The 115,343-nt window shown below is 66.7% G+C and carries 99 protein-coding genes and 2 tRNA genes (2 of these 101 only partly in view); 34 read left to right on the forward strand and 67 right to left on the reverse strand.

Going from position 1 to position 115,343, the window contains the following annotated elements; genetic code table 11:
- The 9 genes from AC3EC3_RS07395 to AC3EC3_RS07435 all read right to left on the reverse strand — a co-directional run.
- A protein-coding gene (locus AC3EC3_RS07395) for a DUF481 domain-containing protein (protein ID WP_488488945.1) crosses the window boundary here: on the reverse strand, positions 1–270 show its beginning. It extends 762 nt beyond the left edge of the window; 270 of the gene's 1,032 nt are visible here — the first part of the coding sequence; the start codon lies at positions 268–270; its stop codon lies beyond the left edge, outside the window.
- A 269-nt stretch (positions 271–539) separates the two neighbouring features.
- Entirely contained in the window at positions 540–2,129 is a 1,590-nt protein-coding gene (locus tag AC3EC3_RS07400) for an OpgD/OpgG family glucan biosynthesis protein (protein WP_488488946.1), read from the reverse strand.
- Between the two features lie 316 nt (positions 2,130–2,445).
- Entirely contained in the window at positions 2,446–3,999 is a 1,554-nt protein-coding gene (locus AC3EC3_RS07405; RefSeq protein ID WP_488488947.1) for an efflux transporter outer membrane subunit, read from the reverse strand.
- Positions 4,000–4,002: 3 nt separating this feature from the next.
- Positions 4,003–4,983, reverse strand: coding sequence for an efflux RND transporter periplasmic adaptor subunit (locus AC3EC3_RS07410; protein ID WP_488488948.1), 981 nt, complete (start codon positions 4,981–4,983; stop codon positions 4,003–4,005).
- Complete coding sequence (locus AC3EC3_RS07415) at positions 4,980–5,195, reverse strand: DUF1656 domain-containing protein (RefSeq protein WP_260924092.1); 216 nt, start codon at positions 5,193–5,195, stop codon at positions 4,980–4,982. The genes AC3EC3_RS07410 and AC3EC3_RS07415 overlap by 4 nt, the downstream gene beginning before the upstream one ends.
- A complete protein-coding gene (locus tag AC3EC3_RS07420; protein ID WP_488488949.1) occupies positions 5,192–7,312 on the reverse strand; it encodes an FUSC family protein in 2,121 nt (706 codons plus the stop codon). Before AC3EC3_RS07420 ends, AC3EC3_RS07415 begins: the two co-directional genes overlap by 4 nt.
- A gap of 13 nt (positions 7,313–7,325) precedes the next feature.
- A complete protein-coding gene (locus AC3EC3_RS07425; RefSeq protein WP_488488950.1) occupies positions 7,326–7,778 on the reverse strand; it encodes a MarR family winged helix-turn-helix transcriptional regulator in 453 nt (150 codons plus the stop codon).
- 218 nt (positions 7,779–7,996) lie between these two features.
- Positions 7,997–8,419 carry a hypothetical protein gene (locus AC3EC3_RS07430; RefSeq protein WP_488488951.1) on the reverse strand — a complete coding sequence of 141 codons (423 nt, stop codon included), beginning with the start codon at positions 8,417–8,419 and terminating at the stop codon, positions 7,997–7,999.
- Between the two features lie 14 nt (positions 8,420–8,433).
- Positions 8,434–9,381, reverse strand: a complete 948-nt coding sequence (locus AC3EC3_RS07435; RefSeq protein ID WP_488488952.1) for a helix-turn-helix domain-containing protein — start codon at positions 9,379–9,381, stop codon at positions 8,434–8,436.
- A 353-nt stretch (positions 9,382–9,734) separates the two neighbouring features.
- On the opposite strand from AC3EC3_RS07435, the gene AC3EC3_RS07440 reads away from it, so the two are divergent.
- The 4 genes from AC3EC3_RS07440 (at position 9,735) to fahA (ending at position 15,591) form a co-directional block, all read left to right on the forward strand.
- On the forward strand, positions 9,735–11,042 hold the full coding sequence (locus AC3EC3_RS07440) for an MFS transporter (RefSeq protein WP_488488953.1): 1,308 nt from the start codon (positions 9,735–9,737) through the stop codon (positions 11,040–11,042).
- 132 nt (positions 11,043–11,174) lie between these two features.
- Positions 11,175–12,701, forward strand: a complete 1,527-nt coding sequence (locus AC3EC3_RS07445; protein ID WP_488488954.1) for an alginate export family protein — start codon at positions 11,175–11,177, stop codon at positions 12,699–12,701.
- Between the two features lie 218 nt (positions 12,702–12,919).
- Positions 12,920–14,266, forward strand: coding sequence for a homogentisate 1,2-dioxygenase (hmgA, locus tag AC3EC3_RS07450; RefSeq protein WP_488489229.1), 1,347 nt, complete (start codon positions 12,920–12,922; stop codon positions 14,264–14,266).
- Positions 14,263–15,591 (forward strand): fumarylacetoacetase, encoded by a 1,329-nt coding sequence (fahA, locus tag AC3EC3_RS07455; RefSeq protein ID WP_488488955.1) that lies wholly within the window; start codon positions 14,263–14,265, stop codon positions 15,589–15,591. Before hmgA ends, fahA begins: the two co-directional genes overlap by 4 nt.
- A 120-nt stretch (positions 15,592–15,711) precedes the next feature.
- Here fahA and AC3EC3_RS07460 read toward each other — a convergent pair whose 3' ends face one another.
- Entirely contained in the window at positions 15,712–17,643 is a 1,932-nt protein-coding gene (locus tag AC3EC3_RS07460; RefSeq protein WP_488488956.1) for a CocE/NonD family hydrolase, read from the reverse strand.
- 490 nt (positions 17,644–18,133) lie between these two features.
- On the opposite strand from AC3EC3_RS07460, the gene AC3EC3_RS07465 reads away from it, so the two are divergent.
- From AC3EC3_RS07465 to AC3EC3_RS07495, 7 genes are all read left to right on the forward strand, one after another.
- Positions 18,134–19,690, forward strand: coding sequence for an alginate export family protein (locus AC3EC3_RS07465; RefSeq protein WP_488488957.1), 1,557 nt, complete (start codon positions 18,134–18,136; stop codon positions 19,688–19,690).
- Between the two features lie 139 nt (positions 19,691–19,829).
- Positions 19,830–22,865: a xanthine dehydrogenase family protein molybdopterin-binding subunit gene (locus tag AC3EC3_RS07470; RefSeq protein ID WP_488488958.1), complete on the forward strand. Its 3,036-nt coding sequence runs from the start codon at positions 19,830–19,832 to the stop codon at positions 22,863–22,865.
- Positions 22,862–23,689: an FAD binding domain-containing protein gene (locus AC3EC3_RS07475; protein WP_488488959.1), complete on the forward strand. Its 828-nt coding sequence runs from the start codon at positions 22,862–22,864 to the stop codon at positions 23,687–23,689. Before AC3EC3_RS07470 ends, AC3EC3_RS07475 begins: the two co-directional genes overlap by 4 nt.
- Positions 23,677–24,240, forward strand: a complete 564-nt coding sequence (locus AC3EC3_RS07480; protein WP_488488960.1) for a (2Fe-2S)-binding protein — start codon at positions 23,677–23,679, stop codon at positions 24,238–24,240. The genes AC3EC3_RS07475 and AC3EC3_RS07480 overlap by 13 nt, the downstream gene beginning before the upstream one ends.
- The gene (locus tag AC3EC3_RS07485; protein ID WP_488488961.1) at positions 24,233–25,801 is read left to right on the forward strand and encodes an AMP-binding protein; all 1,569 of its coding nucleotides are present in this window, start codon (positions 24,233–24,235) and stop codon (positions 25,799–25,801) included. Before AC3EC3_RS07480 ends, AC3EC3_RS07485 begins: the two co-directional genes overlap by 8 nt.
- A complete protein-coding gene (locus AC3EC3_RS07490) occupies positions 25,798–26,583 on the forward strand; it encodes an enoyl-CoA hydratase/isomerase family protein (protein ID WP_488488962.1) in 786 nt (261 codons plus the stop codon). Before AC3EC3_RS07485 ends, AC3EC3_RS07490 begins: the two co-directional genes overlap by 4 nt.
- A gap of 25 nt (positions 26,584–26,608) precedes the next feature.
- Complete coding sequence (locus tag AC3EC3_RS07495; protein WP_488488963.1) at positions 26,609–27,085, forward strand: MaoC/PaaZ C-terminal domain-containing protein; 477 nt, start codon at positions 26,609–26,611, stop codon at positions 27,083–27,085.
- Between the two features lie 48 nt (positions 27,086–27,133).
- Here the strand turns inward: AC3EC3_RS07495 and AC3EC3_RS07500 are convergent, their stop codons facing one another.
- Both AC3EC3_RS07500 and AC3EC3_RS07505 read right to left on the reverse strand, forming a co-directional pair.
- The gene (locus AC3EC3_RS07500) at positions 27,134–27,703 is read right to left on the reverse strand and encodes a UbiX family flavin prenyltransferase (RefSeq protein ID WP_260924137.1); all 570 of its coding nucleotides are present in this window, start codon (positions 27,701–27,703) and stop codon (positions 27,134–27,136) included.
- Between the two features lie 119 nt (positions 27,704–27,822).
- Positions 27,823–28,770 carry a LysR family transcriptional regulator gene (locus AC3EC3_RS07505; RefSeq protein WP_488488964.1) on the reverse strand — a complete coding sequence of 316 codons (948 nt, stop codon included), beginning with the start codon at positions 28,768–28,770 and terminating at the stop codon, positions 27,823–27,825.
- Between the two features lie 137 nt (positions 28,771–28,907).
- Between AC3EC3_RS07505 and AC3EC3_RS07510 the strand changes: the two genes are divergently transcribed.
- Genes AC3EC3_RS07510 through AC3EC3_RS07520 form a run of 3 tightly spaced genes read left to right on the forward strand, consistent with a single transcriptional unit; the run spans position 28,908 to position 32,578 of the window.
- A complete protein-coding gene (locus AC3EC3_RS07510; protein WP_488488965.1) occupies positions 28,908–30,287 on the forward strand; it encodes a UbiD family decarboxylase in 1,380 nt (459 codons plus the stop codon).
- 39 nt (positions 30,288–30,326) lie between these two features.
- Positions 30,327–31,109 (forward strand): SDR family NAD(P)-dependent oxidoreductase, encoded by a 783-nt coding sequence (locus AC3EC3_RS07515; protein WP_488488966.1) that lies wholly within the window; start codon positions 30,327–30,329, stop codon positions 31,107–31,109.
- Between the two features lie 11 nt (positions 31,110–31,120).
- Positions 31,121–32,578 carry an aldehyde dehydrogenase family protein gene (locus AC3EC3_RS07520; RefSeq protein ID WP_488488967.1) on the forward strand — a complete coding sequence of 486 codons (1,458 nt, stop codon included), beginning with the start codon at positions 31,121–31,123 and terminating at the stop codon, positions 32,576–32,578.
- Positions 32,579–32,666: 88 nt separating this feature from the next.
- On the opposite strand, the gene AC3EC3_RS07525 is transcribed toward AC3EC3_RS07520, so the two are convergent.
- Entirely contained in the window at positions 32,667–33,335 is a 669-nt protein-coding gene (locus AC3EC3_RS07525; RefSeq protein WP_488488968.1) for a COQ9 family protein, read from the reverse strand.
- Between the two features lie 15 nt (positions 33,336–33,350).
- Positions 33,351–33,983, reverse strand: coding sequence for an ankyrin repeat domain-containing protein (locus tag AC3EC3_RS07530; protein ID WP_488488969.1), 633 nt, complete (start codon positions 33,981–33,983; stop codon positions 33,351–33,353).
- A gap of 201 nt (positions 33,984–34,184) precedes the next feature.
- Here AC3EC3_RS07530 and AC3EC3_RS07535 point away from each other — a divergent pair, with 201 nt between their 5' ends.
- The 6 genes from AC3EC3_RS07535 (at position 34,185) to AC3EC3_RS07560 (ending at position 38,350) form a co-directional block, all read left to right on the forward strand.
- Entirely contained in the window at positions 34,185–34,784 is a 600-nt protein-coding gene (locus AC3EC3_RS07535; RefSeq protein ID WP_488488970.1) for an SCO family protein, read from the forward strand.
- 24 nt (positions 34,785–34,808) lie between these two features.
- On the forward strand, positions 34,809–35,348 hold the full coding sequence (locus AC3EC3_RS07540) for a YcgN family cysteine cluster protein (RefSeq protein WP_488488971.1): 540 nt from the start codon (positions 34,809–34,811) through the stop codon (positions 35,346–35,348).
- A gap of 5 nt (positions 35,349–35,353) precedes the next feature.
- On the forward strand, positions 35,354–36,094 hold the full coding sequence (locus AC3EC3_RS07545; RefSeq protein WP_488488972.1) for a M48 family metallopeptidase: 741 nt from the start codon (positions 35,354–35,356) through the stop codon (positions 36,092–36,094).
- Between the two features lie 71 nt (positions 36,095–36,165).
- Positions 36,166–36,741 carry a hypothetical protein gene (locus tag AC3EC3_RS07550; protein ID WP_488488973.1) on the forward strand — a complete coding sequence of 192 codons (576 nt, stop codon included), beginning with the start codon at positions 36,166–36,168 and terminating at the stop codon, positions 36,739–36,741.
- The gene (ribD, locus tag AC3EC3_RS07555; RefSeq protein ID WP_488488974.1) at positions 36,738–37,724 is read left to right on the forward strand and encodes a bifunctional diaminohydroxyphosphoribosylaminopyrimidine deaminase/5-amino-6-(5-phosphoribosylamino)uracil reductase RibD; all 987 of its coding nucleotides are present in this window, start codon (positions 36,738–36,740) and stop codon (positions 37,722–37,724) included. The genes AC3EC3_RS07550 and ribD overlap by 4 nt, the downstream gene beginning before the upstream one ends.
- Before the next feature lie 8 nt (positions 37,725–37,732).
- On the forward strand, positions 37,733–38,350 hold the full coding sequence (locus tag AC3EC3_RS07560) for a riboflavin synthase (protein WP_488488975.1): 618 nt from the start codon (positions 37,733–37,735) through the stop codon (positions 38,348–38,350).
- Between the two features lie 4 nt (positions 38,351–38,354).
- Here the strand turns inward: AC3EC3_RS07560 and AC3EC3_RS07565 are convergent, their stop codons facing one another.
- From AC3EC3_RS07565 to AC3EC3_RS07580, 4 genes are all read right to left on the reverse strand, one after another.
- Positions 38,355–39,386 carry a hypothetical protein gene (locus AC3EC3_RS07565; RefSeq protein ID WP_488488976.1) on the reverse strand — a complete coding sequence of 344 codons (1,032 nt, stop codon included), beginning with the start codon at positions 39,384–39,386 and terminating at the stop codon, positions 38,355–38,357.
- 116 nt (positions 39,387–39,502) lie between these two features.
- Positions 39,503–40,045, reverse strand: coding sequence for a GNAT family N-acetyltransferase (locus tag AC3EC3_RS07570; protein ID WP_488488977.1), 543 nt, complete (start codon positions 40,043–40,045; stop codon positions 39,503–39,505).
- A 10-nt stretch (positions 40,046–40,055) separates the two neighbouring features.
- Positions 40,056–41,249 (reverse strand): amino acid aminotransferase, encoded by a 1,194-nt coding sequence (locus AC3EC3_RS07575; RefSeq protein ID WP_488488978.1) that lies wholly within the window; start codon positions 41,247–41,249, stop codon positions 40,056–40,058.
- Positions 41,250–41,433: 184 nt separating this feature from the next.
- The gene (locus AC3EC3_RS07580; RefSeq protein WP_488489230.1) at positions 41,434–42,234 is read right to left on the reverse strand and encodes a DUF1134 domain-containing protein; all 801 of its coding nucleotides are present in this window, start codon (positions 42,232–42,234) and stop codon (positions 41,434–41,436) included.
- Positions 42,235–42,650: 416 nt separating this feature from the next.
- Between AC3EC3_RS07580 and AC3EC3_RS07585 the strand changes: the two genes are divergently transcribed.
- Positions 42,651–42,742 (forward strand) — tRNA-Ser (locus AC3EC3_RS07585).
- Between the two features lie 104 nt (positions 42,743–42,846).
- Here AC3EC3_RS07585 and AC3EC3_RS07590 read toward each other — a convergent pair.
- From AC3EC3_RS07590 to ccmA, 31 genes are all read right to left on the reverse strand, one after another.
- Positions 42,847–43,614, reverse strand: a complete 768-nt coding sequence (locus tag AC3EC3_RS07590) for a hypothetical protein (RefSeq protein ID WP_488488979.1) — start codon at positions 43,612–43,614, stop codon at positions 42,847–42,849.
- Between the two features lie 162 nt (positions 43,615–43,776).
- Entirely contained in the window at positions 43,777–44,079 is a 303-nt protein-coding gene (locus AC3EC3_RS07595; protein WP_488488980.1) for a hypothetical protein, read from the reverse strand.
- A 133-nt stretch (positions 44,080–44,212) separates the two neighbouring features.
- Positions 44,213–45,268, reverse strand: coding sequence for a GTPase ObgE (obgE, locus tag AC3EC3_RS07600; protein WP_488488981.1), 1,056 nt, complete (start codon positions 45,266–45,268; stop codon positions 44,213–44,215).
- 125 nt (positions 45,269–45,393) lie between these two features.
- Positions 45,394–45,469 (reverse strand) — tRNA-Ala (locus tag AC3EC3_RS07605).
- A gap of 116 nt (positions 45,470–45,585) precedes the next feature.
- Positions 45,586–46,473, reverse strand: coding sequence for a hypothetical protein (locus tag AC3EC3_RS07610; protein ID WP_488488982.1), 888 nt, complete (start codon positions 46,471–46,473; stop codon positions 45,586–45,588).
- A gap of 158 nt (positions 46,474–46,631) precedes the next feature.
- On the reverse strand, positions 46,632–47,375 hold the full coding sequence (locus AC3EC3_RS07615; protein WP_488488983.1) for a Bax inhibitor-1/YccA family protein: 744 nt from the start codon (positions 47,373–47,375) through the stop codon (positions 46,632–46,634).
- A gap of 303 nt (positions 47,376–47,678) precedes the next feature.
- Positions 47,679–48,482 carry a pyrroline-5-carboxylate reductase family protein gene (locus AC3EC3_RS07620; protein WP_488488984.1) on the reverse strand — a complete coding sequence of 268 codons (804 nt, stop codon included), beginning with the start codon at positions 48,480–48,482 and terminating at the stop codon, positions 47,679–47,681.
- Between the two features lie 96 nt (positions 48,483–48,578).
- Positions 48,579–49,085, reverse strand: a complete 507-nt coding sequence (locus AC3EC3_RS07625) for a type III secretion system chaperone family protein (RefSeq protein ID WP_260924210.1) — start codon at positions 49,083–49,085, stop codon at positions 48,579–48,581.
- A 198-nt stretch (positions 49,086–49,283) separates the two neighbouring features.
- The gene (locus AC3EC3_RS07630; protein ID WP_488488985.1) at positions 49,284–51,734 is read right to left on the reverse strand and encodes an SPOR domain-containing protein; all 2,451 of its coding nucleotides are present in this window, start codon (positions 51,732–51,734) and stop codon (positions 49,284–49,286) included.
- A gap of 347 nt (positions 51,735–52,081) precedes the next feature.
- Positions 52,082–53,659 carry a cell division protein FtsZ gene (gene ftsZ / locus AC3EC3_RS07635; protein ID WP_488488986.1) on the reverse strand — a complete coding sequence of 526 codons (1,578 nt, stop codon included), beginning with the start codon at positions 53,657–53,659 and terminating at the stop codon, positions 52,082–52,084.
- Positions 53,660–53,870: 211 nt separating this feature from the next.
- Positions 53,871–55,151: a cell division protein FtsA gene (gene ftsA / locus AC3EC3_RS07640; protein WP_260924216.1), complete on the reverse strand. Its 1,281-nt coding sequence runs from the start codon at positions 55,149–55,151 to the stop codon at positions 53,871–53,873.
- Complete coding sequence (locus AC3EC3_RS07645; protein WP_488488987.1) at positions 55,151–56,125, reverse strand: cell division protein FtsQ/DivIB; 975 nt, start codon at positions 56,123–56,125, stop codon at positions 55,151–55,153. The genes ftsA and AC3EC3_RS07645 overlap by 1 nt, the downstream gene beginning before the upstream one ends.
- On the reverse strand, positions 56,122–57,090 hold the full coding sequence (locus tag AC3EC3_RS07650) for a D-alanine--D-alanine ligase (RefSeq protein ID WP_488488988.1): 969 nt from the start codon (positions 57,088–57,090) through the stop codon (positions 56,122–56,124). Before AC3EC3_RS07650 ends, AC3EC3_RS07645 begins: the two co-directional genes overlap by 4 nt.
- Positions 57,087–57,614, reverse strand: coding sequence for a DUF4262 domain-containing protein (locus AC3EC3_RS07655; RefSeq protein ID WP_488488989.1), 528 nt, complete (start codon positions 57,612–57,614; stop codon positions 57,087–57,089). Before AC3EC3_RS07655 ends, AC3EC3_RS07650 begins: the two co-directional genes overlap by 4 nt.
- Positions 57,611–58,531, reverse strand: a complete 921-nt coding sequence (gene murB, locus AC3EC3_RS07660) for a UDP-N-acetylmuramate dehydrogenase (RefSeq protein ID WP_488488990.1) — start codon at positions 58,529–58,531, stop codon at positions 57,611–57,613. Before murB ends, AC3EC3_RS07655 begins: the two co-directional genes overlap by 4 nt.
- A complete protein-coding gene (gene murC, locus AC3EC3_RS07665) occupies positions 58,528–59,949 on the reverse strand; it encodes a UDP-N-acetylmuramate--L-alanine ligase (RefSeq protein WP_488488991.1) in 1,422 nt (473 codons plus the stop codon). Before murC ends, murB begins: the two co-directional genes overlap by 4 nt.
- Entirely contained in the window at positions 59,946–61,130 is a 1,185-nt protein-coding gene (gene murG, locus AC3EC3_RS07670) for an undecaprenyldiphospho-muramoylpentapeptide beta-N-acetylglucosaminyltransferase (protein ID WP_488488992.1), read from the reverse strand. Before murG ends, murC begins: the two co-directional genes overlap by 4 nt.
- Positions 61,127–62,323 (reverse strand): FtsW/RodA/SpoVE family cell cycle protein, encoded by a 1,197-nt coding sequence (locus tag AC3EC3_RS07675; RefSeq protein ID WP_488488993.1) that lies wholly within the window; start codon positions 62,321–62,323, stop codon positions 61,127–61,129. Before AC3EC3_RS07675 ends, murG begins: the two co-directional genes overlap by 4 nt.
- Entirely contained in the window at positions 62,323–63,723 is a 1,401-nt protein-coding gene (gene murD / locus AC3EC3_RS07680) for a UDP-N-acetylmuramoyl-L-alanine--D-glutamate ligase (RefSeq protein ID WP_488488994.1), read from the reverse strand. The genes AC3EC3_RS07675 and murD overlap by 1 nt, the downstream gene beginning before the upstream one ends.
- 14 nt (positions 63,724–63,737) lie before the next feature.
- On the reverse strand, positions 63,738–64,808 hold the full coding sequence (gene mraY / locus AC3EC3_RS07685; protein ID WP_488488995.1) for a phospho-N-acetylmuramoyl-pentapeptide-transferase: 1,071 nt from the start codon (positions 64,806–64,808) through the stop codon (positions 63,738–63,740).
- Positions 64,809–64,827: 19 nt separating this feature from the next.
- Positions 64,828–66,342 carry a UDP-N-acetylmuramoyl-tripeptide--D-alanyl-D-alanine ligase gene (locus tag AC3EC3_RS07690; protein ID WP_488488996.1) on the reverse strand — a complete coding sequence of 505 codons (1,515 nt, stop codon included), beginning with the start codon at positions 66,340–66,342 and terminating at the stop codon, positions 64,828–64,830.
- A 4-nt stretch (positions 66,343–66,346) separates the two neighbouring features.
- Complete coding sequence (locus AC3EC3_RS07695; RefSeq protein ID WP_488488997.1) at positions 66,347–67,825, reverse strand: UDP-N-acetylmuramoyl-L-alanyl-D-glutamate--2,6-diaminopimelate ligase; 1,479 nt, start codon at positions 67,823–67,825, stop codon at positions 66,347–66,349.
- A complete protein-coding gene (locus AC3EC3_RS07700) occupies positions 67,822–69,594 on the reverse strand; it encodes a peptidoglycan D,D-transpeptidase FtsI family protein (protein ID WP_488488998.1) in 1,773 nt (590 codons plus the stop codon). Before AC3EC3_RS07700 ends, AC3EC3_RS07695 begins: the two co-directional genes overlap by 4 nt.
- The gene (locus tag AC3EC3_RS07705) at positions 69,591–70,169 is read right to left on the reverse strand and encodes a hypothetical protein (protein ID WP_488488999.1); all 579 of its coding nucleotides are present in this window, start codon (positions 70,167–70,169) and stop codon (positions 69,591–69,593) included. The genes AC3EC3_RS07700 and AC3EC3_RS07705 overlap by 4 nt, the downstream gene beginning before the upstream one ends.
- Positions 70,166–71,203: a 16S rRNA (cytosine(1402)-N(4))-methyltransferase RsmH gene (gene rsmH / locus AC3EC3_RS07710; RefSeq protein WP_488489000.1), complete on the reverse strand. Its 1,038-nt coding sequence runs from the start codon at positions 71,201–71,203 to the stop codon at positions 70,166–70,168. Before rsmH ends, AC3EC3_RS07705 begins: the two co-directional genes overlap by 4 nt.
- Positions 71,200–71,697 (reverse strand): division/cell wall cluster transcriptional repressor MraZ, encoded by a 498-nt coding sequence (locus AC3EC3_RS07715; protein ID WP_488489001.1) that lies wholly within the window; start codon positions 71,695–71,697, stop codon positions 71,200–71,202. Before AC3EC3_RS07715 ends, rsmH begins: the two co-directional genes overlap by 4 nt.
- Positions 71,698–72,250: 553 nt before the next feature.
- A complete protein-coding gene (locus tag AC3EC3_RS07720) occupies positions 72,251–72,754 on the reverse strand; it encodes a hypothetical protein (RefSeq protein ID WP_488489002.1) in 504 nt (167 codons plus the stop codon).
- Positions 72,755–72,769: 15 nt separating this feature from the next.
- Positions 72,770–73,807 carry a cysteine synthase A gene (locus AC3EC3_RS07725; RefSeq protein ID WP_488489003.1) on the reverse strand — a complete coding sequence of 346 codons (1,038 nt, stop codon included), beginning with the start codon at positions 73,805–73,807 and terminating at the stop codon, positions 72,770–72,772.
- 128 nt (positions 73,808–73,935) lie between these two features.
- Complete coding sequence (locus AC3EC3_RS07730; RefSeq protein WP_260924253.1) at positions 73,936–74,367, reverse strand: hypothetical protein; 432 nt, start codon at positions 74,365–74,367, stop codon at positions 73,936–73,938.
- Between the two features lie 413 nt (positions 74,368–74,780).
- Positions 74,781–75,425 carry a heme exporter protein CcmB gene (locus AC3EC3_RS07735; protein WP_488489004.1) on the reverse strand — a complete coding sequence of 215 codons (645 nt, stop codon included), beginning with the start codon at positions 75,423–75,425 and terminating at the stop codon, positions 74,781–74,783.
- A complete protein-coding gene (gene ccmA, locus AC3EC3_RS07740) occupies positions 75,422–76,075 on the reverse strand; it encodes a heme ABC exporter ATP-binding protein CcmA (protein WP_488489005.1) in 654 nt (217 codons plus the stop codon). Before ccmA ends, AC3EC3_RS07735 begins: the two co-directional genes overlap by 4 nt.
- A gap of 51 nt (positions 76,076–76,126) precedes the next feature.
- Here ccmA and AC3EC3_RS07745 point away from each other — a divergent pair, with 51 nt between their 5' ends.
- Both AC3EC3_RS07745 and AC3EC3_RS07750 read left to right on the forward strand, forming a co-directional pair.
- Complete coding sequence (locus AC3EC3_RS07745) at positions 76,127–76,501, forward strand: 4a-hydroxytetrahydrobiopterin dehydratase (protein ID WP_488489006.1); 375 nt, start codon at positions 76,127–76,129, stop codon at positions 76,499–76,501.
- A gap of 14 nt (positions 76,502–76,515) precedes the next feature.
- The gene (locus tag AC3EC3_RS07750; protein ID WP_488489007.1) at positions 76,516–77,622 is read left to right on the forward strand and encodes an acyltransferase family protein; all 1,107 of its coding nucleotides are present in this window, start codon (positions 76,516–76,518) and stop codon (positions 77,620–77,622) included.
- On the opposite strand, the gene AC3EC3_RS07755 is transcribed toward AC3EC3_RS07750, so the two are convergent.
- The gene (locus AC3EC3_RS07755; RefSeq protein ID WP_260924264.1) at positions 77,619–78,236 is read right to left on the reverse strand and encodes a DNA-3-methyladenine glycosylase family protein; all 618 of its coding nucleotides are present in this window, start codon (positions 78,234–78,236) and stop codon (positions 77,619–77,621) included. The two genes, AC3EC3_RS07750 and AC3EC3_RS07755, sit on opposite strands and share 4 nt — an antisense overlap.
- 197 nt (positions 78,237–78,433) lie before the next feature.
- Between AC3EC3_RS07755 and AC3EC3_RS07760 the strand changes: the two genes are divergently transcribed.
- Positions 78,434–78,751, forward strand: a complete 318-nt coding sequence (locus AC3EC3_RS07760) for a 2Fe-2S iron-sulfur cluster-binding protein (protein WP_488489008.1) — start codon at positions 78,434–78,436, stop codon at positions 78,749–78,751.
- Between the two features lie 43 nt (positions 78,752–78,794).
- Here AC3EC3_RS07760 and AC3EC3_RS07765 read toward each other — a convergent pair whose 3' ends face one another.
- Genes AC3EC3_RS07765 through AC3EC3_RS07775 form a run of 3 tightly spaced genes read right to left on the reverse strand, consistent with a single transcriptional unit; the run spans position 78,795 to position 85,731 of the window.
- Positions 78,795–79,676 (reverse strand): transglutaminase family protein, encoded by an 882-nt coding sequence (locus tag AC3EC3_RS07765; RefSeq protein ID WP_488489009.1) that lies wholly within the window; start codon positions 79,674–79,676, stop codon positions 78,795–78,797.
- Positions 79,676–82,273, reverse strand: a complete 2,598-nt coding sequence (locus AC3EC3_RS07770; protein ID WP_488489010.1) for a circularly permuted type 2 ATP-grasp protein — start codon at positions 82,271–82,273, stop codon at positions 79,676–79,678. The genes AC3EC3_RS07765 and AC3EC3_RS07770 overlap by 1 nt, the downstream gene beginning before the upstream one ends.
- A gap of 35 nt (positions 82,274–82,308) precedes the next feature.
- Positions 82,309–85,731 (reverse strand): transglutaminase family protein, encoded by a 3,423-nt coding sequence (locus AC3EC3_RS07775; RefSeq protein WP_488489011.1) that lies wholly within the window; start codon positions 85,729–85,731, stop codon positions 82,309–82,311.
- Positions 85,732–85,873: 142 nt separating this feature from the next.
- On the opposite strand from AC3EC3_RS07775, the gene AC3EC3_RS07780 reads away from it, so the two are divergent.
- Both AC3EC3_RS07780 and AC3EC3_RS07785 read left to right on the forward strand, forming a co-directional pair.
- Complete coding sequence (locus AC3EC3_RS07780) at positions 85,874–88,087, forward strand: RNA degradosome polyphosphate kinase (protein ID WP_488489012.1); 2,214 nt, start codon at positions 85,874–85,876, stop codon at positions 88,085–88,087.
- A gap of 284 nt (positions 88,088–88,371) precedes the next feature.
- A complete protein-coding gene (locus tag AC3EC3_RS07785) occupies positions 88,372–89,850 on the forward strand; it encodes a Ppx/GppA phosphatase family protein (protein WP_488489013.1) in 1,479 nt (492 codons plus the stop codon).
- 24 nt (positions 89,851–89,874) lie between these two features.
- Here the strand turns inward: AC3EC3_RS07785 and AC3EC3_RS07790 are convergent, their stop codons facing one another.
- From AC3EC3_RS07790 to AC3EC3_RS07830, 9 genes are all read right to left on the reverse strand, one after another.
- Complete coding sequence (locus AC3EC3_RS07790; RefSeq protein WP_488489014.1) at positions 89,875–90,558, reverse strand: MgtC/SapB family protein; 684 nt, start codon at positions 90,556–90,558, stop codon at positions 89,875–89,877.
- Positions 90,559–90,612: 54 nt separating this feature from the next.
- Positions 90,613–91,617: a P-type DNA transfer ATPase VirB11 gene (gene virB11, locus AC3EC3_RS07795; protein WP_488489015.1), complete on the reverse strand. Its 1,005-nt coding sequence runs from the start codon at positions 91,615–91,617 to the stop codon at positions 90,613–90,615.
- Between the two features lie 47 nt (positions 91,618–91,664).
- Positions 91,665–92,768 carry a TrbI/VirB10 family protein gene (locus AC3EC3_RS07800; protein ID WP_488489016.1) on the reverse strand — a complete coding sequence of 368 codons (1,104 nt, stop codon included), beginning with the start codon at positions 92,766–92,768 and terminating at the stop codon, positions 91,665–91,667.
- Positions 92,769–92,773: 5 nt separating this feature from the next.
- Entirely contained in the window at positions 92,774–93,571 is a 798-nt protein-coding gene (locus AC3EC3_RS07805) for a TrbG/VirB9 family P-type conjugative transfer protein (RefSeq protein WP_488489017.1), read from the reverse strand.
- Positions 93,568–94,833, reverse strand: a complete 1,266-nt coding sequence (locus tag AC3EC3_RS07810; RefSeq protein WP_488489018.1) for a TrbL/VirB6 family protein — start codon at positions 94,831–94,833, stop codon at positions 93,568–93,570. Before AC3EC3_RS07810 ends, AC3EC3_RS07805 begins: the two co-directional genes overlap by 4 nt.
- Before the next feature lie 5 nt (positions 94,834–94,838).
- Complete coding sequence (locus AC3EC3_RS07815) at positions 94,839–97,289, reverse strand: VirB4 family type IV secretion/conjugal transfer ATPase (protein ID WP_488489019.1); 2,451 nt, start codon at positions 97,287–97,289, stop codon at positions 94,839–94,841.
- Positions 97,290–97,323: 34 nt separating this feature from the next.
- Complete coding sequence (locus AC3EC3_RS07820) at positions 97,324–97,620, reverse strand: VirB3 family type IV secretion system protein (protein ID WP_488489020.1); 297 nt, start codon at positions 97,618–97,620, stop codon at positions 97,324–97,326.
- A gap of 3 nt (positions 97,621–97,623) precedes the next feature.
- Positions 97,624–97,920 carry a TrbC/VirB2 family protein gene (locus tag AC3EC3_RS07825; RefSeq protein WP_488489021.1) on the reverse strand — a complete coding sequence of 99 codons (297 nt, stop codon included), beginning with the start codon at positions 97,918–97,920 and terminating at the stop codon, positions 97,624–97,626.
- A 211-nt stretch (positions 97,921–98,131) separates the two neighbouring features.
- Positions 98,132–98,500, reverse strand: coding sequence for a tetratricopeptide repeat protein (locus AC3EC3_RS07830; protein WP_488489022.1), 369 nt, complete (start codon positions 98,498–98,500; stop codon positions 98,132–98,134).
- Positions 98,501–98,846: 346 nt separating this feature from the next.
- Here AC3EC3_RS07830 and AC3EC3_RS07835 point away from each other — a divergent pair, with 346 nt between their 5' ends.
- The 3 genes from AC3EC3_RS07835 (at position 98,847) to AC3EC3_RS07845 (ending at position 104,159) form a co-directional block, all read left to right on the forward strand.
- A complete protein-coding gene (locus AC3EC3_RS07835) occupies positions 98,847–100,487 on the forward strand; it encodes a three-fingered domain-containing protein (protein WP_488489023.1) in 1,641 nt (546 codons plus the stop codon).
- Positions 100,488–100,572: 85 nt separating this feature from the next.
- The gene (locus AC3EC3_RS07840; RefSeq protein WP_488489024.1) at positions 100,573–103,284 is read left to right on the forward strand and encodes a TonB-dependent receptor domain-containing protein; all 2,712 of its coding nucleotides are present in this window, start codon (positions 100,573–100,575) and stop codon (positions 103,282–103,284) included.
- Between the two features lie 293 nt (positions 103,285–103,577).
- Positions 103,578–104,159: a TMEM165/GDT1 family protein gene (locus tag AC3EC3_RS07845; RefSeq protein ID WP_488489025.1), complete on the forward strand. Its 582-nt coding sequence runs from the start codon at positions 103,578–103,580 to the stop codon at positions 104,157–104,159.
- A gap of 46 nt (positions 104,160–104,205) precedes the next feature.
- On the opposite strand, the gene AC3EC3_RS07850 is transcribed toward AC3EC3_RS07845, so the two are convergent.
- A complete protein-coding gene (locus AC3EC3_RS07850) occupies positions 104,206–104,880 on the reverse strand; it encodes a winged helix-turn-helix domain-containing protein (RefSeq protein ID WP_488489026.1) in 675 nt (224 codons plus the stop codon).
- Between the two features lie 252 nt (positions 104,881–105,132).
- Between AC3EC3_RS07850 and AC3EC3_RS07855 the strand changes: the two genes are divergently transcribed.
- From AC3EC3_RS07855 to AC3EC3_RS07865, 3 genes are all read left to right on the forward strand, one after another.
- Positions 105,133–106,095 carry a UDP-2,3-diacylglucosamine diphosphatase gene (locus AC3EC3_RS07855; RefSeq protein ID WP_488489027.1) on the forward strand — a complete coding sequence of 321 codons (963 nt, stop codon included), beginning with the start codon at positions 105,133–105,135 and terminating at the stop codon, positions 106,093–106,095.
- Positions 106,092–107,174 (forward strand): glycosyltransferase family 4 protein, encoded by a 1,083-nt coding sequence (locus tag AC3EC3_RS07860; protein WP_488489028.1) that lies wholly within the window; start codon positions 106,092–106,094, stop codon positions 107,172–107,174. Before AC3EC3_RS07855 ends, AC3EC3_RS07860 begins: the two co-directional genes overlap by 4 nt.
- Positions 107,175–107,289: 115 nt before the next feature.
- Positions 107,290–108,150, forward strand: a complete 861-nt coding sequence (locus AC3EC3_RS07865) for a hypothetical protein (protein WP_488489029.1) — start codon at positions 107,290–107,292, stop codon at positions 108,148–108,150.
- A gap of 5 nt (positions 108,151–108,155) precedes the next feature.
- On the opposite strand, the gene phoB is transcribed toward AC3EC3_RS07865, so the two are convergent.
- From phoB to AC3EC3_RS07885, 4 genes are all read right to left on the reverse strand, one after another.
- Positions 108,156–108,842 carry a phosphate regulon transcriptional regulator PhoB gene (gene phoB, locus AC3EC3_RS07870; RefSeq protein ID WP_488489030.1) on the reverse strand — a complete coding sequence of 229 codons (687 nt, stop codon included), beginning with the start codon at positions 108,840–108,842 and terminating at the stop codon, positions 108,156–108,158.
- A complete protein-coding gene (gene phoU / locus AC3EC3_RS07875) occupies positions 108,839–109,537 on the reverse strand; it encodes a phosphate signaling complex protein PhoU (protein WP_260924323.1) in 699 nt (232 codons plus the stop codon). The genes phoB and phoU overlap by 4 nt, the downstream gene beginning before the upstream one ends.
- A 190-nt stretch (positions 109,538–109,727) precedes the next feature.
- Entirely contained in the window at positions 109,728–111,176 is a 1,449-nt protein-coding gene (locus tag AC3EC3_RS07880; protein ID WP_488489031.1) for an OprO/OprP family phosphate-selective porin, read from the reverse strand.
- A 162-nt stretch (positions 111,177–111,338) separates the two neighbouring features.
- Positions 111,339–112,325, reverse strand: a complete 987-nt coding sequence (locus tag AC3EC3_RS07885) for a sensor histidine kinase (RefSeq protein WP_488489032.1) — start codon at positions 112,323–112,325, stop codon at positions 111,339–111,341.
- Between the two features lie 404 nt (positions 112,326–112,729).
- Between AC3EC3_RS07885 and zwf the strand changes: the two genes are divergently transcribed.
- Both zwf and edd read left to right on the forward strand, forming a co-directional pair.
- Positions 112,730–114,172 carry a glucose-6-phosphate dehydrogenase gene (gene zwf, locus AC3EC3_RS07890; protein WP_488489033.1) on the forward strand — a complete coding sequence of 481 codons (1,443 nt, stop codon included), beginning with the start codon at positions 112,730–112,732 and terminating at the stop codon, positions 114,170–114,172.
- A 173-nt stretch (positions 114,173–114,345) separates the two neighbouring features.
- Positions 114,346–115,343: the 5' portion of a phosphogluconate dehydratase gene (edd, locus tag AC3EC3_RS07895; RefSeq protein ID WP_488489034.1), read on the forward strand. 832 nt of this gene lie beyond the right edge of the window; 998 of the gene's 1,830 nt are visible here — the first part of the coding sequence; the start codon lies at positions 114,346–114,348; the stop codon falls past the right edge of the window.

Consider the following 115,343-nt stretch of genomic DNA (forward strand, 5'->3'; position numbering starts at 1 on the left):
CTTCTTGGCGAACTTGACCATGGCATCCACGGTATTCGCGTCATTGGCATCGACTGCAGCCGCCAGCATCGCGCGGATGTTCGCCGGAAGCTCGGGCGCGGGCGGTGTCAGGATGACCAGCTGCGGCACCGGATCGGGCAGCAACATGCGGATCGGAGGCGGCGGCGGGGGAGGCGGAAGCGGCACCAGCGCGTCGGGAGCCCCGACCGGCGATTGCACAGGCTCGGGCACCGGCTGCACCACCGGCTGGCTCACGAGCGAAGGCGCCACCGCAGACTTCGTCGCCGCGTGTGCCGCCTGCGGCAACGCGATGGCCGGGAACAGCGCGACAACGCACGCGAGAACGGGTCCGCTCGGGGGCAGCGGGCGCGGGACGCTACGGATCGCAACTTCTCCTGGACTTGATGCGGGGGCTGATTCCGAACCCTTCGTATAACGAGCGGTGCGTATGACGCAATCCGCGCCGCGTCACTCATCGCTGCACTGCGGCGAGCCGAGTGTGCGGCGCGGCGCGATTCCAGCGCCGCCCCGGAAGAAGATCAGACTTTCAGCGCCTTGATCACCGTTTCGGTGAGCGCGCCCTGCCCGCGCTTCAGGAACAGGCGCAGGTCCGTCGGACCGGCGGCATCGAGCTTGATGTCCAGCGCCGCGCGCCACAGGCCGTTGCCGCGATAGACCGGATAGACGTTGCTCGACAGCAGTTGCCCCTTGTCGAGATTCGTCACCACCTCGACGCCCGAGGAGCCCGTCAGCCCGGTCAGCGAAGGCCCCGCGAAGTCGAACACGAACTTCTGGGCGCCGGGAATCGCCGGGCTGTCTGCGACACCGGCCTTGCCCACCCGGATATCGACGCAACGCGCGGCATCGTCCGCACTGGGGTCTTTCGAGGTCCAGGTCAGGCGATAGGCGACAGCGATATGATCGCCCTTGCGCACCGGTTTGTCGGGCGTCCAGAACGCGGCCATATTGTCCTGGTTCTCGTTGTTCGTCGGCATCTCGTAGAGCCGCACCGTGCCCGCGCCCCAGTCTCCCTTCGGCTCCACCCACAGGTTCGGACGGCGGTCGAAGAAGCCGCCATCATCCTGATAGTGATCGAAGTTCTGGTCACGCTGGAGCAGGCCGAACGCCTTGGGGCTGTTCGCCTGAAACGTGAAGATGCGCGCCGAAGGCGGGTTTTCCAGCGGGCGCCAGATATGCTCGCCATCGCCCGGCCAGATGGCGATCCCGTCCGAATCGTGGACTTCCGGGCGCCAGTCGGTGCGGTTGAGGGTCGACTGGTCGTACCAGAACATGCTGGAGGCAGGCGCAAGGCCCAACTGCTTCACGTCCTGCCGGAAGAACAGCTGCGCCTGCACGTCCTGCACCGCGCCGTTCGGATCGACGTTGCGCGTGTCGAAGGCAAAGGCACCGCAGACATACGGACTGTCGAGCAGCGCATGGATCATGAAGCGATCGGGGGTGATCTCCTCGATCCAGAACTTGGTGAAGTTGGGAAAGTCCTCGCCCGTCGGCAGGCCGGTGTCGATGGCGAGACCGCGCGCGGAAATCCCGAACTGGTCGCGCGAGCCGGAAGTGCGGAAGTACGAGGCGCCCATGAACGAGAGCCAGTCGGCATGACCGTCCGAGGCCATGACGCGGAAACCGGCGACATCGGCCTTGGTCCCGCCCACGAACAGGTCCGAGGTATCCACTACCGGGCGCGCCTGCCCGTTCTGCACGACGTTCAGCTCCACCGCATAGGGCGCGACCGCGGTGCTGGTGGGGAACAGGCGGATCACGCGGGCGATCGATCCGGCGGTGCCGTAGGTCAGCCGTGCCAGCGTATCGAAGTCCTTGGCCGCCGTGGGCGAGACCGGCGGCTGCACATAAGGCTTTGCCGCCATGGACCGGGCCATCTTGACGAGGCCCTCCCAGCTGAACGCCACCGGTTTGCCGAGGTAGGCAGGCACGGCAGGCGCCGCCGCAGAGGACGTGGTGGCGGCGCGCGCGGTCGCGGGCAGCAGCCCCGCACCGATCAGCGCGCCGATCAGGCCGGTCATGTCGCGACGCGACAGGCTAACATCGTCGCGACGCGACAGGCTAATATCAGCCACAGCATCAGGCGAAGCGCCGCTTGCAGCGTCGGTCATCGTAACATTCGGCTCGGCATTGGGCATTCGACGGATGGGCACAGGCAGGCGTCCTCGCTGGCTTGTTGTCAGTCCTTACGAGCCCTACCGACATCCTTTCCGCAAAACTTTCGCATAGGAACGGCCTCGCGCCCAAGCCGTTCCCTGTCGCTTTGTAGCCCTTTGTCGCAAGGCCCGGATCGGCCCCTGCGCTAGGCTATCGTTGGCGCCCTCTTCGGGATCGCACGGCGACTTGGCCATGGCGCAAGGGCAGCAACGGGACGGACAGGGCCTTATCCGCGATGGACCGCCCGTATGATGGACAGGGCTTTAAGCACTATGGCTGGGAAGGCGCATCGGCCTCGTCCGCAGCACCGCTCTTCTTGCCCGCAGCCTTCCCGGCGGCCTTGTCCGCAGCCGCTTTCGCGGCGGCAGCGCGTTTGGCGATGTCCTCGTCGGTGCTCGGCACGTTCTGCCAGCCGCCACCCAGTTCCATGAACACCGCGATCTGGCGGTCGACCAGCTTGGCCTGCGCTGCCGCATAGCTCAGCTGCACGTTGACGTGGTTGCCCTGCGCGGACAGGACCGAGAGGAAGTCAGACCGGCCAAAGCGCATCAGCTTGGCCGACTGCTGCGAAGACAACGCCGCGCTGGCCGCCGCACGCCGCAAGGCATCGGCGGTCTTTTCCGCCTGCACATAGCTGTCGAGCGAATCCTCGACCCCGCGAAGAGCCGAAAGCACGGTGGAATCGAACTTGGCGATATCGGCATCGACCTGCGCATTCGCCGCGTCGATCTTGGCCTTCACGATCGGACGGTTCGGGAAGTTCCAGCTGAGCAGCGGCCCCAGCCCGAAGGCATAATTGGTGCTGGAAAACATCTCGGGATACTGGCCACCCGCCAGCAGCCCGCCACCGATGGAAACGGTGGGATAGAGGTCCGCCATGGCCACGCCGATCCGCGCGGTGTCACCGGCGATCATGCGCTCGGCCTGCCGGATATCGGCGCGGCGACGGATCATCGCCGCGCCGTCGCCAACGGGCAACGGCTGCGAGAGCGTAGGCAGCGTATCGCAGGTCTCGACGTCCTTGGGGTACTCCGCAGGCGGCTTGCCCAGCAGCGTTGCCAGCAGGAACAGCGCGCCCTGTCGCTGCGAGACGAAGCCCGGCAGGTTGGCCTCGGTGGTCTCGACAGCCGTGCGCGCACGGGTAACGTCGAACGCGGTGGCCCGTCCGCCCTTCTGCAGGCGGATCGTCGCATTCAGCGTCGACTGCTGGTTGGCGATGACGCGCTGCATCACCTTGTACTGGTAATTGGCGGAGCAGGCATCGGCATAGGCCTTGGTCGTCGCCGCCGCGACGGCGATCCGCACGGCATCGCGCGCGGCCTCCACCGCATCGCGATCGGCAAGACTGCCCTCGATCGCGCGCTTGATCTTGCCGTTGAGATCGAGCGGATAGGAGAACTGCATACCCAGCGTATACGTGGTAATGCCCTGCTCTTCCGCGCCCAGCGAGAGCAGCGAGTAGTTGCGTTCGCGCGAAGTCGCCGCGACCGCATCGGTCTTGATGTCGCGCGTGCCCATCGTGCCGCGCACCATCGCATCGGCCTTGCGCAGATTCGCATCGGCCGCACGCAGATCGGCATTGGCGGCAAGCGCCTGCTGCACCAGCTCGTCGATGCGGGGATTGTTGTACAGCTCCCACCAGTGGTCGGGCAGCGACTCCTCGCTGAAGCCCGGCCCCTCGGCAGACAGGAACGGCGCCTTGGCGGCATCCATGTTGGCCACCGAGTGTTCGGGCGGGTGATAGTCCGGCCCGGCGACGCAGCCTGCAAGGGCTACCGCCAGACCCGATGCGGCCAGCAGGCCGCGAGTGCGCGCACGGGACATGGCTTACTGCGCCCCCGTGGCGGCAGGTGCCGGGGCCGGAGCGGGCGCCGGTGCGGGCGTCTGCATCGGTGCGGGCTGCGGGGATGCGGGCTTCGCCGCCACCGGCCTGGCCTGCACCGGGTGCTGGACGATCGTCACGGTCGCGGTACGCCCTGCGATCAGCGCCACGCCCTGCGGTACTTTGGTCAGGTGGATACGCACCGGGATGCGCTGGGCCAGACGGACCCAGGTGAAAGTCGCCTCGACACTGGGCAACAGGTTGCCCGAATCCGAACGCGTGGTGTCGTTGATGCCTGCCGCGATGCTGTCCACCCGACCTTCCAGCTCGCGCTGCTCGCCCATCAGGTGGATGCGCACCGGCGCGCCGACATGGATCAGCGGCAGCTTGGTTTCCTCGAAGTAGCCTTCGATTCGCACTGAATCCTCGTCGGTCAGCGCCATCGCCTGCTTGCCCGGCGCCAGATAGTCACCCGGATGCAGGTCGAGGTTGGTGACGATGCCGTTGACCGAGGCGACGACATGCGTGCGCGACAGGTTCAGCTTCGCCTCGTCCACCGCGCTCTGCGCCTTTGCCACTGCCGCCTCGGCGGTCTGCACGGCAGCCACGTTCTCCTCGTGCGTTTCCGCCGCGACCAGATCGCCCAGCGCAATGTCGCGCTGCGAGGTGCGGCGGGCCAGCGCCAGCGTGGCGCGGGCACTGGCAAGGCCCGCCTGGGCCTCGTCCAGCGCCAGCGTGTAGCGGGGCTTGTCGATCACGAACAGCAGGTCGCCCTTGTGGACCTGCTGGTTGTCGCGCACCTCGACCTCGGTGACGAGACCGCCGACGTCGGGCGTCACCCGCACCACGTCCACGCGCACCCGGCCGTCGCGCGTCCAGGGATCCTGCTCGTAATGGCGCCACAGCCAGATGGCGACGATGACCGCGATAACGACGATGACAATGGTGGCGGCACTGCGGCCGATGGCGGCAAGCACGGGTTTCATACAAAGGTGCCCATAATGGAGGAAAGCCAGGCGAACAGGCCAAGGAGCAGGATGAACAGGCAAAGGTCCACCAGCGCGCGATAGGCGAAGAACCGGTAGAGCCCGAGCATGTTGACGAGCGGCGTCAGCAACAGCGTCACGGCTGCCGCCAGCACGCCCAGCAGCAGCAGCGTCGGGATGAAGACGCCAAACAGGGAAATCTCGCCGATCATGCGGGGCTCCGGTTGCCCTCGCCGGTCAGCGACGGGGGGATCGGGGTGAACGGGGTTACGGGACCGCCAGACGGCGGTAGCGCGGGACCGCGCAGGGGCGCAGCCTCGGGAAACAGGTTGCGGCGCAGGCTGAGCAGGCCCAGCACCCCGGCGCGGCGCACCATCGGGCGGGGATGTGCCAGCACGGCATCGGTGGCGGCGTCGATATCGTGCAGCAGCTCGTCGCGCGGCGGCGTGGGATCGGCGGGATCGAGACGGCGATAGTACGTGCCGACATCGCCCAGCACCCGCGTCAGCGGCGCCGCTTCCTCGGACCCGATGGCAAGGCGCAGCTGGCGCAGCTCACCGATCGCCACACCGGTCCGCAGATCGCGCAAGGCATCGTAGAGCGCATTGCCGCCAAGGCCGCTGGCGACCAGCCGCGGCGAAAGCAGCGCAATGCGATCGAGCATCGTGTTGATCCAGCCGCGCACGTTGGGCGGCCCCATCAGGTTCGCGCGATCGCCGATCTCGCGCCAGCCGATGCGGATGGTCTTGCGCACGGCATCCTCCGCCCCTGCGGACTGGAGCAGGCGCACCATGACGATGGCAAAGGCAATGCCCACCAGTTCGGACAGGTTGCCGTTCACGAAGGCCGGGAAATTGCTGACGTACTTCTGCGAGATCAGCAGCGGGCTGGCCACGCCCAGCATCGTCGGCAGTGCGATACCCATCCAGCGCGGCGAATGCATCAGCGAGCCCAGCACCAGCATCGGCGGCGCGAACACGGCGATGAACTCGGGCCAGTTGGTGACGCGCGGCAGGATCGCATAGCCCATGATGCCCCCCACGACCGTCGCGATCAGTGTGCCGAAGAAGAACGCCTTGAGCGGCGCGATCGGATTGGGCGCTGCGGCGAACAGCGCCAGGAACACCGCCGCCAGCATCACGCCGGTCGATCCGTCCTGCCAGCCGCTGCCGATCCACAGCGCCATGCCGACCGCCATCGTCAGAAACGCGCCGATGGCGCCGCGCAGCGCGCCGGAATAGTCACGATGCACCTCGCGCCCGCGCCGTCCTTCGAGCAGTTCGGCGACGCGCAGCGAGACCGGGCGGCGGCCGGGCGTCGCCATCTGCTCGGCCAGCGCCCGCGCATCGCGGTGCGCGGCGATCAGATCGGCAAGGCGCGAGGTCAGCGACAGCAGCATCATCGCCCGCCAGTCGCTATCCGCCGTCAGCGCAGGCTCCAGCGCATGACAGCGCTCGATCAGCTGGAGCGCCTCGGCCTCGCGCTCCTCCCGCGGCATCGCAATGCGCGAGATCCAGTCGCGCGTATCGGCCAGCAGGGCGCACACGTCGTCCGGCAGACCGCCTGCCTCGCGCAGGCCCGCGATCCGATCCGCGACGGCGGCGCCCAGCGGCATCAGCAGCGAGAGCTGGTCCTGCAAGGCCCGCACCGTCCGGACGCGCGGCGCGATGCGGTTGGTCTCGAACGGCAGATGGACCGACAGCTGATGCAGTTCGGTCACGTCCTGCGCAAGGCGACGGCGCTCGGCGATATAGGAGGGATCCGGCTCCATCTGCAGCAGGTCGAGCGACCAGCGCTCGGCATCGGCAAGGATGCCGTCCACCCGCCCGAGCAAAAACCCGGCGACCGAGCGCGGCATCACCAGCGCATGGACGAAACTGCCGCACACGATGCCAAGGGTAATCTCCTGCACGCGCAGCACGGCATAGGTAAAGATGTCCTGCGGCGCGTCGAGCACCGGGAAGGCGACGATCGCAGTGGTATAGCCCGCCAGCACGAACATGTACGAGCGCGGCGTGCGGTCCATCATCGAGACGAACACGCAAAGGGCCAGCCAGCCTGCCATCGCCAGCGTCAGCAGGACCGGAGTGTTGACGAGGTTGGGGACCAGCAGCACCGCCATGCAACCGCCGGTAAACGTGCCGATACAGCGGAACAGCGCCTTGGAAACCACCGTTCCCGCCAGCGGCTGGGCGACGATATAGGCGGTCAGGAACGACCAGAACGGCCGGTCGAGCCCGATCGTCAGGGCGATATAGACGGCCAGCATCGCCGCCGCGAAAGACTTCAGCGAAAAGATCGCGGCATCGATGCCGTACCTGCTGGTCACGCCCGCCGCCCCCTCAGACCTGCTCGCGACGTTCGGAAATGCGCGCGCTGAACTGGTCGAACACCGCGATCATGCCCTTGAGCGCCTCGCTCGGCAATCCCTCCAGCAGCTCCGCGCGCAACCGGGCAAGACGGGCATCGAGACGCTGCGCGAGTTCGAGCCCTTGAGCCGTCAGGCTGAGCTGGCGCGCGCGGCCATCGTGCTCGTCGGCCACGCGCTCGACCAGCCCTGCGGCTTCCAGATGCTTGACGGTGCGGGCGATCGAAGCCTCGGTGACGCCGGTGATCCGCGCCAGATCGCCCTGCCGCATCCCCGGCTCCCCGCTTTCGAGATAGACAAGCGCGCGCCCTTCCGATTCGGACACGCCCAGCGATTCCAGCTCGACATTGGCCAGGAGCTGCCAGGCCCGCCCGATGGGGGCAATGCGCATCGTCAGGGCGCGTTCGAGTCTGCGGCGGTCGGTCACGGGGCGGTTACTTAGAACGCTAACTAATTATACTCAAGTCCCGTGCTCGACAAATTTTCACGCGGGCGAAATGTCGGGTTGAAGGGCGCAAAGCGGCGATGTCACGGGCACCGCCGCACGGGCAAATGCGAAATCAGCAGATCCGCAGCCGGACAGCAGGCCCAATTGGCCTTGAAACATGTTCAGTTTGTCGTCTGCTATGGGGGGAGAGCGGACGTTCACTTCGTGTAGAATGCATCAATGATGTGTTGCTCGGTCAGCCCCTGTTCCCTCGCCCAGAGCATAAGGTACTCGGCTAGATGCCCATCTATGGTTTCATCGGGCCTTGCGAGGCAAATGGAAAGTCGTAGGCCGCTTTGCTGATTGACGGGCAGAGCATCTATCATAGCCCAAATTTCGCGCTGAAGCTCCGCTCCTTGGAGGCTTTGCTCGCCCCGGTCGAAAGTGCTCAAGGTTCGCTGCTGGACCTCCGTGTCCAATCTCATGTGGAGGTGAAGGGCGCGGATTACCTGATGAGTTGTCGGCCGCAGCACGCCTCCGTCAATCTCCTCAATGATCGTTTCTGCGTTCGCTATGGCATCAGTCATGATCCAAGGATAAGCCCAAAGCGGAACAGCCACAAAGGGGGCGAAACCCGCCATCCCAAGAAGCCCCCTCATGGCACCGCGTCGATTTCCGCCTTGGCGCCGGGGGCATCGCTGCCGAACTGCTGGCGGCGGCGGAAGGCGCTGGGGGTCTGGCCGGTGCCGCGCACGAAGAAGCGCGAGAAATAGGGCAGGTCGGTGAAGCCCAGCCACTCGGCGATCTCGCTTACGCTCATGCCGGTATAGGCCAGGCAGCGCCGGGCCTCGGCCAGAATGCGGTCGTGGACGTGCGAGATCGGCGAGGCGCCGGTCACTTCCTTGCAGGCAAGGCGCAGCTGCGAAGCGCTCACTCCCAGCATCGCGGCGACGTCCACCAGCGAGGGTTGCTCGCGATAGCGCGCTTCCACCACTTCGCGGAACCGATCGACCAGCGCGTGGCGCGATCCCAGCGCGGGCGCGGTATCCTCGCCCCCCTGCGCCTCGCCGCGGTCGCGCATGAGCATCAGCAGCACCGATTGCAGATGCAGTTCGGCGGCGATCTGCGAGCCCTCGCGGCGCTGGTCGAGCTCGCCACCCAGCCGCGCCAGTTCCGCCTCGATCCGCGCCGCGCTGCCCTCGCCCAGCCCGAACACGGCCGGAGTTCCGGCAATCCGCCGCAAGGTGGGCGCGCGCACCAGCAGGCTTTCGAGATAGCTGTTCTCGATGGTCATCACCCACCCGCGCGAACCCTCGAAATAGCGGTAGCCGTGGATGCGATAGGGCGGGATGACGATGGCCGACGGTGCCTCGAACGGGATCATCTCGCCTTCCAGCGTGAACTCGCCGCCGCCTTCGACGCACAGCGCGATCTGGGTGAAGCGCGGATGCGTGTGCGGCGCGATCACCCAGCCACGCTCGCGCCCGCGCCGCTCCAGCCGCTCGACGTTGAGGAACCAGTCGCCACGCGCACCGGCCTCGCCATACAGCACATAGCGCGGCACTGTGGCCGCACTGACACTGCCAACCGGAGAACCTGTCAAATTTGGCGAAAAGTCCAAACTATTTTGAGAATCCGACATGGACGTTCTGTACCCCCTGCCCCATGCACCGGGCAACAGGCAGGATAAGGCTTCAAGCCTCACGACACTGCCGAATGCGCAAGGCAAAAAGCCTTAGCCGGTGAGGAGGGTGATTATGATCATCACATATCGTTATGATATCCTCGTTTTGCGCAACGATCGGTGGCTATTGCCACTGTAATCGTTTTTGATTGCAAGACGTGGTGAAGCGGGGGGCCGCGACACCATCGAACAAACAACAACATGTGTCGCCGCAAGGCCCGCGCTCCCAATATCCCGAGAAGGGCGCGAGAAAGTATTTACAGGAGAAGGGCATGGAAGATCCCCGCGCCATAGTTGCGCGCGAACCGATGCACTATAAGCAGGTTCTCGCCGTAACCATTGCAACTGCACTCAATGCACTCGATGGTTTCGACGTACTTTCAATCAGTTTCGCCTCGCCCGGCATCGCCAAGGACTGGGGCATCGACCGCGCCGCACTGGGCCTCGTGCTGTCGATGGAACTGTTCGGCATGGGCATCGGCGCCTTCATCCTGGGCAACCTGGCCGACCGCGTGGGCCGTCGCCCGACGATCCTGGGCTGCCTTGTCATCATGTCGCTGGGCATGCTGGCCGCCTCGACCGCCACGAACGTCGAGATTCTCTCGGCCTATCGCCTGTTCACCGGCCTTGGCATCGGCGGCATGCTGGCCGCGACCAACGCCGTCGCCGCCGAATGCTCGAACGCCAAGCGCCGCAACCTGACGGTCGCTATCATGGCCGGCGGCTTCCCGATGGGCGCCATCGTCGGCGGCTCGCTCGCCTCGTTCGTGCTGGGCGCGACCGGGCACTGGCAGTCGGTGTTCGAGTTCGGCTCGGCGCTCACCGCGCTGTTCATCCCGCTGACGCTGTGGCTGGTGCCAGAGACGATGGCCTTCCTCGTCACCAAGCGCCCCAAGGGTGCGCTGGAGAAGATCAACCGCACGATGGTTGCGCAAGGCCGCGCGCCGCTGGGCGAGCTGCCGCCGGTCGATGAAAGCAAGAAGCGCGCCTCGTTCGGGGACTTCTTCGCCCCCGGCATGCGCAGCGTGACGCTGCTGCTGACGCTCACCTACTTCGCGCACATGCTGAGCTTCTACTTCCTGATGAAGTGGATTCCCAAGATCGTCGTCGATCTGGGCTTCGCGCCCCCGATGGCGGGCGGCGTGCTGGTGTGGGCCAACGTCGGCGGCGCGATCGGCTCGATCACGGCTTCGATCCTCTCGCAGAAGATGGGCATCCGCCCGGTCGTCATCGCCTCGATGTTCCTGGGCTTCGTTGCCGTCGCCGCGTTCGGCCAGGGCTTCACGACGCTGGGCGGCCTCTCGCTGATCGCCTGCATCGGCGGCTTCTTCACCAACGGTGCGACCGCAGGCCTGTACGCGGTGATCGCGCAGAGCTTCCCGGCGCAGCTGCGCGCGGGCGGCACCGGCGTCGTCATCGGCGTGGGCCGTGCGGGCGCGGCCCTCGGCCCGATCCTGGGCGGCCTGCTGTTCGCCAATGGCGTCTCGCTGTCGCTGGTGGCGGTGATCCTCGCCTGCGGCACGCTGGTCGGCGGCATCGCGCTGTCGCTGCTGCGCTACCGCGAAGAGGCGATTGCCTAAGAACAGGCGCCCGATCGTCTGACATACCTTCCGGGGCAGGACCGCCAAGGGCCGCCCTGCCCCGGCAATAACCTAAAAATCCAATTGCTTACAATTGAGCCTTTTGGCCAAGTTTTTCGGAGAGACCACCCCATGCGTCGTCACGCATCTCGCACCCTGCTGCTCGCCACCGGTGCCCTCACCCTGACCACTCTCGCCGCCGGTACGGCGCACGCACAGTCGACCCCGCCCGACAGCAAGGACTATTCGCTCTCGGGCGGTCCGCTGGGCGGACAGTCGGTTCCCGGCGTGCGCCCCGCCAAGTCGCAGACGAAGCCTGCACAGGTCATGCCCGGCGGCCAGACCGGCCCCGAAGGCCTGCCGCAGGCCCATCGCTGGACCGAGAACTGGTCCGCGGTTCCCGCCGCAGACGCCCCGATCATGGACAAGATCAAGCACATCTCCATCGTGCCCGATCATGACGACATCTACCTGACGCTGGGCGGCGAAGTGCGCGAATACTACACCGCGTGGTCGCACTCGGCACTGGGCCGCACCGCAGGGGATGACAACACCCTGCTCCAGCAGCGCCTGCGCCTGCTGGCAGACCTCCACCTCGGCCAGAACGTGCGCGCCTATATCGAACTGGGCGACAACCGCGAGTTCGGCGAGGAGTTCGCCACCAAGCCCAACCGCGACCGCGTGGACATCTATCAGGCCTTCGTCGACGTCTCGATCCCGCTGGGCGATGCGGGCAAGATCACCCTGCGCCCCGGCCGCTTCGAGATGCCGCTGGGCAACGGCAAGCTTGCCGGTGTGCGCGAAGGGCTCGACATGCGCTTTACCTATCAGGGTATCGAGGGCACCTGGATCCTGCCGGGCAAGGTCTCGGTGCAGGCCTTCGCGGTAAAGCCGGTCAACATCAAGCCCGGCACTTTCGACGACGGCCCGAACCACACGCAGGACTTCCACGGCGTCTACGTGAGCGCGCCCAATCGTCTGGCGGGCTTCGGCACCGACGTCTACTGGTACGAGATGGACCGCGACACCGCGACCCTGCGCACCGGCACCGGCCGCGACGATCGCAACAACTGGGGCGCGCGCCTGTGGAAGCGGAACGCCACTGTCGATATCGACCTTGAGGGCACCTATCAGAGCGGTACGTTCGCCGGGCAGGACATCGAGGCCTACGGTATCCTGTTCGAAGGCGGCTACACCTTCAACGACAGCGCGCTGAAGCCCCGCCTTGGCCTTCGCGCCAACCTGTTCTCGGGCGACAAGCACGCGAACGATGGCAAGTCGAACACCTTCGTCGCCGCCTCGCCGCGCCTGCCGCTGTTCAGCGAAGCCGCGTTCTTCAACTTCTCGAACATCATGGACCTCTACCCCTCGGTCACGGTGAAGCCGACGCCTGCCATCACCGTGATGGCAGGACCTGACTTCCTGTGGCGCAACACCAAGGCGGACGGCATCTACGTCGGCCCCACCGGCGCCAGCTTCGCACCGTATGCATCGAGCCGCGCGATCGGCACCGATCTCAACCTCGAAGCCTCGTGGCAGGCCACCCGCCGCCTCTCGTTCCGTCTGTTCGAGACCTACTTCGCTGCCAGCAACTCGTTCCAGGACAACGGCGGCAAGAACGGCAACTACTTCGGCCTTCAGGGCAACTACCGCTTCTAAGGACGATCTTTCGAAACCCGACAAAGGCGTCGGCACCCGTAAGGTGCCGGCGCCTTTTCATGTCGGGCACGATCGCAAAACGCCCCTCGACCTTCCCTGCAAGCACGCTATCTTCTCCCTTATAAAACAAGGAGAGGACCATGATCCGCGAAACCCGGCCCGAAAAGGCCGAGCCCGTGGGCGACCCTGCAGGCGCCGGCACGCGCCCGGCGGCCGTCATGCTCACCGGATTTGCCAACCACCACGCCAGCGAGGCCGTGCCCGGTGCGCTGCCGATCGGACGCAATTCCCCGCAAGTGCCGCCGTTCGGGCTTTATGCCGAACAGCTTTCGGGCACCGCTTTCACGGCCCCGCGCCATGCCAATCGCCGTTCATGGCTCTATCGCCTGCGCCCCAGCGCGCAGCACGCGGCGTGGAAGCTGCTGTGCGGGGCGCCGGATCTCAGCCGTGACCAGTTCGGCGATGCTGCGTTCGACACCATCCCCGCCAGCCCCAACCGGCTGCGCTGGGAAGCCCTGCCGCTGCCACCTGCGGGCGAGACCGATTTCGTCGATGGCCTCGTCAGTTGGGCCCGCGCGGGCGATCCCCACGAAGGCACCGGCTGCAGCATCCATCTTTATGCGGCGGGCCGCTCGATGGAGAACCGCGCCTTCTTCAGCGCCGATGGCGAATGGCTGATCGTGCCGCAACACGGCGCGCTCCACATCGTGACCGAGATGGGCACGATGACCCTCGCCCCCTTGCAGATCGCCGTGATCCCGCGCGGCATGCGCTTCCGCGTCGAACTGCCCGATGGTCCCGCGCGCGGCTATGTCTGCGAGAACCACGGCGCGCCGCTGCACCTGCCCGAACTGGGGCCGATCGGCGCCAATGGCCTTGCCAATTCGCGCGATTTCGAAACGCCTGCCGCCGCCTTCGAGGACGACGACACCCCTTGCGAACTGGTGCAGGCGTTTCAGGGACGACTTTGGACCACAACGCTCGGCCACAGTCCGTTCGATGTCGTCGCCTGGCACGGCAACCTTGCACCCTATCGCTACGACCTCACCCGCTTCAACGCGATGAACACGGTGACGTTCGACCATCCCGACCCCTCGATCTTCACCGTGCTGACCTCGCCCAGCGACACACCGGGCGTGGCGGGCGTGGATTTCGTAATCTTCCCGCCGCGCTGGTCGGTGGCCGAGGACACTTTCCGTCCGCCCTATTTCCACCGCAACGTGATGAGCGAGTTCATGGGGCTGATCGAAGGCGCCTACGATGCCAAGGCGGCCAAGGCAGAAGGTGGCGGCTTCGTGCCCGGCGGGGCCAGTCTGCACAACCGCATGTCCGCGCACGGGCCGGATGCCGCCACGCATGCCGCAGTAATCCAGGGCGGGGGCAAGGCCGGGCTCGAACCGGTGCGCTACAGGGATACGATGGCCTTCATGTTCGAAAGCCGCTTCGTGTTCCGCCCCAGCCGCCGGGCGATGACCGGGCCGACCTTGCAGCACGACTATGACGGCTGCTGGCAGGACTTTTCCAAAGCGCAGGTGCCGCCTGCTGCCGAAGGCGGCAAGGCATGACGCTGCCCCTGCGCGATGCCACGCATGACCCGAAGCGCACGAGTTGGGTCGAGAGCGCGAACGGCCATGCGCAGTTCCCGGTGCAGAACCTGCCGCTGGGCGTTTACGCCCCGCCCGCAGGGCCACCGCGCATCGGCGTTGCCATCGGCGAGGCGGTGCTTGACCTGGCCGCCTGCGCCGTGGCCGATCTCCTGCCCGCTGCGGCACAGGATGCTGCCTGCCAGGGCACGCTGAATGCGATCTTTGCCCTGCCCGCCCGCGAACGACAGGCCCTGCGCCACAGCATCAGCGCCCTGCTCAGCGATCTGTCCTACCGCGAAATGGTGGGACCGCTGCTGACCCCGGCTGCGGATTGCACGATGCATCTGCCTGCGCGAATCGGCGACTACACCGATTTCTACGTCGGCATCCACCATGCCGAAGCGGTCGGTCGTCTGTTCCGCCCGCACGCGCCCCTGCTGCCCAACTACAAGCATCTGCCCATCGGCTATCACGGGCGGGCCTCCTCGGTCCGCGTCTCGGGCGAGCCGGTGCGCCGCCCACGCGGACTGGTGCTTCCCGCAGGCGCCGAAGTGCCTACTTACGCACCAACGGCAAGGCTCGACCACGAGGTGGAACTGGCCTTGTGGATCGGCCCCGGCAATGCGCCCGGCCAGCCGATCCCGATCGCCGGGGCGGGAGAACATATCGTCGGCCTGGGCCTGCTCAATGACTGGTCGGCGCGCGATGTGCAGGCCTTCGAGTACCAGCCGCTCGGCCCGTTTCTGGGCAAGAGCTTTCACACCTCGGTTTCGCCCTGGGTGGTGACGCTGGAGGCTCTCGCCCCGTTCCTCATCGCGCAGGCGCCCCGCTCCGAAGGCGATCCAGCCCCGCCGCCGCATCTCCACGACGAAGAGGACGCCCGGCGCGGCGCCCTTGCCCTCACGCTGGAAGCCCACCTCACCAGCGAGCGGATGCGGCGCCACGGCGATGTGCCGCTGCGGCTCAGCCGCGCGAGTGCCGGTGCGATGTACTGGACGATGGCACAGATGGTCGCGCATCACACCTCGAACGGGTGCGACCTGCGGCCCGGCGACCTGCTCGGCACCGGCACGATCTCGGGGCCCGATGAAGGCGGGTGCGGGAGCCTGCTGGAGATGACGCGCGGCGGGGCCGAGCCGCTCGCCCTGCCCTCCGGCGAGACGCGCGCGTTTCTCGAAGACGGTGACGAGGTGGTGCTGAGCGCGCGTGCGACGGCACCCGGTGCGGTGCCGATCGGCCTGGGCGAATGTCGCGCGCGCGTGCTGCCCGCAGCCGGTGCCGAGGGCAGCGCTGGAACCCGCTAGAGGGGCTCTAGACCCGTCCAGACCCTCTCTGGACGCGTTTAGACCGGTTTCTACCCGACACGCAAAAGGACCGGAAAGCGGTATGCTCTTCCGGCCCTTTTCATACGTCTTTTTAGCGACTTAGTTTGTCGCGGTAGAGGCCGGGACCACCGGCAGCAGCACTGCGCTCTGCCCCTGTGGCCCATGCTCGATCGTCACTGTCGCCGCCTTGTAATCGGCCGGCTTGGCGAACAGGATGTTGGGCACGTAAGTCTGTGGATTGCGGTCATAAACCGGGAACAGGCTCGACTGGATCTGCACCATGATCTTGTGCCCCGGCTTGAACTCGTAGTTCACCGTCGGCAACCGGAACTTGTACTCCTGCACTTCATTTGCCGGGATCGCCGACGGGTTCGCAAAGCTCTTGCGATACCGCCCGCGGAAGATGTCGAGCGAGACAGGTAGTTGATATCCGCCCATTTCCGGGTTGCTGGCATCAGTGCCCGGATAGACGTCGATCACCTTGACCACGAAATCGCCGTCCGTCCCGGTGGTGCGCGCGAAGATGTCCGCGATCGGCGCGCCTTCCAGCGTCACCGACTTGTCGAGCACCGGCGTCGTGTAGGACACCACGTCCGGCCGCGCGGTGGCGAAGCGCTGGTCGGTGACAAGCCAGGTGCGCCAGCGATCGTTCTTAGCCGGGATCGGCAGCGGCAGGAACGGCACCGGCTTGGCCGGATCGGAGACATAGCTGTCCCCACCACCGGTCGGCGCAGTGAAACCAAGGCCGTTATTTGCCTGCAGATACAGCGGAGTAAGCGCCTGCTGGTTGGCGGGCTTCCAGTCGGCAAAGCTGTCCCAGTGCTTGTTCACCGGGTCATAGATCATCGCCTGCGGCAGCGGCTTGGGCTCCGGCGTGCCGCGCAGGTAGTGGTTGAACCACGGGATCATCACATTGCGGCGGAAGTCCTGCGTGGTGTTGCCCGGCCACTTGAGCGGCCCCAGTTCATTGCCATCGCGGTTGATCTGGCTGTGATACCACGGCCCCATGACAAGGTGGTTATTGGCTCCGTAACCGGCTTCCTTCAGCGCTTCAAAAGCATGGACGGCGCCGTAGATATCTTCCTGATCCCACAAGCCCTGAAGCCACATCGTCGGGACAGTCGAAGGGTGCGCGGCGACCTGCTTGTCCAGCGCCTGAAGCTGCCAGAAAGCATCGTAGGCCGGGTGCGCAGCAAAGCGGTTCCACCAGGGCAACTGCTTGAACCCGTTCTTTTCGGCATAGTCACCGGCCGAACCGCCTTCGAGGAAGTTCTGGTAATCATCATAGTTCGCGCGCGGGATGCCCTGCCCTTCACCCGCCTTGGTCATCTGGCCAGTGAAGTAATCGAGGTTCACCTGACGGAAGGCGCCATAGTGATACCAGTCATCGCCCATCCAGCCATCGATCATCGGGCTTTCGGGCGCAGCGGCCTTCAGCGCAGGGTGCGGGTGCAGCAGCGCCATGGCCACCGTCCAGCCATCGTACGACGAGCCGATCATGCCGACGTTGCCGTTGGTTTCCTTGAGGTTCTTCACCAGCCAGTCGATAGTATCATAGGCATCGGTGGTATCGTCGGTCTTGCTGGGATTGAGCACACCTATGGTGGGGCGCGTCATCACGTACTTGCCTTCCGAACCGTACTTGCCGCGAATGTCCTGCCAGACAAGGATATAGCTGCCGTCCGCCCAGTCCTTGTTGCCCGACCACACCGCGTCGGCCATGTGCGGGCTGTCCGTGTTCGAAAAACCGCTGGCATTATAGGGGGTACGCTCCAGCAGGATGGGCAGGTCGTGCGCGCCCTTGGGGATCATCACCACGGTATGCAGCTTCACGCCGTCCCGCATCGGGATCATGATCTCGCGGCGGACGTAATCGAAGTTGTCCTGCGGCTGCTTCCACGTCCCGGTGATGTCCGATCCGGTCTGGATCATGTCGGGCGTCACGCCTTCGGCGTTCTTCGGCGCGGGGGCTGCGGCCGACAGGACGAACGCGAGCGAGACGAGTGCCCCGCCCATTGCGACTGATTTCATGAGGATGCGATCCTTGGCAGGTGGCGGGCCGCCCTCACGACCCTGAATGGAACCGGTCGCAACTATTGCGGGGTTGTTTCGACGATTGCAACACCCTGCCTTGCGCAAGGCCCGGACCAACGCCCCAAAGCCTCGGGAAAGCGCCGAAAAGCGATCAATTCGGCTGATCGGCGGGATAATCCATCATTATTGGAAGTTTGCGCAAGGCGGCGACAGACTTGGCAACATAACCGGTCACAAAGACCGATACAACGGGAGAGGTCTATGGCCGCGCTTAGCGCCGCAGCAGACCCGACACATTCGACAGCCCCTTCGCAGGGACTGCCGCCGTCGGACACCATGCCAAGACGAGCTTTCGCGGGGCTATCCCCGCCGATCTGACGCGCCGCTCGCACACATCACCTGACCTCATTGTCTACCCACCGTCTGACCGGGCGCCGCTGCGAAGCGCGCGCGGGGGGCGGCGCATGTCCGAAAGACGTGATAAACCATGATTCTTACCGCCCTTGGCCTTGCTGCCACAACCGCTCCTCTGGCGTTAAGCGCAGCCAGCCCGGACGCCATTCTGGTCAATTCCGATGCCGTCACTGCCATCGCCCCGGCAACAGTGCAGGCTTCCGCAAAGACGCCTCCCTCTGCGCAAGAACCGACCCCCAAGCCCAGCGCCAAGACCGATCTCCCCTTCGCAGCGCAAGGGCTCGGCGATGCGGTCGGCCCGGTCTATCACCTCGCGCGCTGGACCGAGGACTGGTCATATCTGCGCGACAAGTCGAAACGCAAGGATCCGTTCGATCCGCTCAAGTTCGTGCCGCTGGACCCCGAAGGCAACACCTACATCACCTTCAGCAACGAGATGCGGCCGCGCATCAACGTGATGTCGAACCCCGGCCTTGTCCCCGGCTCGCCCCGGCAGGACCAGTTGCTGATGCGCATCTTCGCAGGCGCTGACCTGCATGTCGGCGACCATTTCCGCGCCTATGGCGAACTGGCCAGCAGCCTTGTCGGCGGCAACAACGTGCAGAAGTCGAAGACCAGCGGCTATGTGAAGAACGACCTGTTCGTCCAGCAACTCTTCGTCGATGCCCATACGCAGATCGGCAGTGCCGACGTTGGCGTTCGCGTCGGGCGGCAGGACTTCCTCGACGGCCCACCGGTGATCATCTCCAATCAGGAGAATGCCGATATTCACGTCACTTTCGACGGCGTGCGCGGCTGGATCACCGGCAAACGGGTGCGCGCCAGTCTGTTCGATTTCGATTACGTGACGGTCGGCACCGGTGCCTTCGACGATCCCACCGACCATTCCCGCCACCTGCGCGGCGTGACCGCCAGCGTCATGCTCACGCCGCCGGGCGGCAAGGGCGATCCGCAGATCTTCTTCGACCCTTTCCTGTGGCAATATACTGATCGCGCAGCGAGTTACGGCGGTGTGATCGGTCATGAGCGGCGCGAGACATATGGCACGCGGCTGTGGGGCAACGGTGGCCCGATCAGCTTCGACTGGACGGCCCTGAAGCAAAGCGGCCGCTTCGACGGGCGCGACATCGACGCGACGATGGTCTTCACCAAGCAGCTCGTCCAGTTGAGCAGCAAAGGCTGGAAACCGCAGATCGGCTTCCATGCGGACCTGGCATCGGGTGGCGGCGCGTTCGGTGACGGCACGCTGGGAACCGCGAACTTCCTGGTCGGCTCGGTGCCGCTCTGGAGCTGGTCCGTCTCGTTCGGCATGTCGAACTTCAAGGCTCTGGCCCCGATGGTGAACCTGCAACCCTCCAAGAAGCTCAAAGTGCAGATGGAGTACGAGATGCTCTGGCGCGACGACGTGCACGACGCGATCTATCAATCCTCCGGCCTGCCCTATGCGCGCACCCAGAACTCGACCGATGCGCATACCGCCAACCTGCTGCGCGCCAACATTTCCTATGCGATCAATCCACACCTCACCTGGACTACACGCCTCGAGTACGTCGATGCGAAAGGCGGACTGACGCAGGCAGGCTACGGGGACAGCATGTTTGCGGGAACCTGGCTGCAATTCCGGTTCTGATCACCGCATAACGATCACGAGTAATGATCCAGATCATCACCCGTAATTATTTGCAGTGATGATAATCCAATCGCATTGTCATCACCAACGATGAGAGCCCGCCATCGGCCTGCATGGCCGATGCGACGGGCGGCAGAGGATGACAGTGTCGGCACCCGCTTCCCGTACCGTACCCACGACCGAAGGCCGTTCCCCGGATTCTCCCGCCCCGGATGCAAAGGCCTGGGTCGGGCAGGATCTTCCCCGTGTGGAGGATGCCGCCCTGCTCACCGGACGCGGGCGCTATGTCGATGACCTGGGTGTGCGGCCGGGCACGGCCCACGCCGCGATCCTGCGCTCTGCCAGTGGTCACGCCCGCATTCGCGGCATCGACACGACAGCGGCGCAAGCGCTCCCCGGCGTCTACGCCGTCGTCACGGCCGAGCACATTCAGGCTCTGACCAACAGCTTGGTCGTCGGCCTGAAAATCCCCATCGAGTGCTGGCCGCTGGCCGTCGACAAGGTGCGCTATTTCGGCGAGCCGGTGGCCGTCGTCGTCGCCCGCGACCGCTATGTCGCCGAAGACGCGCTCGATCTCATCAAGGTCGATTACGAGACTCTGCCCTCGGTGATCGATCCGGAGGCCGCGCTCGCACCGGATGCGCCGGTGCTGCACGATGGCCTCGGCAGCAATCTCGCCAACACGCGCGAGTTCACCTACGGCGATCCCGAAGCTGCCTTCACCGCTGCACCGCACCGTATCGCGACGACCGTGCGCTATCCCCGCAGTGCCTGCACGCCGATCGAGACTTATGGTGTCGTCGCCGAATACGATGCCGGGACCGACAGCTATGACGTCACCGCCAATTTCCAAGGCCCCTTCTCGATCCACGCGGTGATGGCGCGCGCACTCAACGTGCCGGGTAACCGCCTGCGCCTGCGCACGCCGGGCGACAGCGGCGGCAGCTTCGGGATCAAGCAGGCGATCTTTCCCTATGTCGTGCTGATCTCGGTCGCCGCACGCGTTGCGGGCCGTCCGGTCAAATGGATCGAGGACCGGCTCGAACACCTGATGGCCTCATGCGTCGCCACCAACCGCGTCACCACGCTGAGCGCAGCAGTGGAGGATGACGGCCGGATCACCGCGCTCGAATGGGACCAGCTGGAAGACACCGGCGCCCATCTGCGCGCGCCGGAGCCCGCCACGCTCTATCGCATGCATGGCAACATGACCGGCGCCTACGCGATCCAGAACGTCAAGATCCGCAACCGGCTGGTCATGACCAACAAGATGCCGACCGGGCTCAATCGGGGCTTCGGCGGCCCACAGATGTACTACGCCCTGGAGCGGCTGGTGCAGCGCATCGCGGTGGAACTGAACCTCGATCCGGTGGAGGTGATCCGCCGCAACTACATTCCCGCCGATGCCTTCCCCTATCGCACCGCCACCGGCGCGCTCTACGACAGCGGCGACTACCAGACCGCCACCGCCCGCGCGCTGGATGAAGGCGGCCTTGCGGACCTGCGCGAACGCCAGAAGCAGGCGCGTGCCGAAGGGCGGCTCTATGGCATCGGCTTTGCCGCCGCGATCGAGCCCAGCGTCTCCAACATGGGCTATATCACCGCCGTCCTGACACCCGAGCAGCGCGCCAAGGCAGGCCCCAAGAACGGCGCGCAGGCGACCGCAACCATCTCCATCGACGCGGTGGGATCGGTCAGCGTCCACGTCTCGTCGGTGCCGCAGGGTCAAGGACACCGCACCGTGCTGGCACAGGTCGTCGCCGACGGTCTGGGGCTGGCGCCCAAAGATATCAGCGTCGTCACCGACCTCGATACCGGCAAGGATGCCTGGTCGATCGCCTCGGGCAACTATTCCAGCCGTTTCGCCGCCGCCGTTGCGGGAGCCGCGCGTATCGCCTGCGACCGTATCCGCGCCAAGCTGGCAACGGTTGCCGCCGCGCAGCTGAAGGTCGAGGTCGAAGACATCGTTTTCGCCAACGGACGCGTACATGGCGGCAATCCGGAAAAGTCGCTGCCCTTCGCGCGCGTCGCGTCATCCAGCCACTGGTCCCCCGGCGAACTGCCCCAGGGGATCGACCATACCATTCGCGAAACCGCGTTCTGGTCCCCCCCGCAACTGACCGCGCCGGACGAGCAGGACCGCGTCAACTCCTCGCTGTGCCACGGCTTCATCTTCGACATCTGCGCAATCGAGATCGACCGCGAGACCTGCGAGATCCGCTTCGATCGCTACGTCACCATGCACGACTGCGGGCGCATCCTGCACCCCGGCATGGTCGAAGGGCAGGTCACGGGCGGCTTCGCCCATGCTCTTGGTGCCGCGATGTACGAGGAAAGCGCCTATGCGCCCGACGGCAGTCTGCTGACCGGCACGCTGGCCGACTACCTGATCCCGACGATCACCGAGACGCCGCCGCTCACCATCCTGCACCACGAGACGCCCTCCCCTTTCACCCCGCTGGGCGCCAAGGGCGTGGGCGAAGGCAACTGCATGTCGACCCCGGTGTGCATCGCCAACGCCGTGGCCGACGCTTTGGGCATCGCAGAGATCACCCTGCCGATCACCCCCGCCAAGCTCGCCGAGTTCATCCATGGCGAAGAACCGCAGCCTTCCAAGCCGGTCATGCAAAAGCCCAAGCCGACAAAGACCGGCCCCGGCGAGCGCGCGCTGACCGGCGCCGGTCAGGCCACCGTCGAAGCCCCGCGCCAGCAGATCTGGAACATGCTGCTCGATCCCGACCAGCTGATGACGATCATCCCCGGCGCGCATGGCGTGGAAAAGGTGTCCGACACCGAATTCACCGCCGACGTCACCCTCGGCATCGGCCCGGTCAAGGGACGCTACACCGCCCGCATCGCGCTTTCCGACCTCGACGAACCCAATGCCGTCACGCTGGCGGGGGGCACCGAGGGTGCGCTTGGCTCCGGGCAAGGCACGGGACGCATCACGCTCACTGAAGAGAATGGCCGCACCACCATCGCCTACAACTACGAAGCCGCTGTCGGCGGCAAGGTGGCAGCCATCGGCGGACGCCTGCTGGACGGCGCCGCACGCGTCGTCATCGGCCAGTTCTTCGAGGCTCTGGCGCGCAAGGCCGGTGGCTCCAGCGGTGCGAAACTGCGCGTGCCGCTATGGCTCAAGCGGATCTTCGCGATGGCGGGAGTCGGCAAATGAAGCCTGCCCCCTTCGACTATCTGCGCGCCGACCACATCGATGAAGCGCTCGACCTGCTGCGCCGCGAGGGCGGCGATGCCCGCGTGATCGCGGGTGGTCAGTCGCTGCTGCCGATGCTCAACATGCGCCTCGCACGGCCCAAGGTCCTACTCGACGTGATGCACGTCCCCGAACTGGCCGAAGTACGCGAAGAGCGCGGCAGCCTGCGCATCGGCGCGGGCGTGCGACAGGCACAAGTGCTCGGCATCGAAAACCTTGCCCGACGCCAGCCCCTGCTCGCCGCCGGGCTTTCGTGGGTGGGTCATGCGCAGACCCGAGCGCGCGGCACCGTCTGCGGCTCGATCGCGCATGCCGACCCTTCCGCCGAACTGCCGCTGACCCTGCTGACGCTGGGCGGCGAAGTCCACCTGCGCACCGCCAGGAAGCGCCGCACGCTGGCCGCCGCCGATTTCATGACCGGCATGATGGCCACCGCCAAGGCCGACGACGAGATGATCGAGGCGGTCTCCATCCCGCTCGCCAGACCCGGCACCGGCTATGCCTTCAACGAGATCGGGCGTCGCCACGGCGACTTCGCGATCGTCGCCTGCGCGGCGGTGGTGGACGAGACCCGAACCGTGCTCGGCATCGGCGGCGTGGCGGACATGCCCGCCCGGCGCGAACTGCCGCTGCCCGATGCACCCGACTTTGCCGACGCGCTCAACCAGTTCGCCTGGGAACTGGATGCGCGCGACGATCTTCACGCCAGCGCCCGCTATCGCCGCGACCTCGTTCGCCAGATGGGTGCCCGCACCATCGAGGAGGCCGCAAGATGCCGCGCTTGAACGCCGATACGCGCCACCCCGTCACCTTCACGCTCAACGGTCGCGAAGTGTCCGGCCTGGCCGAACCGCGCCTGCTGTTGAGCGACTTCCTGCGCCACGAGATCGGCGCCACCGGCACGCATGTCGGCTGCGAACACGGCGTCTGCGGCGCCTGCACCGTGCAGATCGACGGCCGCCTCGCCCGCTCGTGCCTCGCGCTGGCCGTGCAGACCCATGGCGCCGACGTGCGCACGGTCGAAGGCCTGTCCGAAGACGGCGGGCGCACCCTCTCGGTGCTGCAGGAGGCGTTCCGTGAACATCACGGACTGCAGTGTGGCTTCTGCACGCCGGGGTTCCTGATGAGCCTCGATGCGCTGCTGCGCACTCGCCCCGATGCGAGCGAGGACGATATTCGCGAGGTGCTCTCGGGCCACCTGTGCCGCTGCACCGGCTACGCACCGATCCTGACGGCGGCCCTTGCTGCGCGTGATCGCCTGCTGGCCGAGAGAGACGCCTCGGGAGAGAACAATGCCCCCGATGCGGGCGACAAGGAGACCATCACCCATGCTTGACCTGGGAACGACGTTCATCGCCGCGCTGGAGCGCGATCCCGACCGGATCGCGATCATCGACGGCGACGTGCGGCTGACATACGCACAATGGTACGCCAGGATTTCCGCGCTGGTCGCCTCGCTGGAGAAGATCGGCCTCAAGCCCGGCGATCACCTCGTCAGCGTGCTCAAGAACCGCTGGCAGGCCGCGACCCTGCATTGGGCGTGCCAGTTCTCGGGCGTGATCCTCACCCCGATCAACTGGCGCTCCAAGGCCGACGAGGTCAGCTATGCCGTGCACGATGCCGAAGCCCGCGCCATCGTCTACGAGGACCTGCCGGAAAAGACCGTCGCCTCTGCAGGGCTGGACGGTTCGGTAATCCACATCACGCTCGACACGCCCCGCGTGGGCGAACTCGCTTTCGACGATCTGATCGCCGATACCGCCGCGCCGCCTGCAAGGCCGCGCGCCAGGGCTGACGACTGGTCGCTGATGCTTTACACCTCGGGCACCACTTCGCGTCCCAAGGGCGTACCGCGCCGCCAGCGGGCCGAGCGCGCCGCCGCCATCGCCCATGTCGCGCAGAACCTTTACGGCTATGGCGAAAAGACGCTGGGTGTCATGCCGCTCTATCACACGATGGGGGTACGCTCGCTGCTGGCCACCGCGATCATCAACGGCACCTTCGTATGTATGCCCAAGTTCGATCCCGCCGAGGCGGTGACACTGATCGAGAAGGAGGGCATCCAGAACCTCTATCTCGTGCCCACGCTGTACCATGACATCGTGCGCCATCCCGATTTCGCGCCCGAGCGGGTCGCCTCGGTGCGCAAGATCGGCTTTGCCGGCGCACCGATGACCGATGGGCTGCTCAAGCAGGTCGATGCCGCGTTCGGCCCCGAACTGTTCGTCAACCACTACGGCTCGTCGGAAATCTATACCTGCACGATCGACCAGAACGCGCAGGCCAAACCCGGCAGCGCGGGCAAGTCGGGCATCAACCAGCTGATCCGCGTGGTCGCCTTCGATCATGACGATCCCGAAGCCGTGGTCCCCCACGGCACCGAAGGCCAGATCATCGCGCTGCTGGACGGCGACGAGGCCTTCGAAGGTTACTGGCGTCGCCCCGAAGCCAACGAGAAATCGCTGAAGAACGGCTGGTTCTTCTCGTCCGACACCGGCTATTTCGACGAGGACGGCGACCTGTTCATCACCGGTCGCCTCGACGACATGATTATCTCGGGCGGCGAGAACGTTTCTCCTGTCGAAGTCGAAAGCCAGCTCTCGCTGCACCCGGCAGTGGGCGAAGTCGCTGTCGTCGGCCTGCCGCACGAGCGCTGGGGCAAGGTCGTCACCGCTTTCGTCGCGCCGTCGAAACCTGTCACCGCCGAGGAGCTGGACGCGTTCTGCGCCGCGTCCACGCTTGCCAACTTCAAGCGCCCGCGTGCTTTCGTGTTCGTGCGCGAAATTCCCAAGTCGCCGGTCGGCAAGCTGCTGCGCCGCAAGCTGGTTTCCGGCGAATACGAAGAACTCACCCCTTCCGATCTTCCCACTTCCGACATCAAGGATACCGCCGCATGACCGACCCTTATGCCAACCTCGAAGGCTTCACCGTCGAGATCGACGCCGAGCAGCAGCGCGGCGATATCATCCTCGACAACGGTGAGTTCAACACCATCTCGATGGCCCAGCGCGACCAGCTGAAAGCCGCGTTCGAGGCGCTCGACGCCGATGACCGCGTGCGCGTGATCGTGGTGCGCGCGATCGGCCAGCACTTCTCCTCGGGCGGCTACATCATGGGCTTCCTCGAAGCCTCGCCCGAACATGTCTCGAAGCTCGCCTGGAACATCGCCGCACCGGTGCGCTGCGAAAAGCCGGTGATCGCCGCCAACCGCGGCTTCGCCTTCGGCGTCGGCTTCGAGCTGTCGCTCGCCTGCGATTTCCGCATCGTCACCGAGACGACACGCTATGCCCTGCCCGAACAGAAGCTGGGCCAGATTCCCGGCTCGGGCGGTTCGGCACGCCTACAGAAGATCGTCGGCGTCGCGCGCACCAAGAACATCGTGATGCGCTCGCGCCGCGTGACCGGGCAGGAAGCCTACGACTGGGGCCTTGCCAGCGAGATCGTGCCCGACGCCGAACTGGAAGCCGCAACCGACGCTCTCGTCAAGGAACTGATCGGCTTCTCGCCCATCGCCCAGCGCACCGCCAAGAAGCTGCTCAACGACAGCGACGACGCGTTCCTTTCAACCGCGATCGAACTGGAAGGGCACTGCTATTCGCGCCTGCGCACCTCGGATGACTTCGCCGAGGGCGTCAAGGCCTTCCACGAAAAGCGCAAGCCTGTATTCAAGGGAAGCTAACCCTTCCACAAGGATGCCCCACGCGATGACCGAGCCGACCAAAACCGCCCGCCCCCCGATGCGCTGGCTGGATGACGTCGAGGTCGGCTTCGCATGGGAAGGTCGCCCGATCGCGATGGACGAGGCGGCGATCATCGCCTTCGCGAAACTCTACGACCCCCAGCCCATGCACACTGACCCCAAGGCCGCCGCGAAGGGCCGCTTCGGCACCGTGATTGCCAGCGGCTGGCAGGTCGCCGCACTGGTGATGCGCGATTATGTCGAGACCAGCCCGTTCGGCGATCTCGAACTGCTCGGCCTCGGCCTTGACGATCTCGCCTGGAGCGAAGCCGTCCGCCCCGGCGACACGCTTGTCGCCCGCCGCGAAATCGTCGAGGCCCGCCCCTCACGCAGCAAGCCGGATCGCGGCGTGGTGCGCATCGCCGTCACCGTCACCAACCAGCACAGCCGCACCGTGATGCGCTACGTCAACGCGATCCAGATGTTCCGCAAGCCGGGCTGAGGCTCAGCGGAGCGAAGTCATATTGCTGCAAATTGGCTTCGCGAATTCTCACGCCTTCCAGCGGCGCACCAGTTGGGTGTCGATATCGAACAGGTCGAGCACGCGGCCAAGGGTATGGTCGACCATGTCCTCGATGCTCTGCGGCCTGGCGTAGAAGGCGGGGACCGGCGGAGCGACGATCGCGCCCATTTCCGAAACCTGCGTCATCGTGCGCAAGTGCCCGGTGTGGAGCGGCGTCTCGCGCACCATCATCACCAGACGGCGGCGATCCTTCAGCACCACGTCTGCGGCGCGGGTCAGCAGTCCGGTCGTGGTGCCCCAGGCGATCTCCGACATCGACTTGATCGAGCACGGCGCCACGATCATGCCACGCGTGCGGAACGAGCCCGAAGCAATCGACGCGCCGATATCGGCCTGCGCGTGGACCTGTGTCGCCAGTTCGCGCACGGCGGCAAGCTTCCAGTCGGTTTCGTGCGCGACGGTGATCTCTGCCCCGCGCGACATGACGAGATGCGTCTCAATACCAAGATCGCGCAGGATCTGGAGCAGGCGTATCCCGTAGATCGCGCCCGATGCACCGGACATCCCCACGATCAGCGGGCGGCTGTCTGCGGTCATCTCTATCCTCTCCTCAAGGCAGAAGCGCCGGACTTCAGGCCCGGTCGCCTCGGTATCGTGGCCGCTCAGTCTAAGCCGGACACATCATCACGTCGAATAAGCAGAATTGAGAGACATCATCACGCTTCCTGATCGTCACCACTCTCGTCGTCCTGCACCGCCACGGCATGCCTGTCACCGCCAAGCGCCTTTACCGCCGCCTCGCGCATCATCGTGATAAAGGCATCGGCGGCGGGGGAGAGCGGGTGGCGCGGGTGATGGATGATCGCCAGCTTGCGCGTGAGCGGCGGTGACAGGGGGCGGGTACTGAGTCGTCCCGCCAGCGCCTCCCGGCGGATGGCAAGGCTTGGCAGCACCGTCGCCCAGTCGGACCGCGCCACCGTCTCGCAAATACCGTCGATCGAATCCATCTCCAGCCGCATGCTCAGATCGAGATCGCGCGCCTGAAAATAGCGGTCCAGCTCCAGCCGCAGGCCATGGCGGCGCGAGGGCAGTACCAGCTTGGCCTGCGCAAGGTCGGCAGCTCCGATCGGCTTGCCGTCCGCCGCCTGCCCTGCCGCCGTGACGAACATCATCTGTTCGTCGATCAGCGTTTCGGACACGAGACCGAGGCGACGCGGCGGCTTGTTGATGATCGCAAAATCCAGCACGCCCTGCTGCACCTGCTCGATGAAAGTGGAGGAGAACCCATCCACCACATCCACTTCCACTTCGGGATAGGTCGCCGCAAAGTCGATCAGCATGGCGGGCACGAAACTGGCGGTCAGGCTGGCAAGGATACCCACGGTAATACGGCCCGAGATCACGCCCGAAAGCTTGGCCATATGCTCGCGCGCCACGGAAAGATCGCGCAGCACCGGCACGACCAGGCGATAGAGCGTGCGCCCCGCGCTGGTCGGCACCATCGCCTTGGAGCGGCGTTCGAACAGTTGCAGCCCGAACTCCTTCTCCAGCTTGGCGAGCTGCATCGAGACCGCCGGCTGCACCACGTAAAGCCGTGCCGCCGCACGGGTCACGCTGCCCTCTTCGTAGAGCGCCACGAAATAGCTGATCTGCCGCAGGTCCAATCGCTCTCACCTTTTTATCATCACCGATGATCCTGTGGATCACCAATCCTTACTTTGGTTTATAGCATACGGCCTTAGACTGGCGGCGCAAACAGCAAAGACGGCCACGCATCCGATGGCCGTGGGGAAAGGATACGATGAAAGCCGACCGCACACGCACCGCGCTCTCGCTGCGCGACTGGATGGAGCGCCTCCAGGCCACCGGACGCCTCGCCATCGCCAATCCTGATCGCGATCTCGTCCACGAAGTCGCCGCCATCGCCAATCGGCTGGACGGCAGCAAGGCCAGCGTCTTTCCCAAGGTGGGCGCGATGGACGGCACGGTGATCTGCGGCCTGCTGTCTGATCGCAACTGGATGGCCGAAGCGCTCGACGTCTCCCCGTCCGAGCTGATCGCGCTTTACAAGCGGGCCTGCGACGAACCGGTTGCCAGCATCGAGGTGGCGGACGCGCCGGTGCAGGAGGTCGTCCACACCGATGTCGATATCCTTGCCCAGTTGCCGGTACCCACGCATAACGAACATGATTCCGGCCCTTACATTACAGCCGGGCTGCTGATCAGCCGCGATCCCGAAACCGGCGTGCAGAACGTCACCATCCACCGCTGCCAGATCAGCAGCCGCAACCGCATCGGCGTGCTGCTGCTGCCGCGCCACACCGACAACTTCTTCCGTAAGGCCAAGGCGATGGGCAAGGCGCTGGAAATCGCCATCGTCATCGGTTGCGAACCCTCGCTGATGATGGCCAGCCAGGCCATCGTACCGCTGGGGCATGACGAACTGGAGATCGCCGGAACCCTGCGCGGCGCCGCGCTGCCGGTGGTAAAGTGCAAGACCAACGACGTGCGCGTGCCCGCAGAGGCCGAGATCGTCGTCGAAGGGCGCATTCTGCCCGATGCGATGGAACCCGAAGGCCCCTTCGGCGAATTCCCGCAGTATTATGGCGAGCGGGACAATCGCCATGTCATCGAAGTCGACGCGATCACCCATCGCCGCGATCCGCTGTTCCACACGATCGTCGGCGGCGGGCTGGAGCACCTGCTGCTGGGCGCGATCCCGCGCGAGGCCTCGATCCTCGCCACCATGCGCCGCAGCTTTCCGGGCGTGGTCGACGTGGCGCTCGGGCTGGGCGGCGTCGGGCGCTATCACCTCTACATCCAGCTCGACAAGACGCAGGACGGCGAGGGCAAGAACGTGCTGATGGCCGCCTTCGCCGCGCACTACGACATCAAGCACGCGGTCGTCGTCGATCTGGACGTAAACATCCACGATGCCCGCGAGGTCGAATGGGCCGTCGCCACGCGCTTCCAGGCCGATCGCGACCTGCTGCTGGTGACGGAAAGCCAGGGCTCCAAGCTCGACCCCTCCACCCGCGATGGCGTGGGTGCCAAGCTCGGCTTCGATGCGACGATCCCGGTCGATGCGCCCGAGATGAAGTTCAAGCGCATCCGCGTGCCGGGACAGGCTGAGGTCGATCTTGATGCCGCGCTGGATCAAAATGCGACTTTCGAATTTTAAAACAAAGATTTGGGCGGGGAAGCCTTGAAGGAGAACAATATGGCCGGATTGGCCCAGAACCGAACGACGCGACTGCAAGGTCGCGCCATCATCGTGACCGGCGCGGCGCAGGGTATTGGCGCCGCCTATGCAAAGGCGCTCGCCGCACATGGCGCCCGTCTCGCGCTATGCGACATTGCCTCGCCCGAGGGCACCGCCGCCGCGATCCGCGCTGAGGGTGCCGAGGCTTTGGCCATGGCCGCCGACATCACGGATGCCGCCGCGCTTGCGGCCTTCGTCGCCAAGACGGTCGAGACTTACGGCGCGGTCGACGTGCTGGTGAACAACGCCGCCCTGTTCGCGACGCTGGCGCTCAAGCCGCTGGAAGAGATTTCCTCCGATGAATGGGACAAGGTGATGACCGTCAACGTGCGCGGCACGTTCGAATGCATCAAGGCCGTCACCCCGCAGATGAAAAAGCAGGGCCACGGCAAGATCATCAACGTCGCATCGGGCACCGTGTTCAAGGGCGCCCCGATGATGCTGCACTATGTCTCGTCCAAGGGTGCGATCGTGGGCATGACCCGCTCGGTCGCGCGTGAACTCGGCGATGCCGGGATCACCTGCAACTGCCTTGCGCCGGGCCTCACCATGAGCACCAACGTCCAGCATAATGCCGACTGGGCAGGCCGGATCGTGGAAGCCAACGTCGCCAGCCGCTGCATCAAGCGCGAGGCGGTGCCCGAGGACCTGACCGGCGCCCTCGCCTTCCTCGCCAGCGCCGACAGCGACTTCATGACCGGCCAGACCGTCGTCGTCGACGGCGGCTCGGTCACGCATTGAGGAGACAGGACATGGAAACGCCCGCTATGCAGGCTATCGCCTCCCACTGGATCGGCGGCAAGCCCGTTGAGACCCCCTCCGCGCAGAGCATCGACCCGGCGACAGGCGAAGTCGTCGGCCACTTTGCCGATGGCGGCGAGCCCGAGGCACGCGCCGCCATCGCCGCTGCCCGCCACGCCTTCGAGACGAGCGACTGGCCCATGGCCCCGCGTCTGCGCCAGCGCGTGATGCTCGACTGGGCCGCCGCGCTGCACACGCAGGTCGATACGCTCGCCGAACTGCTCACGCGCGAGAACGGCAAGTCGCTGGCCGCCTCGAAAGGCGAAGTGCTCGGCGCGATCTCCGAAGTGGAATATTACGCCGGGATCACCCGCTACATTCCAGGGCATGTGCTGGAGCCCGCCCCCGGCGTGCTCTCCACCGTGCTGCGCGAGCCGGCGGGCGTCGCCGCCGTGATCGTGCCGTGGAACGCGCCAGCAGTGTTGCTGGCGCGCGGACTTGGCCCCGCGCTGGCGGCGGGCTGCACCACCGTGGTCAAGCCGGCACCGCAAACGGTCCTGTTCAACGCGGCCTTCCTCGCCCCGCTGGTCCGCCACCCGCAAATCCCGGCGGGCGTCGTCAACATCTTCGCCGAGACCGGCGCGGCAGGATCGAAGCTGCTCGCCTCCTCCCACGATGTCGATGTGATGTGCTTCACCGGCTCGACCGACGTCGGCAAGGACATCATGCGCGCCTCGGCGGATTCGATGAAGAAGCTCTCGCTGGAACTGGGGGGCAAGTCCTGCGCGATTGTGCTCGCTGATGCAGACCTTGCCGCCATCGCCCCACAGATCGCGGCAGCCGCGACGATCATTTCGGGCCAGCAGTGCACGGCTGCGCGCCGCGTGCTCGTCGACGCCTCGCGCTTCGAGGAGATGAAGCGCGTGCTGGCCGAAGCCCTCGCCGCCATTCCCATCGGCAACGGGCTGGATACCGGGATCGCGATGGGCCCCCTGATCGACGTGCCCTCGCGCGACAAGGTGAAGGCCCGCATCGACGAGGCCTGCGCACTGGCAGACGAAGTCGTGCTCGCAGGCACCGTACCCGAAGGCAACGGCGCGTTCCTCACGCCCACGCTGGTCCATCATCAGGACACCAAGGCGTTCTTCATGCAGGAAGAAATCTTCGGCCCGTTCCTGACCATCGAGAGCTTCGAGACCGAGGCCGAGGCCGTCCAGCGCGCCAACGATACAACGTACGGTCTGTCGGCCAGCGTCTGGACCCATGATGGCAGCGCGGCGCTACGCCTTGCCCGCGCCCTGCGCAACGGCACGGTCTGGATCAATGCCCATAACCCCCTGCTTCCCGAAGTAGAGACCGGCGGATATCGCCAAAGCGGTATCGGTCGCCTCCACGGCTACGATGCCTTGGCCGATTTCACCGAGCTAAAGCACATCTACCAGGCCCCGGGGGTCGCCGGCCGGACCTGACGGCCTAACCCACACAGTCCGGCTCGTACCGAAAGCGCCGGTGGATCACTCCACCGGCGCTTTTCTTTTAGCGGTCTTTTAAACGCAATCAGCGAGCAGGGTAGCGCAGCCTTCCCAGCAGGCGCGTCATGCTGAAGCGCTCTTCCTTGGGGCGCAGGAGCTGGCTCTTCACCTTCTCGAAGCGCATCACCCCAGCGATGCGGCGGTCGAGGAAGGCGCGGGCCTCGGCCTTGTCGGCGCTTTCATCGCCCGCGAAGACCTGCAGCGTCGAGCCGTAGAGCGCGGCCAGCGTCGCGCGCTTGGTGTAGTGGTTGTAATCCACCGCCGTATCGCCTGCGAGGCGCCACATCGCATCGGCGCTGCGCCAGCCCAGCTTCGCGGCACGGCGCAGGTTCTGCGGCATCGACAGGATCGCCAGCGCGCGCGAGAGTGCCTCTTCCTTGCCGCGCGCGGCTTCCAGTCGGGTCCAGACCAGCGTGCGGATACGCTCGCGGATCGGCAGCAGCGCCATATCGCTGCGCGGGCACGCGGCGGCCATGGCAAGATCGGTCGAGCCGATCCATGCCTCGATCATGGTCATGGCCCCGTCGCGGAAGGCGAAGGCGGCGAGCGCGGGATCGACGCCCTGCTCCACCGCCGCCGCCTCTACCGCCTTGGCCGTCCAGCCATCGAAGCTCGCCGCCGAGGCGACCGCAGGCGCCAGCGCCACGCGCAGATCGTCGAGCGTGAGGGCTTCGGAAAGGGCGGTGTCAGTCATCGGATCGTCCTCGGATCAGGGAATGGAAGGGCCGTACATGCCCTTGTTCGACGTTGCCTTCGCATTCTTGGCATAGCTGCCCAGCACGTCGAGCACGCCGCGATCGCCATCGAGCTTGGCATAGTCGAGCGAGGAGCGCCCCGAATTGTCGGTGCGCGCAGGGTTGGCCCCTGCTTCGAGCAGCAGGCGCATGATCTGCAGGTTCTTGCGGTGCGTCGCACTCATCAGCGGGGTCTCGCCCGCATCGTTCACCGGGTCGATATTGGCACGCTGCGCGATCAGGAACGAGACGCCATCGGCCCAGCCTTGATCGACCGCGACCTGCAGCGGGGTGATGTTGCTGTCATTCTGAACGTTCACGTCCGCGCCCTTGCCGACCAGATAGCTCAGCCAGGTCAGATCGCGGCGGGCGACGACGATATGCAGCGCAGTGTCGCCGCTTGACGTGTCCTTGGTGTTCACGATCCGGTTGTTGGTGTCCATCAGCGCCTTTTCGACCGCGTCACCGTCCTTCTTCTTCACCGAATCGAGGAACTTGTATGGATCGGTATAGGCCTGCGCGGGGCTGGCCGCCATCAGCGCGGCGCCTGCCGCCAGAGGTGCGAGCGCCAGCGCGCTTGGCAGCACTTTGGCGAAAACCCCAGCCATCACGGCGAACTTCCGCTTCCCGATTGTCGACACGCTTGCCTTACCTTCTCTGTTCGTCCCGGCCCGCAGCTTCGACGAAGTCTCCTTCCGCGCGAAACCGGCACCGGCAGCATCGCACCTGCCTTGCATCGCGGCGTCTAGCAGAGCATTATCGACGGCGCCATGATCAAGCGCCTATCCCGCCACCGTTTCCCCCTGTCTATGCGTGCATCGGTGCTTGCACCCGCCGCGCTTCTGCTGGCAGGCGCGCTGCCGCTCGCCGCCTGCAACCAGACGCCTTCCACCGAGGCACCGCCGCTGGCAGGCGCCGATGTGGGTGGGCCGTTCACGCTGATGGACAAGACCGGCAAGACCGTGAAGTGGTCCGATTTCCGGGGCCGCTACACCACCGTCTACTTCGGCTACACCTTCTGCCCCGATGCCTGCCCGCTGGACATGCAGGCGCTGATGAAGGGCTTCAACACGTTCGCCAGGGCACACCCGGCGCTCGCCGCCAAGGTCCAGCCGATCTTCATCACCATCGACCCTGCGCGCGACACCCCGCAGGTGGTGGGCGAATGGACCGCCGCGTTCAGCCCGAAGCTGCTCGGCCTCACCGGCACACCTGCGGAGGTAAAGCAGGCCGCCGACGCCTTTGCCGCCTATTACAAGCGCGGGGAATCGACGCCGGGCGGCGGCTATCTGATGGACCACACCCGCGCCGCCTATCTGATGGGTCCCGACGGCAAGCCGATCGCGCTACTGCCGATCGACCAGAGCCCCGAGGCAGTCGCCCAGACGCTTTCGCAGTGGGTGAAGTAGGCGAGATGCAGTAAGGCGCCTGGGATGACCGCGAACCACCCTTCGACCGACCGTTTCTGGGAGCGTCCGCTCTCCACCCTTTCCACCGCCGAGTGGGAAGCGCTGTGCGACGGCTGCGGCCAGTGCTGCCTGCACAAGGTGGAGGATGCCGATACCGGCGAGATCTATCACACCAACGTCGCCTGCAAGCTGCTGAACCTCAAGACCGCGCAGTGTTCGGACTATGCCCATCGCCGCCGCTTCGTGCCCGACTGCATGAGCCTGACGCCGAAGAACGCGGGCAACCTTGCCTGGCTGCCCGAAAGCTGCGCCTATCGCCTGCGCGCCGATGGCGAGCCGCTGCCCGAATGGCACTACCTGATCTGCGGCGATCGCGAGGCGGTGCATCGTGCGGGCATCTCGATCGCGGGCAAGGTGATTTCCGAGGTCGATGCCGGGCCGCTCGAACAGCATATCGTCTGGCCGCACGGCGAGGACTGGGAAATCGTCGAGGACGATGACGACGATGAAGATGGGAACGGCGCCCCGTTCGTGACCGGCTTCGTTCCCGACAGGCAGGGCTGATCCCGGTGCTCGACTGGCTGCGGCGCGATCCGCGTTCGCCGCAGGAACGGCAGAAGGACACCATCGAGATCGACGGGCGCGTGCTCGCCATCGAGGTGCGCCAGCTGGCGCAGGCCCGCCGCATGACCATGCGCCTTGCCCCCGATGGCAGCGCCGTGCGCATCTCGGTGCCGCGCTGGGTGCCCGCGCGTGAGGCTCATGCCTTCGCCCGCTCCCGGCGAGACTGGCTGGCAGGGCAGCTGGCCAAGATCCCGCTGCCGACCATGCTGGTGGACGGCGCCACCCTGCATGTCCGGGGCGAGGCGCTGGTGCTGCGCCACGATCCTGCCGCCACGCGCCGGGTGCAGATCGCAGATGGCATCCTGCATGTCGGCGGGCCGTCCGAGCAGCTCGAAAGCCGGTTGAAGCGCTGGCTCCAGGCCGAAGCGCGCGCGCTGGTGGAACCGGACCTTGCCCACTACTGCGCGCTGGCCGGGCAGCCGGTGCCCGCGCTCTCGCTCTCGGGCGCGCAGCGGCGCTGGGGCTCGTGCTCGTCGGGCGGGACGATCCGCATCAACTGGCGGTTGATCATGGCGCCCGACCTCGTGCGCCGCTCGGTGGTGGCGCATGAAGTAGCGCATCTGGTCCATTTCGACCACTCGCCCGCCTTCCACAAATGCCTTGCCGACCTGTTCGAGGGCAATGTCCATCACGCCAACCGCTGGCTGAGCGAACACGGCCGCTCGCTCTACGGCCCCTTCGGCTAGGGCCATCGGATAGGCCCATTGGTCCTACCCGCCGCTGGCGTTTCGCGCCTGCCTGCCCTACATAGGCGCAGATGACACCCTTCAAGCGCTCCGGTATCTGGAAAGACGTCGTGAACCCGTCCGGCATGGTCGCCGAATTCCGCATGGTGTGGAAGGAGGCGGGGCAGCACCGCTGGCGGATCGCCGCGCTGTCCGCCGCGACCACCTTCGGGGTGTTCTACCTGATGGCCGGGCAACAGGGCGAGGCGCCCTACCCCTCGCCCAAGATCACCTGGATCTCCACGTTCAAACCCGGCCGCACGGATGCCGAGATCGAGGCCTCGAACGTCGAGAACCAGAAGCGCAAGGAATTCGTCGAGGCCGCGCAGGCGAAGAACGACGCCGAAGTGCGCGACCTCTATAAGACCGTCGGGCGCTATTCGGGCATGGACGTCGACAAGATTGTCGCTCAGGCCGATGCCGATAATGCCGGCAAGGCCAAGGCCGACCAGAAGGCCTTCGAGGCCCGTCAGGCCGAGCGCGCGAAGTACGCCGCCAGACAGCCCGATGCGCAGGCCGACACTCAGGAATTTGCCGAGGACGAGAAGCTGGCGAAGGACGCGAAGGCCGAAGAGAACGGAGCCTCCGCCTCCAAGACCAACCCGTGAACGCCGCCCCTGTCGAGGATGCGCGCTGGCTTGCCGCCACCGCCGCCCTTGCCGCGCGTGCCCGACCGCTGAGCCGCCCCAACCCCGGCGTCGCCGCGCTGGTGGTGAAGCAGGGCAAGGTCATCGCCCGTGGCTGGACGCAAGTCGGCGGGCGCCCCCATGCCGAAGCCATCGCGCTGGAGGCTGCGGGGGAAGCCGCGCGCGGCGCCACGCTCTATGTCACGCTAGAACCCTGCGCGCATGTCTCGCCGCGCGGGCCTGCCTGCGCCGATCTCGTCAGCGCCAGTCCCCTTGCTCGCGTGGTGATCGGCTTCATGGACCCGGACCCTCGCACGGCGGGCGCAGGCCTTGCCCGCATCCGCGCCGCCGGGATCGCGGTGGAGCATGTCCCCTCCCTGGCATGCGAGGCCAGCCTTGCGGGCTATCTCGTGCGCACCCGGTTGGGGCGTCCGCGCGTCACCCTCAAGCTTGCGCTCTCGCTCGATGGCTGCAGCGCCACGGCGGGCGGGGAAAGCCAGTGGATCACCGGGGCCGAAGCGCGCGCCCATACCCATGCCATGCGGGCGCGCAGCGATGCGATCCTCGTCGGCGGCGCCACCGTGCGCGCGGACAACCCCCGCCTCGACGTGCGCCTGCCGGGGCTGGAGGACCGCTCGCCCGAGCGCTGGGTGCTGACCTGGGGCGCGGTGCCCGAAGGCTGGCACCCCTTGCGCAAGCCTGCCGACATCGCCACCGCCATGCCCCATGTGCAGGACCTCTTCGTCGAGGGCGGCGCGCGCACCGCCGCCGCGTTCCTGCGCGATGCCCTCGTCGACCGCCTGCTGATCTACCGCGCGCCGATCCTGATCGGCGGTCGCCCCGGCCTTGCCGACTACGGCCTTGCCGCGCTGCCCATGGCCCATGGCCGCTGGCACCGCACCGACCGCCGCGAGTTCGGCGCCGATACGCTCGAAATCTACGAAACGCGCGAAAGCCAAGGATAAGCTGCCCCATGTTCACCGGAATCGTCACCGCCACAGGCACCATCCGCGAGGCCCATCAGGCCGGAGACCTGCGCGCGGTGATCGCCTGTCCCTACGACCCCGCCGCGATCGCCATCGGCGCCTCGATCGCCTGTTCGGGCGTATGCCTCACGGTGGTGGAGAAAGGAGGCCAGAAGGGCGATGCCTGGTTCGCGGTGCAGATCTCCGCCGAAACCGTCGCGCGCACGGTGCCGGGGCGCTGGGTGGAAGGCGGCGCGCTCAATCTGGAGCAGGCGCTGAAGCTGGGCGACGAACTGGGCGGCCACATCGTGACCGGCCATGTCGATGGCGTGGGCGCCGTGTCCTCGGTCACGCCCGAGGGCGATTCGCACCGCGTGGTGATCGCCGCGCCTTCCGACCTTGCACCCTATATCGCCGCCAAGGGCTCGGTGACGCTGGAAGGCGTCTCGCTGACGGTCAATTCGGTGACGGACGAGGCCGACGGCACCTGCCTGTTCGGGCTGAACATCATCCCCCACACCGCCGACGTTACCACGCTGGGCGCGCTGAAGGTAGGCGATGGCGTGAACATCGAGATCGACGTGCTCGCCCGCTATCTCCAGCGCATGCAGTCGCTGCGGAGCTGAACGCCTACTTCCCGGCAGGCGGCGTGGCAGCCCCAGCTTTCGCGGCTGCCATTTCCACATCCAGCTGCTTCAACCGCTCGGCCTGCTGCGCCTGATCGGGAACGTGCGCGGCCTGTCGCATGGCGTCGGAAAACAGCGTGCGGTTGTACGGCTCCTGCGTGAAGTCGCCGTGGTCCAGGCTACTGTACTGGGTGCCGAAAACCTGCGGCTGGCCGATCTTCTTCAGATAGCGGTCCAGCGTCGCGGCCGATATCCACACCGCCGCACTGTTACCACGCGCCGAGGCAATCATCGCCAGCGCATGGGCCTTGAGGTAATCGTCCGCCTCGTCCCCGTGCTGAAACACGAATGCGGCGTGGTAGTAATCGTCGGCGCTTTGCAGCTTGCCCTGATCGAGTAGTTCCTGCGTGCGCTGACGGCGCGCGGTATCCTGCGGGCCGACCACCTTCCAGTCGATCTGCCCCATCTTGGGCTGGCGCGCCGCCTGATCGGCATCGAAGATCGCGGTCATTTCAGAGTTGTTCGGCCAGACAGTGCCGGGATGATAGACTTGCTTCGCGTCCCATGGCCCGATCGGGACCGGCCCTTTCGCCCGGATCAGCGCGTAAGGGCCGTAGTTCATCTGCTCGATGGCCATTTCGGCCCAATCGTCCATGACAGGCCGCAGGCGTATGGTGTAAGCGTCCTCGCCGTCGCCAAGGCTGAAGGTGATCGCATTGCCGTCTACGACGGTCGGGGCAACTGTCGATGTTTTTGCTGGCCCGGTAACATCGACCATAGCGTCACGCAGGATTGCAAAGTGCCTGGGCTGGACAACGCTCGCCGTCCATCTGCCCGCGTCTTGCGACAGAGTGACCTCCCACAAGGTGACGCCATCGGCATCGAGACGCCACGTCCCGACCAGCCGCTGCGCGAGATCCGGCGAAGCTGGCGCCGAAGAGGCAGGTATCGCCACGACAGGTTGGCCGGTCGCCGTCTGGCTCACCATCAGCCCCGACAGCGACAATCCCAGCAGAAACAATCCCGATCGGCGCATTTCAGGCTCCCGTCCTTGTTCGACGGAAAGCTGTCATGCGTGGCGATCACGCGCAACCGCTTGAAAGGATTTAACCCGTCTGGCCCATCGACGCAGGCCTATCGACGGGGCAACGCTCAGGCCAGCGGCCCTGCGGCAAAGCTTTCGCGGGTGATGGCATAGATCACATGCGGGCTGGGAACGCCGCAGCGCTCGACCGTGAAATCACGGCCCGACAGAACCTCGCCGCCGATCTTCGCCATGGCCTTGCGCGAAACGACATTGTCGGCGCCGACCAGAAACACGCAAGTCGGGTAATGCGCCAGCGCGTGGGCAAGCATCAGGCGCTTGAACTCGGCATTGTAGCCGGTGCCCCAGAACGCGCGGGAGAGGAACGACCAGCCGATCTCGATCTCGCCGGAACCTGTATGCTCGGGCGCACCAAAGCGGCTGGAGCCGATCACCGCGCCGCTGGCCTTGTCGACGATGGCAAGCGCCCCGCCGCCCGCCATGGCATCGGCGAAGAAATCGCGGAACACCGGCTCCTGCCAGCGGTCGTGTGAGGGGTGGACCGCCCAGATCTGACGGTCCGACGCGACGGCGAACAGCGCCGCGTAATCATCCTGCGTCAGCGGACGGAGGACCAGCCGGTCCCCTTCGAGAACCGGCTGGCGATCCATCAACCGATCCTCAGGCGTCGACAGCCGCGCCGGTGACGTCGGCCACGGCAGCGATGAACTGGTCGATATTGGCCATGGTCAGACCGGCCACGTTGATGCGGCCCGATGCGGCCATGTAGATGCCGTGCTTGGTACGCAGTTCGAGCACCTGCTCCTTGCTGACCGGAACCATCGAGAACAGGCCGTTCTGCCCGCCCATCGGGGTGAGGTCGGCCTTGCCCGCCGTACCGGCAGCGGCCAGCCTGTCGCGCACCTGACGCATGCGGTCGCGCATCTGGTCCAGCTCGTCTAGCCACTGCGCGGTCAGCGCCTCGTCCTCAAGGATCAGGCGCACGGCGGCAGCGCCATGGTCTGGCGGCTGCGACCAGTTGGCGCGGGCCAGCGAATGGCCGTTCGACATGACGGCGCCCAGCGTGGCGACATCGGCGACCATCGCATAGAGCGCGCCGACGCGGTCGCGATAGAGGCCGAAGTTCTTGTCGCACGAATAGCACACCAGCGCCTCGGGCACGGCGGCGAGCACGGTGCGCAGGCCGTAGGCGTCCGCCTCCATGCCCTTGCCGAGGCCCTGATAGGCCAGATCGAGGATCGGCAGGATCTTCGTCTCGGCGAGCAGCGCGGCGATCTCGTCCCATTGCGCGTCGGTGTAGTCGATGCCGGTCGGGTTGTGGCAGCAGCCGTGCAGCAGGATCGCGTCGGTGGGCTGAGCCTCTGCCAGCGCCTTGCGCAGCGCGTCGATATCGGTGACGCCCTCTGCGGTGGCGTGGTTGAACTCCACAACCTCAAGGCCGATGTCCTTGCAGATCTGCGCGTGGTTGGGCCAGCTGGGGGTGCCGACGATCAGGCGTTTGACGCCCGCCTTGTGCGCCATCGCCAGGGCAAGGCGCAGCGAGCCGGTGCCGCCGGGGGTCTGCATGCCCTCGATGCGGCCGTCCATGTCGGGGTTCTCGGCGCCGAACACGTACGGCATCAGCGCGCGCACGAAGCCCATGTCGCCCTCGGGGCCGAGGTAGGCTTTCGAATCCTGCTCGGCGACGAGTTTCGCCTCCGCCGCCTTGATCGCGCCGAACACGGGCGTATCGCCCTGTCCCGTACGGTAGACGCCCACGCCGAGATCGATCTTGTCGGCGCGCGGGTCGTCATTGTGGAGCTTGATCAGCGCAAGAAGCGCGTCGGCGGGCTGTTGCTGAAGGTTCGTAAGCATGGCGGCGGGGGCTTACTCCCGCAAAACCCGCCATGCAACCGGCGATTTCAGGAAATATTGTTGCGCAATGCGCGCAGGCTTTCCCGGCTGGGGCAAATGCACGACGGCACCGCCTCCGACACCCCGAAAGGGCGGAGACGGTGCCGTTCGAAAGCCCTCGAAAGAGCCAGCTAGAGCGCTCAGATCAGAACGGCAACCAGTTCTGCTTGTGCGAGAATTTCATGTAACCCATGTTCGCGCCAAGACGCAGGCCCGCACCGGCACGCACCGGGATCAGCACCACATTGCCGCGCCGCAGATAGCTGACGGTGAAGCCGCCGATCAGATAGGCCTGCCCCTCGCCCGCCGCGAACCGGTGATAGAGGTCGTCCGTATCGTAGAGGTTGTAGACCAGCACGAAGGCCGAGCTGGCATTGGCGCCCGCGTCGAATCCGATCGACGGGCCGGTCCAGTAGACCGGCTGCGTACCCTCGATCTTGTGGTGCAGCGTGCCCGAGCCATAGCGCAGACCCACCGCCAGCGCGGCACCCGCCTCGCGCCCAACGATATAGGCATCGGGTTCGCCTTGTTTCTTGAGCAGATCCTTGATCAGATCGGCGAGGCCCGAGGCGCCCTTGCCGAAGACGCCTTCGGCGGCGCCGATCAGGTCATCCTCATGATAGGTCTGGTCCGAACCGGGCTGGCCGGGCGTCGGCGCGACCGGGCCTCCCTGCTGGGGATAGGCAGGATTCTGGCTCGGCACTTGATTCGGCGACTGCACTGGCGGCTGGGCCGGGCTGTTCGGGTTCCAGCCGTTGTCGGTGCTCTGATCCAGCGGCTGCGAGGGATAGGTCGAACCGCTGGCCTGCGGCGAAGGCATCTGCGTGCCGTTCGACGCGGGCAGCTCGCTCGAAGAGGTAGTGGACTGGCCGGAAGACGCGGTTGCCGGATGGCCGATATCGGCATCGATCGCCTGATCGGGATCGACGGTGCGGACCTGCGCCATCGCGCCGCTCACCGGTGCTGCGACGCAGGCGAGCGCGAGAAGCGCGCCGCCGCCGATCTTCGCCCAGCGGCGCAAGCTTGCGTTGCGTTGCGCGGCTACCGGAGTGTGCTGATTGAAACGCATTGAAATCCACCCTTATGTCCCGGACCACCGCAGGTCCGCCCTGCTGCTTGCCCCCGCAGGCCCCGGACAGGAAATCCGGGAGCGGCGGCGCAGGAAAGTCCACATTCCATCACAAAGCAACGCGGCTGACCGGGCAATGAACGGTCGGCAGTCCGAGTCGGTTTTGCGGCGGAACGAATCCGCACACCACCCTGCGCACCGGGCCATCCCCAACAAAAAGCACAATTCTCGCAACAACGCCCCTTGCCGCCCCGCAAACCCCTCGTTATAGGCCGCCTCCTAGCCACTAGTGCGGAGACGTGGGTGAGTGGCTGAAACCAGCGGTTTGCTAAACCGTCGTGCTCTTAAGGGGGCACCGAGGGTTCGAATCCCTCCGTCTCCGCCATCTTCCCGCCTGTCATCGGCGCTTCCCAGAAGGAAGCGACCAGACAGGCGGGAGTGACTTCCTCCTCCCCCTCTACCCTCTTGTTTTGAGAACCGCTCCGCGCCTTATACGCGCACGCCGGCCTCCAGCCGCGCCAGTCCTTCCAGCCGGATTTCCAGCGAGCGGCGACGCACCAGCCCATGATCGCGCAGCCGCGCCAGCGCCAGCCGCGCCGCCTCCACGCCATGGCGCGAGAGCAGCGCGAGATTGTCCAGCGTCAGCCCGGCACCGCGATCCGCGCGTCCATCAGCATCCCCGCCCGCACAGCGCCCGAAGCTGGCGATCCGCAGCAGCACCATCGAACCGCGCACCCACCCGTGCGTATCGTCGAAAAAGTCGAGATCCTCGGGCAGCGCCTCCCAGACCGCCAGCACCCGCCGCGAAAGCGCAGCATCGAAGTGCGCCGCACCAAAGCGCTGCCACTCGATCGCATGCGAATCGCGCGCGACGATCCGCGTGCGCCGCAGGCAGGCAAGGCCATCCTGCACCTCTTCGGCAGAGAGCCCGGCGCGGTGTGACACCAGTTCGAGATCGGCAGCCATGGGACCGGTTGAATCAGCTGCCCCCGCCCCGATCTTCGCCCCCACCTTTCCACCGACCTGAACGCCAACCAGCGCTTCCAGCACCTGAATCCCGGTGCAGGCGGTTTCGTGCGAGAACGGTGCCTGCCGCGCCGCCTTCTCCAGCGCGGAGCGGCGCGGCCGCCTTGCCCCCGCAGCGAACTGCCGCGCGGCATCAAGGAACGCACGCTCCCGCGAGAGAAACGTCAGCGGCTCGGTATCCAGCCCGGTGCGCCGCGTTCCTGTTCCCTCACCGCTCGTCTCGTTGCGCATGGCATCCTCTCGTCCCTGCCTTCTTCCGTATGCTATATTTCCATGAATACAGTAACAGCAACAAAAAAGGCCGTCATGCAAAGGCATACCCTCTGCACAACAGCCTGCATTTCGAAGGTCAGCTGGTCAGACCCGGCCCGACCCTGCGACGATCAACGGGCCTTATTCCTCGTGAACAAAGGCCAGCCCGTCACCCGCGCCCAGCTTTTCCTCGCCCCGGAAGATACCGTCAAGGCGGGCGCAGACATCGCGGCGGAAATCGGCCTGCAGCATCGAGCGCGGCGCGGTCAACGCGATCTCGTCGGCGATGGCGCCCTTGATGCGCGAAACGGCGGCATCGTCGAGCACACCGACACGCTGCAACTCCTTGCACAGCTGCACCAGCCCGGATGCGGTCGCCTGCGCACGCAGCCCCACGTTCTTGAGATCGTAGTGGTGACGCTTGTTGTCGGCAGAGCTAGCCATGACAGTCCTCACTCCTCTTTTCGCGAGTTACGCGAGGAGGATATGCCTGTCAGGACGCCGCCGCAATCGCTTGTTCGACGATTGTGGCCGGACCGGTCCCATCGCGGGACCGGTCCGGCCAGATCTGAAAACCTCAGATCGGCGACCAGGGCTTCTCGTCGAGTTCCTCGCGCTCGCCTTCGGGGCGCTCGGTCACGGTCGCGGCGGGCAGATAGTCGATCACTGCGTCGAGCAGCTTCGAGATGCCCTTGCCGCTGAGGCCCGAGATCGGGAACACCTCGTCGGCCCCGGCCTTGAGCAGCTCGCGCGCATAGTCCGCCGCCAGCGCATCGTCGATCAGGTCGACCTTGTTCAGCGCGACCAGACGCGGCTTGTCCTCCAGCCCGTTGCCGTAGGCCTCCAGCTCTTCCTCGACCACGCGCATCGCCTCGACCGGATCGGCATCCGATACGTCGATCAGGTGGACGAGCACGCGGCAGCGCTCGATATGGCCCAAGAACCGGTCACCGATGCCCGCACCGTCCGCCGCGCCCGCGATCAGGCCCGGAATGTCGGCCAGCACGAACTCGCGATACTTGTGGCTGACCACGCCCAGCTGCGGGCGCAGCGTGGTGAAGGCGTAATTGCCGACCTTTGCCTTGGTGTTCGACAGCTGGTTGATGAAGGTGGACTTGCCCGCATTGGGCATGCCGACAAGGCCGACATCGGCCAGCAGCTTCAGCCGCAGCCACACCCACAGCTCCTCTGCCGGAATGCCCGGCTGGTGCTGGCGCGGCGCGCGGTTGGTGCTGGTCTTGTAGCTGGCATTGCCGCGACCGCCCATGCCGCCTTCGAGCAGCGTCACGCGCTCGCCGGCTTCGGTAAGGTCGGCCAGGATCGTCTCGCCGTCCTCGTCCGAGATCAGCTGGGTGCCCACCGGCACCTTGACGACCAGATCGTCGGCTGCGGCGCCATTGCGGTTCTTGCCCATGCCGTGGCCGCCGCGCTTCGCCTTGAAGTGCTGGGTATAGCGGAAGTCGATCAGGGTATTGAGGCCGGGCACCGCCTCGAACACGATATCGCCGCCCTTACCGCCGTTGCCGCCGTCAGGGCCGCCGTATTCGACGTACTTCTCACGCCGAAAGCTGACCGCACCGGGGCCACCGCCGCCCGAACGGATGTAAATCTTGGCCTGGTCGAGAAAATGCATGACAATAGTTCCGGTTCATCTGACGGGCTGGCGGCCGGCCCGTGCAGAGATAATCCCGCGAACAACCGCCCAAACGCGAAAAAGCCGCGACGGGCGCGGCCATTCCATACTTCGATTTCAATCACTGGTGGAGCCGAGGGGGATCGAACCCCTGACCTCGTCATTGCGAACGACGCGCTCTCCCATCTGAGCTACGGCCCCGTTCCAGCAATCAGCAGACCCTCATCCGGCGCCCGAAGGCCCCTTCCGCCGGTCTGCGGAGGCGCTCCCTTAGCGAATGCTGCAGAAGCGCGAAAGCAAAAAATGCGCGATCCCGCTCAATTCCCTGCCGCAGGCGCGGGTTGCGGCGTCGTGGTCGAAGACGTTCCGGCCGGGCCTGCGGAAGGCCCCATGCCACCCGAAGGTAACGTCATCTGGCTGGGCGGGGTCATTGCCTTCATCATCGCCTGTTGCTCGGCAGACGGCTTCACAATGACCAGAGCATTGCCATAACGCGCCTGCCAGGCGGCCAGGTCAGCCATGTACTGCGCATAGGCATCGAAGAACGCCTTGAACGGCGCCTCCATCTTGGCGAGGCCTGTGCGGGCATAGCCCTGGAAGTGATCGGCATCGATCGTCGACAGGTCGTTGATCACATCCGCCGCAGCGGCGCAGAAGTTCTTGTTCACCGGCGGCAGCGCGAAGAAGTTGTAGACCGAGGTCTGGTAGGTCTCCCGCGCGACCGTCGCTGCGCGGCCCGAGGCCTTGAGCGAGAAGCTGCGCGCGACCGTGGCGTTCGCCGCGTCGAGCTGCTTGTCATAGGTCACGAGGAAGCGCTTGTAGCCCGCTAGGATCTGCGGTGCGTTCACCGGGTCCATGCAGTTGAGCGCGGCCACGTTCAATGCCGAGCGCAGGTTCCATTCGGCCTGCGTGCTCGAAATATCGTAGTTCACGGTATGGCGCGTGCCATCGTCGCTGACCGGCGGGATATTGAGGCTCTCGGGCGCCTGATTGGGCGGCGTCGGCTTGGGCGGCACCACCACGACCGGCGGCGGAGGCGGCGGCGGAGGCGGCGGAGGCGGCGGCGAGGCACAACCTGCCAGAAGCGCGAAGGCACCGGATACCGCGCCCCCTGCCAGCAACGGCCACTTGCGCTGTACGGCCGCACGCGCGACGGCACAGATGCGGCTCAACTTCCCCTGAGCCGACTTGGACACCTCGTTCACCCTGACATAACTCCCTTGGCAGGCGCAGTTCTCTAACGCGCCCTCCCCGCAAAGCAAATGCCCGGTGCGACGAAACGCACCGGGCATGATGCCTGTATGACGATTTTTGGTGGATGACCGGCGCCGGGGCTGCCCGAGGCCGCTCGATCCGAACCGGATCAGTTACGCTGCTGGCCCATGAAGCTGAGCAGGAACTGGAACATGTTGATGAAGTCCAGGTACAGGCTCAGCGCCCCCATCACCACCATCTTGGCCGCCCACGGCGTACCCTGAAGCTGGTAGTACTGGTTCTTGAGCATCTGCGTATCGTAGGCGGTAAGGCCTGCGAAGATCAGAACGCCCAGCACCGAGATCGCCATCTGCAGGGCGCTGGAGCCCACGAAGATGTTGATCAGCATCGCGATCATGATGCCGAACAGGCCCATGATCAGGAACGTGCCGAAGCCCGACAGGTCCTTCTTCGTGGTGTAGCCGAACAGGCTCAGCCCCGCGAAAGCTGCCGCGGTCGCAAAGAAGGTCGTCGCGATCGAGGTCGAGGTAAACACGATAAACAGCGTCGACATCGACAGACCCATCACCGCGCAAAAGCCCCAGTAGAGCATCTGCAGCGTCGAGGTCTTCATGCGCTGGAAGCCGAAGTTCATCGCGAAGACGAAGCCCAGCGGCGCCAGCATCACCAGCCACTTGAGCGGCGAGAACATCATCTGCTGGGCAAGACCCGAGCTGGCGAACAGCAGCGCTACGACGCCCGAGAGCAGCACGCCCGAGGCCATGTAGTTGTAGATCGACAGCATGTGTCGACGCAGGCCCTGATCGTAGCTTACGCGGCCACCGGTCCGTCCGTCGAGGCTCGGAGACGCACCGAAACCCTCACGGGGCCGGGGGTCGTTCCAGTTCGCCATTTCAAACTCCACAATTGCCGGTGTGCAGCGCCCAATGCGCCTGACCGGGATGAACACGAATATCGGCCCCTCTTTTCCCCTTTTCAAGGAAAACCGGGTCGCATTCCGTATGACAAAGTGTGTCTGAAGCGCGGTTGAATGCACTTCATGTGTTCGAAAAATATGCAGGAGCACATTTTTCGGCGCCGCACCGGCCCTCTCCCCCACCCTGCCACCCGCAGGATACTACCGTTGGGTGGCAGGGTGGGGGAGAGGGCCGGTGCCGCAAAACCGGGTGCCCCGAATTTTCAGACCATAACGGCCTTAGCGCGCCGCTGCCGCCATTTCCGCATTGCGATCGCGCGACGCGGTCATCGTCGCCTCGATCAGGCGGGCGAGCGCGGCATCGGCATCGAGCACGTTCATGCCCGCCCGCGTCGAGCCGCCGGGGCTCGCCACCTTGTCGGCCAGCGCGCCGGGGCTGTCGGGGGAAATCGCCGCCAACTGCGCCGCGCCCTCGACCATCGCGATCGCGAGGCGCTGCGCCTGTCCGGCCTCGATCCCCAGCGCCACCGCGCCTGCGGCCAGCGAATCGATGAAGCGATAGACGAAGGCCGGGCCGCAGCCAGCCAGCGCCGTCACCGAATCGAACAGGCTCTCGTCCGCCAGCCATTCGGGGGTGCCAAGCGGCGCCATCAGCGCGGTGACATCGGCGCGGCCCGCCTCGTCGATGCCTCGGGCATCCAGAGCGACGGGCGCCTTGCCGATGGCGACGGCGAGGTTGGGCATGATGCGCAGGATGCCGCCCGCCTCGGGGAAGCGCGCAGCGAGGCTGTCGAACTCGACACCCGCCAGGATCGAGAACAGCACCGTGCCGCTGCCGACCAGCGGACGGATCGCGGGTGCCGCCTGATCGAGGCCCTGCGGCTTAATGCCGAGCATCACCGCGTCAAACGTCCCTTCGGCGGGCAGTTCGCGCAACAGGGTGACGCCTTCGGGCACGCTGGTGCGGTGCGGATCGACCACGGTGAAGACCGCAGGCGCGATGCCGCCTGCCAGCCAGCCTGCCAGCATGGCCCCCGCCATGTTGCCGCAGCCCACGAGCAGGATGGAATTGAAACGGGTCATCGCGGCGGTCTCCTCGGATGGGTTCGGCAGGAGGTCCGCCCTGCCCTTCCCCCGCCGACTAGAGAGAGTACGCCGCGATTTGAAGGAAAAATTCCCTCAGGCTTCCCCGGCGGCGTCCACCAGTGCGGCGGCGAGCGCCTCGGCGGGGGTCTTGTCACCCCACAGGATGAACTGGAACACCGGATAGAAGCGGTCGCACTCTTCGAGCGCGCCCTCGATCGCCAGCTGCGCCTGCCCCGGCCCCAGCAGGCCATCGTCGCCCAGCACCAGCCCGTGGCGATAGAGCACCACGCCGCCGTTCGACCAGATGTCGAAATGGCCGACCCAGAGCTGTTCGTTGATCAGCGCCAGCGCCTCGAAGATCGGGCCGCGCTTGCCTTCGGGCACGCGCACGTCGGGCAGGCAGATGATCTGCAGCACGCGATCCTCGCCGCGCCAGATCGCCTGGAGCTGATAGGTCGCCCAGCTGCCCTTGATCTCGACCGAGATCTCGTCTTCGCCAACGAATTCGAACGGCCAGCCGCGTGCCTCGAACAGCGAGGCCAGCATCTCGACCGGCGCGGCATCGTCGTTGCGATCGATGTCGTCCTGCACTGTTCTCATGATCCCCGTCACTGACCCTCCGCAAGTCGCATCCAAGTCGTCCTGTGTGTGCATGGATGACGTGCTGCGGGCCTGCCGCCCAGCCCAGCCCTGCGAACGCCTGTGCATGACTGCACAAGCCTGTTCACAGGGTGTGGATAAGGTGTGCGAAAGGTTAAGCCGCGCAACCTGCGAAGAGGCGCGCCGCGCGGCATCGGATCAATCGACCGGCAGCGCGTCGACGGCTTCGCCCTCGTCGCTGCTCCATGGCACGAAATCGGTGATGCCGCCCTTCTTCAGCGCATCCATCGCGCGCTGCGCCGCCTTGTCGCTGGCGAACGGGCCAATGACCATGCGGTTGGTGCGACCCATCTTCGCCACGGAGGGCGACTGCCCCTTGAGCGCACCCGGCGACTTCTTCGTCAGGCGATTCCAGGTGAAGGCCAGCGCGTCCTTGTCGCGACCCACGCCGATCTGCACCCACTGGCGCGCGGGCGCAGGCGGGGTCTTGGCCTCGGCCTTCTTCGCACCCTTGCGGCCGGACGCCTTGCCCGAATCCTTCTCGTCATCGGCCTTGTCGGACGCTTTGGCGCCCTTCTTCTTCGCGCTCGAAGACTTTTCGGTGGGCGGCGAAATGGCATCGACCGAAGGCGCGCCGGGTACGGCGTCGACCGCCTCGCCCGCGTCACTCGACCATGGCACGGTATCGCGGATGCCCCCGTCGCGCAGGTCCGACATGAAGGCGGCGGCGTCCTTGTCGCTGTCGAACGGGCCGACGACGATGCGGCTGGTGCCGCCCATGTCCGCCGTGAACACCGACTGCCCCCGGAAGGCGTCGGGCGCCTTCGTCACCAGCTGGCGCCAGGTCCAGCGGATCGCGTTAATATTCGAGCCGACGCCGATCTGCACCCATTTGCGCGCGGGCACCGGCGGCGGTGCGGGCTTCTTGGGCTCGATCTTCTTGCGCGGCGCCGGTTTGGCGACGGGCTTGGCCACCGGCTTGGCCGCTGTGACAGTGGCGACAGGCGCCTCGACCACGGGCCTGGGCGCATCGACTGGCTCGGGAGCAGGTGCGGGCGCCGGTACGGGCGTCGGCTGCGGCGTAGGCAGGGTCGGGCGACCGAGATCGGCAAAGGCCTGCGCCAGCGTTGGACGCTCGACCACCGCGTGCGAATCGGCAGACGAGGACGGCGGCGGCGGCGTGTCCGCAGCAGCGGCAGGCAGCGTGCGCGAGCCGGTGGACTGCGCCAGATCGAAGCCCGGCTGAGGCCGGGTCTGAGGTTGGGGCTGGGGCGTCGGCTGGACCACGGGCCGCGAGGTTGCCGCAGGCGCATCACCCATCGCCGCCGCAGACGGCATGGTGATCGGCGCGGGCATCGCCACCGAGGAGGCAGATCTTTCAGGCGCGGGCCGCGTGATCGGCGCGCTCTGCACCGGCGACGGGCTGGACGCGCGAGCCGGGTTGGGCATCGCCGCCGTATTCGCGGGCGGGACCACAGTGGGCGACGGCATTGCCGTCGGAGAAGGCATCGGCGTATTGCCCGCCATGGCCGTGGAGCGACCCGCATCGACCGGCGGCAATTCGCCCGAGCTGTCGCGCTCGATCGTTGCCTGCACCTCGCCCGGCGCCACGCGCGGGGTATTGGCGGCAAGCTGCGTCGGCGTGGGCCGCTCGCCCCGATCGGCATGCTTCTTCTTCGCGCGGCCCGAGCCCAGCGTCTCGCCCTGCGGGATCAGCCCGGCATCGGCAGTGCGCATGCCCGTATTGGCGCCCGCGCTGCCGCCATGCTGCGCCGAATAGGCCGCGACGGCGGGCGAATCGGTGCCGATCTCCGCCGCCTTGGGGAAATCGCCAAGGTTCGCGGCAGCGGCCTGCTGCGCACGCGTCAAACGCGGCATGTAGCGCATGTAGGGCGTCACCGCCTCGGCCAGCTTGGCAGGCAGGATCGCCGCCACGGTGGTTTCGGCCTTCTTGGTATCGCCGCCGATGGCATAGACGAAAGCGCGGGTGCGCCACGCGGGTTTGTCCTGCTTGCGCAGCAGCGGCATCAGCGTGTCGTCGGCAGCCTTGCCGTCGCCCGAGATCGCCTGGCTGACCGCGAGACGCAGGCGCACCTCGTCCGCATCGGCAGGGTTCGTCGCCTGCGCATACATCCGCTGGGCCGAGGCGTTGTCGCCGGCCAGATCGTAGGCGAGACCCCAGTCGGCGGCGATCTGCGCGGTGCCGATACCGCCCCGGTCGGCAGCGACGAACAGCGGCAGCGCGCCCACCGGATCGCCGCCCAGCGCCATCGCGCGGGCCAGTCCCGCCTGCGTCTGCGGGTTGTTCGGCGAAATCTCGTCCGCCCGCTTGTAGAAGCCCTTCGCGGCCTGAAAATCGCCGAGGCCGGTGGCGGCATCGCCTGCATCGACCAGCGCCGAGACGTCCTTCGGATTGCGCGCCAGCCGCTTCATCGCGGCATCGAGCTTGCCCTTGTTGGGATCCGGCAGCGGCTGGACCACCTCGCGCGAGGCGGCCTGCGCATGGGCGGGCGCGTTTGCCCCCAGCAGGGCGAAGACCGGCGCGGCACAGGCCAGCAATCCTGCGGCAAGCGCCCGGAAACGCGCACGGCGGGGGGATTTGGCAGACGGGCGGCCAGAAGGGCGGGCAGAGGCGGAAATGATGGGCATGCGACGGATTTCAGCAAAGTCCTGCGTTGCGAAAATGGAGCGGTCAGGCATCTGCGGGATGCCCTGCAAGGCACCGCGCGTCACCCTCCCCTTCATCCTGGCCATGGCATAGCGCCGGGGGCAGCACACGGCAATCGGGCGGCGGGCTCCGCCGTGGCCTGTCCACGGCGAATATGCGCGCACGTAGGCGCAGGCGCGTGAACAGCGCCAGAATGACGGCCAGGATGGTGGCGGATCGACAGGCGGCCCGAAAACGAAAAACGGCGGGCGCCCCGAAGGCACCCGCCGCTTTTTCGTCATCCTGGGCCACCCCGATCAGAACCGGAACGGAGTCCGGTCACGGGCGGTCACTGATTATTCTGGCGCCCGAGAAACCGCGGGATGCTGAACGAGGACTGGTCGCCCTCACCGGCCTGCGGCTCTTCGGCGGGCCGCGAACGCGACATCGAACTCATGCGGTCGAACAGCGAGGAGCCGGTTGCCGGACGCGGTGCCGCCGGAGCGGGGGCAGCAGCGCCGGGCGCGCGGTACGCTTCCGAGCCCGCGCCGCCGCCGAACAGTTCGTCCTGCTTGCGGGCACCGACGCCGGGCGCGGCCTGCGTATCGGGACCAAGCTCCAGCGGATCGCTGCGACCGGGCGCCGGATAGGCCGAAGCATCCTGCACGGGCACTTCATGACCGACGCCGAGTTCGAGCGCCTGCTCGGGCTCGACCGGCGCGCGATAGGCATTACCGACTGCGGGCGCGGCGGGCGCAGCAGTCGCCTGTGGAGCCGGAGCCGGAGCCGGAGCCGGAGCAGCATAGGCCGTCGGGGCCGGAGCGGGCGCCGGGGCCGGTGCGGCCTCGTAGCTCACCGGCGCCGGAGTCGGGGGGGCAGCCGGAGTGGCGATCGACGGACGCACCGGCCCGCGCGACGCCGACATGCTGACTGGGCGCTGGGCGACTTCGGCCTGCTCCGTGGTCTGCTCGATGCCGGTGGCGACGACCGAGACGCGGATCTTGCCGTCGAGATCAGGATTGAACGCCGAGCCCCAGATGATGTTCGCATCGGGATCGACCAGATCGCGGATGTGGTTCGCCGCCTCGTCGACTTCGAGGAGCTTCATGTCCTCGCCGCCGATGATCGAGATGATGACGCCCTTCGCACCCTGCATCGACACGCCGTCGAGCAGCGGGTTGGCGATGGCGCGCTCGGCGGCTTCCAGCGCACGGTTCTGGCCTTCGCCCTCGCCCGTGCCCATCATCGCCTTGCCCATCTCGGCCATGACCGAGCGGACGTCGGCGAAGTCGAGATTGATGAGGCCCGGCATGATCATCAGGTCGGTGATCGAGCGCACGCCCTGCTGAAGCACTTCGTCGGCCAGCTGGAACGCTTCCTTGAACGTGGTCTCCGCCTTGGCAACGAGGAACAGGTTCTGGTTCGGAATGACGATCAGCGTGTCGACCTGCTTCTGCAGTTCCTCGATGCCCGCTTCGGCGGCGCGCATGCGGCGCGTGCCTTCGAACAGGAACGGCTTGGACACGACGCCGACGGTCAGCACGCCCTTTTCACGCGCGGCCTGCGCGATGATCGGCGCGGCACCGGTGCCGGTGCCGCCGCCCATGCCGGCTGCGATGAAGCACATGTGGACGCCATCGAGAACGCGCTCGATCTCGGCGATGGTCTCTTCCGCAGCGGCACGCCCCACTTCGGGGCGCGCCCCTGCGCCGAGGCCCTGCGTGATGTCCGGCCCCAGCTGGATGCGCGTTTCCGCGATCGAGTTGTTGAGCGCCTGCGCGTCCGTATTGGCGACGACGAAATCGACGCCCTCGATCTGGGCTTCGATCATGTTGGCGATGGCGTTGCCGCCCGCACCGCCCACGCCGATCACGACGATGCGCGGACGAAGCTCGTCGATCGCTGGCGGTCCGATGTTAATGCTCATTTCGCTCTCCTGGCAGGCACGTGCGCGAAGAATTTACCTTGACCGATTTGATTGCACGCTTCGATTCGGCGATGCAAAGACCGCAAGTCCGTTGTCCACAGCGAAATCGGCCAATTCCGCCATTTTTCGAGCCCGCTGCGACGAATGGGAGTCGTCGCGCGGCAGGCCGGCCCCCTTACAGGGCTAGAAAGCCATGTAAGGCGCTCCATCCTCAGAAATACTCCCGAAGCGCGCGGTACACGCGATTCACAATGCCGAGGCCCTTGTAGCTGGTCGCATCGGCCTGTCGGCGCCCCAGCGAACGGATATCTGTCGGGCTCGACGAGGCGTATAGCACAAGTCCGGCCAGCGTGGAAAACCCCGGCTTCACATGCGTTTCGGCAAGCCCTGCGATCTGCGGCACCCGGCCGATACGAACCGGACGGCCCAGCGCGGCTTGGGCATAGTCGGCAAGGCCCACCAGTTCCGCGCCGCCGCCGGTGAACACCACCTGTTTGCCGCGCTGCCCTGCGAACTGCATCGTGCGCAGCACCTTATTGATCTCTTCCATCAGCACGCCGAGCTGCCCGGTGATGACGCCGATCAGTTCGGCGCGCGGGATGCGGTTTTTCTCGTCGGCATGGCGCGCGATCGGCCCGGTGTCTTCCTCGCCCGGCGCGTTGACCGGGATCATCTCGCGATGGTCGGTCGGACTGGCGATGGCCGAGCCATTGACGCATTTCAGGCGCTCGGCCTGATAGCGGCGGATGCCGAAGGCCGAGGCGATGGCGTCGGTGATGTCAGCAGAGCCCATCGGGATCGCCACCATGTCGATCAGCATGCCCTGCGCATAGAGCGCCACGTTCGTCACTTCCGCGCCGAATTCGACCAGCGCGACGCCCAGATCGCGCTCCTCGGGCGAAAGGCAGGCCTGCCCCGCAGCCACCGGCGAGGCGACCACGGCCTCGACATCGAGGTGCGCGCTCTGCACCGCTTCGGTCAGGTTGCGGATCGGCGCGCCGTCCGCCAGCATGACATGGATATCGACACCCAGCCGCTCGGCATGGAGGCCGCGCGGATCGATCACGCCATGCGCGCCGTCGAGCCGGTATTGCGCGGGCTGGGCATGGAGCACCAGCCGCCCGTCGGGCTGGATCACCTCGCGCGCCGACCACAGCAGCGCGTCGATATCCTCCTGCTCGATCCGGCGCCCGCCGATCTCGGCATCGACCTGGGCGATCTGGCTGGCGAGGCCTGCGCCCGAACAGCCGATGTAGACCTTCTGGACCGAGGTATCGGCCATGCGCTCGGCACGGTCGATGGCGTCGCGGATCGCGAACGTCGCGGCGGTCATGTCGGTGACGAAGCCGCGCTTGATGCCCTGGCTGGCGCGGTGGCCCGAGCCGAGCACCACCATGTCGCCCATCTCGGTGAGCCCGGCGACGATGGCGGAAACGCGGAAGGAGCCGATATTGACCGCGCCGAATACGCGGGTGATGCGGGGGCTGGGCATCAGTCGTCCCCTTCGAGAGTTGCAGCAGGTTTGGCCGAGGCCTTCGCGTCCTTCGCGGCTTTCGCAGCGGCGGCCTTGTCGGCAGCTTCCTGCTCTTCCAGCCCCGGAACGCGCATGTACATGCGGTCGCCCGCGCGCATGTCGAACGCAGCGACCTTGCCACCGAGCAGGCGATTGGTGCCGTCGAGCCGCGCGAATTCGACCAGCGCGGCAGCGGATTCCTGATCGCCTTCGGGCAGCGCGAGCACCTGCCCGGTCGCGAAGGTCAAGTTCCAGCGGCGATCGCCCACCCATTCGGCCTCGGTGACGCGGGGCTTCAACGCGGGCGCCGCATCGAGCAGTTGCGAGAGCGCGACGACCTGCGGCCCGGCGCCATCGCCCGAGACGATCAGCTTGCCCTGCGCCTGTCGACGGTCAACCTGCTGGAGCAGGTGGCCGGTCTCGTCGATCAGCCAGTACCCCTGCGCATCGCGCAGCACCGCATGGGGCGTGCGTTCGACGATATCGATCACCAGCGTCTCGGGCAGCTGGCGCGAAACGCGCGCGTCCTTGACCCACGAAAGCGCCAGCAGCTGTTCGCGCAAGTGGTCGATATCGACCTGCGGCATCGCCCGGTTCTGCTCCTGCGCCAGCGCGATCGCATAGACCTGTTTCTTGTCGATATGCTGGACGCCGCGCACTTCCACGCGCTTCACCTCGAAGCCGGTATCGGCGGCCACGCGCGAGATCTGGTCTCCCGCGAGCGCGGGCACACCCACCACCTGCGCGACGATCCACAGCGCCAGCGCGCCGCCCGCCAGGATCGCAAACAGGAAGATGCGGTGCAGCTGCGCCTCGCTGAAGGGCAGCCAGGCCATCACCGAATCGAGCGCGGAGCCCGTGGTCTTCTTCGCTTTCTGGACGCGGGCGCGATTGCCCTGCGCGGCCGCACTCTTGCGGGCAGTCTTGCCCTTGCGGCGGATGGTCTGGCTCATGAAGCCCTGCTTATGCGCGCAGCATCAGCCACCGCGCGATCGGAAAGCGCCTCGGCGATGATCGCCTCGACGAGTTCGGGATAGTCCATGCCGCAGGCCCGCGCCTGTTCGGGCACGAGGCTGAGCGGGGTCATGCCGGGCTGGGTGTTCACTTCCAGCAGGAACAGTCCCTCGACGCCTTGCGTATCGTCCCAGCGGAAGTCCGAACGGCTGGTGCCCTTGCAGCCAAGCAGGCGATGCGCCCGCAGCGCGATCTCCTTGCAGGCCTGCGCGATATCGTCGGGGATTTCCGCCGGGCAGACGTGCTCGGTCATGCCGTCGGTATACTTGGAATCGAAATCGTAGAAGCCCGACTTGGGCTTGAGTTCGGTGACGAGCAGCGCCTTGTCGGCGATCACCGCGGTCGTCAGCTCGCGCCCGCGGATATAGGGCTCGGCCAGCAGTTCCTCGAACTCCTGCCACGGCCCCTTGGCCTCGCGCGCGATCGGGTTGCCGTAGTTGCCTTCCGCCGTGACGATGGCGACGCCGACCGATGAACCCTCGTTCACCGGCTTGAGCACATAGGGACGCGGCAGCGGATCGCGCTCGTGGATTTCCGCGCACTTCACCACGCGGCCACCGGGCATCGGCACACCGTGGGGGACCAGCGCCTGCTTGGTCAGTTCCTTGTCGATGGCGATCACCGAGGTGGCGAGACCCGAATGCGTGTAGGTCAGGCCCATCAGGTCCATCATGCCCTGCACAGTGCCGTCTTCGCCCGGCGTGCCGTGCAGCGCGTTGAACACGACGTCGGGCTTCGCCTCGGCCAGTTTCAGCGCGACATCGCGATCCATGTCGATGCGGGTGACGCGATGGCCCTTGCTTTCGAGCGCCTTGGCCACGCCCTCGCCGCTCATCAGCGAGACGGGACGTTCGGCCGACCAGCCACCCATCAGGACCGCGACGTGAAGCTTAGGAAGTGTCATGAATTCAGGCTCGTTCGATAGAGGGGCGGTTGTTCGTCGATGGTGCTGCGCGCACAGCCCGGTTGCCAGGGATAGAGGCCATCGTCGGCACCGGGCCAGACGATCTGGAACGCGCGCGACAGCGGCTTTCCGGTGCGGCGGCGGGAGAACCAGAGGGCGGAATTGAAGAAGTCTTCGACAAGGTTCACAGGCTCGACCTCGCGCAGCATCACCGGGTGCCCTTCGAGCAGCCCCGCCACTTCGCACCAGTCGTCCATCTCCAGCCCGTTGCGGCACAGCTCCAGCATGCCGTTGATCAGCGAGGCCGCCAGCTTCGTGGAGAAGCCGAAGACGATCACCTCGCCCTGCCCCACCGTCTCGGTAAAGCCGATCGAATAGGCGAAGCGCACGATGCCCGGCTCGCCCTCGTCTTCCTCGCCCTCGTCTTCTTCTGGCGGGAACACGCTGGTGATATGGCAGCCGAATTCCTCCACGTTGTCGAGGATCTGCTGCTCCAGCCGGGTGGTGGGGCGCATGTCGATCATGACGACGCGCTGCCCTTGGGCGCACGCCCGACGCGCTGGATTTCCCATTCGAGCATCACGCCCGACTGCGCCTTGACCCGCGCGCGCACATCCTCGCCCAGCGCCTCGATATCGCTGCTGGTGGCATCGGCGACGTTGAGCAGGAAGTTGGTGTGCTTCTCGCTGACCTGCGCGCCGCCGAGCGTCAGGCCGCGACAGCCCGCCTCGTCCACCAGCTTCCACGCGGCATGGCCCTCAGGGTTCTTGAAGGTCGATCCGCCGGTCTTCGAGCGCAGCGGCTGGCTGGCCTCGCGGCTGGCCGAGATGCGGTCCATCTCCGCCTGGATCGCGGCAGGCTCGCCCGCGCGGCCCTTGAAGCGCGCGGCGACCACCACCGCGCCTTCGGGAAGCGCGGAATGGCGGTAGGTATAGCCGAGATCGGCGTTGCTCAATGTCACCAGCTCGCCCGAGCGCAGCACCACGTCGCAATCGACGAGAATGTCCTTCACCTCGCCGCCATAAGCCCCGCCGTTCATCCGCACGAAGCCGCCGACGGTGCCGGGGATCGAGCGCAGGAACTCAACCCCTGCAATCCCGGCATCGCGCGCGGTGGAAGAAACCAGAATGCCGCTGGCCCCACCGCCGCACGACAGCGTGTGCCCCTCACCTGCGACAACCTTGGCGAACGGCTTGCCGAGGCGGATCACCACGCCGGGCACGCCGCCATCGCGCACGATCATGTTCGAGCCCAGCCCCAGCGCCATCACCGGAACCGCCGGATCGAGGCCGCGCAGGAAGCTGCGCAGATCGTCGAGATCCTTCGGCTCGAACAGCCAGTCGGCCACGCCACCCGACTTGAACCAGACGAGCGGCGCCAGCGGCGCGTTGGCCGTCAGCTTGCCGCGAACCGGGGGAAAGGAGGCAATATCAGCGCTCACCCCGCCCTCCGGCTGCGGATGGCGTCGGCAAGACCGGCGGCCCACTTGGTGATATCGCCCGCGCCAAGGCACACGATCATGTCGCCGGGCTGGATCGAGCCTGCCAGTGCATCGGCGAGCGCGTCGGCGCCCGCGATGACCTGTGCCGAGCGGTGCCCGCGCGCCTTCATGCCGGCGACCATCGCGGCGCTGTCGATGCCATCGAGCGGCGCTTCGCCCGCCGCGTAGACCGGCGCTGCATAGACCACGTCGGCGTCGTTGAAGGCGCCCTGGAAGTCTTCCATGTGATCGCGCAGGCGCGTGAAGCGGTGCGGCTGGACCACGGCGATCACGCGGTTCTTCACGCCCTCGCGCGCGGCGGCGAGCACGGCACGGATCTCGACCGGATGATGGCCGTAATCGTCGATGACTGTGACGTCTCCGCCCTCAAGCGCGATCTCGCCGACCTTGGTGAAGCGGCGCTTGACCCCGCCGAACTTGGAAAAGCCGGTCTGGATGCACGCGTCCGAGCAGCCCATCTCCACCGCGACGCCAATCGCCGCGAGGGCGTTCTGCACGTTGTGGCGCCCTGGCATCGGCAGTTCGATGCCCTCGATCCGGCGGAACGAGCCATCGCGCTGGCGCAGGGCCACGTCGAAGCGGTTGCCGCCCGGAACCGGCGTCACGTTCTCGCCGCGAATGTCGGCCTGTGCGGAGAAGCCGTAGGTCACCACGCGGCGGTCGCGCACCTTGGGGATGATCGCCTGCACTTCGGGGTGGTCGATACACAGCATCGCCGCGCCGTAGAACGGCACGTTCTCGATGAACTCGACGAAGCTCTGCTTGATCTTGTCGAACGAGCCGTAGTGATCGAGATGCTCGGGATCGATGTTGGTGACGATGGCGATGGTACCGTCGAGCCGCAGGAACGAGCCGTCGCTCTCGTCGGCCTCGACCACCATCCAGTCGCTCTCGCCCAGACGCGCGTTCGAGCCGTAGGCGTTGATGATGCCGCCGTTGATCACTGTGGGATCGACCCCGCCAGCATCGAGCAGCGCGGCGACCAGCGAGGTCGTCGTGGTCTTGCCGTGCGTACCCGCCACCGCGACGGTGTTTTTCAGGCGCATCAGCTCGGCCAGCATCTCGGCGCGGCGCACCACCGGAATGCGGTGCTCCAGCGCATAGACGACTTCCGGGTTCTCGCGCTTGACCGCCGTGGAGGTGACGACCACCGCCGCACCCTCGACGTTTTCCGCCGCGTGGCCGATCATCACCTTGATCCCGCGCGCGCGCAGCCCTTCGACCACATAGCCCTCGGCAATGTCCGAACCCTGCACGGCATAGCCCAGGTTGTGCATCACTTCGGCAATGCCCGACATGCCGATGCCGCCGATGCCGACGAAGTGGATCGTCCCGATATCGGTGCCGACGCCCTTCACTGGCCCTGCTCCTTTGCCAGCGCTTCGCCGGAAAGGGATGTGGCAGGCTTCGGGGTCATGCGGATTACGTCCTGAATGGGAGTGGCGCCGAAGCTCTCGACGATATCGGCAAGGTCGGCGGCGGCATTGGGATAGCCGCAGTTCCACGCGGCATGGGCGGCATTGCCCAGCGTTTCGGGATGCTGCGCCATGGCGAGGATCTGCTTGGCGAGTTCGCTGGCGGTGAACCTGTCCTGCCGGATCGAGCGCGCCCCGCCCGCCGCGACGATCTCGCGCGCGTTGGCGGCCTGATGATCGTCGGTGGCGATCGGCAGCGGCACGAGGATCGCGGGACGGCCCACGGCGGTCAGCTCGGCAATGGTCGAGGCGCCCGAGCGCCCGATGAACAGGTGCGCATCGGCCAGACGCTCGGCCATGTCCTCGAAATAGGTGGCGAGTTCGGCGGGGATGCCGTGGCTGGCATAGCGCTGGCGCACCGCGTCGATATCCTCAGGGCGGCACTGCTGGATCACCTGCAGGCGCGAGCGCAGCGCAGTGGGCAGCATGGCGAGCCCATCGGGCACCACTTCGGAGAGCACCCGCGCGCCCTGGCTGCCGCCGGTGACGAGGATGCGGAAAAGGCTGTCCTCGGTGAATTCGGGGAACGGCCGCTCACGCAGCGCCATCACCTCTTCGCGCACCGGATTGCCGACCAGCGTGACCTTGGAGGCCAGCTTCGGATCGAGGCGGTCCACCTGCGCCGAAGAGGTCGCCAGCGCATCGGCCTTGGCGGCGAAGCGGCGGTTGACGCGGCCCAGCACCGCGTTCTGCTCGTGCAGCACGGTCGGGATCTTCGCGGAGGTCGCCGCCATCAGCGTGGGTACCGAAGGATAGCCGCCGAAGCCGATCACTGCGCTCGGCTGGAAACCCTCGAACAGGCGCAGCGCCATGCGGCGCCCTTCGAGCACGCCCAGCGCGCCCTTGATCCAGTTCAGCGGGTTCTTGCCCGCGATCCGGCCCGGCGGCAGGATATGCGCGGGCATGAAATCGGGCTTGCCGGGAATCCTCGCGCCGCGCTCGTCGGTAATGAGCGCGACGTGATGGCCGCGCTTTTCCAGCTCGACCGCCAGCGCGAAGGCCGGGATCAGGTGTCCGCCGGTCCCGCCCGCGGCGAGCACATAGTGACGGCTGACGGTAGTCATGAACGCTCTCCGATGGCGCCGAGCGAAAACCGCTCGCGCTCGATGAAGGGGTTGCGGCGGGTGATCGCCAGCAGCAGCCCTACACATAAACACATGGCGACGGTGGATGATCCGCCATAGCTGATCAGCGGCAGGGTCATGCCCTTGGACGGGAACAACTGCAGGTTCACCAGCACGTTGATGAACGCCTGCCCGCCGAACTGCGCGGCAAAGCCCGAGGCGGCGAGCACGGTGAACAGGTCTTCCTCACGCGTCAGGCGCAGCATCACACGGGTCAGCAGCCCCAGATAGAGGAAGATGATGACCATGCAGGCCAAGAGCCCGAACTCCTCGCCGATGACAGAGAAGATATAGTCGGTATGCGCCTCGGGCAGCGCGAACTTGCGCGCGCCCATCCAGAAGCCCCGGCCCGTCCACCCGCCGTTCAGCAGCGTGCGCTGGGCAAGGTCGACCTGATCGAACGCCTGCCCACCGAACAGGAAGTTGTTGATGCGGTTGCGGCCGTTGGAATAGGTGAAATACATCAGGACGATCAGCACGGCGCCAAGCCCGCCGAACTGCCCGATACGCTTCAGGGGCATGCCCGCCAGCAGGATCATCACGAAGAAGGTGCAGCCGAACAGCATCGTCGATCCGAAATCGGGCTGCATCATCAGCAGCGCGGCCAGCATCGCCATGATCGCAAAGCAGATCGCGATCACCGGCATCTTGGGATCGCGCGCCTTCCACGAGAGAATCCACGCAAGCAAAATCGGGAATCCGGCCTTCAGGAACTCCGACGGCTGGAGCGAGATGCCGAAACGCAGCCAGCGCTTGGCGCCGTTCACTTCCGAGCCCACCAGCGGCACCAGCACCAGCGCGAACAGCATCGCCCCGCCCAGCAGGATGCCGAAGCGGCGCGCGTTCTCGCGGCTCATCGTCGAGACGCCGAACATCGCGACAAGGCCGACCAGCTGCCAGCGCACGCCCAGCCAGAAGAAGTAGAGATCGGGCAGCTTCTCGTGCGCGGTCGACAGGCGCTTGGCGCTGGCCGGAGATCCGGCGGCAACGGCGACGGCACCGATCGCCATCAGGATCAGCACGAGGATGAGAAGGCCCTGGTCGATCTCCTGCCACCACACCGCCAGACTGCTACGGCGATTGCGGTTGTAGCGGGCGATCTGCGCTCCGGGCGCGGGCGAGATCGTTGCCATCAGCCGGCCTCCGCTCCATCGCTGGTATCGCTACTATGGGTGGATTTCATCGTGTTTTCGAGACCGCGCTCGGCGATCAGCGCATCGACGATCTGGCGGAACACGTCGCCGCGCGCCTCGTAATCGCGAAACTGGTCGAAGCTGGCGCAGGCAGGCGAGAGCAGCACCACGTCGCCGGGGCGCGCCGCGTCCATCGCCTGGCGGATTGCCTCGGCCATCATTTCCGAGCGCGTCACCGGCAGAACCGGGCCGAGGATCTCGGCAAACCGCGCCCCGGCATCGCCGATGGTATAGGCCGCCGCGACCTGACCGAACCACGGCGCGCACTCGTCGAGATCGTCGCCCTTGGGAAGGCCGCCCAGAATCCAGTGGATGCGCGGGCCGCTTCCGGCCGGCGGGAAGGCCGCCAGCGCAGGCGCGGTCGAGGCCGGGTTGGTCGCCTTGCTGTCGTTGACGAAAGTGATCCCGCCCGCCTCGGCCACGCGCTCCATGCGGTGCGGCAACCCGTGGAAGGTGGGGAGCGCGGGCAGCCACTGCTCACGCGTCACGCCCAGCGCCTCGACCAGCGCGACGGCGACGGCCACGTTCTGGAGGTTGTGCGGCCCCTGCAACGAAGGCCAGGCGCCCTGAAACGCCAGAAGGTCCGCGCCGGTGACGACCTGCACATCGGCATCATGGCGGCGCAGGCGCTCCGCCTCGGCGATCGTGCGCGTCTCGGCATCGCCATCGCCGAAGACGGCGGCGTGGCCCTTCGACTGCATCGTGAACAGCCGCGCCTTCGAATTGGCGTAGGCGGCAAAGCCATCGTAACGGTCGAGATGGTCGGGCGTCAGGTTGAGCAGCGCCGCCGCGTCGCAATCGAGGCTGCGGGTCAGGTCGATCTGGTAGCTCGACAGCTCCAGCACATAGACGCCGCCTTCGGGCAGCGGCTCGGTGGAGAGGATCGGCACGCCGATATTGCCGCCGAAGCGCGCGGGGATGCCTGCCTCGTCGAGGATATGGCGGACCAGCGAGGTGGTGGTCGACTTGCCGTTGGTGCCGGTGATGCCGATCACGCGGTGCGCGGGCAGGCTGGCGCGGGCCAGCGCGAACAGCTCGATATCGCCGATCAGCGGCACGCCCGCGCGCCGTGCGGCCTCGCCCACCGGGTGGGTGTTGATCGGCACGCCGGGCGAGACGACGAGGCCATCATAGCCCGAGATGTCCGCCAGCACCGGATCGGCCAGCGTCAGCCGTCCGGTTTCCTTGTAGGGGCACAGCGCGGTGCGCGGCTCTTCGCGCGCATCCCAGGCCATGACATGCGCGCCGCTCTCCAGCAGCGTCTGGACCGTCGCCATGCCGGAGCGGGCAAGGCCCAGCACCGCGTAGCGTTTTCCGGCGAAGACGGGAGAGACGATCATCGCAAGGCTACCCCTTATCGCAGCTTCAGCGTGGAAAGACCGATCACGGCGAGCACCAGCGAGATGATCCAGAAGCGGATCACCACGGTCGATTCAGCCCAGCCCTTCTGCTCGAAATGGTGGTGGATCGGCGCCATGCGGAACACACGGCGTCCGGTGCGCTTGAACCAGAAGACCTGGATGATGACCGAGGCCGCCTCCAGCACGAACAGCCCGCCGACCACGGCCAGCACGATCTCGTGATGGGCCGAAACGGCAATGGCACCCAGCGCACCGCCAAGGGCCAGACTACCGGTATCGCCCATGAACACGGCGGCAGGCGGCGCGTTGAACCACAGGAAGGCAAGGCCTGCGCCCATGATCCCGGTGCAAAAGATCGCCAGTTCGCCCGCGCCCGGCACATGCGGAATGCCAAGGTAGTGGGCATAGTCGACGCGGCCTGCGAGATAGCAGATGATCGCGAAGGTGCCCGCCGCGATGATCACCGGCATCGTCGCCAACCCGTCGAGCCCGTCGGTCAGGTTTACCGCATTGCCCGCGCCGACGATCACCACGGCGGCAAAGACGTAGTAGAACGGCCCGAGCGGAATGTAGTGGTTCGACAGGAACGGCACGTAGAGGTTGGTGTTCAGCTGGTGGACGATGATCCACGAGGCGATGCCCGCCACCACGAATTCGGCCAGCAGGCGCACCTTGCCCGAAAGCCCGGCGTGGCTGCGCTTCGTCACCTTGTCGTAATCGTCAAGGAAGCCGATCAGGCCGAAGCCCGCCGTCACCGCCATGCAGGCCCAGACGAACGGGTTGAACACGTCCATCCACAGCAGCATCGAGACGATCAGCGAGGTCAGGATCATCAGCCCGCCCATCGTCGGCGTGCCGCGCTTGGCGAGGTGGGTCTGCGGGCCGTCCTCACGGATCGGCTGCCCCTTGCCCTGCCGCACGCGCAGCATCGAGATGAAGCGCGGCCCGATGAGCAGGCCGATCAGCAGCGCGGTGATCAGCGCGCCGCCGGAGCGGAACGACTGATAGCGGAAGAGATTGGCCAGTCCCTCGAAGTGGAACAGATCGGCAAGAAGATACAGCATTGTCTCCGGGGTTTCCCCCTCACCCTTCCTGGTTGCTGAATGCGCGCACGAGAGAAGCCAGGCCCACCGAATTCGATCCCTTCACCAGGACGGCATCGTCCCGTTCAAGGCCGAACGCGCGCAGGGCGTCCACAGCTTCTCCCACATTCGCGCAATGCGTGAATGGCACCGGTTTGTGAAGCACAGAAGGCCCGGTTTTCCCCGGTCCGTCCGATTTTCGGGCAGCTTCAAGCACATCCTCAAGTGCGGCCATTTCCGGGCCGACGAGGATCGCGTAATCGACATGCGCCTCGGCGAGCGGCCCGGCGAGTTCTGCGTGGAACGCGGGGCCGTGATCGCCCAGTTCCTTCATCGCGCCGAGCACCGCGATCCGGCGCTTGGCCGGGGTGCGCCCCAGCTGCGCAAGCGTGGCGCGCATCGAGGCCGGATTGGCGTTGTAGCTTTCGTCGATCAGCAGCGCGGTGCGCTTGCCCTGCGCGTCCGGCGTGCCGCCGGGAACCTCGATCTGCACATGCGCGCCGCGCCCGGCGAGCCCTTCCATCTCGGCCAGCGCCACGCCCGCCGCACCCAGATCGCCATCGACCGCGCGCACGGCGGCCATCACCGCCAACGAATTGAGCACCTGATGCTCGCCCGGCGCCGCCACGGTATAGCACACCCGCCTGTCGCCCATGTCGACGGTGACAAGCGAGCCGCCGCCGATCGCGGGCACGGCATCGAGCAGGCGCACATCCGCGCCCGCCGCCTTGCCGAACGAGACGACCGTGACGCCCAGCCTCGTCGCCGCATCGCGCAGCCGTTCGAACCACGGGCTGTCGGCGGGGATCACCGCGACGCCACCCGGCTCAAGGCTCTCGAAAATTTCCGCCTTGGCATCGGCGATGGCCTCCATCGAGCCGAGCATCTCGATATGCGCGGGCGCGATGGTGGTGATGACGGCGACGTTCGGGCGCACCTGACGGGTCAGCGCGGCGATCTCGCCCGCGTGGTTCATCCCCATCTCGAAAATGCCGAACCGCGCGCGCGAGGGCATGCGCGAAAGGCTGAGCGGCACGCCGACGTGGTTGTTGTAGCTCTTGATCGAGCGGTGCGCGTCCCCGTGGCTGGCCCGGTCGAGCGCGGCGAAGATCGCCTCCTTCACGCCGGTCTTGCCTACCGATCCGGTCACGCCGATGATCGGTCCGCGCGCCCGCGCGCGCGCGGCGGCGCCCAGCGCTTCCAGCGCCGCCGTGGTATCGGCGACAAGGATATGCGGCCCCTCGACGGGCCGGTCGACCACCACGGCGCCTGCGCCCTTCTCGAAGGCCATGGGCACAAAGCGATGGCCGTCCATCGCCTCGCCCTTCATGGCGAAGAACAGATCGCCGAGCTGCACGTCGCGGCTGTCGATCTCGATGCCGGATACGGTGAAATCCCCGCTGGCGGTCCCCTGCATCACGCTGGCCAGCGTCGCGGAATCCCACAGCACGCCCAGCGCTTCCTGAGATGCTTCGGCTTCCGCCGGCCATTCGAGGATACGGACTGCTGCGCTCATCGGCTTATCTCCCGTGGGTGCCGGCCATTTCCCTGGCCACTGTCACATCGTCGAACGGCAGCACGCGCGCATCTGCGCCGCTGCCGATGATCTGCCCCTGTTCGTGTCCCTTACCCGCGACGAGGACGATATCGCCCGCCTTCGCCTCGACGACGGCGGCGAGGATCGCCTCGCGCCGGTCGCCGATGTCGCGGGCCTTGTCGTCGCACCCGGCCAGAACCTCGGCGCGGATCGCGTTCGGGTCCTCGCCGCGCGGATTGTCGTCGGTGACGATCACCACCTCGGCGCCCTCGCAGGCGACGCGGCCCATCTGCGGACGCTTGCCGCGATCGCGATCGCCACCGGCACCGAACACCACGATCAGGCGACCAGTTACATGCGGACGCAGCGCGGCGATGGCGGCTTCCAGCGCATCGGGCGTATGGGCGTAATCGACATAGACCGGCGCGCCCACCATGGTCAGTCCTGCCCGCTCCAGACGGCCACGCACGGTGACGAGGCGCTTCATCGCATCGAAGGTCGCGTAAGGCTCACCCCCGCAGGCGAGCACCAGTCCTGCCGAGACCAGCGCATTGGCAGCCTGATAGGCACCGATCAGCGGTAGGTCGATGCGGCGTGACTTGCCCTCGTGCTCGATCTCCAGCACCTGCCCCAAGGTCCCCGGCGTGCGCGAGAGCAGGCGGATGCCGGTGCCCTTCGTGCCGACAGTGAACACCTTGAGCCCGCGCGCCTCGGCATGGGCGATGGCTTTGTCCGACCAGGCATCGTCGGCCCAGATCACGGCGGTGCCGTCAGGCGCGACCACTTCGTCGAACAGGCGCATCTTGGCCGCGAAGTAATCGTCCATGTCGGCATGGTAATCGAGATGGTCGCGCGACAGGTTGGTGAAGGCCCCGGCGGTGACGCGCGGCCCCTCGTTGCGGAATTGCGAGAGGCCGTGGCTGGAGGCCTCGTAGGCCAGATGCGTCACGCCCTCGCGCGCAAGGCCGGTCAGATTGGCAAGGAACGTCACGACATCGGGGGTGGTCAGGCCGGTCGAAACGGTTTCGTCGCTGGTGGTGACGCCCAGCGTGCCGATGGACGCGGCGCGCAGGCCTGCCATGCGCCAAAGCTGGCGGGTCAGTTCGACGTTCGAGGTCTTGCCGTTGGTGCCGGTGACGGCGACGATGGTCTCGGGCACCGGCTGGAAGAACGGCGCGGCCAACTTCGCAAAGGCGCGGCGCGGCTCGGCATCGTGGATCGCGACGGCGCCTTCAACGGCAACGCCCAGCGCGGTGACGACCGCCACGGCGCCCGCCTCGATCGCGGCGGCAATGAAATCCTCGCCATTGACGCGCGCGCCCCTGAAGGCGCCGAACACGGTGCCCGGCGCAACCTTGCGATGGTCGATCGCAAAGCCGGTGACGGTCGTGTCGAGACGGTCCTGCGACGCGCCTTCAGGCAAAGTCACGCCTGCGGCGGCAGCAAGCTGCGCGAGGTTCATTCGGAAGTGTCTCCCTTGATCAGCGGGCGAAGGTCGGAAATGTCGATGTCGCGTGTGTCATCGGGCATCACGCCGAGCAAGGGGCCTATGCGCGGAATGACCCGCCCCACGACCGGTGCGGCGTTCCAGGCGGCAGTCCGCTGGAACGAGGTCATCTCAGTACCCTGCGGCTCGTCAAGCATGGCGATCACCACGTAGCGCGGCTTGTCCATCGGGAAGGCCGCCGCGAAAGTGGAGATCAGCGAGTGGTGGCGATAGCCGTGGACGCCGGGCTTTTCGGCCGAACCGGTCTTGCCGCCCACGCGGAAGCCTTCGGCATTGGCCGAACGGCCGGTGCCGAACGCCACGATCAGGCGCAGCATCTGGCGGATCTTGGCGCTGGTCGAAGCCTTGAACACGCGGCGGCCCGCCGGAACATGGTCCGGCGCCAGCTTGTACAGCGTCGCCGGGCGCCAGATCCCGCCGTTGACCAGCGCGGCATAGCCCATGGCAAGGTGCAGCGGGGTGACGGCGATGCCGTGGCCGTAGGAAACCGTCATCGTGCGCACGCGCGACCACTTGCCCGAAGGCCAGATCGGGAAACCGCGCGCGGGCAGTTCGATGGGCGGGCGAGCGTTCATGCCCAGCTTCTCCATCGTCGCCTTCAGCCGCTCGCCGCCCAGCTCGTCCGCCACTTCGGCGCTGACGACGTTGGACGAGTGCATCAGCATCTCGGGCACGTTCATCATCGGCGGCATCTTGTGCGCGTCCTTGATCATGAACCCGCCCATCGGGAACGGCTTGGACGGGTACAGGCGCGCAAGGTTCGTCACCGTGCCGGCATCGATGGCAGCAGCGACGTTGAACGGCTTGAAGCACGAACCCAGCTCGTAGACCTGGTTGGTCACGCGGTTGAAGCCATGGGGGGTATCGCCCTCCTCGGCCTGCTCCTTGGAGATCATCATGTCGCCGGGCAGCACGTGGTTGGGATCGAACGAGGGCAGCGAGGCCAGCGCCATCACTTCGCCGGTATCGACATCGAGCACCACGCCCGCCGCACCCTTGGCGTGCGAATCCGCCATACCGCGTGCCAGCTCGTCCTCCAGGGCGCCCTGCACGCGGTAGTCGATCGACAGCACCGAGGGATGCTCTCGCCCGTCGATGGAGGTGAGCTGCTTGTCGAAGGCCTCCTCCATGCCGACCTTGCCCTTGCCGTAGCTGTCTACATAGCCCAGCACATGCGCCGCCATCGACCCTTGCGGGTAATAGCGGCTTTCCTCCAGCGGGAACTCCAGCGAAGGCTCACCCAGCGCGTGGACCTTGTTGGCATCCTCGGGCAGGATCGAGCGGCGCAGATAGCCCGGCTTGCCCGAAGCGAGTTCGGCGGCGACCTTGTTCACGTCCAGATCGGGGAAGATCTTCTGGAGCCCCAGAGCCACCTGCATCGGCGTGTGGATCAGCGGCGGCCCGTCGGTCATCGCCTTGGGGTTGAACCACAGCGAATAGGTACGGAAATCCTCGGCCAGCGGCACGCCGTTGCGATCGACGATCTCGCCACGCGCGGGTAGCAGCGCCTCGGCCAGATCGTCGCTGCCCGAACTCGCCCCGGTGATCCCCAGAATGCACAGGCGGATCAACGCGACGATGCTGATCAGCGTGAAGCCGACCAGCACCCAGAGCGTCCGCCATTTCGCCGTCAGCAGCGCCTTCTGGCGCACGCTCGCCAGCCGGTGCCGTCCAGTCGCGACGGTCGTCGGTATGGATAGTCCTGGCACCGGTTGGGCTGTCACTGGTCGCCGGCTTGCGCCACCTCGATACGGGCAAGACGATTGCCCAGCTGCGAGGCATCGGCGGCCATCGCGGTGCGGGCACGCTCGCGGCTGCGTGCGTCGGCATCGACGCTCTTCTCGGCATCGGCGTTCATGGCTGCGGCATGCGCCTCGCTCACCGGCGAGGCCATGGCGAGCAGCGAGCTGCCGTCACCCGACTTCGGCTTGCCGTCGAGCGGCGTGCCGTCCGGGCCTTCGGCGCTGGCGTAGCGGATCGGGTTCGGCGCGTCCGGTCCCGGTGCGGCGCCCAGCATCGCCAGCTGGCGCTCCCCCTCGACGTACTGCGCGGCGCCGGGCGCCTTGTAGCCGAACTCCAGGTCGTTGATCAGCTTGAGCTGCTGCTGGTTGGCGCGGGTCTGGAACTCGGTCTGCAGGAAGTCGATGCTGCGCTGCGTGGCGACGATGCGCACGTCGGTGGCATGAACCTGGCTCTTCACCGCATTGACGCGCAGCGTCAGCGCGATCGTCAGCACGAGACAGACGAGCAGCACGGCGCCCCAGCCGATGGAGTGGACGCGATCGCGGGTGAGGTTCATGCGGCACTCCTGCTGGCAGCACGGGGGGATTGGGGGGGAAGGTCGGAAGGACCGGAAGGAGCCGCTGCGGTGCGCACGGCAGAGCGCAGCGTGGCCGACCGGGATCGGGGGTTGAGCGTCAGTTCCACCTCGCCGGGGCGGATCGCCTTTGACAGGCGGGCAAAGCGCACCGGCGCGGCCTCGCCCAGCTGCGGCAGATGGCGCGAGGTGGACGCGCCCGCGCCGCTGGCATCGCGCAGGTAGCGCTTGACGATACGGTCCTCAAGGCTGTGGAACGTCACCACGGCCAGCCGCCCGCCTTCGCGCAGCAGCGCCTCGGCACCGGCAAGGCCCTGCTCCAGTTCCTCAAGCTCGCGGTTCACATGGATGCGGATCGCCTGGAAGCTGCGCGTCGCCGGGTCCTTGGGCGCGCCGGGCTTGTGGCCCAGCGCCCGGCGGATCACGCGGGCCAGCTCGCCCGTGGTGGTCAGCGGGCGCGCGGCCACGATGGCGCGGGCGACTCGGCGCGACTGGCGCTCTTCCCCGTAGAGATAGAGCACGTCGGCGATCTCGCTGTCTTCCGCCGTGTTCACGAAGTCGGCGGCGGAGTAGCCGTCCTGGCTCATGCGCATGTCGAGCGGGCCGTCGCCTGCGAACGAGAAGCCGCGCTCGGCCTGATCGAGCTGCATCGAGGACACGCCGATGTCCATCACCACGCCATCGACCTGCGGCACGCCTGCCTCTGCCATGGCCTCGGCCATTTCCGAGAAGCGGCGTGCGTGCAGCACCAGACGCGGCGGCGTCATCGTGCGCTCGGGCCACGCATCCGGGTTCGCCTCGACGGCGGCGATCGCATCGGGATCGCGATCGAAGGCATGCACGGTGGCGCCTGCATCGAGCAGGCGACGGGTATAGCCGCCCGCGCCGAACGTCGCATCGACGATGACGTCGCCCAGCTGGATCGCCAGTTCGCGCTCCACCTCGTCCAGCAGGACGGGGATGTGCGGCGCTTCGGCAGCGTTCGGGCCATGGGGCGGATGACCGGGCGCGCTCACTTCTTCACCTTCGCGGCTTCCTTGGCCGCCAGGTTGCGGCAGGCGACCTGCGCCGCGCGCCAGCTGTCATCCATGGCGTAGAGCGCCTCGGGGTTCCACAGCGTGAAGAAGCGGCCCGCGCCGTGGAAATAGAGCTGGTCGCCGACCTCGCCCAGCGTCGCCAGCACTTCGGGCAGCACGAAGCGGCCCGAACCGTCGAACGGCACTTCGGAATAGTTGTAGAGGTCCATCGCGCGCTTTTCGGCGTCGTATTCGCGACCGGCGCGTACGGCGCGCTCTTCCTCGTCGCGGATCTGCTGGTCGAAATCGCCGATGCGCGATTCGCCGTAACCGACGAGGCATTCCCAGCGGTCGTGCTTGGCGAGGTAGAGCGCGGGGCGGCCGCCGCTCGATTCCTTCACCGTCGAGCGGAACGCGGCGGGCAGCACGAAGCGGTTCTTGTCGCGTAAAAGCGAAAAGCCCTGCCCGCTGTAGATGTATGGCCGGTCAGCCATATGCCCTGTTTCGCCCCGAGATGAATAAACGCCTGAGAAACAGCATCTTCCCCGCCATCCGCGCAGAGACGCGAACGGGCGTTCGCACCACGACAGACGGCGCGACGAGAATCAGCCATTCCGATTGGCCCTGTTTGTATAACGGGAAATTCGGGGATTAAAGGGAAATCTGGGGATCGAAGGGCTCAATTCGCCGGTTTTTCGCCACTTTCACGGGTTCGCGCGCCTTCGGGCTGCCACGGAGCCCCATCGCATAACATTTTATTTACCGCTGAATCGCTTGAGATTCCACGACTTGTAAGGATCGAGGCGCGAAATCCCGCGCCATCCCCACCCTTCACCGGAAATTTCCCGGACAGGCTGCCGAATCACGATGCCACTATAGAACATATAGGGATCAAAGGGGATTTTGGGCATATCCTCCCCGGATTTCCCCAAATCGATCCGAAATGCGCGGGGGGCAGTCCCGGCAAGGCAGCGTCACACAGGAATGATCTTGGGGGCGACTTTGGGAAGCCGGCACGGGTCACGGCGCCACTGCGCGCCGGAAGGGTCAGTTCCCGTGCGGGAAGTTGTCGTAGGGCTGCGCGCTGCGGCTCATCGGCGCGGCCTGCCCGGAACCCTGATTCATCTGCTGCCCGCCCAACGACTGGCCACCCATCTGTTGATTGCCCATGGACTGGCCCTGCTGCCCGTTCATCTGCTGCCCCGGCGTGGGCGTGATGGTGGGCGTCGGCGTGGGGTTGGGATCGGCGGCGGGCACCACGCCGATATCGGCAAGCGGGTCGCTCGGCGATTTCTTCGGCTGGGCATCGGCGGCGACGACCTGCTGGATCGGATCGTCATCGGTCTTGGTCAGACGCGCGCGGTCCATGATGATGTTGGCAAGGCCGACGATCATCAGCATTGCGCACAGGCCCAGAAAGCCGATCTGCAGGCGATGGACCGCCTGCGAGCGCAGCTCGCGAGAGGTCGGCGGCACGAAGTGCTGCGCCTTCTTGACCGTGCTCAGCCGGGCGCCGAACGCATTGGGGGGAGTTGGGCCGTCTGCCGCCATCGGCGTGCGTCTACATCACCTTTGCAGCCAAGGGAAGACGGGCAACCCCTTCGCCTTGAGCCATTCGGGATTGTAGAGCGTGGAGAGATAGCGGAAGCCGGTATCGCACAGGATCGTCGCCACGCGGGCATCGCGCTTGCCGCGCGCCACCAGCTCGCGGCCCAGCGCCACCGCGCCCGCCACGTTGATGCCCGAGGACAGCCCCAGACACAGTCCTTCCTCGGCCATCAGGCGACGCACCCATTCGAGGCCTTCCTCATCCGCGATGCGGAACTGGGTATCGACCGGCGCCCCGTCGAGGTTCGCGGTGATGCGCCCCTGCCCGATGCCCTCGGCCACCGAGGAGCCCTCGGCGCGCAGCTCCCCGCAGGCAAAGTAGTTGTAGAGCGCCGCGCCGTGTGGATCGGTGAGCGCCACCGTGATAGTCTCGTCGAAGGCCTTGAGGCCCATGCCGGTGCCCGCCAGCGTGCCGCCGGTTCCTGCCGCGCATGTGAAGCCATCGATCCGGCCTTCGAGCTGGCGCCAGATCTCCGGCGCGGTCGATTCGATGTGGGCGCGGCGGTTGGCGATATTGTCGAACTGGTCGGCCCAGATCGCGCCGGGCATTTCCTCGGCCATCCGGCGCGAAGTGTGGACGAAGTGTCCCGGATTGGAGAACGGCGCGGCCGGAACCGTCACCAGTTCGGCACCCAGCGCACGCAGCGTGTCCATCTTCTCGCGCGATTGCGTCTCGGGCATGACGATCACCGTCTTGTAGCCCAGCGCATTGGCGACCAGCGCCAGACCGATGCCGGTATTGCCCGCCGTACCCTCGACGATGGTGCCGCCCGGCTCCAGCGCGCCGCGCGCCTCGGCATCGCGCACGATCCACAGCGCCGCGCGGTCCTTCACCGAGGCGCCGGGGTTGGCGAACTCGCACTTGCCCCAGATCTCGCAGCCCGCCGCATCGCTCGGCCCGCGCAGCAGCACCAGCGGCGTATTGCCGATCAGGTCGAGCGCCGAACGCTGGACGATGGGGGTCTGGGGCTGTGCAAGGTCGAGGGTTTCGGTCATGGTGTCCGAGGTAGGCAGCGCATGGCGCAGGTGCAACCGAATTGCGCTTTAGGCCGGTAAAGGGGAAATGGTGAGGGCCGGCGCCGGACCACCGGCCCCAGCCCCCTCACCTGATCGGCGCGCTCCACTCAGCGGGCATCGTTGTGCTCGGGCAGGATACCGGCCAGCGCCATCGCCGCGCCGAGGCCCGAAAGCGCCTCCAGCATCTCACCCACGCTGTCTTCCGAAACGAGATAGCCCAGCGTCTCGCGGACCTGCGTGTTGCGCCCCTGCCCCAGCTGCTCGATCAGCGCGACGACCAGCGCCTCGTGCTCGGAAACGTGATCGCAGGCCATCTGGCAGAAGCCGAAGGTCTCCAGCGCATCGCGGTTGAACAGCAGCATCATGCGGTGGAACGGCTGGAGCGCGCCGATCATCCGCCAGCGCGCGAAGACCGGGGCCAGCGCCTGTGCCGGGCACTGGCGGCGCCCGATCGTCGTGACCCAGGCCCGCATCGACCAGACAAGGAAGCGGCAGCCGGCATCGAGTGAGCTAAGCGGGCGGTCGACGAACTGGTACATGGCGAGCTTCTCCTCAGGAGCAGGTATCGGGTCGGACCGCGTTTCGCAGGCGGCCTTCGGGGGGCGAGAATCGGGTGAATCGTCCGCTCTCGAACAAGCCTTATCATTTGGGGCTTGCATGTGCGAATGATTATCATTAGCTATGTCTACGCGGCTTGACGGCTCCGTCAAGTCCCTCAGGATCGGCGCTTGTCATGGGGCTCCGATCCCCCAGTCCTGTACCTAGGCCGGCGACCGACCTGTCCCCATCAGAATGGTCGCCGGCTCGTTTTCGAAAACAGGACTATCCCCCGCTTTTCCGCCGTTTCTATACCGGTTATGCCTGCGTTGTACCGGGTTTATGCACAGCCTTGCACACAGGCAGGCGCCCCCGTCGGCGCTGAGGCACCGCCGACGTTCAACCCTCCGAAATATCAGCGATTGGCAGCGCGAATCGCGGCGCCGGCGGCGAACGGCGCCATCGCCAGCAGCATGAGGCTGGCCGCTGCCGTCAGCGCGAATCCCATGATGCCCGGCGAGGCAAGACTCCCAGCGCCGAACACCAGCAGCGGCACGCCCATCGGGATCATCAGCAACCCGCCCAGCGCCGCGCCGCCGCGCAAGCCCGCCGTCACCGCCGCCACGATCACCCCCAGCGCCGCGAGGCCCGGCGTACCGAGCAGCAGGCCGAGTTCGAGTCGGCCCAGCATCGGCGCACTCAGGCCAAGCAGCGCGGCGGCAGGCAGCACCGCCAGCATCAGCAGCGGGCCGAAGCTCAGCCAGTGGGCGGCGACTCGCAAGGCCATCACCATGTCCTCACCGATCCCGCGAATGGCCCACTGGTCGAACAGCCCCGACTCGAGGTCCGCTGCGACCAGCCGGTCGAGCGGCAGGATCGCCGCCAGCAGCGCCGCGATCCACAGCACCCCGCCACCGGTCCTCGCCAGCAGTTCCGGCGCCGGGCCGACGGCAAAGGGATAGAGCACCGCCACGGCCAGGAAGAACAGCACCGGCAGCAGCGCCCCGCCGCGCAGGAACCGGCGCAGATCGCGCGCAAGAATGGCAGGGGCCGCGCTCATGCCGCGCTCTCTGGAGCATGCCCCGGCACATGAAGTGCAAGGTCGAGGCGCGCGAGCCCCGGCACGTCGAACGGCTGGTGCGAGGCGATCACCGCGATGCCGCCGCCCCCACAATGTTCCTTCACCAGCGCCTGCGCGAGATCGGCGGAGGCCGTATCCAGCCCGTTCAGCGGCTCGTCCAGCAGCCAGATCGCCGCGCGCTGCGCCAGCAACCGCACGAAGGCGGCACGGCGCGTCTGGCCGGTGGAGAGATAGCCCACCGGCACCTCGCGCAACGCGTCCAGCCCCAGTCTCACCAGTGCCGCCTCGCCCGTCTCGGGATCGGCGCGGTCGACCTTCGCCCAGAACGCCAGCGCGCGCGCCAGCGGCAGTTCGGGATCGAGCGCCGCACGGCCATCGAGCAGCCCGACGCTGCCGGTCACGTGCAGCGTCCCGGCGGCGGGCGTCGCCAGCCCTGCCAGCACGCGCAGCAGGCTCGACTTGCCGATGCCATTGACGCCCGCCAGATGGAGTGCCGCGCCCGGTTCGAGCCCCAGCGCGATCCCGCGCAACAGCAACCGGTCGCCCCGGCGGCAGGCTAGCGCATGGGCCGCTATTCCCGAAGCCGGGCAAGGCGCGGCGCTCGCGGCGGCCGAAGGGGAAACTTGCATGGGGCCAGGCGATAGGCGAAGGAGGACCGCTTGCCAAGGAGAGCGCCCGTCATGGCCGTCCCACCGCTTACGTCCGAACAGATCGAGGCCGCGCTGGCCCGGCTCCCCGGCTGGTCGCTGCGCGAAGACGGCAGGGCGATCGCCCGCGATTTCCGCTTCGGCACCTTCGTCGAGGCTTTCGCCTTCATGACCCGCGTGGCGCTGGAAGCGGAAAAGGCGGATCACCACCCGGAATGGTCGAACGTCTACAACCGCGTCTCGATCGTGCTGACCACGCACGATATCGATACCGGCAGCGGCAATGCTAAGGACGGGCAGGTAAAGGGCGGCCTGAGCACGCGCGACACGGCGCTGGCCGCGACGATTTCGGCCATGGTTCCACCAGTGGCCCCGCCTGTGGTCCCGCCAGTACCCCCCGCAGCCTGAACCGGACGATGCAAGTGGCTGGCGAGGAACGCTTCCTGACGCGCCCGCTTTCGGTCGTGCTCGATCTGATCCGCTTCGGTGCGGCCTTCCTCGTCCTGCTTGGCCACGCCGTGCAGCTACGCCTGTGGGGCGGTGCGTTCCCGCTCGGCGAGGCGATGCAGCACAATTGCGTGGTGGTGTTCTTCGTGCTTTCGGGGCTGGTGATCGCCACATCGGCGCTCGATCCGAACAAGCGCCTTGCCGATTTCGCCATATCCCGCACCGCGCGTATCCTGCCGGTGAGCGTGCCCGCGCTGGCCTTCGCGCTGCTGGCGGCGCTGGTGCTGGCAGGCGGCCATCCCGTGCCGCTCGACAACCGGCCCGGCGACCTGCCCACTCTGGCGCGACAGATCGTCTGGCCGCTGCTGTTCCTCAATGCGCGCGCCGGCTTTGCCGAGCCGGTCTGGAACATGCCCTACTGGTCGCTTGCCTACGAGGTCTGGTACTATGCCCTGTTCGCGATGGCGCTTTACCTTCGGGGCGCGCGGCGCTGGATCGCGCTGATCATCGGCGTCGCGCTGGCGGGGCCGATGGTGATCCTGCTGGCGCCCGCATGGCTGGCCGGGGTGGCGCTGTGCCATATCCCGGCGCTGCGCCGCATTCCCGGCTGGTCCGCCCCTGTGTTTCTCGTCCTGTCCGCAAGTCTGATAGGATGGGTCGTGACCGCCAGCAACGCTTCGAAAGCCCTGCTGGCGCAAGTCCTCGGCCCGCACCTGTTGTGGTCGGAGTGGGCGCTCGCCGATGCCGCCGTCGCCATCGCCGTCGTGTTCGCCTTCGTCGCGCTGCGACCGCTCGCGGCCCTTCTTGAGACTCCGCTGGCGCGTCTGGAACGACCGGCCCGCGTGCTCTCCGGTTTCTCGTTCACGCTCTACCTGTTCCACTGGCCGCTGCTGGAACTGGCACGCTCATGGGGCATCGGCGAGCTGCGCAGCCCGCTCGCCTTCATGGCCGCACTGGCGACGATCTGCCTGCTGTGCTGGGCGATCTCGCTGACGACCGAGCATCAGTCCCCGCGCCTGCGCCGCTGGATACAGGCGCGTGTCCGGCAACGCGAAACCCGCAACGTCCCGCTGGCGGTTTAGAGCGCCGCGTTGTTGTAGCAGTGCCAGGTGAAAATCGCCGCCGCGCCGCGATGCGGGCGCCACGCTTCGGCCAGCACGCGCGCTTCCTTTTCGCTGGGCCGCGCTTCGAGGCCGAGAATGCGGTGGAGGCCCGCCTGCACGGCAAGGTCTCCCGCAGGCCAGATATCCGCGCGCCCTTCGGCGAACAGCAGATAGACTTCGGCGGACCAGCGCCCGATCCCCTTGATCCGAGTGAGCAGCGCGATGGCCTCCTCGTCATCCTTCGGCAGGGCCTCCAAATCGAGTTCACCCGCCTGCACCAGTTCGCACAGCGAGCGGGCATAGCCCTGCTTCTGGCGCGAGAGGCCACAGGCGCGCAAGGCCTCCGCCTCCGCCGCCAGCAGCACCGCAGGCGGAATGTCCGCACCGAGAAGCGTCTCCAGCCGCGCCCAGACCGAGGCTGCCGCCGCCACGCTCACCTGCTGGCCGACGATCGTGCGCAGCAGCGTCGCATAGCCCCGCTCGCGAATGCGCGGCTCGGGATAGCCCGCCAGCTCCAGCGCCCGCGCCATGCCCGCTTCGCGTGCGGCGATGGCATCGAGCCCCTCGCGCAGCTGTTCACTGGTCAGTCCCATGAGTGTCCCTTTTTCCGCACCACACCTGCAATCAAAAAGCAGGACGCGTGTCGCCTTGCCAAAGGCCGGAGCGCCGGATAGCAGCCATGGGAGAATACGCCTAGCCATCCCTGAATCAGGCCGGAAGCCTTCGCGCCATGACCGTGAAGCCTGCCTGCCGGGCGATGGAAAGCACACAGAGCAGAGGGAAAGTCAGAATGCCGCAGATCACCGTTGTCGACCAGTCGGGCGCAGAATCGCAGATCGAAGCCACGGTCGGCCACACCCTGATGGAAACCATCCGCGACGCCGGGTTCGACGAACTGCTGGCGCTGTGCGGCGGCTGCTGCTCGTGCGCGACCTGCCACGTCTTCGTCGACCCCGCCTTTCTCGACAAGCTGCCCGCCATGAGCGAGGACGAGGACGACCTGCTCGACAGCTCAGACACGCGCAATGAAACCTCGCGCCTGTCGTGCCAGATCCCCGTGACCGACGCACTCGACGGCTGCCGCGTCACCATCGCCCCGGAAGACTGAGGAATAGAGTGATAAGGGCCTGCAAAAGCGGGCCCTTATTACATCAGTCCAGCGGCACCACATCGACGGCAACCGTCATCGTCTGCTGCGCCGCGCCCTTGAACGTGCCGTCGATCGGCGCGACATCGGCATAGTCGCGGCCCATGCCGACGAAGATGTGATCGCCGCCCGCCAGCACGTCGTTGGTGGGATCGAAGCCGATCCAGCCCAGATCCTCCCCGCACCACAGCGCGACCCAGGCATGCATCGCATCGGCGCCGACCAGTCGCGGCTGGCCGGGCGGCGGCAGGGTGCGCAGATAGCCACTGACGTAAGCCGCCGGAATGCCGAAGGCCCGTGCGGCCACGATCATCACCTGGCTGAAATCCTGACAGACACCGGCGCGGGCGGCGAAGGCATCGGCCACCGGCGTATCGGCGAAAGTCGCGCCCGGCAGATAGGTGAATTCGCGGTGGATCGCGCCCATCAGCGCCTTGCCCGCATCGATCACCGGCAGGTCCACGTCAATCAGCCCTTCGGCCCAGAGCGCAATCGCGGCCTCTGCCGGGGCCTGCGGCGAGGCGAAGATGTACGAGGCCGATCCCAGCGCGGACAAGTCGGGCGAAGCCATCGCCCGTTCGCGCAAGTCCGTCAGCGATGGGCCGGTGCTGACCGCCAGATGCATCGGCAGGCTCTCGCGCTCGACGGTGAAGCGGCTCTCGATCCGCAGGCGGGTGATCGGCTGCTCCAGCGCGAAGCGGGTCTCGAAGACGTGATAGCCGCCCTCCCCCTCGACGATCTGGGCAGGGCCGGGATCGAGCCGCAGCGCATGGTCCTCCACCCGCTGCCCCGGCCACGCCGCGGGGCGCAGCCGCAGGTTGAACCGCGCGAAACGCACCGGCGCCGCATAGCCCACCTCGGTCACATGGCTCACTGAAAACCGCATTACATCACCCGCGCGCGCCGATCCGCCTCGTCCCTGTCTAGCGCGAGGAAATAGCGCGTGGAGATCGCATCGGAAAGCTCGGCCAGCCGTGTTTCGATGGCCAGCAGGCGCACCGGGTCCATCGCGGCGGCCTCGGCAGCCTGCAGTTCGCCGTGCAACTGGCGGGCGAGGCGCAGCGGTACTTCGGGCAGATTGTCGTCGCGCACCACCGGCAGCGCTTCGAGATGGCGCACGATCTCGGCCACCTGAAACACCAGCGCGCGCGGATTGTCGGGATCGAGCAGCACCAGATCGCGCACCGGGTTGAGCAGCGGCGCGGCAAGGTAGCGGCTGCGATAGACGATCTGGCTGTCGAACAGGTCCAGCAGTATCCCCGGCGCGCCGGACAAGGCCACATCGGCCTCGATGCGCGTCAGGTGCGCGAAGATGCGGCAGATCGCCTGCGCCCGCTCCATCCGCTGCCCCAGTTCGAGGAAGCGCCAGGCAGGCCCGCGCACCATGTTCTCGGCAATCAGCCCCGCGAGCGCGCTGAACTGCTCGGTCAGGTGCCGCGCCGCGCCCAGCATCGCCTGCGGGCGCGCGCTGTCGACGCGCGGCATCGGCGCCGTGACCAGTCGCCAGACATCGCTGGAGAAACGGTCACGCAGGCCCCGGCCCACGCCCTGCCGCTGGCGCAACAGCGCAGGCACATTACCACCGGCGGTCCTGCTCGACAGCGCCTGCGCGCAGAGCACCGCAACATCCGACGCTTCGCGCACCGCACCGCCGGGCGAGGCCGCGCCCCACCAGCCAAGCAGCTGTGCAAGCCGAGCGACGACGTTACCGGTTCCGTTCTCCAGTTGCCCGTTCTCGAACAGGCTGTCGCCCTCCATGGTGCTGCCCAGCAGCGTCTTGACGACGCGCACGACGCTCTCGGCGCGTTCGTTGTAGCGCCCGAACCAGAACAGGTTGTCCGCCGCCTGACTGGCGAGCAGCCCGCCCCCGCGCGAGATCGGCGGTTCGGCAGCGATAAGGCTGGGCGCCTGCAACGCGGTCGGCTGTTCATCGACCACCCAGACGTCCGCCGACACATCGCCCGCGCCGATCATCGAGGTCGGCAGGCCCGAGGAGGAAGACAGCCGCGCGAAGCCGCCGGGCATCACGCTCCAGCTGCCGTCGCTCCCGCGCGCCAGAAACGCGCGCACGGTGAACGGGCGCGGCTCGATCCGGCCTTCCACAATGGCAGGCGTGGTCGAAAGGCGCACGATCTCCTGCCCGCAATAGTCCATCGGACGGCGCGCCAGCGCATCGAGCACGGCCTTGCGCCGCGCGCCCGAAAGCTGCGCCCCGGCAATCGGCGCATCGCTTTCGAACCCGGTCACGGTACGCCCGAAGGCGGGGATCAGCGCCAGCTCGTCGAACCGCTCGGCCACGGTCGCCGCCTCTGCGCCCTGCCCGCACCACCATGTGGCGACGGTGGGCAGCAGCGGCTCCTCCCCGGTCAGCAGACGGCACAGGCGCGGCAGGAAGGCGGCGAAGGCGGGCGTCTCGAACACTTCGGCGCCGGGCCAGTTGATCATCTCCACGCCGCCTGCGTCCCAGGCATCGAACAGCCCAGCCACGCCAAGGCGCGAACGGGCATCGAAGGTCAGCGGGTCGAGCGCCTGCGTATCGATCCAGCGCCACAGCGCATCGACGCGCTTGGGGCCTGCGATGGTGCCGACATAGAGCCGGTCCTCCAGCACCGAAAGATCGCGCCCTTCGACCAGCGGAAAGCCCAGATAGCGGGCCAGATGCGCCTGCTCGGCATAAGTCTGGTTGAAGCGTCCGGGGGTGAGCAGCGCGATGCGCGGCGCCTCGCGGCGGCAGGCGGCGGCCATGCCATCGCGCATGCGGGCGAAGAAATCGGCATGGCGGCGCACGGTGCCGTCTGCCAGCAGGCCCTCGCTCGTCCGGGTCATCGCCAGCCGGTTCTCCAGCGCATAGCCGATGCCGGTCGCCAGCCGCACGCGGTCCTGCAACACCCGCCATTGCCCGCGCGGCCCCCGCGCCAGATCGGCGGCATAGACCTGCAAGAAATGCCCCTCACGCGGCATCCGCCCCAGCATCGAGCGCGCGAAGAACGGGCTTCCGGCGATCACCGGGGCGGGCAGATGCCCCTCCTCCACCAGCCTGCGCGGACCATAGACGTCGGCGGCAAGGTGCTCGAACAGTTCGGCGCGCTGAATCAGGCCGCGCTCCAGCTGCGCCCACTCGCCCGCGCCGACGATCAGCGGCATCGCGGTGAGCGGCCAGTCGCGTTCGTCCTCGTCGCCCGGCACGCGGAACGACAGGCCCAGTTCGGCGGCATTGCGCGCGGCGATATCCTGAAGCGCCGCCGGATCGCCCTCGCCCAGCCGGGACAGGCGCGCCGCCGTGCGCTGCCAGATCCGCGCGACACCGGGCGCGGCATCGCCGAACAGATCGCCGCCCGCCACGTCGACCGGGTAATCGTCGAGCCAGCCTGTGGGCTGCGGCTCAGAGGAGACGGATGCGGGAACAGCCGAAGTCGGAGGCACCGATGCAGGCAGAGCCGCAGGCACGTCCGGCTCGGCTTTTGCGGGGGTATCCTTGGTCACGGCAACAGGCGGTCGTTTCGCCATCGTGGCCTGCCTCAGAAGCCCTGCGTGCCGCGCTGCGGGCGCCGCAGGTCGAGCGTGTAGGGAAATTCGCCCGGCAGTTCCTCACCCGGCACCGGCAGCGGCCCCGGTGAGTGGCCGTGATCCTGGAACCGCGCCTTGCGCCGCGCCTCGGCCTCGTAGCCATTCACCGGCACATCGTCGTAATTGCGTCCGCCCGGATGCGCGACGTGATAGACGCAGCCGCCCAGCGAGCGACGGCTCCACAGATCGTAGATATCGAAAGTCAGCGGCGCGCTGGGCGGCAGCATCGGGTGCAGGCACTCGGCCGGCCACCACGCCTTGTAGCGCACGCCACCCACGCCTTCGCCCGCCTTGCCTCCTCCCCCGAGATTGGCCCCGACCTTGCTCAGCGGCACCCGGCGTCCGTTGCAGGTGATGACATGGCGCCCCTCGACCAGCCCGGTCGCCCTGACCTGAAGGCGCTCGGTCGAGCTGTCGACATAGCGCACGGTGCCGCCGATCGCGCCGGTTTCGCCCAGCACGTTCCACGGCTCCAGCGCGTGGCTGATCTCCAGCGACACCCCGCCGCCCTCGACGCTGCCGTGCACCGGGAAGCGGAACATGCGCTGCGCCTCGAACCAGGCCGGGTCGAAATCGTAGCCCGCGCGGCGCAGATCGCCCAGCACGTCGAGGAAATCGTCCCACACGAAGGCGCCCAGCATGAAGCGGTCGTGCAACTGCGTGCCCCAGCGCACCAGCGGGCCGTCCTGCGGCTCGCGCCAGAACCACGCGACGAGCGCGCGGATCAGCAATTGCGCCGCTGCCGACATCTTCGCCTCGGGCGGCATCTCGAAACCGCGGAACTCCAGCAGGCCGAGCCGCCCGGTGGGGCCGTCCGGGCTGAACATCTTGTCGATGCAGATCTCGGTGCGATGGGTGTTGCCGGTCACGTCCACCAGCAGGTTGCGGAACAGCCGGTCGACCACCCACGGTGCGGGTTGGAGCTGGTCAGGCCCCGGCACCTTCGCGAGCGCGATCTCCAGCTCGTAGAGCGCATCGTGGCGCGCCTCGTCGATGCGCGGGCTCTGGCTGGTCGGGCCGATGAACAGGCCGGAGAACAGGTAGCTGAGCGAGGGATGGCGCTGCCAGTAGAGCACGAGGCTTTTCAGCAGGTCCGGGCGGCGGATGAACGGGCTGTCGAGCAGGCTTGGCCCGCCCAGCACGATATGGTTGCCGCCGCCGGTGCCGATCGAGCGGCCATCGACCATGAACTTGTCGGCGGTGAGCCCCACCTCGCGCGCGCAGTCATAGAGCGTCTCGGTGATCTCCACCGTCTCGCGCCAGCTGGCGGAAGGGTGGATGTTCACTTCGATCACGCCGGGATCGGGGGTGACTTTCAGCACCGTCAGGCGCGGATCGGGCGGCGGGGGATAGCCCTCGATCCGCACCGGCAGGCCCATGCGCTCGGCCTCGGCCTCGATCGCGGCGATCAGGTCAAGATAATCCTCCAGCGCCTCGGTGGGCGGGATGAACACGGCGAGGTAATCGCCGCGCGGCTCGATGGTGAGCGCGGTGCGCACCGCGCCGTCGATGATGTCCTGCTCGACGATGGGCTGTGCGAAGACATGCGGTTCGGCCACCGCCTCGCGCCGCTGCGCCGGGCCGGTGCCAGCTTCGCGCACCTGATGCCCGCGCTGCGCCGCCTGCTGACGGAAGTCAGGCCCGTGAAAGTCAGGCAGGTCACCGCGCACCTCGGCGGTATCGCGCACATGGATATAGGGATAGTCCGATGGCCCGACATGCGGCAGCGAGCCCAGCGGCAGGCGATAGCCGAGCGCGGAATCGCCCGGAACCGCCGTCAACAACCCCTTGCGCACGCGCCAGAACTCGCTGCGCCAGCGCGGCACGCCCGCCACCTTGTCGTTCCAGCGCTGCACCGGCAGCACAAAGCCGATCGGCGTGTCCATCCCGCGACGATACGTGCGGCGGAAGCGGCGCGCCAGTTCCTCGTCCTCGATTGCCGGGTCCAGCGGCGTGGTGTTCACCGGCAGCTCGTCCTCGCGCAGCATCCACACGCCCGCGTCCTCGTAGACCGGCTGGACGTATTCCGCCTCGACGCCAAGCCCCTCAGCCGCCGCGCGCAACAGCGCCTCAGCGGAGGCGGCATCGATGGAGGGCACCGGATCGGGATCGCCGCCCTTGCCCAGCGGCTTCTCGCCCGCGATCAGGCTGTCATCACGCCAGATCGGCAAGCCGTCCTTGCGCCAGTAGATCGAATAGCCCCAGCGCGGCAGCGTTTCGCCCGGATACCACTTGCCCTGCCCGTGGTGGAGCAGCGAGCCGGGGGCGAACTTCTGGCGCAGGCGGCGGATCAACCGGTCGGCATAGGCCGCCTTGGTGGGGCCGACGGCGGCGCTGTTCCATTCAGGCGCCTCGAAATCAGTGGCGGCGATGAAGGTCGGCTCGCCGCCCATCGTCAGATTGACGCCGCCCGCCGCCAGATCGGCATCGACCCGGTCGCCCAGATCGAGCAGCGCGGTCCAGCGCGCATCGGTAAACGGCTTGGTGATCCGCACCGCCTCGGCAATGCGGCTGACGTTCATCTGGAAGTCGAAATCGACCTCGGCAGGTTCGGCCAGCCCCTCGATCGGCGTGGCCGAGCGATAGTGCGGCGCGGCGCACAGCGGGATGTGCCCCTCCCCCGCGAACATGCCCGATGTCGCGTCGAGCGCGATCCAGCCTGCCCCCGGCACATAGGCCTCGGCCCAGGCATGGAGGTCGGTCACGTCCTCCAGCACGCCGACCGGCCCTTCCTTGGGCGTGACATCGGCCACCAGCTGGATCGAGTAGCCCGAGACGAAGCGCGCGGCGAAACCCAGCCGCCGCAGCAGGTTGACCAGCAGCCACGCCGAATCGCGGCACGAACCGAGCCCTGCCTCCAGCGTCTCTTCGGGCGTCATCACGCCGGGCTCCATGCGGATCACATAGTCGATCCGCTGTTGCAGCTGGCTGTTGATCTCGACGAGGAAATCGACCGTGCGCCCTTCGTGGCCCGCATAGCTTTCGACCAGCGCCTCGAACAGCGGGCCGCCGGTTTCCGGTTCGAAATAGGCCGCCAGATCGGCCGCCATCGTCTCCGAATAGGCGAAGGGATACTCTTCCGCATCCGGCTCCACGAAGAAGTCGAACGGGTTGATGACGGTGAGGTCCGCCAGCAGGTCCACCTCGATCGCGAAATGATCGATCGGGTCGGGAAAGACCACGCGCGCCAGCCAGTTGCCATGCGGGTCCTGCTGCCAGTTCAGGAAATGCTCGGGCGGGCTGATCTTGAGCGAATAGTTGGGCACCGCCGTCCGACTGTGCGGCGCCGGGCGCAGCCGGATCACCTGAGGGCCGAGGCGTATCCGCTTGGAGTAGCGATACCGGGTGAGATGGTGCAGCGCGGCCTTGATCATCGCGCGCAACCTTGCGCCATTCCGTGCTGCACTGCAACGCCGTTCGTTTCCCGAACACTGCCGATCCGGCACATTTTGTGACGCAAGGCAGCGTAGATGAACGATTGTCGCGAAGCCGTCATGATGGCATGAAAGAGGGCCGATGGTGGATACGAACGAACTGCTTGCCGCCGGCGCTGCCCTGCAGACGCCCGATGCCTCCCGCCCCGTGCCGGACAGCGCACCCGCACCCGACGATCTCGCCTCCCGGCCCGAGCGGTTCTTCAACCGCGAGCTGAGCTGGCTGACCTTCAACGAGCGCGTGCTGGCCGAAGCGAGCAACCCGAACTATCCGCTGCTCGAACGCCTGCGCTTCCTGTCGATCTCGGGCAGCAATATCGACGAGTTCCTGATGGTCCGCGTCGCCGGCCTCGCCGGACAGGTGCGTCGCTCTATCGAGGAAATCTCGCTCGACGGGCGCACGCCCTCGCAGGCGATCGCGCTCACGCATGAAAAGGCGCTGGAGCTGGAGCAGGTCCAGCAGGCCAGCTGGGCCGGGCTCAAGCAGGAACTCGAAGAGGCGGGCATCCACGTCATCGGCGACGATGAGGAACTCGATACCGACCGCGCGCACTGGCTGCGCGAATATTTCCTCGAACACGTCATGGCGGTAATTACCCCGCAGGCGATCGACCCCGCGCACCCCTTCCCTTTCGTGCCCAACCAGGGCATCGGCGTGCTGTTCCCGCTGGTCCGCATCGCCGACGAGGCACCGGTGATGGAGATGGTGCTGATCCCTGCCGCGCTGCCGCGCTATATCCGGCTGGCGGGCGAGCAGGCCGCATGGATCTCGATCGAGGACCTTATCGTGCGCAACGCCGCCGAGCTGTTCCCCGGCTTCCGCATCCACGGCCACGGCGTGTTCCGCATCCTGCGCGATTCCGATATCGAGATCGAGGAGGATGCCGAGGATCTGGTGCGCTACTATCGCACTGCGATCCAGCGCCGCCGCCGCGGCATGGTGATCTCGTTGCAGCTTCAGGGCAATTTCGACGCCTCGGCAGAGGAACTGCTGCGCGCGCAGCTGGGCCTCGAACGCGCGCTGATCATGCAGAGCAAGGGTCTGGTCGGCTTCAACGGCCTTTCGGCGATCTGCGACGAGGACCGGCCGGAGCTGAAGTTCGCGCCCTACACCCCGCGCTATCCCGAACGCATCGTCGAGCATGACGGCGAGATCTTCGCCGCCATCCGCGAGAAGGACATCGTCGTCCAGCACCCCTACGAAAGTTTCGAGGTGGTGATCGACTTCCTGCGGCAGGCCGCGCGCGACCCGGACGTGGTGGCGATCAAGCAGACGCTCTATCGCGCAGGGAAACAGTCTGCGATCATCTCGGCGCTGATCGCAGCAGCCGAGGAAGGCAAGTCGGTGACGGCGGTGGTCGAGCTGAAGGCCCGCTTCGACGAGGAGCAGAACTTGCTCTGGGCCAGCCAGCTGGAGCGCGCGGGCGTTCAGGTGATCTACGGCTTCGTCGACTGGAAGACCCACGCCAAGACCTCGATGGTGGTGCGCCGCGAAGGCGACGGCTATCGCACCTACTGCCACTTCGGCACCGGCAACTATCACCCGCTGACCGCGCGCATCTATACCGACCTGTCGTACTTCACCGCCGATCCGGCAGCGGGGCGCGACGTCGGGCGGCTGTTCAACTTCATCACCGGTTATGTCGAGCCGACGCGCACCGAACTGCTCTCGATCTCGCCGATCTCGCTGCGCTCCACGCTCTACGAATGCATCGACGACGAGATCGCCAATGCGCAGGAGGGCAAACCCGCCGCGATCTGGGTCAAGCTCAACTCGCTGACCGATCCGGGGCTGATCGACAAGCTCTATGCCGCCAGCCGGGCGGGCGTCGATATCGACTGCGTGGTGCGCGGCATCTGCTGCCTGCGCCCCGGCATCGAGGGGCTGTCGGAGAACATCACCGTAAAATCGGTGATCGGGCGCTTTCTGGAACACAGCCGCATCTGGGCCTTCGCCAATGGCGAGGAACTGCCGAACCGCCGCGCGCGCGTGTTCATCACCTCGGCCGACGGCATGAGCCGCAACCTCGACCGCCGGGTGGAAGTGCTGCTGCCGATCACCAACAAGACCGTCCACGATCAGGTGCTCGATCAGGTGATGCTGGCCAACCTGCTCGATACCGAACAGAGCTGGGTACTGCATCCCGACGGCAGCTATGCCCGCGTCGGCGCGGTGGAGAACCCGTTCAACCTGCACCGCTATTTCATGACCAACCCTTCGCTTTCCGGGCGCGGGGCGGCGCTGGCGAGCGGGCGCAAGGTGCCCAAGCTGTCGCTGCGGCGCGGAAATATCTGAAAACGGCGCGCATCCCGGCCCGCCGCCGGCGCGTTTCAGCGCGGGCCGCTGGCGTATTTCGCCAGGTTTCGTGGACAAGTGCACACCGGGGGTATGGCGCCCCCGGCGTGAAGACGGTAGCGAGGCGCTGCAATGACAGTCGATCAAACGGCAGCAGACCCAACGGCAGCAGGCAGCTTCATGGCGCCTTTCTCCCTCGCCTGTCGCGGGGCGCCTTTCTCCCTCGCCTGTCGCGGGGCGCCTACCCGTAACGAGGCGGCGCGGGCGCATAAGGCGACGCGCACATGAGTACGCGGCGCGCCATCATCGACATCGGCTCTAACACCGTGCGCCTCGTCGTCTACGATGGCCCGCCGCGCGCGCCGGTGACGCTGCACAACGAGAAGATCAACGCCCGCCTCGGTCGCGATCTCGACAAGACCGGCGCCATTCCCGAAAAGGCCTTCACCAGCGCGACCGGCGCGCTCGCCCGCTATGCCGCGCTGCTGCGGCTGATGAACGTGGACGATGTACAGTGCGTGGCCACCGCCGCCGCGCGCGATGCCTCTAACGGCCCGCAATTCGTCGGCGCGGTGCGCGCACTCGGCCTCGAACCGCGCCTGCTCTCGGGCGAGGAAGAGGCCCGCGCCAGCGCCACCGGCGTCATCGCCGCGTTTCCCGGCGCGCGCGGGATCGCGGCGGACCTTGGCGGCGGCAGTCTGGAACTGGTCGAACTGGCCGAAGGCAAGGTGCGCCCCGGCGGCGTCACCATGCCGTTCGGAACGCTGCGCCTGCCGGACCTGCGCAAGGGCGACAACCGGGGCGGCAGTACTGCGCATTTCGCCGCCGCGATCCGCCAGGGCCTGAAGAAGACCGGCTGGAACCGCCCGCAGGGTCAGAAGCTCTATATCGTCGGCGGCTCGTGGCGTGCGCTCGCGCTTCAGACGATGACCGACATGGACTGGCCGGTCGACGATCCGCACGGCTTCGAACTCGATCCCGAGACCGCGCTGACCTTCGCGCGCAAGTACGCCAAGGGCGCGCCGGTCCATCCCGATCCGACGATTTCCGCCTCCCGCGTCGCCTCGATGTCCGATGCCGCCGCGCTGCTGGCGCAGATGATCGTCGAGCTGAAACCCTCGCGCCTCGTGTTCTCCTCGTGGGGCCTGCGCGAAGGGCTGCTGCACGCAGCGCTCCCCGAAGCGGTGCAGGCGGAAGACCCGCTGCTCGCCGGTGTCGCCGCCTTCGCCGGATCGGACGTGCTGACCATCGACGGCGCCCGCGCAATCGCGAACTGGTGTGCGCCTGCCTGCGAGGATCGCCCCGAGGACGGCGAAATGCGCGTCGCCGCCACGCTGCTGGCGATGACCGCGATGCGCACCGAGCCCAACCTGCGTGCCGAGGAGGCGATGACCTGGGCCTTGCGCAAGCGCTGGATCGGCCTCGACATGCACGGGCGCGGGATGCTGGCGATGACCGTCTTCGCCAATTCCGGCAAGACCGCCGTGCCCGAGCCGTTCCTGCGCCTCGCCGCTGAGGCCGACCTCGACCGCGCGATCGTCTGGGGCCTTGCCGTGCGCCTGTGCCGCCGCCTTACCACCGGCAATCCCGCCGCGATGACCGAGGCGCTGCTGGAGCGCGGCGCGCAGACGCTCACGCTCACCGTGGCGGAGGGCATGCGCCCGCTCTACAACGCCAGCGTCGCCAAGGACCTGAAGGCTTTGGCCGAACGGCTCGGTCTTGCTGCAAAGGCCCAGGACGGCACCGGAAAACCGCTGAGCTGAAACCACTGACCTGCAAGCGGGAGCTTATTCCCCGCCCTTTCGATGAACCTCCACCGACTGGACGCCGGGCTGCGCCTTCAGCCGGTCGGTGCCCTGCTTGATGTCCGAGCGCGAGACGCGCACGAGGTGGACGGTCTGAAACTCCATCCCGTCTTCCTCAAGGCTCTGCGTGATCCGGCGGATCTGGCCTCCACGCACACGCAGCAGGCGCTTGAGGTCATCCTCGCGCAGGCTCCCGCGCTCGATGTGCAGGCGCACGGTGCAGCTCTGGACGCGGGCGCGGTAGGCTTCCTCGATCGGCTTGAGCCCTGCCAGGATCACCAGGATGATGATCGTCGCCGCCCCGGCCGCGAAATAGAGCCCCCCGCCTGCCGCCAGCCCCAGCGCGGCGACCGCCCAAATGCTCGCCGCCGTGGTCATCCCGCGCACCACGTTGCCTTTCAGCAGGATCGAGCCCGCGCCCAGAAAGCCGACGCCCGAGACCACCTGCGCCGCCGCGCGCGAGGGATCGAGCACGACATGCGGCATCTGCGTCGCACTCTGGAAGCCATAGGCCGAGACGATCATGATCAGGCACGCACCCACGCTCACCAGCATGTGGGTGCGGATGCCCGCCGACCACAGCAGGCGCTCGCGCTCGAACCCGACGAGGCTGCCGATGGCAGCGGCAGCGGCCAGACGGATGAGGATATCGGCATGGGAAATCATGGGTATTGATCCGGCGGGAAGCCGGATTGTTCCCAGACGCCGCTGAAAACGCCGTCAGACCAGCGTGTGGCTTTCCGCGATCATGCCGATGCCGCGCTTGCCGCCCTGCCGGTCGAGCTGGACCACCACGTCGATCACGCTGGCGGCGTATTCCAGCGTCTCAGCGCGGGTCAGACCGATGTTCGACTGCATCGCCATCAGCGCGATCTGCTCCAGCGCGCCGCGCGGGGTATTGGCGTGGACGGTGGAGAACGAGCCGGGATGTCCGGTGTTGATCGCGCGCAGGAAGCTGACCGTCTCGGTGCCGCGCAACTCGCCCAGCACGATGCGATCCGGACGCAGGCGCAAGGCGGCCTGCAACAGGTCGTTGGCCGAGACTTTCGCCTCGCCCAGTTCCCCCTTCACCGCGATCAGGCCGACGCCGTTGGCCCCCGGCAACCTCAACTCGGCGGTGTCCTCGACCACCACCACGCGTTCTTCAGCCGGAATTTCGGCAAGCATGGCGTTGAGGAAGGTCGTCTTGCCGGTGGAGGTACCGCCCGAGATCAGGATCGTGCGGCGGCGGCGGATCGCCTCGCGCAGGAAATCGATCGGCTGGGCCATGGCATCGGGCATCGGCGACTCTGCCACCGTCGCGATCGGACCGCGATCGTAGGCGTCGAGCGGCAGTTCCAGCAGGCGATGGCGGCGGATGGCCATCGCCCAATTGGCGCGCGTCGCAGGCGGGCCGACCAGCTGGATACGCGCCCCTGCCTGAGACTGGCCGCTCTGCCCCTGATACGCCGGAAGCGTCGCGGCGAGCAGCGGATGCTCGCGATTGATGCCCTGATGGCTGATCCGCGCCACCTGCTCGGCCAGACGCTGGAGCAGGCGATTATCCATCGCCGGAACCGACACGCACTGCATGCCCGGCAGGGCCGCATCCTCGACCCAGATCTCGCCGGGGCGATTGACGAGAATTTCCGTCACCGTCTCGCGCTCCAGCCATGGACGCAGTGGGGCGAGATAGGCATCGAGGTAGACGCTGCGGGCGACTTCGGCGGCCGGGACATCGCTCATCGGCGCGGTATCCTGCTGCACGAGATGGAGATCGCCGGACACGGGCGTCACTGAACTGGCGCGAAGTCGAGATCGCGCGCGGTGAACACGCGGATCGGCTCGCCCTGACGCACGCGGATGGTGGGCGAGATCGTGCCGTTCTGCTGGAGCGCGGTGGACGCCGCCGAACTGCCGCCGCCGCTGATGATGACATTCGATCCGCTGCTCGCCAGCGTCGAAAGCCCGCCGACCACCGAGAGCAGCATGGCCGAGCCGAAGCGCTGGAAGAAGTGGCTATTGACCTTGCCCGGAAGTCCGGTCTCGCCGCCGAACGCGATCGCGGGCGAGCCGATATCGACCGAGACGCCGTCCGGGCGGATCAACCGGGTCCAGATCACATAGGCGCGCTTCTGGCCCGAGGTCAGCCCGCTCTTGTACTGGCCGATCAGGCGCGAGGAGCGCGGGATCAGGACATGACGCCCATCGAAGCTGCGCACTTCGGTCGAGACGATGGCGCGCACATAGCCGGGCACGTCCGTATCGATCGCGGTTTCGAGCACGGCGGGGATCAGCGTGCCCTGCGTCACCGTGGTCGCCGGATCGAAGCTGCGCGCCGCGCTCGCCGTGCCGGAGCCGCCAGCGCCCAGACGCGCGGCGAAATCGTCGTTCCCGGCACCCACCGGCTTTCCCTTGCCATCAACGGCAGGCGCAGGACCGCTGGCCCGGCCTGCCGTGGCATCGAACACCACCGTCGGCGCGGTGGCGGGGTTCGGCGCAGGCGCAGTTGCAGTGCCGGGCGCATTGGCCAGCACCGGCGCCGGGGCGGGCGCGGGAAGCGGCGCAGCGATGGGGGCAGGCTGCGGTGTCGGCGCGCTGACCGGGGCAGCAGCCAGCGGCGCGGCGGCGGGCGACGCACCCGGCTGCACGACAGGCGGCGCCACCTTCTGCGCGGTCTCGTTCGAGGCGCTCAGGCTCCAGAACGTCAGTCCGCCCAGCCCGGCGACGATCAGTGCCCCCAGGCCAAGCCCCGCGCCGTCGCCCTTGCGCCGCTGCGAAACGGCAGGCAGCACCGAGCGGGTGGCGAGGTCGATGACCTGCGCCCCGTCGCTCTCACGCGGGTCGATGTCTCGCGCCATACTGTCGCGCTCACGGAAGGAACGGTTGGAAGCCATCGCGATCAGTCCTTGGCAAGCGCGGGAACGGGAGCCGCAGCAGGCGAGGCAGCCGCCGGTTCAGGTGCGGTGTTCTGCAACTCCGCCATGTCCTTGCCCGAACGCAGCACGAGCGCGCGCGGCACTTCGGGAATGACGATGGTGGCATCGCGCACGGCGTAGTTCACCGGGCCTTCGTCACCCTTTTCGTTGCGCATCAGGATTGCGGGCACCGCGCTCTTGTCGGGCCAGAGCAGGTAGGTGGAGCTGCCATCGTCCCACACGCGCGAGGGCCACAGCTTCGCCGTGCCGACGCGCTTCCAGGCATAGTTCAGCGCCGCCGGATCGGTAGGCATGGCGGCCAGATCGCCGCCGGTGATCGCCTGCTCCTGCGAGGACAGCGCCGCAACCTTGGGCGCCTGCTCACCCGGAACCGGTGTCTTGTCCGCATCGCGATAGGCGAAGCGCAGCAGGTAGAGCGGCTGGCCCTTGGGCGAGGCGACGAGATCGAAGAAATAGGTGTGGCGGTTCGTCACCACCGTCATGTTGGTATGGGCCGCCGCTTCCATCGGCTTCACGAACAGCAGGTCGGCGCGCTTGTTGGGCGTGATCTGCCAGCTGGCGGAATCGCCCACGGCCACGTTCTCGATCGCCTCGTTCGGGCCGAACTGGATCGTTGCCTGCACGCCCGCATGGCCCGCGATCCGTACGACCTCGTTATCGTTGTAGAGGTGCTGGACGAGGCGCGGGTCCGACGCCAGCGCGGGCGCTGCGGTCCACGCGCTCACCAGCGCCGGTACAGCCAGAACGAAAGCGCGGTTCATCGTGAAATCTCCCTGGAGGGCTTGGCCCCCATGTCGTTCGAGGGGCTGCGAAAGCGCGAGCCGATGCCCTTGGCCCGCTGCTCGCCGCCGCGCGGGGCCATCGGCTCGATGCCGCCCCCGGAAACCTGTGTGATATGCGTGCGGCGATCGCCGGTCGTGGCCCCCGCGCCCTGCCCCGGCTCGACAGTGACCGGCGGGGCCACCGCCGCTGTCGCCATCGCCGAGGTGCGCGAGGGAGCCGTCATCGCGGCGCCAGTACCCGAGGCCGGGACGATGGCCGCGCCGGGCGCCACCGCCGCCAGACGGGCAAGGTCGATGCCACCGCCGGAACGCTCGCTGTCGCTGCGGGCCAGACCGAAGACGTTCCAGCCGATCACCATGGTTCCGGCAACCTTGAACACCATCACCATCAGCGCGACGTGGACCGAGGCGACGAGGAAGAAGGCCATCGCCGAGCGCGCGTCGATCCCGCCCATCTGCGCATTCGTCGCCAGTGCCGAGATGATCGGCACCAGCAGTTCGAGCGAGACCATCCCGCCCAGCACCACGAACAGCGGCGTAATCGCGGTCAGCACCACGCCGCGCAGCCACCCGGCGGTCAGCCCGCGCGTGCCGCCGAACAGCGCCATCACCACGAAGATCGGCCCCAGCGCCATCAGGATTGCCAGCGCGATCCGCGCGGTCAACAGCACGCCCACCGTGCCGAGCAGCAGCTCGATGGCGCCCGCCCACAGGATCGTCTCCGGTGTGATAAGCCCGCCCGTACCGCCGCTTGCCGCAGCGGAAGCAGCGGCGGGCGCGCCTCCAGCCGCCGCGTCCGCGCCCTGCGGCTGCTGCCCCTGCGCGATCTGCGCCACCGCATCGAACACGATGTCGATCCGGTCTCCGAACATCTGGATTGCCGAGCCGCGCGTGTCGGTCAGCAGCGAGGCGATCCAGTCCGGGCCGCCCACGGCAAGGTTCCAGAACAGGTTCTGGTAGGCCAACCAGCTCGTCGCGAAGGTCAGCACCAGCCCCAGCGTCAGCATGCGCGGGGTGAGCGCGGAAATGCTGATGCGCGAGCGCCCGGTAATCAGCGAAAAGGCGAAGAAGGCGATGTAGAGCGTCAGCAGGATCGTCAGCACCGGCGCCATCGAGCCGTGCGCCCCGAACAAGCGGCCAAAGGCTGCGGCAGTGGTCTCGCCCGACACGCAATCGACCGCGCGCAGGGCCGGGCCGACCCCGGTGGACGCGACCTCGATCAGGGGCTTGCAGTCCGCCATCGCGGTTACTCCGCCGCCTCTTCGATCCAGATGTCGTCATCCCGCGTGCTCTCGCCGGGCCATTCCTGACCCGTCAGCAGCGGATACCAGTTCGCCGGGGCATCGCCGCAGCGTTCGCGCAGGACATCGAGCCTGCGCACCGTGCTTTCACGGCCCGACAGCACCGTCAGCACCTCGGGCATGCCCGACAGGTCGAGGCGCACCACCACCGAGGAATCGGACTGGCGAATCAGGAAGCAACGCGAGTGCGCGGGCAGCGTGCGGATCACGTCCAGCTCGTGCAAGGTCAGGCCGAAGCCCTCGCAGTAATCCTCTGCCCGCGCCCGCGAATTGGGCATGAACACCATCGTCGCGGTCTGTTCGACCAGCGCCGTCGCGATCTTCGAATCCAGCGCATCGCGCGCCGATTGCGTGGCGAACCCGACCAGCGCGTTGCGCTTGCGCAGGGTCTTGAGCCAGTCGCGGATGCGCGCGGCGAACACCTCGTCGTCAAGCGCCTTCCAGCCCTCGTCGATCAGGATCATCGTCGGCTCGCCGTCCAGCCGCTCGTCGATGCGGTGGAACAGATACATCATCACCGGCGTGCGCAGGCGCGGGCTTTCGAGCAGCGCGGTCATGTCGAAGCCGAGCACGCGGGTCGAAAGGTCCAGCCGGTCATGCTGGTTATCGAACAGCCAGGCATGCTCGCCCCCCCCATCCGGCCCCTGCCCGATCCACGCATCGAGACGCGAGGCGAGATCGCCCGGCTGCGGGCGGCGCGATCCGGCCAGCAGTTCGCGAAAGTACGACAGGCGGCGCAGCGCGGGATCGTTGTGATAGGCGGCATCGACGGCCTGCGCGATCGTTGCCAGTTCCTCCGGCCCCTCGGCGTTCAGCAGGACCCCCAGCCAGTCGCGCAGGAAGGCGCGGTTGGCGGGCGTATCGGGCAGCGAGAGCGGGTTGAAGCCGGTGGGATGCCCGGCGGCGATGCGGCTGTAGGTGCCGCCGATGCCGCGCAGGAACACTTCGGCGCCGCGATCCTTGTCGAACAGGATGGTGCGCGGGCGGAACTTCTGCGCCTGCGCGGCGAGGAAGTTCATGACCACCGTCTTGCCGGAACCCGACGGGCCGATGACGGTGAAGTTGCCGAGATCACCCTGATGGAAGTTGAAGAAGAACGGCGTCGCGCTGGTGGTGGCCAGCAGCGTCACCGCATCGCCCCAGTGGTTGTCGTGCGCCTGTCCCATGGCAAAGCCGTGGAGCGAGCCGAAGCAGGCCATATTGGTGCTGGAGATCATCGCCCGACGCACCAGAAAGCTCTCGTTGCCCGGCAGCTGGCCCCAGAAGCACGGCTCCAGATTGCCTTCCTCGCGCACGGCGACGGCCCCGGCATCGGCCAGCGCGGCGGCGCACATCGCGGTCAGATCGTCCAGCGTGGCCAGCGAGGGCGAGCGGACCAGCACGGACAAGTGATGATCGCCGAAGCCCACCGCGCCGGTGCCCAGCGCATCGCGCGCCGCGCCCATCTCGCGCCGCTCGGCCACGGCGTCCTCGTCCGCCGAGCGCAGGCGGCGCAACGAAAGATCGATGCGCTCGCGGGCGATCTGGCGGTCGGACAGCGCATAGGTCTCGGTCAGCACCAGTTCGCAGGGCAGGCGCAGCAGCGGATCGGTGAGGCCCGGCCCGGTCGAATCCGGGTATTCCTTCAGCGAGACGATCGAGGCGAAGCCCGCGCCGCCTACGCCTTTCAGCTCGATCGCATCGAGGCCGAAGTTCACGCGGCGATAGGGCAGCATCTGGCCCACGTCAGTCTCTTCGGCAGGGCGACGCACCGGGCGCATCTCGCCGTTGTAGAGCGCGCTCAGCAGTTCGAGCAGTTCCGAGCAGGTGCCCGAAGCGCCCTCGTAATCGCCCAGAAGCCGCGCGCCATAGGCGCCGAGCGAGGCGACCATCGCGCTCCCCGCTGCGCGCAGGGCGCGGATATCGGCGGGATCGGCCTCTGCCTCCGCGTGTCCCTTGCGGCTCCACGCGCGCGAAAGCCTGTCCGCCCAGCCCGCCTTGCCGCGCGCCGGGCGGCGCACCAGCGTGACGAACTGGTCGTTGACGAACAGCGCGCCCGAGGCGGTGCGCGCCCGCCAGCGCGCGTCGATATGCGCGGCCAGCGGATCGTCGAAAGCGCCGTCCAGCTCGATCTCGACCCGGCGGCGGATGACATGATGGTACAGCACGAAGCGCGCATCGAGCGCCGAACGCAGCAGGATTTCGCGCGCGGCGAGGTGCGCGTTCAGCTCGTCGCTGTCCGCCGTCTCGAACGAGAGCCCTGGCACCGCCAGCGAGAGCATGACCGAGCCATCGCGCAGCAGCACGACATTCTCGTCCACCAGCGCACGATAGGGCAGCCGGTCGCCCGCCATGGCTTCCTTGCCCGCCCATCCGGCGAGGCTCGCCAGACCCTTTTTCCCGCTCTGCCGTGTCATGGTGTCAAATCCCCCGCCCCTGCTTTTACCGCGATCAGGGCGCGTAGCTGTTACAGCCCCAGCGCTGCCAGTTGCGCACGCGCGGGCACTTGCTGACCCTGGCGATCCACAAGTCGAACACGCGCGGTTCGCGAAGGCACGCGAGATAGCCGCCGATGTGGATCGCCAGAGCGGCGGACAGCGTCCAGAAGCTCTTGGTGATCAGGAACACCTCGGTCGTCAGCGCGCCGTTGATGATGAAGAAGCTGTAGGTCACGCCCGCGAACATCTGCGGCCGCGTCAGCGCGCGGTGCACCGGATGGCGGGCCAGCGGACAAGAACCGGCCGCCATGGCTCAGCCCGCTGCCGTCTGGATGCCGGTGACGATCGCCCCGGCCCCGAACAGCACGAAGCAGCCGATGATGACTGTCGCGCCGAAGCGCCAGTTCATCCGGCCCGTGAGCATCATGAAGCCGACAGCCGCCACCGCCATCACCGCGACCGCCGTCGCGACATGGCCCAGCAGCGTGCCCTGAAGCCAGCCCAGCGCCGCCACGATCGGGCCGCTACCGGCGGGGTCGCTCCCCTGAACCGCCTGCGCCGCTGCAAGCTGAGGCGCCAGTGCGGCGATCATGCCGCCAAGCGCCGCCATCGGTGCGCGCCAATTGCGTCGCCCTGCTGAGTTGTGTCGAATCACGTGTGCCCTCCGTCTGTGGGCGAAGTGCGCGATTCACATGACACGAGTGTGACGAGATGACGGCCAATGCGACAGACTGTGACAGCAGATGCCGCGATCGGGCGGGGCCCATGGCGGGGCAATCACCTCCCGCCGCAACCTGCCACCGCCGTCAACCAGCCGGAAATCAGCGCGCGGCCACCGTTCTGGACAGGCGGCCAAGCCCCGCACGGGCGACATCCCGCGAGTCTGCCCAGGTGCCGTCCGCAAGCTCGATATCATAGCGCTCGCGCGAGGCGATGGCGGCCTTGTAGGCCTGCATGGCGCGCGCACCCTGCCCGGTCCCGGCATAGGCCGCCGCAAGGTTGATGAGCACCACCGGATCGCGCGAGTCATCGGCGCCTGCGGCCTGCAACCGGCGCAGCGCCGCCTGCGCATCGCCACGCGACAGCGCGGTATAGGCCACATCGACCCGACTCACACCATCATCCACCAGGCCGCTGGGAACGGCGGGCGCGGCGAGCGAGGCGGCCAGAAGCAAGGCGGTGACGGACATGACGGCAATCTCCCTTCGACTCTGTTTTCACGAGCCCGAGAATTCCCGGCTCCAGTGCAACAATCAAGGAAAAGACAAAAGTGTCATGAAAATGCAATCATGATGTGTATCGAGCGCAATTTGCGAGTCTGGAGCACTCGACCCATCCCGAAACCGCCCTCGTCAGACTACGCACCTGGTCATTTGGTCATAATGGTCATTCTCCAGTCGTATTTATTCCGTTTTTCGTCATCATAACGCCAACATAATGTCACCCCCCGAACCTACATCGGCGTCCAACGGGGGGCTGGCGACAACGTCCCCTGCCACACCTGCCTTCAGACATCTGCCTACAGGGGGACACCACGTGAAGAAGATCAACGGACTGCTGCTGCTGGGTTGCAGCGCTCTTGCCCTTGCCGGTTGCGGCGCCGACGACATCTCCTCGCCCGGTTCGGGCAGCATCGTCATCAACAACCCGACACCCACGCCAACGCCGACCCCCACCCCCACGGCGGGTACCGTCGTTGCGGCTGCCAGCTGCCCGACGTTCAACGCCACCGGCGGTCTGACCGACAGCGGCACCATTTCCGGCCCCGAAGGCTCGTGGCGCGTCTGCACGCTGCCCGCGCTGGTCGATGTCAGCTCCAGCCTCCCCAAGGTGGCAGGCGTCCTGTACCGCATGAACGGCCGCGTCGATGTCGGCTGCGACGGCGGCTTCTCGGCCCCGACGTCGGCTGCGCCCTTCGCCACCACCACCCAGAGCTGCATCGCTGCGGGCAAGACCTCGCTCAGTGCCGATACCAACGTCACGCTGACCATTGATCCGGGCGTGATCGTCTATGGCGAGAACAGCTCCGAACCGGCCTGGCTGGCGGTCAACCGCGGCAACAAGATCAGCGCCGTGGGCACCGCCGCCGCGCCGATCATCTTCACCAGCCGCGCCAACGTGATCGGCCAGAACGACGATACCTCGCAGGGCCAGTGGGGCGGCGTGGTGCTGCTCGGCCGCGGCAAGGTGACGGACTGCAACTACGGTTCGACCACCGTGGGCAACTGCCAGCGCGACACCGAAGGCTCGGTCAACCCGGCGATCTTCGGCGGCGCCGACAACACCTACAACGCAGGCTCGCTGAAGTACGTGCAGATCCGCTACTCGGGCTATATCCTGAGCAACGGCAAGGAACTGCAGTCGCTGACCGGCGAAGGTATCGGCACCGGCACCACGCTGGAATACTTCCAGTCGGTCAACAGTTCGGACGACGGCGCGGAATTCTTCGGCGGCGCGGTGAACTTCAAGCACTACATCGCGGTCAACGCCGACGATGACAGCCTCGACCTCGACACCGGCGTCCAGGCCAACTTCCAGTACGGCCTGCTGCTCCAGCGCGATGCGGGCGGCGACGCGCTGTTCGAGATCGACTCGGACGGCGCCGAGGACAACAGCCCCCGCTCGAAGATCCAGATCGCCAACTTCACCGGCGTCCAGAAGAGCGTGAGCACCAACAACGAATCGAACGACAAGGCGTCGATCCTGGTGCGCGGCAACTCGGACGTGACCTTCATCAATACCGTGATCGACACGCCGAACAACCAGTGCATCCGCGTCAACGGTTCGACCACCAACGGTTCGAGCCCGGCCACCTACAACGCCTACTCGATGGCGCTGACCTGCCTCAGCAACGACCAGTTCCTGGGCTCGGGCACCTACACCACCGCGCAGGCCGCAGCGATGTTCACCGCCTCTGGCGATACCAACAACAACGCCTCGCTCACCTCGACGCTGACCAACCTGAACAGCAACGGCACCGTCTTCATCAACGGTTCCAACGAGAGCGGCGTTGCCGGGTACACCGGCATCACCAGCCTCTCCAGCTACTTCACGCAAGTCAGCTACATCGGCGCCGTCTCGGGCAACAGCGACACCTGGTACACCGGCTGGACCTGCAACAATGCCACCGGCCAGTTCGGGTCGAGCACCAACTGCACCGCGCTGCCGACCACCTGATCGGCCGCCCATCTCGACATGGGAAGGGGCGGTCCTGCGTGGCCGCCCCTTTGCACATCCAAAACGATTTCCAGGGGGATCACCCATGATCAAGCCACGGCTTGTATCGCTTCTGCTGCTGTCCACGACCACGCTGACGCCCGCCGTCGCCTGGGCGCAGGACGGCGCTCTCACCAAAACGCCTGCGCCCACCGCGGCACCTCAGGCCACACAGCCCGCCGATGCCGTTCCCGCGGGCGAGGAAGAGGCGCCCGACGTCTCCATCCCCGGCGGCGCGATCATCGTCACCGGCACCCGCTCACGCGATGTCATGCGCTCCTCGACCGAAGTGATCTCGGTGCTCTCGTCCGAGCAGATCGCCCGCACCGGCGAAGGCGACATCGCCGGCGCGCTGGGCCGCGTCACCGGCCTGTCGGTGGTCGGCAACGGCTATGTCTATGTGCGCGGGCTTGGCGATCGCTATTCGCTGGCCCTGCTCAACGGCTCGCCGCTCCCCAGCCCCGAACCGCTCAAGCGCGTGGTCCCGATGGACCTGTTCCCGACCTCGCTGATCGCCTCGTCGATGGTGCAGAAGAGCTATTCGGTGAACTTCCCCGGTGAATTCGGCGGCGGCGTCATCAACCTGACGACCAAGGCGATCCCGACGGAAAGCTTCCTGACCATCGGCGGCGGCATCGGCTGGGATACCGAGAGCACCAACAAGATGGGCTACACCTATTACGGGTCGAAGACCGACTGGACGGGCTTCGACAACGGCAACCGCTCGATCCCGGCAACGCTGCGCGATTACTTCAACAGCAACACCGTGATCGACCCCAGCAGCGATCTTGCCAAGCAGATCGGCGGCAGCCTGATCACCAGCCGCAATGCCGTGGTGCAGCGCGTCGATCACCAGCAGCCCAATTTCTCCGCCAATATCACCGCAGGCACCTCGCTCGACCTTGGCGGCGCGACGCTGGGCGTGATCGCGGCGGCGGGCTATTCCAACAAGACGCAGACCCGCGACACCCTGCAACAGCGCACCTCGGTGACGACCGCGAACGAGAGCGCGATGTTCTCGAACTTCCGCACCGTGCAGACCGACAACCGCATCGTCGGCAACGCGATGCTCGGCCTCGGGCTGGAGTGGGGCGACAACAGCATCCGCTGGACCAACCTCTACATCCACGACACCGACAAGAACGCGCGCCTCAGCCTGGGTCGCGAGCCGTCCTATTCGGACACCACCGACCTTCTGGAACAGAACACCGCGTGGTACGAGCGCCAGTTGATCGACACCCAGATCACCGCCGAACTCAAGCCCGATCCCGATACCGAGATCGACCTGCGCGGCGGCTACGCGAACTCCAAGCGGCTCGCCCCTTACGAGATCCAGACCGAATACTATCGGACCAATCTGGACACCTCGGTCGATCCCTATGGTGACACCTTCATCAGTACGCCGGGCTATGGCGTTGCCAATCCCACGTCCGTCACCTTCTCGCGCCTCAACGAGAACGTGTGGTCGGCGGGCGGCGATGTGACGCACACCTTCTCGCCGGGCTGGACCGGCAGCGTGGGCTACGCCTTCCAGTACAACCAGCGCGACAACACCCGCCGCAACTTCAACTACCGCGTCACCGGCGATCAGGACCTGATCTATGCGCTGGGCACGCTGCGGCCCGACGTGCTGTTCCAGCCGGGCACGCTGTACCTGAACGATGCGGGCGAGAACTACCTGATGTCGTTCAGCGAGACCGAGACCGGCACCGCCCGGTTCCAGGCCTCGCTGGTCAACCACGCGTTCTACACCAAGCTGGACGGCGCGGTCAGCGATGCGCTCAGCTTCGATGCCGGTGTGCGCTGGGAATACGCGAAGGAGACCACCACGGTCATGCCGATCGCGGGCACGGCCAATGTCGCCAACGCGCTGAAGAACGAATACTTCCTGCCCGCCGCCACGCTGACCTGGGAAGTCGAGCCCGGCATGCAGGTGCGCCTTGCCGCCTCCAAGACGATCGGCCGCCCGCAGTTTCGCGAGCTGATCTTCCAACCGTTCTACGACCCCGAGACCAACCAGACCTATCGCGGCAACCCGCTGCTCAAGGACAGCCAGCTCTACAACGCCGAGGCGCGGTTCGAGTGGTACTTCGCCCCGCAGCAGCGCGTTTCGGTCGGCGCCTTCTTCAAGCGCATCGACAACCCGATCGAGAGCTTCGTGACGGACAACGAACAGTTCATCACGTCCTATGCGAACGCGCCCAAGGCCAACCTCTACGGCGCCGAGTTCGAAGTGCAGAAGTATCTGCCGCTCGATACATGGGGCGGCTTCTTCGCCACCCGCCGCGCGGTGGTGATCGGCAACTACACCTACTCGAAGTCCGAGCTGAAGGTCAGCGCCACCGATACCACGCAGATCTACAACGTGGGCACCGACCTTGCGAGCACCTACTTCCGCAACGGCGCGCCGATGGCGGGGCAGTCCAAGCACCTCGCCAACCTGCAATTGGGGCTGGAAGATACCGACCACCTCTCGCAGCAGACGCTGCTGCTGAACTACGCCAGCAAACGCGTGGTGACGCGCGGTCTCTACGGCACCGCACAGCCCGATGTGGTGGAAGATCCCGGCTTCACGCTGGACCTCGTGATCCGTCAGGGGATCGCGATTGCCGGCAAGCAGATCGAGCTGAAGCTGGAGGGGCGCAACCTCACCGGCCGCAAGCATCTGGAATACCAGCAGTTCGACGATGGCCGGGTGAACTTCAACACTTACGATCTGGGCCGCGTGTTCAACGCCTCGATCTCGCTTACGCTCTGATCGCTGCCATCACCGCCGCGAAAGGGGCTCCGCCGCATGTACGACGGGGCCCCTTTTTCGTTTGCGCATGTGCGACGGGGCGGCTAAGCGCGCGATGTCATTTGGGGAGTAGCCGCCCCGCATTCGTGCGAAGGCCCGTGCGTCAACATACTCGGTCGAGAGGCCGTGGCGGCGGGAGAAGGGATTTCTGTCCTTTCAGGCGAGACCGAATGGCGTTGCGTACCCACGTCCGGCCGGGCGGGAGGCGCGATGCCGTTCGTCTGTCCGCCTCCTGCCCGGCCCCTGGATAAACCATGATCCTCGAACCGTTCCTGACCTCGACCGCCGTGGTCGCACTGGCCGAAATCGGCGACAAGACGCAGCTGCTGGCCATCGTCCTGGCCACCCGTTTCAAAAAGCCTTGGGCCGTCGTTGGCGGCATTCTGCTCGCCACGCTGGCCAACCATTTCCTTGCCGCGCTGGTGGGCGAGCAGGTTGCCGGCATTCTCGACGCCGGGTGGTTCCGCTATGCCATCGCCATCGGTTTCCTGGTGATGGGCGTCTGGACGCTGGTGCCGGACAAGCTGGACGACGACGAGGGCCAACCGAAGGCCGGACGCTTCGGGCCGCTGATGGCTACCGCCATCGCCTTCTTCCTCGTCGAGATGGGCGACAAGACCCAGATCGCCACGATCGCGCTGGGCGCGCAGTTCCATACCGTGCTGCCGGTCATGGCAGGCAGCACGCTGGGCATGATGATCGCCAACGTCCCCGCCGTGTTCCTGGGGCAGGCGGTGCTGAAGATCGTGCCGCTGAACGTGATGCGCGTGCTCGCGGCGCTGCTGCTGATCGCCAACGGCATCTGGGCGCTGGCCGTCGCGGCAGGCTGGCTCTGAGGTATAGGCCGGTGCGGGAGAGGAGCCTCTCCCGCATCCGCTGTCGTCAGGCGATATCGAAAACGTATCCCAGCGAGCGCACGGTGCGCAACGGATTGCCCGCCCCTGCCCCGCGCAAGGCCCGGCGCAGGCGGCCGACCCAGACATCGACGGTCCGCTCGTCCAGCGCCGGTTCCTGCTTGCCGAGCGCGGCGATCAGCTGGGCGCGGCTGAACACCCGTCCCGGATGTTCGATGAAATACCGCAGCAGCCGCAGTTCGTTGGGCATCAGCGCGATCGGGCGCCCCTGCCAGCGCGCCTGAAACGCCGAGACGTCCACCGTCAGTTCACCCTGCCCGACAACGCGCGTGCCCGCAACGTCCTGTTCCATCGGACTGACGCCCAGCACGCGGTCCAGCAGGACGTTGCGCGTCAAGGGGCCGGTGACGTAGTCGTCCGACCCCATGCGCAGCGCGCGCTTGCGATCCTCGACATTGTCCTCTTCGAGCACCATCGTCACATGGGCATGCGCGGTCAGCGCATCGGCGCGCAGGCGGCGACACAGCTCCAGCCCCGACATGTCGGGCAGCACCCAGTCGATGAACACCCACAGCGCGCCATCCAGCAGCGGCAGTTCACTCTGGCTAGTCCAGCGGTGGAACACCACTTCGATGTCGTCATGCCGGAACGAGGCAAGGCCGCCCTGCAATTCGCTGGCCAGAAGGATGTCGATCCGTCGCATATGCCCTTACCCCTGAAACGCGCTCCTGAACGGCTGGCGTCTGCGGTTCTGCGCGTGTCTTGCCGCCTGTTCATGACGAACGGGTGACAAAACGGCGTCTCTTTTCCGACGATGCCGCGTCTGCGAGGAAAACGCCTCCCCGACGCCCGCCCGCACGCCCGCCGCTGTCTTGGAAATGCCACGCAAACGTCACCGCCGCGCCATTGCCGGAACGTAAAAGAAGCCGAACTGGACGTAGATGGAGTCCGAGGCATGGCGACGAAGCACATCGCACGCGCAGAGCAGGTCGCAAGGACCGGCCTGCCCACCACCACCAGCCTGACGACCAAGACTGGATTCGGCACCGGCATTCCCATCGGGCGCATCCCCGAATGGCTCGACCTTCCCGAGCCGCGCGGTTTCCGGCCCAAGCGCAAGTACCGCACCGTATGGATCTCCGACGTCCACCTCGGCACGCGCGGCTGCAATGCAGAGATGCTCGTCGATTTCCTGCGCTCCATCGAATGCGAGACGCTCTATCTGGTGGGCGACATCATCGACGGCTGGCGCCTGCGCAAGGGCTGGTACTGGCCCGATGCCCACAACGAGGTGATCCGCCGCATCCTCAAGATGGCGCATCGCGGCACCCGCGTCGTGCTCGTCGCGGGCAACCATGACGAGATGCTGCGCGACTATGCGGGCATGACCTTCGGCGGCGTCGAACTGGCGCTGGAGGCCGAGCACCTGACCGCCGACGGCCGCCGTCTGCTGGTGACGCACGGCGATGCCTTCGACGGCGTGGTGCTCTACCACAAGTGGCTCGCGTTCCTGGGCGATCAGGCCTACACCATGCTGCTGCGCGCCAACATCGTGTTCAACGCGGTGCGCCGCCGCTTCCACATGCCCTACTGGTCGCTTTCGGCCTATCTCAAGAAGCGGGTGAAGAACGCGGTGTCGTTCATCTCCAGCTTCGAGGAAGCCGTGGCGCAGGAAGCCACGCAGCGCGGTTTCGATGGCGTTGTCTGCGGCCATATCCACTGCGCCGAGATCCGCGAATTCGCCGGGATCACCTATTACAACGATGGCGACTGGGTGGAGAGCTGCACCGCGCTGGCCGAGGACTTCACCGGCCACCTTTCGATCATCGACTGGATCGCCGAGACCGGCGGACGCACGGTGCCGCTCCATGACAGCGCCGAAACCGCTTCGACCACGCGCGAGAAGGCCGACGCGTGAAGCTCGCCCTTGCGACCGATGCGTGGCTGCCGCAGGTCAACGGCGTCGTCCGCTCGCTCGGCGCCACGCTCGATGAAGTGACCGCGCGCGGGCACGAGGTCGAACTGATCGCGCCGGACCGGTTCTGGACCGTGCCGATGCCGGGCTATGCCTCGATCCGCATGGCGCTGGCCCCGCGCTTCGGGGTGCGCCGCATGCTTGATCGCGCGGCGCCGCAGATCGTCCATATCGCCACCGAAGGCCCGATCGGATGGGCGGCGCGCGGCTGGTGCCTGTCGCGCGGGGTGCCGTTCACCTCGGCGTTCCACACCCGCTTTCCCGAATACGCCGCCGTGCGCACGGGGCTGAGCGCCGAATACTTCTGGCCGATTCTGGAGCGCTTCCACGCCGCCAGCCGCGCGGTGCTGGTCTCCACCCCCAGCCTGTCGGACGAGTTGGCAGGGCGGGGGATCACCCATACCCGCCGCTGGAGCCGGGGCATCGACCAGACGCTGTTCACCCCCGAAGGCCAGCGCCACCCGGCGATGGCCGCGCTGCCGGGGCCGGTGCTGCTCAACGTGGGCCGCGTCGCGCCCGAAAAGAACCTTGAGGCATTCCTCGACGCCGACGTGCCCGGCAGCAAGGTGGTGGTGGGCGACGGCCCCGCGCTCGACACCTTGCGCCGCCGCTATCCGCATGTCCTGTTCACCGGCCCGCTGACCGGCGAGGCGCTCGCCGGCGCCTATCGCGCCGCCGACTGCTTCGTGTTCCCCAGCCGCACCGATACCTTCGGCCTCGTGGTGATCGAAGCCCTTGCCTGCGGCACGCCCGTCGCCGCCTATCCCGTGACCGGTCCGATCGACATTCTGGGGCCGGACGGCTGCGGCATCGACGCTGCCCAATCCTGCGCTGGACTTGCACCCGCAGGCGCGGTCCACGAAGATCTCGCCACCGCGATCCGCACCGCCCTCACCGCCCGCCGCCACGATGCCGCCGCACTGGGCGCCCTCTATTCGTGGGAACGCGCCACCGACCAGTTCCTCGCCGCCATCCGCGAAGCCGTCGACAGCGCGAAAGAAGCCCTGCGCGACGCGGCTTGAGGGGGGCGCTTGGAACAACCTGCCTTGCCGACATTGGGCGGGACTATGATGGGCACGATAATCCGGCCGCGAATTTATTGGTGTAGGTTGCTGCGTCATCCGTTAAATACAGCCGATGATCTTTATCAAAAATAAAGCTCGACTGGCCTCGGTGTATCGGGAACGGATGGCCGAGCGTGCAATTCGGCGCAGTGTAGAGAATGTTAAGATTGGAACGCCTCACAAGGCCATAGGTCTATTGATTGATAGCAATGTCCACTCTCACACGATCACTCACGAGACAGGCTGGATCGCGACAGGTGAGACGAGATTTGGCTCAGATATCAGAGGTACCGGATATGCGGCGAGGATCCCCGTCTATCCAAAGGACTCAAAATCCGAGACATACGAGAACGTTTGCTATCTCGCTGCCATTGCTCAGTTAGCCAAAACTGGAAGAGCAAAGCTATGGACGTCAAACCACTTAATACTTGAGCGGGACGCACACCCTCGCGCGCGTTACGCAGATACCGGTTGGTTCGATTTCAATCTTTTCGGCCGCAGTGAACTACCCAGCATTGATGGATATCCGCACGATCAAATTCTTTCAGTTCCGTTTTCTCCCCAAGCTTGGAAAGCTCCTGCACTAAGGGATGTCCTGAAACATTCTCAGGATGATCTTTATTTGGCGTTATTAAAAGTGATGGGGCCAAAAAATTCCCAAGACGCCTGGCATATCCGCACAGCAGAAGTACATGGCTTGTATTCCTTTGTTACGATGGAGAGGAAGTTACTCAATATCATCGTAAGTCAGAAAAATCGTCCTGTTATAAAAAATCTAAGAACTCGGGTAATGTCTCCAAAAATGCTTGGAGAAGATTTGGGCCTCAAGCCGATTGATCTGAAACACTTTGACCATGCCAATTCTAGCTGGTTTGTCAGATCAGACTTGGATTGGGGAGGTAATCGTCGGCCTACCCGGCAGGATCCACAATAGCCCCCTCAGTTCACGTCCATCGCGTAACCGGCGGCGCGGACGGTGCGGATGGGGTCGGTATCGCCGTCGCGGTTGATGGCCTTGCGCAGGCGGCGGATGTGGACGTCGACGGTGCGCTCGTCGATGTCGCTGTCCATGCCCCATACGCCGTCGAGGATCTGCTGGCGCGAGACCACGCGGTTGGGGCGCTCCATGAAATAGCGCAGCAGGCGGAACTCGGTGGGACCGAGGTGCAACGGCTCACCGCCGCGCCGCACGCGGTGGCTGGTCGCATCCAGCTCGATATCGCCCCATTGCAGCACCGATCCGGCGAGCGAAGGCCGCGCGCGGCGCAGCAGCGCCTCGACACGGGCAAGCAGTTCGCGTGGGGAGAACGGCTTGGTCATGTAATCGTCGGCACCGGTCTTAAGGCCGCGGATCATGTCCTCTTCCTCGCCGCGCGCGGTCAGCATCATGATCGGGATCTGCGCAGTCTCGCGGTCCTTGCGCAGCTGGCGGCAGACCTCGATGCCGGGGACGTGATCGATCATCCAGTCGAGCACGATGGCATCGGGGGCCTGCTCGGCGACCATCAACAGCGCCTCTTCGCCATCGCCGGTGGTGCGCACCTGATAGCCCTCTGCGCTGAGGTTCCAGCTGAGCAGTTCGCACAGCGCGCGGTCGTCCTCGACGACGAGAATCGAAGGGTTCATGGCAGAGCGGCTCCGGTATCGTCGGTAAGACTGTCGCGCTCGGTGCAGTATTCCCCGGTCGCGGCGAAATAGACCATCTCGGCAACGTTGGTGGCGTGATCGCCGATGCGTTCCAGGTTGCGGGCGATGAACAGCAGTTGCGCGGCGCTGGTGATCGTCGCCGGGTTTTCCATCATGTGGGTCAGCAGCGAGCGGAACAGCGTGTTGTAGAACTGATCGAGCTTCTGGTCGCGGCGGATCACCTCGACGCTGAGCATGGCATCGCGCGAACCGTAGGCGTTGAGCACATCGCGGACCATCGATTCGGCGATCTCGGCCATCATCGGCACCAGCTGGATCGGCTCGATCATCGCCCGGCGTTCCAGCCCGTCGACGCGCTTGGCAATGTTCTTGGCATAGTCGCCGATGCGCTCGATCACGCCGGAGATCTTGAGCGCGGCGATCACATCGCGCAGATCGTCCGCCATCGGCGCGCGCAGGGCGATGGTGCGCACGGCCAGCCGATCGACCTCGGCCTCCAGCGCATCGATGCGCGCATCCTGCGCCACCACTTGCGCGGCCAGTTCGTCGTCATGGCGGGTCAGCGCGATGATCGCATCGCGGATCGCCACTTCGGCCAGCCCGCCCATCTCGGCGACGAGGCCGCGAAGCTGCCCGATCTCGGTGTCGAAGGCCTTGACGGTGTGCTCAACCATATTTCCGTTCCCCAAGAGGCGGGTTCTGCCCGCCCCGGCATTTGCATAATCCGGCAGGCCCCGAAAGCGATGTAGATACCGCTCGCGTCGCCGCGTCCAGCCAAAGCCTGCATCCGTGCCCTAGCCCCGGATCATGTCACTTCCATGACTGAAACGCGACAGGCGCCGGGCGATCTTCGGCCTGCTGCCGTCAGAAGTCATATTGCGCCCGCATGCCGACCACATCGAGTTCGTAATCCGCGCTGCCGGTCGGCGTCGTATAGGCGCTGCCGTTGACCCAGACATGGCCGTAGTCGGCCAGCATCCGCACATAGTCGGTCAGGATCCAGACTGCCGAAAGACTGGCCGTTTTCTGCCGTCCGCCATGGATGCCTGCACTGTCGAGATCGAGCCAGTCATAGCGGGTGTTGATCTGGATCGCGCCAAGCCCACCCTTGTCGAGCCCCTTGCGGGGGCGGATGCGCTCGTAGATGCCGTCCTTGTACGCGGTCTCGTCCTTCGTCAGCAGATAGCCGACCTCGGCATAGCCACCGGTGAAGGTGGGATCGGCGCCATCGACGCGATGTACCGTCTGCCAATAGCTTTCCATCGTCGCGTGGAAGCGCCCGGCGATATAGGCGCCTTCCAGTGCGACGCCCAGCTCCCCGCTGGCGGGAATGGCGCCGGTAGTGATCAGGCGGATATCGGTGGTGTGCGCGAAGGGGCGCACCCGGTCGGTGATCGTGGCATTGAACGCGGAGGCATGGTTGAAATGCACAGAGCCGCCCAGATGCAGCGTGCCGCCTGCCACTTGCGGCATCAGCACCAGCCGCCCGTCGAGGCTCCAGTTCTTGTCGTAATCGCTGTTCAGGGCCTGCGCATCGTCACCGAACACACCGCCCTGTGCCAGCACGATGCCGTGGCGATACTGCACGCTGGCCCCCACACGGCGCTCGAAATTGAAGGCCTGCCCGAAGGTCGAGCGCTCCATCAGTGTCAGGTTGAGATCGGAGGCCAGTTCCTCCAGCCCCCAGAACGGCTTGTGCTGGCCCACCGTCACCCGCACGTCCTTCGTGACGTCATAGGTGACGTAGACGTCGGTCAGCAGCACGGTGGAGGCGGCGAAATCGGCCTCGACGCGATAGCCGAAGCCGCCGGGCATCGTGCCGTCCACCCCGAAATAAAGCCGACGCAGTTCGACGCCCGTTCCCATCTGGCGATTGGCGTCGCCCGAAAGACCGTTCGGCGCATTGATCGAGGCCATGTCCACCTGCACGCGCCCGCGCGGCTTGAAGCTCCAGCCATCGGCGGTTGAGAGCTGCGGCGCCCCTTTCCAGACGACAGCGGTGGCCGTTTCAGCGGCGGGAACAGGGGCTGGGGCAGAGGCTGGCCCTGGGGCAGAGGCGGAAGTCGGGACGGCGGCAGGCGGAACCGCAGCAGCCTGTGCCCGCGCGTCCTTCAACTGCGCTTCCAGATCATCGATCCTGTCGCTCATCGCCCGAAGCTGCGCGCGCATCGCGGCAAGGTCCTGCTCCACATTCGGCGCATCGGAGGTTGGCGCCCCGGCTGGCCCGACGCTTTGCGCAAGGGCGGGCTGCGGAGACAGCCAACCTGCGGCCAGGATCAGGGCAAGACAGGACGGCGAAAGGAAACGCGACATGGCTTCGAAGCTCTCCGTGAACACTTCGTTTCACTTCGGAGACGCTCATATGACCAGCTCGTGACAGTTACGTGACACCTCCGGCACGGCGCATGACGCAAGGCGGTCGTGGCTTCGCCGAGACCAGACGCCATCCTGCAATGCCAATGAGTTAGAAGAATATCACCCTTCGCGCAGCGGCAGCATCAGCGAGGCGGTGGTGCCGCGTCCGGGCCGACTGTCGACATCGAATCGGCCGCGATGGCGCTCGACGATATGCTTGACGATCGACAGGCCAAGCCCGGTCCCGCCCACCGCACGGCTGCGACTGGTATCAGCGCGATAGAACCTTTCGGTGATGCGCGGGAGATGTTCGGGGGCGATCCCCTCGCCCTCGTCACGCACGGTGACGAGCACCCAGCCGGTGCGCGCGGCCTCCACCGTCACTTCGACCGGGCCGCCCTCCTTGCCGTACTTCAGCGCGTTGTCGATCAGGTTGCGCAGCACCTGCCCCAGCTGGCCGCGATCGCCCGTCACCGGCGCCTCGGCGCTGTGGGCGACGAAATCGACCTGCGCGCTGCCGCGAAACTCGCCGACCACTTCCTGTGCCAGCGCCATGACCTCGACCCGGTCGGACGGCGCCTCGTGCTTCACCGCCTCGATCCGCGACAGCGACATGAGATCGGAGATCAGCGCCTGCATGCGCTGCGCCTCGTGGCGGATGGTGTCGAGGAAGCGCGCGCGCAAGCCTTCGTCGCCCCCGGCCTTGGGGTTCATCAGGGTCTCGCAATAGCCGATCACATTGGCCAGCGGCGTGCGCAGTTCGTGGCTGGCATTGGCGACGAAATCGGCATGCGACTTTGCCACGCTGACCCGCTCGGACAGGTCGTAGAGGCTGACCAGCCGCTCCGCCGGGCCGATCACCCGGCAATCGACTTCCCACACGCTGGAGCCGGTCGAAAGCCCCGGCACGCGCGCCTGTCCGCCCTCGTCCGAGAGGATCACCGCCACCGCGCGCGGGTCGCGGATGGCGATGCGCACGTCCTGCCCCATGATGTGCCCGCCCAGCACGCCGCGCGCCGCCGCATTCGCAAAGCGCACCATCCCGCGCGACGTCACCAGCGCCGGGGTCTGGAGGTGATCAAGCAGGTTCACGCCTTCAACGGCCATCACAATCGTACCTCAATCGCTGCACCGGAGCGCGGCACCGCTCCCCTGCTTCATCCACTGTCTCACACGCGCCCTAGCACAGCGTAGGCCGCGCACCATATGAAGGGGCAAGGAAAGAGGTCCATCGTGGCACTATGATGACAGGCGATTGACGCTTGGTATCATACCAGATATAACCAATAATACCAATTCAGACATGAAATTGTTCGTATACGAATTCATATGCTCAATTTCTTGCTTTGGATCGCGACCCAATGTGGGTAAGCAGCGCAGGCCTGCCGGGCATGGACTCACACGGCGCACTCAATGCGTCGGGAGCCGCAGCATGCCCGTGAATTGTTCCGGGTCGGGAGAGGAAGCAGCAGGCGCTGCCGTTCCGACGAGATTGGTGGTAGTGTAGCCCTGTGTCGAAATTCACTTCGGATCGCCTGCTTCTTTTCGGTGCCACCGGCGACCTGTCGAGCCGCATGCTGCTCCCTTCGCTCTGCGCGCTCGACGCAGAAGGGCTGCTGAACCCCGAGATCCAGATCATCGGCACCGCGCGTTCGGAAATGAGCGATGCGGAGTTCCGCAACTTCGCCCGCCAGTCGCTGGAGAAGTTCCTGCCCGCAGACCGTCGCGGCGGCATGGCGACGTTCCTGAACCGCCTGACCTACCAGCCGCTCGATGCCACCGACCTCGATGGCTTCAAGGCGCTGGCCGAAAAGGTCGGCACGCCCAAGGAAGGCCTCTCGATCTTCCTGTCGACAGCGCCCAGTCTGTTCGAGGCGACCATCCACGGGTTGCAGAGCAGCGGTCTTGCCGGCCCCAACACCCGCATCGGCCTGGAAAAGCCGCTCGGCACCGATCTGGCCTCCTCGAAGGTCATCAACGACGCCGTTGCCGCCGCTTTTCCGGAAGATCGCATTTTCCGCATCGACCACTATCTGGGCAAGGAAACCGTCCAGAACCTGCTGGCGCTGCGCTTTGCCAACATCATGTTCGAGCCGCTGTGGAATGCCGCGCATATCGAGCACGTACAGATCACCATCGCCGAGACGGTGGGCCTCGAATCGCGCGTCGCCTACTATGACGACAGCGGCGCCCTGCGCGACATGGTGCAGAACCACATGCTCCAGTTGCTGGCGCTGGTGGCGATGGAACCACCGGTCTCCTACGATGCCACTGCCGTGCGCAACGAGAAGGTGAAGGTCCTGCACTCGCTGCGCAAGGTCGATGCGTCAGAGACCGTGACCGGGCAGTACCGCTCGGGCGCGATCGGCGGCAAGGCTGTGCCCGGCTACGACGACGAACTGGGCAGGGATTCCAACACCGAGACCTTCGTCGCGATCAAGGCCCATGTCGACAACTGGCGCTGGCACGGGGTGCCGTTCTACTTGCGCACCGGCAAGCGCCTGCCGCGCCGCACGACCGAGATCACCATCCAGTTCCGCGACGTGCCGCACTCGATCTTCACCGGACGCGGCGCCCGCACGGTGCCCAACCGCCTCGTCATCGGCATCCAGCCCGAAGAGAACGTGACGCTCTCGCTGATGGCCAAGGTGCCGGGGCTGGACCGCGACGGCGTGGGCCTGCGCTCGGTGCCGCTGGCGATCACCATGCCCGATGCCTTCGCCGGTCCGCAGCGCCGTATCGCCTACGAACGCCTGCTGCTGGACCTCATCGAAGGCAACCAGACGCTGTTCGTGCGCCGCGACGAAGTGGAAGCCCAGTGGGACTGGATCGACGCGATCCGCGCCGTCTGGGAGGAACAGGCACAGGAGCCCAAGCCTTATACCGCCGGAAGCTGGGGCCCGTCCGCCGCCATCGCCCTTGCCGAGCGCGACGGCGTGACGTGGCAGGAGTGACCGGACGGCCATAACCGGGCAGGCGTGATCCCGCCTTCCTGCCGCGCCGCCTCACGGGCGGCACGGCACCACCGATGCGGCGCAAGGCGCATCGGCTCGATTGCAGACCGGCCCCGCCGGAACGACAGCCCCCGGGGACAGGGGGATGACACAGGATACTGGAGTACCCAGGCATGACCAATCTCGCCCCTGCCCTTTCGCGCGTGACCGATCGCATCATCGAGCGTTCCAAGCCCAGCCGCACCCGCTATCTCGAACTGATGGCACGGGAAAGCGATCGCCATGCGGACCGCAACTTCCTCTCATGCTCGAACCTGGCGCACGGTTTTGCGGCCTCTGGCGAGGACAAGCCTTCGCTCGCCGCCGGTCGCGCGCCCAACCTCGGCATCGTCACGGCCTACAACGACATGCTCAGCGCCCATCAGCCCTATGGCCGCTACCCCGAGCAGATGAAGCTGTTCGCCCGCGAAGTGGGCGCCACGGCGCAGGTCGCAGGCGGCGTTCCGGCGATGTGCGACGGCGTGACGCAAGGGTTCGACGGCATGGAGCTGTCGCTGTTCAGCCGTGACACCATCGCGCTTTCCACCGCCGTCGCCATGAGCCACGCGATGTTCGACGGCATGGCGCTGCTGGGGATCTGCGACAAGATCGTCCCCGGCCTCGTCATCGGCGCGCTGCGCTTCGGCCACCTGCCCGCCGTCTTCGTGCCCTCCGGCCCGATGCCCACCGGCATTTCCAACAAGGAAAAGCAGAAGACCCGCCAGCTCTACGCCGAAGGCAAGGTCGGCCGCGACGCGCTGCTCGCCAGCGAGAGCGCCAGCTATCACGCGGCAGGCACCTGCACCTTCTACGGCACCGCCAACTCCAACCAGATGATGATGGAGATGATGGGCCTGCACGTTCCCGGCTCGGCCTTCATTCCGCCCAACACGCCGCTGCGTCAGGCGCTGACGCGCGAGGCGGTGCATCGCCTGAACGCCATCACCAAGAAGAGCAACGATTACCGCCCGATGGCGCAGGTGGTCGATGAAAAGGCGATCGTCAACGCCATCGCCGGGCTGCTCGCCACCGGCGGTTCGACCAACCACGCGATCCACCTGCCCGCCATGGCGCGCGCGGCGGGCATCATCATCGACTGGGACGACTTCGCCGAGCTGTCCGCCGCCGTGCC

The sequence above is a fragment of the Novosphingobium sp. BAM6 genome, from assembly GCF_057784955.1.

Bases quoted from the DNA above. Each gene is read 5' to 3' on its own strand.
- ftsA (WP_260924216.1), bottom strand. From the start codon at position 55,151: ATGCCCAGCCCCCGCATCACCCGCGTATTCGGCGCGGTCAATATCGGC.
- AC3EC3_RS07540 (WP_488488971.1), top strand. From the start codon at position 34,809: ATGACCGCGAACCACCCTTCGACCGACCGTTTCTGGGAGCGTCCGCTC.
- phoB (WP_488489030.1), bottom strand. From the start codon at position 108,842: ATGAACCCTTCGATTCTCGTCGTCGAGGACGACCGCGCGCTGTGCGAA.
- AC3EC3_RS07790 (WP_488489014.1), bottom strand. From the start codon at position 90,558: ATGATTTCCCATGCCGATATCCTCATCCGTCTGGCCGCTGCCGCTGCC.
- AC3EC3_RS07480 (WP_488488960.1), top strand. From the start codon at position 23,677: ATGCCGCGCTTGAACGCCGATACGCGCCACCCCGTCACCTTCACGCTC.
- AC3EC3_RS07885 (WP_488489032.1), bottom strand. From the start codon at position 112,325: ATGGCCGTTGAAGGCGTGAACCTGCTTGATCACCTCCAGACCCCGGCG.
- AC3EC3_RS07865 (WP_488489029.1), top strand. From the start codon at position 107,290: ATGATCTTTATCAAAAATAAAGCTCGACTGGCCTCGGTGTATCGGGAA.
- AC3EC3_RS07510 (WP_488488965.1), top strand. From the start codon at position 28,908: ATGAAAGCCGACCGCACACGCACCGCGCTCTCGCTGCGCGACTGGATG.
- AC3EC3_RS07825 (WP_488489021.1), bottom strand. From the start codon at position 97,920: ATGGCGGCGCTTGGCGGCATGATCGCCGCACTGGCGCCTCAGCTTGCA.
- AC3EC3_RS07690 (WP_488488996.1), bottom strand. From the start codon at position 66,342: ATGAGCGCAGCAGTCCGTATCCTCGAATGGCCGGCGGAAGCCGAAGCA.
- AC3EC3_RS07765 (WP_488489009.1), bottom strand. From the start codon at position 79,676: ATGCGGTTTTCAGTGAGCCATGTGACCGAGGTGGGCTATGCGGCGCCG.
- AC3EC3_RS07485 (WP_488488961.1), top strand. From the start codon at position 24,233: ATGCTTGACCTGGGAACGACGTTCATCGCCGCGCTGGAGCGCGATCCC.
- AC3EC3_RS07775 (WP_488489011.1), bottom strand. From the start codon at position 85,731: ATGATCAAGGCCGCGCTGCACCATCTCACCCGGTATCGCTACTCCAAG.
- AC3EC3_RS07405 (WP_488488947.1), bottom strand. From the start codon at position 3,999: ATGTCCCGTGCGCGCACTCGCGGCCTGCTGGCCGCATCGGGTCTGGCG.
- AC3EC3_RS07785 (WP_488489013.1), top strand. From the start codon at position 88,372: ATGAGTACGCGGCGCGCCATCATCGACATCGGCTCTAACACCGTGCGC.
- ccmA (WP_488489005.1), bottom strand. From the start codon at position 76,075: ATGCAAGTTTCCCCTTCGGCCGCCGCGAGCGCCGCGCCTTGCCCGGCT.
- AC3EC3_RS07570 (WP_488488977.1), bottom strand. From the start codon at position 40,045: ATGGATCGCCAGCCGGTTCTCGAAGGGGACCGGCTGGTCCTCCGTCCG.
- AC3EC3_RS07515 (WP_488488966.1), top strand. From the start codon at position 30,327: ATGGCCGGATTGGCCCAGAACCGAACGACGCGACTGCAAGGTCGCGCC.
- AC3EC3_RS07560 (WP_488488975.1), top strand. From the start codon at position 37,733: ATGTTCACCGGAATCGTCACCGCCACAGGCACCATCCGCGAGGCCCAT.
- AC3EC3_RS07820 (WP_488489020.1), bottom strand. From the start codon at position 97,620: ATGGCGGCCGGTTCTTGTCCGCTGGCCCGCCATCCGGTGCACCGCGCG.
- AC3EC3_RS07550 (WP_488488973.1), top strand. From the start codon at position 36,166: ATGACACCCTTCAAGCGCTCCGGTATCTGGAAAGACGTCGTGAACCCG.
- AC3EC3_RS07855 (WP_488489027.1), top strand. From the start codon at position 105,133: ATGGCGACGAAGCACATCGCACGCGCAGAGCAGGTCGCAAGGACCGGC.
- AC3EC3_RS07725 (WP_488489003.1), bottom strand. From the start codon at position 73,807: ATGACCGAAACCCTCGACCTTGCACAGCCCCAGACCCCCATCGTCCAG.
- AC3EC3_RS07525 (WP_488488968.1), bottom strand. From the start codon at position 33,335: ATGACTGACACCGCCCTTTCCGAAGCCCTCACGCTCGACGATCTGCGC.
- AC3EC3_RS07580 (WP_488489230.1), bottom strand. From the start codon at position 42,234: ATGGCGCAGGTCCGCACCGTCGATCCCGATCAGGCGATCGATGCCGAT.
- AC3EC3_RS07695 (WP_488488997.1), bottom strand. From the start codon at position 67,825: ATGAACCTCGCGCAGCTTGCTGCCGCCGCAGGCGTGACTTTGCCTGAA.
- hmgA (WP_488489229.1), top strand. From the start codon at position 12,920: ATGCTCACCGGATTTGCCAACCACCACGCCAGCGAGGCCGTGCCCGGT.
- AC3EC3_RS07410 (WP_488488948.1), bottom strand. From the start codon at position 4,983: ATGAAACCCGTGCTTGCCGCCATCGGCCGCAGTGCCGCCACCATTGTC.
- murD (WP_488488994.1), bottom strand. From the start codon at position 63,723: ATGATCGTCTCTCCCGTCTTCGCCGGAAAACGCTACGCGGTGCTGGGC.
- phoU (WP_260924323.1), bottom strand. From the start codon at position 109,537: ATGGTTGAGCACACCGTCAAGGCCTTCGACACCGAGATCGGGCAGCTT.
- AC3EC3_RS07565 (WP_488488976.1), bottom strand. From the start codon at position 39,386: ATGCGCCGATCGGGATTGTTTCTGCTGGGATTGTCGCTGTCGGGGCTG.
- AC3EC3_RS07720 (WP_488489002.1), bottom strand. From the start codon at position 72,754: ATGGCGGCAGACGGCCCAACTCCCCCCAATGCGTTCGGCGCCCGGCTG.
- AC3EC3_RS07400 (WP_488488946.1), bottom strand. From the start codon at position 2,129: ATGACCGACGCTGCAAGCGGCGCTTCGCCTGATGCTGTGGCTGATATT.
- AC3EC3_RS07655 (WP_488488989.1), bottom strand. From the start codon at position 57,614: ATGATCGACATGCGCCCCACCACCCGGCTGGAGCAGCAGATCCTCGAC.
- AC3EC3_RS07470 (WP_488488958.1), top strand. From the start codon at position 19,830: ATGACAGTGTCGGCACCCGCTTCCCGTACCGTACCCACGACCGAAGGC.
- fahA (WP_488488955.1), top strand. From the start codon at position 14,263: ATGACGCTGCCCCTGCGCGATGCCACGCATGACCCGAAGCGCACGAGT.
- AC3EC3_RS07630 (WP_488488985.1), bottom strand. From the start codon at position 51,734: ATGCCCATCATTTCCGCCTCTGCCCGCCCTTCTGGCCGCCCGTCTGCC.
- AC3EC3_RS07495 (WP_488488963.1), top strand. From the start codon at position 26,609: ATGACCGAGCCGACCAAAACCGCCCGCCCCCCGATGCGCTGGCTGGAT.
- mraY (WP_488488995.1), bottom strand. From the start codon at position 64,808: ATGCTGTATCTTCTTGCCGATCTGTTCCACTTCGAGGGACTGGCCAAT.
- AC3EC3_RS07490 (WP_488488962.1), top strand. From the start codon at position 25,798: ATGACCGACCCTTATGCCAACCTCGAAGGCTTCACCGTCGAGATCGAC.
- AC3EC3_RS07530 (WP_488488969.1), bottom strand. From the start codon at position 33,983: ATGGCTGGGGTTTTCGCCAAAGTGCTGCCAAGCGCGCTGGCGCTCGCA.
- AC3EC3_RS07705 (WP_488488999.1), bottom strand. From the start codon at position 70,169: ATGAACCTCACCCGCGATCGCGTCCACTCCATCGGCTGGGGCGCCGTG.
- AC3EC3_RS07615 (WP_488488983.1), bottom strand. From the start codon at position 47,375: ATGGCGAACTGGAACGACCCCCGGCCCCGTGAGGGTTTCGGTGCGTCT.
- virB11 (WP_488489015.1), bottom strand. From the start codon at position 91,617: ATGAGCGATGTCCCGGCCGCCGAAGTCGCCCGCAGCGTCTACCTCGAT.
- AC3EC3_RS07575 (WP_488488978.1), bottom strand. From the start codon at position 41,249: ATGCTTACGAACCTTCAGCAACAGCCCGCCGACGCGCTTCTTGCGCTG.
- AC3EC3_RS07805 (WP_488489017.1), bottom strand. From the start codon at position 93,571: ATGAACCGCGCTTTCGTTCTGGCTGTACCGGCGCTGGTGAGCGCGTGG.
- AC3EC3_RS07755 (WP_260924264.1), bottom strand. From the start codon at position 78,236: ATGGGACTGACCAGTGAACAGCTGCGCGAGGGGCTCGATGCCATCGCC.
- AC3EC3_RS07780 (WP_488489012.1), top strand. From the start codon at position 85,874: ATGGTGGATACGAACGAACTGCTTGCCGCCGGCGCTGCCCTGCAGACG.
- ftsZ (WP_488488986.1), bottom strand. From the start codon at position 53,659: ATGAGCATTAACATCGGACCGCCAGCGATCGACGAGCTTCGTCCGCGC.
- AC3EC3_RS07760 (WP_488489008.1), top strand. From the start codon at position 78,434: ATGCCGCAGATCACCGTTGTCGACCAGTCGGGCGCAGAATCGCAGATC.
- AC3EC3_RS07415 (WP_260924092.1), bottom strand. From the start codon at position 5,195: ATGATCGGCGAGATTTCCCTGTTTGGCGTCTTCATCCCGACGCTGCTG.
- AC3EC3_RS07645 (WP_488488987.1), bottom strand. From the start codon at position 56,125: ATGAGCCAGACCATCCGCCGCAAGGGCAAGACTGCCCGCAAGAGTGCG.
- AC3EC3_RS07475 (WP_488488959.1), top strand. From the start codon at position 22,862: ATGAAGCCTGCCCCCTTCGACTATCTGCGCGCCGACCACATCGATGAA.
- AC3EC3_RS07745 (WP_488489006.1), top strand. From the start codon at position 76,127: ATGGCCGTCCCACCGCTTACGTCCGAACAGATCGAGGCCGCGCTGGCC.
- AC3EC3_RS07460 (WP_488488956.1), bottom strand. From the start codon at position 17,643: ATGAAATCAGTCGCAATGGGCGGGGCACTCGTCTCGCTCGCGTTCGTC.
- AC3EC3_RS07840 (WP_488489024.1), top strand. From the start codon at position 100,573: ATGATCAAGCCACGGCTTGTATCGCTTCTGCTGCTGTCCACGACCACG.
- AC3EC3_RS07620 (WP_488488984.1), bottom strand. From the start codon at position 48,482: ATGACCCGTTTCAATTCCATCCTGCTCGTGGGCTGCGGCAACATGGCG.
- AC3EC3_RS07815 (WP_488489019.1), bottom strand. From the start codon at position 97,289: ATGACACGGCAGAGCGGGAAAAAGGGTCTGGCGAGCCTCGCCGGATGG.
- AC3EC3_RS07800 (WP_488489016.1), bottom strand. From the start codon at position 92,768: ATGGCTTCCAACCGTTCCTTCCGTGAGCGCGACAGTATGGCGCGAGAC.
- AC3EC3_RS07845 (WP_488489025.1), top strand. From the start codon at position 103,578: ATGATCCTCGAACCGTTCCTGACCTCGACCGCCGTGGTCGCACTGGCC.
- AC3EC3_RS07500 (WP_260924137.1), bottom strand. From the start codon at position 27,703: ATGACCGCAGACAGCCGCCCGCTGATCGTGGGGATGTCCGGTGCATCG.
- obgE (WP_488488981.1), bottom strand. From the start codon at position 45,268: ATGCATTTTCTCGACCAGGCCAAGATTTACATCCGTTCGGGCGGCGGT.
- AC3EC3_RS07520 (WP_488488967.1), top strand. From the start codon at position 31,121: ATGGAAACGCCCGCTATGCAGGCTATCGCCTCCCACTGGATCGGCGGC.
- AC3EC3_RS07445 (WP_488488954.1), top strand. From the start codon at position 11,175: ATGCGTCGTCACGCATCTCGCACCCTGCTGCTCGCCACCGGTGCCCTC.
- AC3EC3_RS07440 (WP_488488953.1), top strand. From the start codon at position 9,735: ATGGAAGATCCCCGCGCCATAGTTGCGCGCGAACCGATGCACTATAAG.
- AC3EC3_RS07735 (WP_488489004.1), bottom strand. From the start codon at position 75,425: ATGAGCGCGGCCCCTGCCATTCTTGCGCGCGATCTGCGCCGGTTCCTG.
- AC3EC3_RS07430 (WP_488488951.1), bottom strand. From the start codon at position 8,419: ATGGCGGGTTTCGCCCCCTTTGTGGCTGTTCCGCTTTGGGCTTATCCT.
- AC3EC3_RS07465 (WP_488488957.1), top strand. From the start codon at position 18,134: ATGATTCTTACCGCCCTTGGCCTTGCTGCCACAACCGCTCCTCTGGCG.
- murG (WP_488488992.1), bottom strand. From the start codon at position 61,130: ATGACTACCGTCAGCCGTCACTATGTGCTCGCCGCGGGCGGGACCGGC.
- AC3EC3_RS07810 (WP_488489018.1), bottom strand. From the start codon at position 94,833: ATGGCGGACTGCAAGCCCCTGATCGAGGTCGCGTCCACCGGGGTCGGC.
- AC3EC3_RS07830 (WP_488489022.1), bottom strand. From the start codon at position 98,500: ATGTCCGTCACCGCCTTGCTTCTGGCCGCCTCGCTCGCCGCGCCCGCC.
- AC3EC3_RS07730 (WP_260924253.1), bottom strand. From the start codon at position 74,367: ATGTACCAGTTCGTCGACCGCCCGCTTAGCTCACTCGATGCCGGCTGC.
- AC3EC3_RS07595 (WP_488488980.1), bottom strand. From the start codon at position 44,079: ATGGCTAGCTCTGCCGACAACAAGCGTCACCACTACGATCTCAAGAAC.
- AC3EC3_RS07880 (WP_488489031.1), bottom strand. From the start codon at position 111,176: ATGTCGCGTTTCCTTTCGCCGTCCTGTCTTGCCCTGATCCTGGCCGCA.
- AC3EC3_RS07625 (WP_260924210.1), bottom strand. From the start codon at position 49,085: ATGAGAACAGTGCAGGACGACATCGATCGCAACGACGATGCCGCGCCG.
- AC3EC3_RS07535 (WP_488488970.1), top strand. From the start codon at position 34,185: ATGCGTGCATCGGTGCTTGCACCCGCCGCGCTTCTGCTGGCAGGCGCG.
- AC3EC3_RS07590 (WP_488488979.1), bottom strand. From the start codon at position 43,614: ATGCGCAACGAGACGAGCGGTGAGGGAACAGGAACGCGGCGCACCGGG.
- AC3EC3_RS07715 (WP_488489001.1), bottom strand. From the start codon at position 71,697: ATGGCTGACCGGCCATACATCTACAGCGGGCAGGGCTTTTCGCTTTTA.
- AC3EC3_RS07650 (WP_488488988.1), bottom strand. From the start codon at position 57,090: ATGACACTTCCTAAGCTTCACGTCGCGGTCCTGATGGGTGGCTGGTCG.
- AC3EC3_RS07850 (WP_488489026.1), bottom strand. From the start codon at position 104,880: ATGCGACGGATCGACATCCTTCTGGCCAGCGAATTGCAGGGCGGCCTT.
- AC3EC3_RS07675 (WP_488488993.1), bottom strand. From the start codon at position 62,323: ATGGCAACGATCTCGCCCGCGCCCGGAGCGCAGATCGCCCGCTACAAC.